Genomic DNA, 110,472 nt, shown 5'->3' with positions numbered 1-110,472 from the left:
GGGGTGGATGTTCATGGGGTTGATGCTGCTGGTGTGGCTGGCGAAGCCGCCGTTTGGTGCCAAGGCCGGGCCGGAAGCCTCAGGCCACTGATCAGTAAAGGTTGAAATACAATTCAATGTGGGAGGGGGCTTGCCCCCGATAGCAGTGGTTCAGCCAACAAATATGTTGAGTCTTCCGCCGCCATCGGGGGCAAGCCCCCTCCCACATTTTGTCAGGCGCCGGGCAACGCCAGTTGCGGGTTCACAAAATCAAACGCCGCCAACTGAAACCCTTGCTCATCCACCTGCAACGCCCAGCCCTGCTTGTCCCAATCCCCCAGCACAATGCGCTTGGCCGCCTGGTCGCCAATCTGCAACTTGTGAATGGCGGGGCGGTGGGTGTGGCCGTGGACCAGGGTGCGCACGCCGAACTGCTGCATCACCCGTGGCACTTCCTCGGGCGTTACATCGACGATGTCGTTGGCCTTCATGCGCGTCTGCGCGCGGCTTTCACTTCGCAGCTTGCGCGCCAGCTTGTGCCGCGTGCCCAAGGGCAGGTGGCGCAGGATAAACAGCACGATCGGGTTACGCAGGATGCGTCGCAGCTTCATATAGCCGACGTCGCGGGTACAGAGGCTGTCGCCGTGCATCAACAGCACGGGCTCGCCATGCAGCTGCACGACACTCGGGTCCTTGAGCAAGCTGGCGCCTGCGGCTTTGCAGAACGCCTTGCCGATCAGGAAATCGCGATTGCCGTGCATGATAAAAATCGAGGTGCCGCTGTCGCTCAGTTCGCGCAGGGCTGCGCAAATGGAGCGCTGGAACGGTGTCATCCCATCGTCGCCAATCCAGGCTTCGAAAAAGTCCCCCAGAATGTACAACGCCTGGGCGCCACGGGCGCGGCCGTGGAGCAGATCCAGAAACGCCCGGGTAATGTCCGGGCGCTCCTCTTCCAGATGCAAATCTGAAATCAGCAATATCACCCAACGATCTCGGCTTTCTCGACGATCACGTCTTCTACCGGAACATCCTGGTGACCGGCTTTACCGGTGGTCTGCACGCCTTTGATCTTGTCGACGACGTCCTGGCCTTCGGTGACTTTACCGAATACCGCGTAGCCCCAGCCCTGCACGTTCTTGCCGCTGTGGTTCAGGAAGGCGTTGTCGGCCACGTTGATGAAGAACTGCGCGGAGGCCGAATGCGGCTCCATGGTACGGGCCATGGCGACGGTGTACTTGTCGTTGGAAAGGCCGTTGTCCGCTTCGTTCTGGATGCTTGGGCGCTTGTCTTTCTTTTCTTTCATGCCAGGCTCGAAACCGCCGCCCTGGATCATGAAGTTGCCGATGACACGGTGGAAAACGGTGTTTTCGTAGTGGCCGGCGTTCACGTACTCGATGAAGTTGGCGACGGTGATCGGCGCTTTCTCGGCGTTCAGCTCGATGACGATGTCACCGTGGTTGGTGGTCAGTTTGACTTGAGTCATGTTCACTACTCTTTTCAGGGAATTCGTGGGTTTGGGTGCCTGGGCACCACGACCGGTATGGCGAAACTGCGGCCAAGGCGCGCAGTTTAGCGTGCCCTGCAGGAATTTCGAGGTGGTTTTTTACCACTGGTGCGTTAAATGCACCGCAACCCTGTCAGCGGCTTGACAGCATCAGCTATGATAAGCCCTTTGTTTTGTCGGCCTAGCCCGGCCACGTACTTGTCTGTTCAAGGATCCTATGAGCAAGCCCACTGTCGACCCTACCTCGAATTCCAAGGCCGGACCTGCCGTCCCGGTCAATTTCCTGCGCCCGATCATCCAGGCGGACCTGGATTCGGGCAAGCACACGCAGATCGTCACCCGCTTCCCGCCAGAGCCCAACGGCTACCTGCACATCGGTCACGCCAAGTCGATCTGTGTGAACTTCGGCCTGGCCCAGGAATTCGGTGGCGTCACGCACCTGCGTTTCGACGACACCAACCCGGCCAAGGAAGACCAGGAATACATCGACGCCATTGAAAGCGACGTGAAGTGGCTGGGTTTCGAATGGTCCGGTGAAGTGCGCTATGCCTCGCAGTACTTCGACCAACTGCACGACTGGGCCGTCGAGCTGATCAAGGCCGGCAAGGCCTACGTCGACGACCTGACCCCGGAGCAGGCCAAGGAATACCGTGGCAGCCTGACCGAGCCGGGCAAGAACAGCCCGTTCCGCGACCGTTCGGTCGAAGAGAACCTCGACTGGTTCGCCCGCATGCGCGCCGGTGAGTTCCCGGACGGCGCCCGCGTACTGCGCGCCAAGATCGACATGGCCTCGCCGAACATGAACCTGCGCGACCCGATCATGTACCGCATCCGCCACGCCCATCACCACCAGACGGGCGACAAGTGGTGCATCTACCCGAACTACGACTTTACCCACGGTCAGTCGGACGCCATCGAAGGCATCACCCACTCCATCTGCACCCTGGAGTTCGAAAGCCACCGTCCGCTGTACGAATGGTTCCTCGACAGCCTGCCGGTGCCGGCGCACCCGCGTCAGTACGAATTCAGCCGCCTGAACCTGAACTACACCATCACCAGCAAGCGCAAGCTCAAGCAACTGGTTGATGAAAAGCACGTACACGGCTGGGACGACCCACGCATGTCGACGCTGTCGGGCTTCCGCCGCCGCGGCTATACCCCGGCCTCGATCCGCAACTTCTGCGAGATGGTCGGCACCAACCGTTCCGACGGCGTGGTCGACTACGGCATGCTCGAGTTCAGCATCCGCCAGGACCTCGACGCCAACGCCCCACGCGCCATGTGCGTGCTGCGCCCGTTGAAGGTCGTGATCACCAACTACCCGGAAGACCAGGTCGACCACCTCGAGTTGCCGCGTCACCCGCAAAAAGAAGAACTTGGCGTGCGCAAGCTGCCGTTCGCCCGTGAAATCTACATCGACCGCGATGACTTCATGGAAGAGCCGCCAAAAGGCTACAAGCGCCTGGAACCGAACGGCGAAGTGCGCCTGCGTGGCAGCTACGTGATCCGTGCCGACGAAGCGATCAAGGACGCCGATGGCAACATCGTCGAACTGCGTTGCTCCTATGACCCGGACACCCTGGGCAAGAACCCCGAAGGCCGCAAGGTCAAGGGCGTGATCCACTGGGTGCCGGCGGCCGCCAGCATCGAGTGCGAAGTGCGCCTGTACGATCGCCTGTTCCGCTCGCCGAACCCTGAAAAGGCCGAAGACAGCGCGAGTTTCCTCGACAACATCAACCCTGACTCCCTGCAAGTACTTACGGGTTGTCGTGCTGAGCCATCGCTTGGCGACGCACAGCCGGAAGACCGTTTCCAGTTCGAGCGCGAAGGTTACTTCTGCGCGGATATCAAGGACTCGAAACCAGGTCGCCCGGTATTCAACCGTACCGTGACCTTGCGTGATTCGTGGGGTCAGTGATTCTGTCTTAAGGGAATTGTCGTGTTAACGATCTACAACACACTCAGCAAGACCAAAGAAGTCTTCAAGCCGCTGGATGGCAACAAGGTGCGCATGTACGTGTGCGGCATGACCGTGTACGACTACTGCCACATCGGCCACGGCCGCAGCATGGTTGCCTTCGACCTGGTGACCCGCTGGTTGCGTTTCAGCGGCTATGACTTGACCTATGTGCGCAATATCACCGACATCGACGACAAGATCATCAACCGCGCCAACGAAAACGGCGAGTCGTTCGACGCGCTGACCGAGCGCATGATCGCTGCGATGCACGAGGACGAGGCCCGCCTCAACATCCTCAAGCCGGACATGGAACCGCGTGCCACCGACCACATCCCAGGCATGCACGCGATGATCCAGACCCTGATCGACAAGGGTTACGCCTACGCCCCGGGCAATGGCGACGTGTACTACCGCGTCGCCAAGTTCATGGGTTACGGCAAGCTGTCGCGCAAAAAGATCGAAGACCTGCGCATCGGCGCCCGCATCGAAGTCGACGAAGCCAAGCAGGACCCGCTGGACTTCGTGCTGTGGAAAGCCACCAAGCCCGGCGAGCCGAGCTGGGAGTCGCCATGGGGCGCCGGGCGTCCGGGCTGGCACATCGAATGCTCGGTGATGTCCACTTGCTGCCTGGGTGAGACTTTCGACATTCATGGCGGCGGCAGCGATCTCGAGTTCCCGCACCACGAAAACGAAATCGCCCAGAGCGAAGCCGCCACTGGCAAGACCTACGCCAACGCCTGGATGCACTGCGGCATGATCCGCATCAATGGCGAGAAGATGTCCAAGTCCTTGAACAACTTCTTCACCATCCGCGACGTGCTGGAAAAGTATCACCCGGAAGTGGTGCGTTACCTGCTGGTGTCGAGCCACTACCGCAGCGCCATCAACTACTCGGAAGACAACCTCAAGGACGCCAAGGGCGCCCTGGAGCGGTTCTACCACGCGTTGAAAGGCTTGCCGACCGTAGCGCCGGCCGGCGGCGAAGCCTTCGTGGCCCGCTTCACCGAAGTCATGAACGACGACTTCGGGACCCCGGAAGCCTGCGCCGTGCTGTTCGAAATGGTGCGCGAAATCAACCGCCTGCGCGAGAGCGACCTCGACGCAGCGGCGGGCCTGGCGGCGCGCCTGAAAGAACTGGCCAGCGTGCTTGGGGTTCTGCAAATGAAGCCTGAGGACTTCTTGCAAGCCGGCGCCGAAGGGCGCGTGGATGCGGCTGAGGTGGATGCGCTGATCCAGGCACGTCTGGCGGCGCGAGCCAATAAAGACTGGGCGGAATCCGACCGTATTCGCGACCAACTCACCGCCATGGGCGTGGTGTTGGAAGACGGGAAGGGTGGGACGACGTGGCGGTTGGCGGATCAGGCTTGATCGGTAAACGCTGAACGAAAAACGCCCCGACTGGTTCGGGGCGTTTTTTTGCACATCGGTTTAACGGCTTACTCGATCGACTGTGGTCGCTGGCAGGGCAGGTGATGAGTGCCCTGTGGCGAGCGGGCTTGTCCCGCGTTAGGCTGTGAAGCAGCCCCAGAACCCGCGGCCGAAGAGTGCCTGATTCACCGCATTCCTCCTTCAAGGGTCGCTTCGCAACCCAACGCGGGACAAGCCCGCTCGCCACAGGTTATGCGCGATATTGTAAAGTTGTGCCGATTCCTATGTCGCCATGACATCGACCTTGCCCCCCCAGATGTGCCGCTGGCTAGACAGCGCAATCACCGGGCGCTTGGACGCTAATGTTGATTTAATGCTCGCGTGTAACAACCGGGCGTCTGGGAAACAGCCCTGATGCCCCTTTCTGCCGTGCGAGGATGTATGCGAAGTTGGTTGATCCGTTACCGTTACGCAATCATTTTCTGGTTGTGCTTCGGCGTTTTCCGTACCTCTCTGGCCGATTGGAATCCGATCCCCTCCGGCTCCATGCGCCCGACCTTGCTGGAGGGCGATGTGGTGTTGGTCAATCGTGTGGCCTACGACCTCAAGCTGCCGCTCACGGACATTTCCCTGGCCCAGCTCGATAACCCCCAGCGCGGTGATGTGGTGACGTTCTCGTCGCCCAAGGACGGCATGCGCCTGATCAAGCGCATCGTCGGCATTCCCGGTGACACCCTGGAAATGAAAGATGAGGTGTTGTGGGTCAACGGCGTGTCTGCCACCTACAGTGACGCGCAGGACATCAGCGAGCCCATCGTTCCCGGCCATGCGGTGCCGGGGATCAAGCTGAACGAGTTGGCGGCCAACCGGCAGCGCACGGTGCAGTTCATGCCGACGGTGCGAGCGATGCGCAGTTTCGGGCCGGTGGTGGTGCCGGCCGACAGCTATTTCATGCTCGGGGACAACCGCGACAACAGCGATGATTCCCGGTATATCGGGGTTGTGCCGCGTCGGCTGTTGATCGGGCGGGCGCATCATGTGCTGGCGTCGGCACAGATTCTGGATGATTGGATGCCGCGGTTTCGCAGGTTTGGCTCGCCAATCTTGTAATGGAGGTTGTGCTATTTGAAGGGCACCAAGATCCACTGATGGAGACTCAAATGACGTGTATTTTCTGCAGCATCGTTCAAAAGACTTCCCCGGCGCACATCCTGTGGGAAGACGAGCAGCACATGGCCTTCCTGTCGATCTTCCCCAACACCCCGGGTTTCAGCGTGGTGATCCCCAAGCAGCACTATGGCAGCTATGCGTTTGCGCAGTCGCATGAGGTGTTGGCCGGGCTCGCCGTCGCCGCAAAGAAAACCGCACAGCAGATCGACCGTGCGTTTCCCGATGTGGCGCGCACCGGGATGATCCTGGAAGGGTATGGGGTGGATCATCTGCATGCGAAGTTGTTTCCCATGCATGGAACCGGCGGCGACAGTACCTTCAAGCCGCTGAGTTCGAAGGTGGACAAGTTCTTTGAGGCGTATGAAGGCTATATCTCGTCCCATGACCATGTGCGGGCGGATGATGGCGAGTTGGCGGAATTGGCGGCACACATCAGGTCGTTTACCTAGCGCCAATCCAAATGTGTTTCTGAGGGATCAACGGCGGCTGCTGACTTCGGCGGGTACATCATCCCCAGCCATGCGCTTGCGGAACAGCGCAGTGCGCGCCAATAGCAACGTGGTCACCGGCACGGTGATCGACAACAAGATCGGGATCAACCACCCGTGCAACACCGGCCCGGACTTGAGCACCGAAAAATAGATAATCGACGCCAACGCGACACACCAGGCCCCCAGCGTCGAAGCCAGTGCCGGCGGGTGCATGCGCTGGAAGAAGTCTTTCATGCGCAGCAAGCCAATCGCGCCAATCAACGCAAACACACTGCTGAGCACCAGCAGCATCGCGACGACGATTTCCATCCATAACGGCATCATTCAATCACCTCCCCACGCAGCAGGAATTTCGCCAGGGCAAACGAGCCCACGAAGCCGAACAGCGCGATCAGCAGCGCCGCCTCAAAATAGGTGTCACTGGCATAACGAATGCCCAGCACCAGCATCATCAACATCGCCAGGATGTACAGGTAGTCCAGCGCCAGTACCCGGTCCTGGGCCGACGGGCCCTTGAACAGGCGCACCAGGGTCAGCACCATGGCCAGGGAGAACAGGAACAGGCTGAACAGGATCGCATTGGAGAGCAGGGCGCTCATTCGAAGATCTCCATCAGGGGCCGCTCGTAGGCGGACTTGAAGTGCTCGATGAAAGACGCTTCATCCTCCAGGTCAAACACATGCAGGAGCAGGATGCTGCGGTCCAGCGCCAGTTCCGACCAGATGGTGCCAGGCACCACCGTGGTGATCATCGACAGCGCGGCCAGGCCGTTGGCATCACGCAAGTCCAGGGGGATCTTGATGAAGCGCGAACGCGGCGGGCGGGAGCCACACATCAGCACGCCCCAGGCCACTTGCAGGTTGGAGACGATCACGTCGCGGCCCACCAGGAAAAACAGGCGGATGATCACGCCAGGGCGGCGGATACGGATGGGCAACGGCCGCAACGGCGCCATCAGCAGCGGCGCGAGAAAGCCCAACAGCGCGCCCAGCAGCAGGTTGCCGGGGCTGACGGACAGGTTCAGCACCAACCACAACACCCACAACGCCAGGGACAACCACGGGGCAGGGAACAGTCGCTTCATGGCTGTACCTCCAGCGCGGCAGCCTTGGCTTCAGGACTCGGCACCGGCCGCGTCGCCATCACCGCCATCACGTAGTGTTCCGGGTTGTTCAGGCTGACGGCGGTGGCCTGGGTGTAGCGCATCAGCGGCTCGGCCTTGAACGTCAGCAGGATGCTCAAGCCCAGCAGGAAGAAGATCGGCAGGCACTCGTAGCGACGCAGCAGCGGCGAAGGGCGTTCTTCCGGGGTCCAGAAACGCTGGATGCCCAGGCGCGCAAAGGCAATCAATGAGGCCAGGCCGGAGAGAATCAGCAGCGCCACCAAACCCCAGGCGGCCGGCCGGATCGGTTCGTCAACACTGACGCCCAGGCCCAGCGGATTGACCAGCGCACTCAACAGGCTGAGCTTGCCGATAAACCCGGAGAGCGGCGGCATGCCGATAATCAGCAGGGCGCAGGCGATAAAGCTCAAGCCGAGGAACGCCATGGTCCAGGGGATCACCTGGCCGACTACGGCTTGCTGCTCGTCATCGAGGTTGACGCCAGGGCGCGGATGCAGGGATTCCATGGCCTTGGGCAGCGCATCGATCTCTTCGTCCAGCGGCAGGTCATTGGCCGAGCGCGAACGTTCGATCAACTCGGCCAGCAGGAACAGGGCGCTCAAGGCCAAAGTAGAACTGACCAGATAGAACAGCGCGCCCGCCGTCAGGCTCGGCTGAGCGAAACCGACGGCAGACAACAGGATTCCCGCCGACACCAGAATGCTCAAGCTGGCCATGCGCTCCAGGCGCTGCGCCGCGACCATCGCCAGCGCCGCGCAGATGATGGTCGCCATGCCGCCATACACCAGCCAATCCCCACCAAACAGCGCTGACGCCCCGGCCTGGCCGGAGAACAGCAGGGTCCACAGGCGCAGCACGGTGTACACGCCGACCTTGGTCATGATCGCAAACATCGCTGCCACCGGCGCACTGGCCGAGGAGTAGGCGGGCGCCAGCCAGAAGTTCAGCGGCCACATGCCGGCCTTGGCCAGGAACGCCGTCGCGAGGATCGCCGCACCCGCATGCAACAGGCCACGATCAGCCTCCGGCACCAGCGGGATTTTCAGCGCCAGGTCAGCGAAGTTCAGCGTGCCGGTCACGCCGTAGATCAACGCCGCGCCAATCAGGAACAGCGACGATGCCAGCAAGTTGATCGCGATGTAATGCAGCCCCGACGACACTCGCGCACGCCCGGAGCCGTGCAGCATCAAGCCATAGGAGGCCGCCAGCAGCACTTCGAAGAACACGAACAGGTTGAACAGGTCGGCGGTCAGGAACGCGCCGTACAGGCCCATCATCTGGATCTGGAACAGCGCGTGGAAGCTGGTGCCTGCGCGATCCCAGCGGGCCATGGCGAACAGCAGCGCACTCACGCCGATGATCCCGGTGAGCACCAGCATCAGCGCCGACAGTTGGTCCACCACCAGCACAATGCCGAACGGCACTTGCCAGTTGCCCGGCAGGTACACCCCAATGGAGCCGGGGCCGCCTTTTTGTGTCCAGTACAGCAGCAGGATGGCGATGCCCAGGCCGATGACGCTGGAGAACAGGTTGATTTTCGCCTTGAGCGGGCGGCGCTTCTCGCCAAGCATCAGCATCAGCGCGGCCGTCATCAACGGCAGCAGGATTGGCGCTACGATCAGTTGATTCACCCAATTCATTCCTTGGGCTCCCGGCCGTCCACATGGTCGGTGCCGGTCAGGCCCCGGGAGGCGAGCAGCACCACCAGGAACAGCGCGGTCATGGCGAAGCTGATCACGATGGCCGTGAGCACCAGGGCCTGGGGCAGCGGATCGGTGTAGTTGAGCAGGTCCTGCGGCACGCCGTCCTTGATGATCGGCTCCTTGCCGATAAACAGGCTGCCCATGCTGAAAATGAACAGGTTGACCCCGTACGACAGCAGGCACAGGCCCATCACCACCTGGAAGGTCCGTGGTCGCAGGATCAACCAGACGCCGGAAGCCGCCAGGACTCCAATGGCAATTGCGATGACTTCTTCCATCAGGCGGCTCCTTCCGTTGCGGCAACCACTTTGGCCTGGTTGCTCGGTTTATGGGCCCGCACGGACTGGTGACCGAGGGCGGTGAGCATCAGCAGCGTGGAACCGACGACCATGGCGTACACGCCGACGTCGAAGAACAGCGCGCTGGCGATGTGAATGTCGCCAAGCAACGGCAGGCTGAAATGCCAGGTGTGAGTCGTGAGGAACGGGTAACCGGCAAACAGCGCGCCGAGCCCGGTCAGGGTTGCCGACAGCAGCCCGAAGCCCATCCAGCGCATCGGCCGCAGGCTCATCTGTGCTTCGACCCACTGCGTGCCGGCGACCATGTATTGCAGGATAAACGCCACCGACATCACCAGGCCTGCGACAAACCCGCCACCCGGTTGGTTGTGGCCGCGCATGAACAGGTAGAACGACACCACCAGCGCAATCGGCAGCAGCAGGCGCACCAGCACCGCCGGCACCATCATGAAGCCCAGCGCGGTGTCGCTGGCCTGGCGCGGGTTGACCAGGTCGGTGGCCACGTCCGGCGCCAACTGGCGCTGTTGCGGCGGCAACTCCATGCTCTCTTTTGAAGGGCGGAAGCGCCGCAGCAGGGCGTACACCGTCAGCGCCACGGCGCCGAGCACGGTGATTTCACCGAGGGTGTCGAAGCCACGGAAGTCCACCAGCATCACGTTCACCACATTGCTGCCGCCGCCCTCGGGCAGGGCGCGGCTCAAGTAGAACGAGGAGATATCGTTGGGCGTCTGGCGGGTCAGCATTGCGTAGGACAGCAACGCCATGCCGCCGCCCACCACGGTGGACAGCAGGAAGTCACGCAAGCGCCGGATGCGCGCCTTGCGCAGCGAGCTGGGCAGTGGCGACACCTCTTCGATCCGCCGTGGCAGCCAACGCAGGCCGAGCAGGATCAGCACGGTGGTCACCACTTCGACCACCAACTGGGTCAGCGCCAGGTCCGGTGCCGAGAACCACACGAAGGTCACGCAGGTCATCAGGCCGCACACGCTGACCATGGTCAGGGCCGCCAGCCGGTGGTACTTGGCTTGCCAGGCAGCGCCGAGCGCGCAGGCAATCGCCAGCAGCCACAGGGTCACGAACACGATGGAACCCGGGATCTTCGGTCGGTCGCCCCAACTGAGGCCACTGTTGAGCATCGGGATCATGCCGCCGACCACCGCCACCAGCACCAGCAGGAACAACTGGGTCTGCAGGCGCTTGGTGCTGATGCGTTTTTCGATCCTGCGCACGCCACGCATCATCACCACCAGGCTGCGCTCGAAGCCGCGCTTGCCGTTGAAGTAGCTGATCACCGGCGGGTATTTGAAGCGGCCACGCTTGAGTTGCTTGCGCAGCAGCAGGTACAGCACCACGCCGCCGGACATGGCCACCAGGCTCATGATCATCGGTGCGTTCCAGCCGTGCCAGATCGCCAGGCTGTACTCCGGCAGCACACCGCCAACCACCGGCAACGCGGCGGCGGCGAGGATCGAACCGACCACCTGGGCCGGGAAGATGCCCACCAGCAGGCAGGTGAACACCAGCAACTCGACAGGAGCGCGCATCCAGCGCGGTGGTTCGTGGGGTGTGTGCGGCAGGTCGGTCGCGGTCGGGCCGAAGAACACATCGACGGTGAAGCGCAGGGCGTAGGCCACGCTGAACGTACCGGCAATGGTCGCGATCAACGGCAGGGCGAACTCCACCCACGCCGTCGAGGTGATGAACACGGTTTCGGCGAAGAACATCTCTTTGGACAGGAAGCCATTGAGCAACGGCACGCCGGCCATGGATGCACTGGCCACCATCGCCAGGGTCGCGGTAAACGGGATCAAGCGCACCAGCCCGCTGAGCTTGCGGATGTCCCGCGTGCCACTTTCGTGGTCGATGATGCCCGCGGCCATGAACAGCGAGGCCTTGAACGTGGCGTGGTTGAGGATATGGAACACGGCTGCGACGGCAGCCAGTGGGCTGTTGAGCCCCAGCAGCAAGGTGATCAGCCCGAGGTGGCTGATGGTGGAGTAGGCCAGCAGGCCCTTGAGGTCATTCTGGAACATGGCGCAGTAAGCGCCGAGGAGGAGGGTGAGGGCGCCGGCACCGCCGACGATCCAGAACCATTCTTCGCTGCCGGACAGCGACGGCCACAGGCGGGCCAGCAGGAACACGCCGGCCTTCACCATCGTTGCCGAATGCAGGTACGCCGACACCGGCGTAGGGGCCGCCATCGCGTGGGGCAGCCAGAAGTGGAAGGGGAACTGTGCGCTTTTGCTCAAGGCGCCGATCAGCACCAGGGCCAGCATGACCGGGTACAGCGAATGCGCGCGAATCTGCTCGCCCGCCGCCAGCACAAGGTCCAGGTCATAGCTGCCGACGATATGCCCCAGCAGCATCACGCCCGCCAACAGGCACAAGCCGCCGGCGCCGGTGACCATCAGTGCCATGTACGCCCCACGGCGCGCATCGGCGCGGTGGTGCCAATAGCCGATCAACAGGAACGAGAACAGGCTGGTCAGTTCCCAGAAGAACACGATCTGGATCAGGTTGCCTGAGATCACCAGCCCGAGCATGGCGCCCATGAACGCCAGGAAAAACGCGAAGAAGCGTGGCACCGGGTCGTCTGGCGACATGTAATAGCGCGCATACAGCGACACCAGCGTGCCGATGCCCAGCACCAGCATCGAGAACAGCCACGCAAACCCATCCATGCGCAACGCGAAGTTCAGCCCGAGGCTGGGCAACCACATGAATTCTTCGCGGATCACGCCACCGTGGGCGATCTGGGGGTAGAGCAGGGCGACTTGAATGGTGCCGACCAGGGCCACCAGGCCGGCCAGCAGGGATTCGGTGTTACGTGCATTGTGCGGCAGCAAGGCCGCCAGACAGCTGCCAATGAACGGCAGAAGCAGTAGAACTATCAGGGACATAGGCTTCTAATCTGCGGGAGTTTGGGATGCATCATACGTGCCGCTTTCACGATCACCAAACGGCAAGATGTGGCAGGATCCTACAAGCTAAGCCGAAATCGCCCATTTGGCATTGTTTCAGGTAACCCGATTCGGGCAAGCGACACCGCCCCCCTGTGGGAGCCGGGCTTGCCCGCGATGGCGATCTGACAGCCACTGCAAGTACTCGGACCTTATCCCTGCTGTTCCTGTTCCCTCTCATCGCGCAATTCCAGCGCCTTCTGCCCCTTGGTCTTCATCTCGCTGACAATCACCGCCAACACAATCAACGCCGCCCCCACCATCGCAATCGGCGGAAAACGCTCCCCGGCAATCCGGCCCACCACGCCCGCCCACACCGGCTCACCGGCATAGATCAACGTGGCCCGTGTCGGCGAAACGCTTTGCTGCGCCCAGTTCATCGCCACCTGGATCACCGCACTGGTCAAGCCCAGACCCACTGCGCTGAACAGCAGCAACCACGAAAACCCCGGCAATGCCTCACCCATCGGCACCACCATCAGGAATGACAGCAACGACGCCGTGGCCAGTTGCACCACGGTCACCCGGCGCACATCCACCTGCCCGGCAAAGGCGCTGATCAAGATGATCTCCGCTGCAATCGCGACGGCGCCGATCAAGGTGGCGATCTCGCCAGGGCTGAAATTCAGTGAAGCCCCCGCCGGCCCGGTCAGCAGCATCAAGCCGGTAAACGCCAGCATAATACCGATGCTCGGCATCAACCCCGGGCGACGGCCCAGCACCAGCCATTGCAACAGCGGTACGAACGGCACATATAACGCTGTGATAAACGCCGATTGGCTGCTCAGGATCGTCTGCAAGCCAATGGTTTGCAGCCCGTAGCCAAACATGATCGCCACACCGATAAACACCCCGGCTTTCAATTCGAACAGCGTCAGGTCCCGCAACGTGCGCAAGGAAAAGAACCCCACCACAATCGCTGCCGCCGCAAAACGTAGCCCGACAAAAAACATCGGCCCACTGACCGTCATCGCATGTTGCACCAGCAAAAAGGTGCCGCCCCAGATCATGGTGATCACCACCAGGATGCATTCGGCTTTGCTGAAACGGTTGAAACGAGGGGAGGCGTTCGGGGTGGTCATGGCGGCTCGGTCTTGCAAGTGAAAGGCACGGACCGCACAATGCGCCGCACGCTGGGCAGTATACTGCGCACACCCACCCATTGAGCAATATAGTGCACAAAGAAAATCCGCATCGGGCTTCGGTCCTGCAGCACGTCAGCCAGAACGTCCGTCGCCTGCGCCATGCCGCCGACCTGAGCCAGACTGCGCTCTCGGAAAAATCCGGGGTCAGCCGGCGCATGCTGGTGGCCATCGAGGCGGGAGAGAAGAACGTCAGCCTGTCCACCCTCGACCGCGTGGCCGAAGCGTTGGACGTGGCTTTCAGCGACCTGATCCAGGCGCCCGATGCCCCTGACCACAGCCGCATCAATGAACTGGCCTGGGCCGGTGACATTCCCGGCAGCAAGGCGGTGTTGCTGGCCAAGGCCACGGCGCGGCGTGAGGTCGAGTTGTGGGAAATGCAACTGGAGCCGGGCGATCGCTACAGCCCGGACCCCGACCCGGACGGCTGGAGCGTGCAGCTATTTGTATTCCAAGGCTGCCTCACGCTGCTGGTGGGCGATGAAGAAAAGCACGTCGCCGCCGGTGAGTTTTATATGTTCGCCAGCCGGAACGTGCATGGTTATCGCAATGACGGCGACGTGGCGGTGCGCTTTGTGCGTAATGTGGTGATCTAACTGTTCCTGCGGCAACAGTGGATGGACACTTTGCTGGTTTGAAACGCGCTCGACTGCGTTGAAATGCCAGCAACTCGCTGATTTTATTGGCGACTGGATTCAGGCACGACTCCTGCAATCACCCAGGTCATCCCCTCGGAGCCTGGAGTCGGCCCATGTCAGCCCACCCTCAACACCCTGCCCATATCATCCGCTCTGACGCGCAAGCCATCGAGGTCGCCACGCGGCTGGCGGCGCGGTTTGCCGTCGAGGCCAGCGCCCGCGACCGTGAGCGGCGCCTGCCGGTGGCCGAGCTTGACGAGTTCTCCGCCAGCGGCCTGTGGGGCATCACCATTCCCAAAGCGTACGGCGGCGCTGGCGTGTCCTATGTGACCGTGGCCGAGGTGATCAAATTGATCTCTGCCGCCGACCCGTCCCTGGGGCAGATCCCGCAGAACCACCTGGGCGTGGTGGACATCCTGCTGCAAACCGCGACCGAGGCACAAAAACAGTACTACTTCGGCAAAGTCCTCCAGGGCTACCGTTTCGGCAACGCCTTTTCCGAAGCCAAGAGCAAGAATGCCGGCACCTTCGATACCCAGATTCGCTTTCACGGCGATACCGCGCAGATCAACGGCGAGAAGTTCTACTGCACCGGCGCGCTGTTTGCTCACCTGGTGCCTACCGTCGGTAACAATGAAGCCGGCCAGGCCTTCATCGCCTTTGTCGAACGCGACGCGCCCGGCCTGAACGTGATCGACAGCTGGGACGGCTTCGGCCAGCGCACTACTGCCAGCGGGGGTGTGACCCTGGATGGCGTCACCGTGCCTTTGAGCGCGGTAATCCCTGCGCACCAGGCCTTCGACCAGCCCACCGCCAATGGTCCGATTTCGCAGATCATCCAGGCGGCGGTCGATACCGGTATCGCCCTCGGGGCCCTTGAACAGGCGAAGATTTACGCGCGCCAGGCGCGACCCTGGATCGACAGTCAACAGGATCACGGCTGGCAAGACCCGTTCACCATCGCCGCCATCGGCGACCTGGAATGGCGCGTGCACGGCACCGAAGTCATCCTCGCCAAGGCCGGCCTGGCGGTGGATCGCGCGCTTGCCGAGCCCAATGAAGACACCGTCGCCCACGCTTCGCTGGTGGTCGCCCAGGCCAAAGTCCTCTCCGCCGAAACCGCCTTGCTCGCCAGTAGCAAACTCTTCGAGCTGGCCGGCACCCGCTCGGTCACCGGCAAGCACAACCTCGACCGCTTCTGGCGCAACGCGCGCACCCACACCCTGCACGACCCGGCCCGCTGGAAATACCACCTGATCGGCAACTACGTGCTCAACGGCGTGAAGCCTGCGCGCCACGCCTGGAACTGAGGAGCCTCACCCATGACTGCACTGAACCTTGCGCGCCAACTGCTGGACAGCACCCGCCGCCACGTTGAAAACAGCACCGACCCCTATGTGATCAGCCGTTTCGGCGACTTGCAGATTCGCGTCGATGTGGCTGCGGCTTTGTTTGAACGCGCCGAAACCCACCCCAGCCCCGTCGCGGCGACCGAAGCGCAAATCGCCGCCGCCGAAGCCCTGATCGCCGCGAGCAACGCCGAGTTCGAACTCACCGGTCAACGCACCGCACTGCCGTCGAGCCTGGATGACCCGCTGCGTACGAAGTACCAGATCGTCGGCAACTACCACCTCAACGGAGTGCTTTGATGTCCCGTGAAATCCGCTTGAATGCCTTCGACATGAACTGTGTCGGCCACCAATCCCCGGGCCTGTGGGCGCATCCACGTGACCGTTCGTGGCAGTACAAGGACCTGGAATACTGGACCGACCTCGCCAAAATCCTTGAGCGTGGCAAGTTCGACGGCCTGTTTATCGCCGACGTGCTGGGCATCTATGACGTCTACAACGGTAACGGCGACGCGGCCATTCGCCAGGCGGCGCAGGTGCCGGTCAATGACCCGCTGTCGCTGATCGCGCCGATGGCCTTGGTCACCGAACACTTGGGCTTCGGCCTGACGGCGTCGTTGTCGTTCGAACACCCGTACCCGTTCGCGCGCCGTCTCTCGACCCTGGACCACCTGACCAAGGGCCGCATCGGCTGGAACATCGTCACCTCTTACCTCGAAAGCGGCGCCAAGAACCTCGGCCAGAAAGCCCAGACCGAACACGATGCGCGCTACGACTACGCCGAGGAATACCTGGAGGTCTGCTACAAGCTCTGGGAAGGCAGTTGGGAGGAGGGCGCCGTGTTGCGTGATCGCGAACGGCGGATTTTCAGCGACCCGAGCAAAATCCACGAGATCCGCCACGTCGGCAAACACTTCCAGGTGCCTGGTATTCACCTCTGCGAACCTTCGCCGCAGCGCACGCCGGTGCTGTATCAGGCTGGGGCGTCGAGCCGTGGCAAGCAATTCGCCGCCGAACAGGCCGAGTGCGTCTTCGTCGCCGCGCCGTCCAAGGTGCTGCTGAAAAAGACCGTCGCTGACATCCGCCAGCGTGCCGCCGAAGCCGGGCGCGATCCGAAGAAAATCCTGATCTTCAACTTGCAGACGGTGATCGTCGGCGAAACCGATGCCAAGGCCAGAGCCAAGTTCGAGGAGTACAAATCCTATGTCAGCTATGAAGGCGCCATGGCGCTGATTTCCGGCTGGACCGGCATCGACTTCAGCCAATTCAAACCGGATGAGCCACTCAAGCACGTGCACACCAACGCCATTCAATCGGCGGTAGAGGCGTTCTCTACGGCCGATCCGAACAACGTCTGGACCCCGAATGAGCTGGCCGACTGGGTCGGTATCGGCGGCTTTGGCCCGCTGTTCGTCGGCGGCCCGGAAACCGTCGCGGACCTGTTGCAGGAGTGGGTCGAAGACACTGATGTGAACGGCTTCAACCTGGCCTACGCCCTGACCCATGAAACCTTCATCGACGCCGTGGACCTGTTGGTGCCGGAGTTGCAGAAGCGTGGGGTGTACAAGACCGAGTATGCCCAGGGCACGTTGCGCGAGAAGTTGTTTGGCGACGGCGCAAGGTTGGCCTCCAACCACCCTGGTGCCGGCTACCGCAATTTATCTGACGCGCACATAACCAATGTGGGAGGGGGCTTGCCCCCGATAGCGGCAGTCCAGTCAAAGCACTTGTGACTGACACACCGCCATCGGGGGCACGCCCCCTCCCACAGTAGATCGGTGTTGATCCAAATAATCCAGCCAGCGGACCACCGCACGCACACACCCCAATAGGAGCACTACCCCTATGAGCGTGCACGAACTCAAACGCCCACTGGCCGTGGAGTGGCCCGCCGAGTGGCTCGGCCACCTGCCCAAGGCTCTGGAACAACTGCGCCACTGGGCGCAGGTCACGCCGCTGCACACCGCCCTGCGCCACAAGCGCCAGGGGCAGTGGTGCGCATGGCGCTGGATCGACGCCTTGCGCGATGTGGAGCGTCTGGCCGATGGCTTGCGCCAGCAGGGGGTCAGCGAGCAATCGCGGCTGGCCCTCAGCGGGGCGTTCGAGCCGAACCTGCTGTTGCTGGCCCTGGCGGCGCAATCCATCGGCGCGCAGGTGCTGACCCTGGCCGATGACCTGGAGCCCGAGGCGCTGCAACACCACCTGTGGCGCATTCGCCCGACCCATTCGTATGTACAAGGCCGCCAGCCGGCACGGCATTGGCAGTCGGCGAACCTGTTGGATTTTGCCCAGTTGCTCGGCCCGTTGGCGCCGACGCAACACCTCGCACGCTGGTGGCAGCCCACGGGGGAGACCCTGTTGTGGAGCGAAGAGGGCACCCATTGGCAGGGCGGCCTGGCCGTGGTGCTGGAGCAATGGTTGAACAGCGGTCACGGCCTGGCCTTCCCGGAGAGCCTAGCCTCGGCGCGGCGCGACCGCAGTGAAGTCGCGCCCACCGGCCTGCTGTTGTCGCCCGCCCGCTTGCAGCACCTGGCCGACGAGATCGAAAGCCGCCTGGCACCCCACGGCACCTGGCGCCGACGCCTGTGCGACTGGGCCATCGCCCACCCGCAGAGCGGCCTACGGCGCCTGCTGAAAAACCGCGTGCGCCGGCTCCTGGGGTTCCAGCGCCTGGCGTACATCTGGCAACCCGTCAAAGCCACGCCTTCACCGGTGTGGCTGGCGGAATTCAAACGGGACATCGCATGAGCCAGGCCATTTTGCAGGTGCGGGATATCTCGCTGTCGTTCAAGGGGGTCAAGGCGATCAATGCCTTGTCCTTCGAGGTGTTGCGCGGCGAGATCTGCGCGTTGATCGGTCCCAATGGTGCCGGTAAAAGCTCGTTGCTCAACGTGCTCAACGGCGTGTACCGCTTCGATGCCGGCGAGATCGTGTTCGAAGACCAGCACTTCCACCGTATCGACCCGTTGGGCGCCGCGCGCCGCGGTATTGGCCGTACCTTCCAGAACAATGCGCTGTTCAAGAAGATGAGCGTGCTCGACAACATCCTCACCGGCCTGTCGCGGCATATGCGCAGCAGCTTTATCGAACAGGCCCTGGGCTTGCCTCGCGCACGCCGGGAAGCCGAAGCGTTCCGGTTGCGCGCCCAGGGCATTCTCGAATTCCTGGAGCTGCAAGCCCACCGCGATGTGTTGGTGGGCAACCTGTCCTACGGCCTGCAAAAACGCGTGGAACTGGGCCGGGCGTTGATCGCAGGGCCGAGCTTGTTGCTGCTGGACGAGCCCATGGCGGGCATGAACGCCGAAGAAAAACAGGAAATGGCGCGCTTCGTCGCCGATGTAAACCGCGACCTCGGCACCACCGTGGTGTTGATCGAGCACGACATGGGCGTGGTCATGGGCCTGTCCGACCATGTGGTGGTCCTCGACTACGGGCGCAAGGTCGGCGACGGCACGCCGGCCGAGGTGCAGGCCAACCCCGAGGTGATCGCGGCTTACCTGGGAGTGGTAAACGGATGACGTTTTTCTTTGAAACCCTGCTCGGCGGCCTGCTCGCCGGCACCATGTACTCGTTGGTCGCCATCGGCTTCGTGCTGATCTACAAGGCCAGCGGCGTGTTCAATTTTGCCCAGGGCGCGATGCTGCTGTTTGCTGCACTGACGTTCGTCAGCCTGCATGACCAGGGCGTGCCGTTTGCCCTGGCGTTGCTGCTCACGGTAATTGTGATGAGCGTCGGCGCCTTGCTGATCGAGCGCCTGGTGCTGCGGCCATTGGTGAACCGTTCGCAGATCACCTTGTTCATGGCCACGCTGGGCCTCTCGTTCATCATCGAAGGCCTGGCCCAGGGGTTGATGGGCTCCCAGGTGCGGGCGCTGGACCTGGGCATCGACGACGTACCGCTGTTCGTCGGCCCGCTGATGCTCAGCCAGTTCGACCTGATCGCCGCAGCCGCTGCGGTGGTGCTGGTGACAGTGCTGGCACTGCTGTTCAACAAGACCCGCATCGGTGTGTCGCTGCGCGCAGTGGCGGATGACACCACGGCGGCGCTGTCCATCGGCATCAACCTCAACCGCATCTGGCAGATCGTCTGGGCCGTGGCCGGCATCGTCGGGCTGGTCGCCGGGCTGCTGTGGGGCGCGCGCCAGGGCGTGCAGTTCTCGTTGTCGCTGGTGGTGCTCAAGGCCTTGCCGGTGTTGATCATCGGCGGGTTTACCTCGATTGGCGGGGCGATTGTCGGCGGACTGATTGTCGGCGCGGCGGAGAACCTCGCCGAGGTCTACATCGGCCCGTTGATTGGCGGCGGTATCACGCCGTGGTTCGCCTACGTCTTGGCCCTGGCCTTCCTGTATATCCGCCCCGCCGGCCTGTTCGGCGAGCGCGCCATCGAGCGAGTCTGAAAGCATGTCGATCCCTCTTGTACAACACGCCGCGCCGTTGCTGCTGATTCAGCGGCGCATTCCCTGGGCCTTGATCGGCCTGTTGGCACTGGCCTTTATCGGGGTGCCGCTGTGGGGCAATGATTATTGGCTCAATGCGATCCTGATCCCATTCCTGGTGCTGTCGCTGGCGGGTCTGGGTCTGAACCTGCTCACCGGCTACACCGGGCAGACCTCGGTGGGCGCGGCCGGCTTCATGGCCGTCGGCGCGTTCGCCACCTACGGCTTTTTGCTGCGTCTGCCGGAGCTGGGGTTGCCGGTGGCGCTGCTCGGCGGCGGGATCATCAGTGCGTTGGTCGGCCTGCTGTTCGGCCTGCCCAGCTCGCGGATCAAGGGCTTCTACCTGATGGTCACCACCCTGGCCGCACAGTTCTTCCTGGAATGGCTGTTCGTCAAGTTTCCCTGGTTCTACAACTACGGTTCTTCCGGGACCATTTCCGCGCCTCGGCTGGCGCTGTTCGACCATGACCTCAACACACCATTGGGCCGTTACCTGCTGACCCTGGTCACCGTGCTGCTGCTGACCTGGACCGCGATCAACCTGGTGCGCAGCCAGGTCGGCCGCAACTGGATGGCGATCCGCGACATGGACACCGCCGCCGCCGTGGTCGGCATCCCGGTGGTGCGCTACAAGCGCCTGGCGTTCGCGGTCAGCTCGTTCTACCTGGGGATAGCCGGCGCGCTGTGGGCCTTTGCCTACCTGGGCACGGCGAGCGCCAGCAGCTTCGATATCAACCGCTCCTTCCAGATCCTGTTCATCATCATTATCGGTGGCATGGGCAGTATCGCCGGCAACTTTGTCGGCGCGGCCTTCATCAGTTTGCTGCCGATCTTCCTCAGCCATGCCGGGCAGGCGCTGTTTGCTGGCTCGGTGGATGCGGGGCAGTTGCAGAACCTGCAGAAAATCATTTTTGGCGTGTTGATCATCGTGTTCCTGATCAAGGAGCCCGAGGGTTTGATTCGCCTGTTGCACAACCTGCGTGACCGTGTGCGGCAGTGGCCGCTGCGTTTCTGACATTCCTCTAAGAGAATCCCTATGCGTGCATCCTTGAAACGTTCCCTGGTCGGCGCTGCCTTTGCGCTGGCAACTTTGGCCGGTGCAGTCCCCCAGGCGATGGCTTCCCCGGACCAGCAATTCATTCCCCTGGCGACCTACCGTGTAGGTGCCTATGCGTCGAGCGGCGTGCAGGTGTGGGCCGGGATGATCGACTACCTGCGTTACATCAACGAGGTCGAAGGCGGCATCAACGGCGTCAAGCTGATGTGGCAGGAATGCGAGACCGAGTGGACGGCGGAGAAGGGCATCGAGTGCTACGAGCGCTTCAAGCATGGCCTGGATGGCGCGCCGGTCGCGGTGTACCAGCCTAACGGTGCGCCGGCGGCGTACGCGTTGAGCGAGCGCGCCGAGGTGGACAAGATCCCGCTGATCACCCTCGGTTATGGCCGCACCGAGGCCACCGACGGCACGGTGTTCCCCTACAACTTCCCGGTGATGCTGACCTTCTACAGCGAAGCGTCGACGCTGGTGAACTACATCGCCGAGCGTGAAGGCGGTTTCGACAAGCTCAAGGGCAAGAAGATCGCCACGGTCTACCACGACTCGGCCTACGGGCGCGAAACCCTCGGCCCGCTGAAGTTGCTGGCGGAAAAATACGGCTTCGAAAACATCCAGATCCCGGTGGCCGACCCCGGCAACGAGCAGTCCGCGCAATGGCGCCAGGTGCGCCAGGCCAACCCGGACTGGGTGTTCCTGCGCACCTGGGGCGTGTCCACCCCGGTGGCGGTGAAGACTGCGGCGCGCTTCGGCTTCCCGGTTGACCACATCATCGGCGATATCTGGGCCAGCTCCAGCGAAGACGTATTGCCCGCCGGTGCTGCCGCCAAGGGCTACCTGGCCCTTACGCCATACCCGGCCGGGGCGGATTTCGAGATCCACAAACGCCTCAAGCAATACATCCTCGACAATGGCCACAGTGACCTCAAGGACCTGAAGAACTTCGGCAGCGTCTACTACAACTCCGGCCTGGTGAACGCCGCCGTGGCGGTGGAGGCGATCCGCACCGGCCAGGCCAAATTCGGCAAGCGCCCGCTCAACGGCGAAGAAGGCCGCTGGGGCCTGGAACACCTGAATATCGACGATGCGCGCTTGAAGGACATGGGTTACCTGGGCCTGATGCAGAACCTCAAGCTGTCGTGCCGTGACCACGAGGGTGGCGGCTCGGCGCGTGTGCAGCAGTGGGACGGCGCCAACTGGACGCTGATCAGCGACTGGATCGCCGCCGACCGGGCGCTGTTGCGCCCGTTGATCGATGAAAAGTCCGCCGCCTTCGCCAAGGAAAAAGGCCTGACGCCACGCACCTGCACCGGGGATGAATAAACCATGAGCCAGCCCGCCACCGCTGCCGCGCAGCCGTCGCTGCTGACGGTCAATGACATCGAAGTGATCTATGACGGCGCGATCCTCGCGGTGGCCGGGGTGTCGCTGAGCGTGCCCAAGGGCGCCATCGTCGCCTTGCTCGGTGCCAATGGCGCGGGCAAGAGCACCACGCTCAAGGCCATCTCCGGGTTGGTGCGTGCCGAACGCGCCGAGGTCAGCCGCGGCGTGATCGAATACGCCGGTGCCGACCTGGCCGGCATCGACCCCAGCCAGCGCGTGCGCCAGGGCATGGTGCATGTGTTGGAAGGCCGCCATGTGTTCGGCAAACTGAGCGTGGAAGACAACCTGCGCAGCGGCGGCTTTGTGCGGCGCCTGAGTCGCCGCGACATGGAGCACGACCTGGAACGCCTCTACGCCTGGTTCCCACGGCTCAAGACCAAGCGCCACACCCGCGCCGGGCTCACCTCCGGCGGCGAGCAGCAGATGGTCGCCATTGGCCGGGCATTGATGACCCGTCCTACTTTGGTACTGCTCGACGAGCCGTCCATGGGTTTGGCGCCTATGATCGTGCAGGAGATTTTCGCGATCATCGCGCAGCTCAACCGTGAGCAGCAGGTGAGCTTCCTGATCGCCGAGCAGAACATCAACGTCGCGTTGAACTATGCGTCCCACGGCTACGTATTGGATACTGGTCGCGTGGCCTTGAGTGGCAGCGCCGCTGAACTGCTGGCGCGGGGCGATCTGCATGACATTTACCTGGGCAAACAGTAAGGGCGATCTGCATGACTGAATCCATCCGCAACGCTGATGTCCTGATCATCGGCGGCGGCCTGAGCGGCACGATGCTGGCCGTGCAACTGCTGCGCCTGCCGGGCGCGCGCCGGGTGCTGGTGGTCGAACCGCGTGCCGAGCTGGGCCGGGGCGAGGCCTACAGCGCCGTCGAACTGGGCCACACCCTGAACGGCAACGCGGCGCGCATGAGTGTCGACCCGGACAACCCAGACGACCTGACCCAATGGCTCACCGACTACATCGGCGCTGGCGGCTGGCCCGAGTCCGACCAGCAGCACGTGCCGATCAGCGAACTGTTCCCGCCACGCGGGATGTTCGGCTTGTATGCCCAGCAACGCCTGGCCGAGGCGAAGGCGCAGTCCGCGTCCAGCGTGGAGCACGTGCGTGGCGAAGTGGTCGACCTGCAAGTGGAGGCAGCCTCAACCCTGCTGACCCTCGATAACGGCCAGCAACTGCGTGGCGCGTTTGCGGTACTGGCCACCGGCATGTTCCCGGCGGCACGTACACCGCAGACCGAATCCAGCGGGCTGAACGCGGCGGCGGTGGACCCGTGGGACGTGAGCGCGATGCGCCGGATCGACCCGCAGGCGCCGGTGCTGATCATCGGTTCCGGGCTGACCATGGTCGACGCCGTGGTGTCCCTGGAACAGGCCGGGCATCGCGGGCCGATCGAGGTATTCTCGCGTCACGGCCTGCTGCCCCATGTGCGGCGGCAACCGCCGGCCTGGGGGGATTTCCTTGGGGAGGACCACCGCCTGCGTAGCCCTCGGCAGTTGCTGCGCGAGGTGCGCCGGCAATGCGCGCTTGCACGGGAGCAGGGCATCGACTGGCAGGCGCCGCTGGACACCGTGCGTGCGCATATCGCGCGTTTGTGGAGCCAGGCCAGCGAGCGTGAGAAGCGCCAGTTCGTTAGGCATGTGCGGCCCTGGTGGGAGAGCCATCACCACCGCTCCCCGCCGTTGAGCGCGCAGTTGGTGGCGCGGTTGCATGAAGCGGGGCGGTTGCGGATCCGGGCGGCGTCGTTCAAAGGGCTGGAACCTTCGGGTGAAGGGGTGACGATTCGTTTGCGTTATCGCGGCGAGCAAGGCATCACCCAGCTCTCGGGCGCAGCGCTGATCAACTCCAGCGGCATCGAATACGACTGGCGCCGCGTGGCCCGGCCATTGCCCCGGCAGTTGCTCAAGCGTGGGTTGATCCAGCCAGGGCCGCTCGCGTTGGGGATTGCGGCGGATGCGTCGGGGGCAGTGGTGGACGCCCAGGGGCAGGTCAGCCAGCGCTTGTTCGCCATGGGCCCGCCGTTGCGTGGGATGTGGTGGGAGAGCACGGCGGTGACTGATGTGGCGCTGCAAGCCAAGGCGCTGGCCGCACGACTCACTCTGTAGGCGCCGGCTTGCCGGCGAAAAACGTAAAAGCGCCGCATACCTTCTGGCTTTCCGCGTCATCGTTGACGACCATCGCCGGCAAGCCAGCTCCCACATTTGGATCGCGGGGCAACAGTTGGAGAGAGGTCGGCTGTCAGGCCGTCATCGCCAGCAAGTCGGCTCCTACAAGGGGTTTGTCTTCACGAAACCGGGTTTGAGGCCGAACACTTCCACGCCTTGGGCGGTCGCTTGCCCGGTGGTCACCTTCACCCGCTCCACCGGCTTATCCATCGCCTCGCGGTATTCGACGGTCTTGTCCGCCTGGATCGCCTGGCTCGGAATCACAATGGCCTGCGCATTGTTGTAGGTCACGATGGTCAGCCGCGCACTCATCCCCAGGCGCACCCGTTGCAACTGCTGCGGCGTGAGTTTGGGGATCGACAGGGTCACCGGAAACTGCGCGCTGCCCTGGCTGTCGTTGGCAATCGCCAGGCCGCTGACCACGCTTACCGAGCCGGTCAACCGCTCACCATCAAACCCGTCGCCCAGCACTTCCACCGCCTGGCCCTGATGCAACTGGTTGATGTCCAGCTCCGAAACCTTGGCGGTGATTTTCAGCCGTTCAATGTTCGCCAGTCCAAACAGCACCTGGCCCTGGCTGACCTTGCTGCCGGCCTGCACCGGGGCATTGTTATTGCCGCCGCCCTGGGATGAGGTGTTGCCCGGTGGCGGCACCACGATGCCGGAGAACGGCGCCTTGACCTCCTGGCCGTCGAGCAGCTTGTGCAGGGCGTTGTATTTCACCGTGGCGTTGGTCAGCTCCATATCGGCGATCTGGCGGTATTCGCCCTTGCCCTGGTCGATGGCTTGCTGCAGTTCGCTGCGGGCCGAGGCGAGGTCCAGCTGTTGCTGCTGGGTCTGTTGCTTGAGGTCGTCCAGTTCATTGCGCGGGATGATGCCGCGCTGGAACAGGTTTTCGCTTTCGGTGAGTTTGCGCTGGGTGTTGCCGGCGGTCATTTCGGCGGTGCGCAGGCTACGGCGGGCGCGGCTGACGGCGGGGCTGCTGTCCCAGTCCTGCATCTCTTGCACGGTGCGCCGGGCCTTGAGCTGGGCGGAAAGCGCTTCGCGCAATTGCACCTCCAGCGTGGCCGGGTCCATGCGCAACAGCACCTGGCCGGCCTCGACCCGCTGACCTTGCTCCACCAGGTTGGCTTGCACGTTGCCATCGAAGGGCGCAGTGAGGGTGATGGTGGTGTCAGGCTCGATCTTGCCCACCAGGCCGATCCGGTGCTCCAGCGCTTCGGGCTTGACGGCCAGCCACTGTTCGCTGGCACCACCCGGATCGGACGCCGGGCTGCGCAGGGCCAGGCCCGCGCCGCCCAGCAGGACGATCAACACAGCACCCAGCAGGCGTTTCTGATTAGTAGTCATTGAGGGCGATTTCCCAACTTTCCAGCGTCATGCCCAGGGTCAGGTCGAGCTGGGTCTGGGCGTTCAAATAAGCGATCAGCGCATTCAGTTGCGCGTTTTCGGCGTTGCGCAAATCGGTCTCGAAGCTCAGTACCTGGAAGTTGGTGGAGCGCCCCGCGCTGAGCTTTTCCCGCTCGATTTCGATCTTGCGCCGTGACAATTCCACGGCGCGCTGGGAGATTTCATACTGGCGCCAGCGCGTGCCAAGGTCACGCACCACATCGTTGACGCTGCGTTCCAGTTCCTGGCGCGCATCGGTGATGCGGATGGCCTGGTCCTCCACATTCACTCGCGCGCGTACTTCGGCCTGGCGCGTGCTGATATCGCCGATGGGAATCTGCACCTGCACCCCGGCATAGCTGTCCCAGGTACGGTTGTTGGAACGACCCGCGTCGTTGTCGGTGTTGGCGCGCACCTGGTTGGCGCCGGCCACCAGGTCCACTTGCCAGCGGCCCGAGTCCTTGGCGATCACCAGGTTGAGGTCTGCCTGTTGGCTGCCGAGCAGGGCGGCGAGGTATTCGGGTTGCTGGGTCTGCGCCAGGGTAAAGGCCTGGCGCTTGTCGATCTGCATGGGCCTGGCCTCCAGGGCTTCGGTGGCGCGAATCGGCGTGGACAGGTCCAGGGCCAGCAGGCGCAGCAGGGCGAGGCGGCTGGTGTCCAGTTGGTTTTGCGCTTCTTCGACGCCCAGTTGCTGGGTGGCGATATCGGCTTCGGTCTGTACGATTTCGAATTCGGCCATGCGCCCGGCGCTGATCAGCGCCTTGTTCACTTCCAGCAAGGTGCCGGAACGCTTGAGCGCATCCTGCACAATGCTCAGTTGTTCCTGGGCGCGCAGCAGTTCGCGGTAGGTGGCGATGATCTGGCTGATGGTCTGCGCCACAGTGGCCTTGAGGTTCAGGCGGTTGGCCTGTTCCGACAGGCGTGACAGGCGCAGCGGCGCGGTGGTGGCGTCCCAGCCGGCGCCACGTAGCAGCGGTTGGATGACTGCCAGGTCCAGGCCGTCGCTGCGGTAGCGACCGGCGCGGTCGGCGTTGCTCAGTTGCTGGGTCCAGGCCATGCTCAGGCGTGTACCGTATTCGCCGAGCAGGCTGGTGGCGGGCGCCACGTTGGCATTGCGCGTATTGTCGGCGGAGCCTCGGGTGCTGCGGTAGTAACTGTTGAGGGTGAGCTTGGGGTTGAACACATCTTCGGCCACGCGCAGGTCGAACTTCTGTGCCACCCGTTGCAGGTACGCGCTGCGGATCGCCGGGTTGTTGCGCAGGCCCAGGTACACCGCATCCCCGAGGGTCATGGCGGTGGTCTGGGCATTCAACGAAACGCTGCGCTCGTAGCCGCTACGGGTGGTGCTGGGTGCCGATGGTCTGATGACCACGTCGGCGGCCATGCCGGGCAGGCTGGCGAATGCGAGCAGCCATAGCCATTTACTCATCGCGCAGGGCCTCCACTGGCTGCAACCGCGAGGCCGAGACCGCCGGGTAGATGCCGAAGAACAACCCCACCAGCAACGTGCTGCCCACCCCCAGCGGCAGGGCGGCGACCGCCAGGGCAAATGCCCAGCCCGACAGCCAGGCGTACAACCAGGCTGCCGTCATCCCCAGCACGGCGCCACACAGGGCACCGACGGCGGTGAGGGTTACGGCTTCGAGCAGGAACAGGTTGCGGATGTCGCGTTGGCGCGCACCCAGGGCCATGCGAATGCCGATCTCGCGACGGCGCTCCGAGACGTTCATCAGCATCACGTTCATCACCCCGACGCCACCGCCCACCAGGGAGATCGCCCCCAGGGCCAGCAGCAGATACGCAAAGGTGCGGCTTTGCCGGGTCATGCCGTCGATCATTTGCTGGGGAACCTGGATGTCTGCATCGTGGTCGGCGAGCTGCGAGCTCAAGGCGGCAGCCACGTCCTTGGCAAGGCGCTCCATGTCCTGGCCGGGCGTGGCGCGGATGATCACGTTGCCGATCTGCGGTGTGGCATAGATGCGGCGCATGCCTTCGGCGGGGATGAACAGCGACTCATTGGCCTGCACCGGCATCAGCATCGCCCGGGGCTGGCTGCGCAGGATGCCGACGATCAGGAACAGGTAGTCGTTGATGCGCACGCGGTCGCCCAGTTGCAGCGGGTCACCTGGCGCACCGAGCGCCTGGGCCAACTGGTCGCCGATCACGCCGTAGGTTTCATTGGCATCGAAGCTCGAGAGGAAGCGCCCCTGCTGTATCACCAGGCGCATCGCGTCCTTGATGTCTGGTGTGCTGCCGACAAAGTTGGCGTTGGTGGTGCGGCCGTGGAACACGATCGGCCCGCTGAACAGCGTGAGAGCGCCAATATGGGCAATGCCCGGTACGGTTTGGCGCACGGCGTCGAGGTCGAGGCGGGCAGGCATCGGGATGCTGCTGCCGCCTTTGGCTGGGAACTGGGCGATCAGGGTGTCGGTGCCCATGTCCTTGAAGATCATCGCGGCGTCGGTGGCGGCGTTGTGGCCGATATTGATCAGCGCCACCACCGACGAACTGCCGATAACGATGCCCAGCAAGGCCAGGACCGAACGCTTGCCCAGGGTGCGCAGGCTGACGAACGCTTCATGCAGCAGCTGGCTGAGGCTTTGTTCGACCCGCAAGCTCATAGGCTTCGGGCCTCTTGCACCACGCCATTGCGCACCAGGATCTTGCGTTCCAGGCGCTCGGCGATATGCGGGTCGTGGGTGACGATGATCAGCGTGACTTGCTGTTCGCGGTTCAACGCCAGCAGCAGGTCCATGATCTCCTGTGCGGTGGTGCTGTCGAGGTTGCCGGTGGGTTCGTCGGCGAGGATCACCGATGGGTTGCCCACCAGTGCCCTCGCGATGGCGACCCGTTGGCGCTGGCCGCCGGAGAGGTCGGCGGGGCGGTGGTGGGCGCGGTCGGCCAGGCCGACTTGATCCAGCATGCGCAGGGCCTGTTCCACCGACTCATGCCGTGACACGCCGCGATAACTCAAGGGCAGGGCGACATTGTCCAGAGCGCTGAGGCGCGGCAGCAGGTTGAAACTCTGGAACACGAAGCCGATCTGCTGGTTGCGGATGGCGGCCAGTTGGTCCGGTGTGGCGTTGAAAATATCGTGGCCGGCGAAGTGGTACTGGCCGCAATTGGGCAGGTCCAGCAGGCCGAGGATATTCAGCAGGGTACTTTTGCCCGAACCGGAGGCGCCAAGGATGCCGCAGCTGTCGCCACTGGCGATGGACAGGCACACATCATTGAGAATGGCCAGGTGTTGCCCGGCCAGCTGATAGCTTTTGCCGATGCCTTGCAGGGAGATCAAGCCTGGGTGCGCGGGGGTATCTGTCATCATGACTACGCCTGCAGTCTCGACGATGCCGTGCGCTCCCCGGAAAAGCATTGTTACAAGTTCGGGAGCGGCCTGGCGTGCGTCACGGACTGGTTTTATTTCTTGTTTTTAAAATATTGTTTGAATACTAACCGTGTTCCTGTTGCTTCGCCAGCCATGGATATAGAGCGGTTTCATCCTTTGAAACGATTTCCTCCAGGGCGTCGCAGTCCGCTCAAAAACCGTTCGACCAGCCTGAACGAGCCCGTGGGCACAGGCTTTTGATCATATGGCGCAGTGTCACTACTTGCTTTCAGGCGGCGGCCCCGGTATAAAAAATCAAATTATTTTTTAAAACAATATTTCCCACGTGGAACTTCTATGGTCGCGAAGAAAGTCAGCGCTCCAAACATTACCAAGACTCGATTGCTGGATGCGACAGAGGCTCTCTTCATCAAGTACGGATATGACGCGGTTTTGTTACGGCAGATTACCGAGCGTGCCCAGGTCAACCTGGCGGCGGTGAACTACCACTTCGGGGACAAGGACTCCCTGATGCAAACCCTGCTCAAGCAGCGCCTGGAGCCGCTCAACGAGCAGCGCCTGGAACTGTTGGCACGTTGTGAGGCCGAGTCCGACGGCCCGCTTGACTGCGACACCTTGCTCGGCGTGCTGTTCGCCCCGGCCATGGGCCTGGAGCGCAGCGACCCGGCCAGTGCCAGTGGCGAAGGGCGTTCGTTCATCCGCTTCCTGGGCCGGGTCTACAGCGACACGTCGCCGTTTATCCAGGAATACCTCAAGGTGCATTACCAGCCGGTGTTCCAGCGTTTCTTCGAAGCCTTCGCCCTGGCCTTGCCGGACCTGCCGCGCAATGAACTGGGGGTGCGCCTGCAATTTGCCCTCAAGGCGATTTCCGGGGTGATGGCCGGCACCGAGCTGCGCCTGCTGATGAACTCCATGAGCCTGGGTCGCCCGGCGACGGATGCCGAGGTGATGGCCAAGCTGATCACCCTGGTGTCGGCGGCGATTCGGGTGCCTCAGCAGAGCCCGGAAGCGGAAACCGCGTTGGCCAAGGTGCTGGATACCCAGCGGGCCATTCGCGAACAAGCGGCAGCCCCCGCCGTCAAGGCGTCCCGCTAGGTCAAATCCGAGGCAAAAAAAAGCCCGCTGGGGCGGCGGGCTTGATATGCAACATTTGTAACGGATGAGGCTTCACCCTACGTCCCGGGATGTGAATAAAACGTGAAAAATATGTAAGAGAAAGTGTGAAAGTGTTGACGTTGGTATACACGGCAGCAGGCCACCTCTCTAGATCTTCCAGTGCCCGGCACTTTTGGCCAGGCGTTGGCGCATCGCATCCACGTTTGCCGCCAGTTGTACCGTCAACAACCGATAGCCATCCAGTGCGCTGTAGACCGGCGCATCCAGCGTTGGCTCGGTGCCGGTGACAGGGCTGGGCCGCTCCAACCGTTCCGTCACCCCCGACTTCAACGCCCGCGCCATCCCCACCAACTGCACCCGGATCTGCCGATGTTCGGCCCTCAACATCACCTGCATTCGCGCCATCGCCTGTTCATCCCGTGGATCGGGCCGGGTATTGCCAAGAATCTCCAGGGTGCTGATGCACATGCGCAAATGCCGCTGGATCGCGTCCAGCTCGGTCATGGAGATCCGCACTTCCTTGGACACCGACGGCATCAACGAACGCAGTTGCAGCATCGCCGCGTTCAAGCGATTGAGCAATTTGAGGTGCTCGTCATCGGTGACCGACTGGCCATTGATGATCCGGCTGTAGATCGCCGCACAATCGCGCAGCGCACTGGCCAGGTTGTAGCGCCACGAGTACACGGCGTATAGCGGCAGGGCGAATGAGAACGCCAAGGCCAACACGATGCCGATCAGGATATCCACGGTGCGCCATAACCCATCGGAGATCGGGTTGTCCCCGTGGCCGGCGACGATAAATACCGTGATCGCCGACAACAGGGCGATGTAACCGCCCTTGCCGATGGCGTGATAGGAAAAGAACCCGCACACCGCCGACATCAACAGGTAGGTCAGGAAGGGCTGGCCGAAGTAGGCCTGTTGCACCACCAGCACCAAGCCGACGCTGGCGCCGATCAAGGTGCCATAGGCACGCTCCACGGCTTTCTTGCCGATATTGCCGTGGTGCTGCAAGCCACCGATCACGATCAGCATGGTCACCGACGCCCACTCACCGTGGGGCAGGTTGATGCCGGTAGTCAGCAGGATCGTTGCCAGCAAGCCGATGGAGACGCGCACGGCGTGGATCAGCTTGGCATGGCGGTAGCGACGGTAGGGGTCGAGCAGCGGGCGCAGCAGGCGCCGGGCGAAGAAGGGCAGGTTCATCGGTAGTAAAGTGGCCTCGAAATTCAGGGTTACGCGGTCCAAATGTGGGAGGGGGCAAGCCCCCTCCCACATTTGGGTGTGTGTCGTTTTCAGAAGATGTAGTCGGTGGTCAGGAAACTTGAATCGCGGTTACGCAATATGTCACTGACCAGCGCCTTGTTGCTCTCCTGGAACTTGGTCGCCACCAGGGTGCGGATCGAGAACACGCGCAACGCGTCATGCACCGACAGCGTGCCCTCGGCCGAGTTCTTGCGGCCGTTGAACGGGAAGGTGTCCGGGCCGCGCTGGCACTGGGCGTTGATGTTGATACGGCCGACCTGGTTGGCGAAGGTGTCCACCAGGCGTCCGACCTCCACGGCGTTGGTGCCGAAGAGGCTCAGTTGCTGGCCGAAGTCGGAGTCCAGTACGTACTCGATCACCGTCTCCAGGTCGCGGTAAGGCACGATCGGCACCACCGGGCCGAACTGTTCCTCGTGGTACACGCGCATCTGCGGGTTCACCGGGTACAGCACCGCCGGGTAGAAGAACGAACCACGGCTTTCACCGCCATGCTCATTCACCACCTTGGCGCCGTGTTGCGCGGCATCGGCGACCAGGCCGTTGAGGTAATCCACCTTGCCCACTTCCGGCAATGGCGTCAGTGCCACGCCGTCTTCCCACGGCATGCCGGGTTTGAGCGTGGTCAGCTTCTGGTTGAATTTCTCGATAAAGCGGTCGACCACGTCTTCATGCACAAACAGGATTTTCAACGCGGTGCAGCGCTGGCCGTTGAACGACAGCGAACCGGTGAGCGCTTCGCTGACCGCATTGTCCAGGTCCACCTCGGGCAGCACGATGCCGGGGTTTTTCGCATCCAGGCCCAATGCCGCGCGCAAACGGTGCGGTTTCGGGTGCAGTTTTTTCAGGTCGCTGGCGGCCTTGTTGGTGCCGATGAACGCAAAGATATCGATCTTGCCGCTGGCCATCAGCGCACTGACGGTTTCGCGGCCGCTGCCGTAGATCACGTTGATCACCCCGGCCGGGAAGCTGTCACGGAACGCCTCCAGCAACGGACGGATCAGCAGCACGCCGAGTTTGGCCGGCTTGAACACCACGGTGTTGCCCATGATCAGGGCCGGGATCAGCGTGGTGAAGGTTTCATTCAGCGGGTAGTTGTAGGGGCCCATGCACAGCGCCACGCCCAGCGGCACGCGGCGGATCTGGCCGAGGGTGTCCTGTTCCAGTTCGAAGCGGCTGGAGCGACGGTCGAGTTCCTTGAGCGCGTTGATGGTGTCGGTGATGTAGTCGCAGGTGCGGTCGAATTCTTTCTGCGAGTCCTTGAGGTTCTTGCCGATCTCCCACATCAGCAGCTTGACCACCGCGTCGCGTTGTTCACGCATGCGCCGCAGGAACGCCTCGACATGCTGGATGCGCTCGGCCACGCGCATTGTCGGCCATTCGCCCTGGCCCCGGTCATAGGCACGCACGGCGGCATCCAGGGCGGTAAGGGCGGTCTCGGCGTCCAGCAGCGGCGTGCTGCCGATATGCACGCGCTCGTCGCCAAACTGCACCGGGCTTTGCACCTTGGCCAGGGGGCCGCTCCATACCTGCAACTGGCCGTCGACCAGGTAATCACGCTGTTCAATGGGCGCTCCGAGCTGGAACTGCTCGGGAACTGCGGCGGCGGAGGCGGGAAACAGCTGGGCGAGCAGGTTGCTGGTGGTCATGGTGCTACCCCTGGAATAGTTGCAAAACATGACTAGAGAGTCACCCAACAACAGGCTCTATGGCAAGGCTTGCGCGCTTTCTAGTACGCATGGCTGTGCCCGGCGGTTAAACTGCGCGGCTTTTCAGAAGGAGTTCACATGAGTCAGTACCAGCCGGGCATTCTTGCCGCACCGGTGCCGTTGCAGGCACGCCATCTGTTTTTTGCCGTGGAGGCCGTGGCCGCTGTGCCTGCTGCGCTGGACGCGCTGGTGCAACTGGCCGACTCGGCGGCAGTGGTCGGTCTGGGCGAGCCGCTGGTCACCGCACTGGGCGCACGTGTTGAAGGCTTGCGCCGTTTTCCGGCAGTCAGCGGGCCGGGCGCACACAATCCGTCCACTCAACAAGCACTGTGGGTGTGGCTGCATGGCGTGGATCGCGGTGAATTGCTGTTGCGCAGCCGCGCCTTCGAAAAGGCCCTGGCCCCGGCATTTCGCCTGGTGCAGATGACCGAAGGTTTCCGCTACAAGACTGGCTTCGACCTCACCGACTACGAAGACGGCACCGAAAACCCCCACGACGACGCCGCGGTTGAAGCCGCCCTGACCGACAGCGGCGCCAGCTTCGCCGCGCTCCAGCAATGGCAGCATGACCTCGATGGCTTCGCTGCGCTGCCGGCTCAGGAGCGCGACCACATCATCGGTCGCCGCCACGGCGACAACGAAGAACTCGACGACGCTCCCGAGTCCGCCCACACCAAGCGCACTGCCCAGGAAAGCTTCACGCCGGAAGCCTTCGTGGTACGTCGCTCCATGCCGTGGGCCGAGAATGGCCAGGCGGGGTTGATGTTCCTCGCGTTCGGGCATTCCTTCGATGCGTTCGAAGCGCAATTGCGCCGCATGAGCGGGTTGGAGGATGGGATTGTCGATGGGCTGTACCGCATCAGCACCCCCTTGACCGGTGGTTACTACTGGTGCCCGCCGATCAAGGATGGGCATCTGGACCTGAGCGCCCTGAGCTAAACCAAGCCGCCCGCCACACGTTCACCGCCGCCGCCCGACGGCCTCATCGCCCGCGGGTGCGCCGCACGCTCGAACCAGGTGGGCGCGACAAAACGATAGCCCATGCCCGCTGCCGTGGCGATGTACGGCACATCGTCATCGCCCAGTGTGCGGCGCAGCGTCTTGATCTGCGTGCGCAGGTTGCATTCCTCGACCACCCGTTTCGGCCAGGCAATGTCGAGCAGTTCGGTTTTCTGCAGCAATTCGCCGGGCCGCGAGGCAAGGGCGATCAGCAGGGTCAGGGCGCGGTTGCCAAGGTTTACCGGCTGGTCATGCCTGAGCAGTTGGTGGCGCTTGGGCAGCAGTCGATAAGGGCCGAAGTGAATCTCAACGCAACCGTCGTCTTTGAGGAGAGTGGTGGGTGAATAATTCATGTCGGTCATAGATCACCTGGAAGATTTATAGAGAGCCGGCCTGAAAGCGAGTCCTTTGGTTATTAGTGCAGTTGCACTAGCAGGCACGGAGGAAAGTTGCTTGCCAAGCAAGTGGGTTGCTTGGGACGAGTTATCAAACGCGATGATTAAGTCGCTTCTGTTACAAATCAAAATGTCTGGAAAGTTGGGCAAAAGGCTATTAGCGAAAAATGTGAAGTAATCGCGAAAATAAATGCCGGGTGTCGCTAGGTGGCGCGTTTCAAAAGAGGCTTATTGTTCAGCATTGTTCAGTGGGTATTAGCGGAGTGCCCGTAAACATTGGTCTTGAGCGTGTTTTTGTTTTTCTCTGAAAGTTCCATGTCACTCAGGCGATGAATTTTTTTCAACGCCAGGTTGAGCCAGACCTTTCACAACCTGTATCTGAAACGTTTCACAAGCTTTCACAGCGAAGGCGTTTTGATCGTGAGTAGTATGGGGCCCATGCAAACCAACAACGGTTCGAAGGCGCATTGTCTGACGTTTTGGGCCTTCACCGGTTTGCATACTTTCAGCGTGCTGTTGCGCAACTGAGTAACTTCCCTATCGATGCAAGGAGATGAACATGGCTGATGTCCCACCAGTAAAAGCCGGCGGCGCCGACGACGCTATCGCGAAGATGGAAGCGACCTTCAACATGGCTATCGAGAAGTCGGCCAAGATCACCGAAATCAGCACCGCGAAAAAAGCGGAGCTGGACGCCACCAAACAGCGTCCGCAGAACTGATTCGCCAAACGGGCAGCGCCGGCGCTGCCCGTTTACCCCTCAAGTCCCGTTTTTATCCTGATTCTTGACCCCGTTGCACAGGCTCAAAGGGGCAAACCCGACTATGACAGCCCTGATTTCCCTGGGTCCGGTCGCCGCAGCTGGCGCGCCGACCCTGACGGTGACCGGCGGTTTGCATCAGGGCAGTTCCCTGGTGCTCGACCAGCCTGTCTACACCCTCGGCGCCGATCTGGCGGCTGATCTGGTGCTCAGCGATCCCGGCATTGCCGGCCTGCACCTGCGCCTGCGTTTTGAAGGCGGCCAGGTGGCGGTCGAAGCCTTGGGCGGTGACGTATTGATCGCCGGCAATGTGCGCATTCCCCAAGGCAACGGGCATCGCGCGCGGCTGCCGGTGCAGTTGCGCATCGGCACGGCGGGGGTGAGCCTTGCAATGCCTGGCGGTGCTGAAAAAACAGTGCCCGCGCCACGCAGATTGACCCCCTGGATTGTCGCGACCGCGCTGCTGTTTATCTGTGCTGGAGCGCTGGCGTTTCGCAGTGAAGCACCGCTGCTGCCGACAACCGCCGTAGCCGACGTTGTACCGCTGAAAAAACCTTCCCGCCAGCAGGCCAAGGCCTGGCTGGAGCAGCAGCTGCAAGCCGCCCAGCTGGACACGGTGAAGATCAACAACAGCAACGGCCAGCTCAGCGCCACCGGCACCTTCGAACAGTCGCAAAAACCGCAATGGCTGGAGGTGCAGCAAGCCTTCGACCAGCGTTACGGCCAGCAGATCGTGCTCAACCCGCGTGTCACCGCGCGGGCCGATGCGGCGGCGCCACGCGTGCGCTTCCAGGCCGTGTGGTTCGGCCCTCATCCGTATGTGATCAACGACAGCGGCAAGCGCCTGTACCCCGGCGCGGCGCTGGCGGACAACTGGGTGCTGGAACGCATCGAAAACAACCAAGTGATCCTCGCCCGTGGCGAGGAGCGCTTCACCTTCACGTTGTGACCATGCTTTTAAGCTAAGGCCCTGGGATGAAAGTCGAACCCCGCCCGTTGATCCTCAGTGACGTACGCAGTGCGCCGGTCGAAGCCGTGCGCCCGGTCAATTCGCGCCAGGCCACCGCCTTCGAAGCGGTGCTCAAGACCCGCAAAACCCACACCCGTCGCTCCCTGCGCAGCGACCTCGAAGAACTCACCGGCGCCGCTGGCGTCGACTCGCTGTTGTTCGGCAGTGCTCGCTCCCTGGAACTGCTGGAGCATGTGATGGAACACATCCTGCCAAGCCTGGACGCCGAGCCACACATCAAGGCACTGGCCGTCGAGCTGATCGGTGAAGAAATCGAGATGCGCCGCACCCTCGCCCAGCAACGCTCGGAGGTACACGCCTGATGGCCCGCGATAACGACGACGCCGTGCAACTGCTCAAGGGCATCGGCGAGCTGTACCGGCGCAATGGCCAGTCCCAGCGCGCCCTGGTGATGCTGCTGATCGCGGTCAACGTCGCCCCCGACGACGGCGCGTTGCTGCGCTCGCTGGTGCTGGCCTTCACCGACAGCGGCGACGCGTCTCGTGCCCTCGGCGCCCTGGATCGCCTGGTGGCGCTGGAGGGCGAGTCCGCCAGCCTGATGCTGCTGCGCTCCCGCGCCTTGTGGTACGGCGAGCGCAAGGACGACGCGCGCCAGTGCTTCAAACGCTACCTGGCCGCACGCAGGGCCGGCGCATGAGTGCACTCAACCGCCTTAACAACCTGGCGCGCCTGGCTGCGCAGCGCACCGACGTGATCATCGTCGCGTTCATGCTGATGGCGATCGTGATGATGATCATCCCGCTGCCCACCTACCTGGTGGACGCGCTGATCGGTCTCAATATTGCCCTGAGCATCCTGATCCTGATCGTGGCGTTCTACATCGGCCACTCGGTGGAGTTCTCCGCGCTGCCGCCGCTGATCCTGCTCAGCACGCTGTTTCGCCTGTCGCTGTCGATCACCACCACTCGTTTGATCCTGCTACACGGCGATGCCGGGCATATCGTCAAGGCCTTCGGCGACTTTGTGATCGCCGGGCAAGTGGTGGTGGGCATGGTGGTGTTCCTGATCATCACCGTGGCGCAGTTCGTGGTGATCACCAAGGGCGCCGAACGTGTGGCGGAAGTGGCCGCGCGCTTCACCCTGGACGCGATGCCGGGCAAGCAGATGAGCATCGACAACGACCTGCGCAATGGCGATATCGACCAGGCCGAAGCCCGTCGCCGGCGTTCGCGCCTGGAGCGCGAAAGCCAGATGTTCGGCGCGATGGATGGCGCCATGAAATTCGTGAAGGGCGATGCCATCGCCGGCCTGGTGATCCTGGCGGTCAACCTGCTGGGCGGCATGCTGATCGGCATGATCGAGCGCGACATGCCGTTCGGCGTGGCGGTGCACACCTACTCGTTGCTCACCGTGGGTGACGGCCTGATCGCACAGATCCCGGCGCTGCTGATTTCGGTGGCGGCGGGCACCGTGGTTACCCGCGTCAACAGCGACGGCGAAGCGGGGGACCTGGGCAGCGAGATCATCAAGCAACTGGGCGCCAGCTACCGTGCGCTGGGGTTGACCGCGTTGATCATGATCGGCGTGAGCCTGCTGCCGGGGTTCCCGACCTGGGTCTTCCTCGGCTTGTCCCTGGTGTTCGGCGGCGCGGCGTTCATGATGTATCGCCGGCATCACCGCCAGCCGGAACTTGAAGTGCTGGTCGGTACGCCAGAGCCGGTGGTCGAAGCGCAGACCGAACTGGATGACAACCTGCTGCCCGACAGCCGCGTGCTGCTCACTATCGGCAGCGGCGTGTCGCAAAGCGCGCCGCGCCAACTGCTGCGCCAACGCGTCGAAGCGCTGTGCCACGAGCTGCGCACCGAACTCGGCGTGGACGTACCGGTGCCAGGCATCTACATGGAGGCCAAGGCCACGCCCGGCAGTTTCCGCGTGTCCCTGGAAGGCGTGCCGGTCAGCGAAGGCGAGTTGCCGATCAACTGCCTGCTGGTGCAGGACGACCCGGTGCACGTGCAGTTGCTCGACCTCGCCACGGTGCAGGCCGATTCGCCGCTCACGGGCCGCAACGCCCACTGGGCCGAGCGCCAGCACGAAGACACGTTGCGCAACGCCGGCATCGGTTTCCTGCTGCCCGACGAGGTGTTGCGCGGTGTGCTGGAACGCAGCCTGCGCCGCTACGCTGCCGACTTCCTCGGCATCCAGGAAACCCGTCTGCTGCTGGAACGCACCGAGGCCACCTACGGCGAACTGGTCAAGGAGGCCCTGCGCCTGGTGCCGTTGCAACGGGTCGCCGAAACCCTGCGCTTGTTGGTCGGCGAAGGTGTGTCGATCCGCAACCAGCGCGCCTTGCTCGAAGCCATGGTGGAGTGGGGCGCCCGTGAGACCGATGCCGGTCGCCTGGCCGAACACTTGCGCGCCGCGTTGGCGCGGCAGATCAGCCATGAGTACGCCGACCGCAACCGGGTGATCGGTGCGCTGGTGCTGGCGCCGGGCCTGGAAGACCAGTTGCGCGGCGCCCTGCGTCGCCAGGAACCGCAGCGCGAGTTGATCCCCGAGGACGTCAGCCGCGCCTTGCTCGCCCAACTGCGCCAGGCCTGCGAGCACACCCGCGAGGTCAACAGCGCGGTGTTACTGGTGCACCCCGAACTGCGCCGCAGCCTGCGCCGCCTGGTGGTGCGCGGCGAGCTGGAACTGGCGGTGCTGTCGTTCCGCGAGCTGGCCACCGAATACAACCTGCAAGCGCTGGCGACCATCAGCCTGACCGAGATTTCCAATCGCCGCGCGCCTGCCGCGGCTTCCGTCACTGCCCTGGCGTCTGCCTCATGATGCGTTTTTGTGTGTTGTTGCTGAGTGTTTTTTCGTGTGTGAGCCAGGCTCAGGAAATCGCCGTCGGCGCCGTTGGCTCTATCGCCCTGGCCTCCGGTGAAGGGCGCATCCTGCATTTTGTCGCCCCCGTGGACACGGTGCTGGTGGCCGAACCGAATGTGGCCGACTTGCAGGTGGTGTCACCGGGCACGATCTACATCTTCGGCAAGGCGCCGGGCAACACCAGCCTGATCGCCCTCGGCAGTGACGGTAAGCAACTGGCGAGCCTGAGCGTGGCCGTCAGCAGCGCCAGCCAGGCGGTGACGGCGCCGATGCAGGCCTTGCATCCCGGCAACGCTGCGCAGATCAGCGGTGCCGGCAACCGCCTGATCGCCAAAGGCACCGTAGGCTCGGTGGCGGAAGCCACGGACCTGAACGCGTTGCTCAATCCCCAGGGGCAGGGCTTCCAGAGCGCGATCAACACCACTGAATATGCAGGCTCCGCCCAGGTGAACCTGCGGGTGCGCTTTGCCGAGGTGTCGCGTTCGGAATTGCTGCACTACGGCGTGAACTGGAATGCGATGTTCAACAACGGCACGTTCTCGTTCGGCCTGATCACCGGTGGCCCGTTGGCAGCAGCGTCGGCGGGGGGCTTGGCCGCTGCAGGCGCAGGCTCGGGCAATGTGAATATCGACGGCATGCTCGACGCCTTGCAGGCCAACGGTGTGTTGCAGATTCTGGCTGAACCGAACATCACCGCCATGACCGGCCAGACCGCCAGCTTCCTCGCCGGTGGCGAAGTGGCGATCCCGGTGCCGGTCAACCGCGACCTGGTGGGCATCGAATACAAGTCGTTTGGCGTATCACTGTTGTTCAACCCGACGCTGCTGCCCAACGGCCGTATCGCCCTGCAAGTGCGTCCGGAAGTCAGCAGCGTGGTCAGCGGTGGCACCGTGGATTTCGGCAACTTCCATGTGCCGTCCTTCAGCGTGCGTCGCGCCGATACGCGGGTGGAAGTCGGCAGCGGGCAGACCTTTGCCATCGCCGGGCTGTTCCAGCGCGAAAGCAGCCAGGACATCGAGAAACTGCCGTTGCTGGGTGACCTGCCGATCCTCGGCAACCTGTTTCGCTCCAAGCGCTTCCAGCGCAATGAAACCGAACTGGTGATCCTGATTACGCCTTACCTGGTGGAGCCGGTGCGCGGTCGCACCCTCGCCACGCCCCTCGACGCACCACCGGCTACCGCAGCGACCACCGGACCGCGCAGCGGCGGGGCGTTCGGTTTCTACATGAATTGATCAGGGGGCCTGCCATGACTGTTATGCGCGTATTGATGTTGTTGCCCCTGGCGCTGACGGGCTGCCAGACCCACCTGGCGCCGACGTACTACTCGTCCGAATACCGCGCCGATGGTGTGCCGACCCAATGCCAGCAAGCCCCGGCGACGGACACCGTCGGGTTGGGTGAGGATTTCAAACCGATGTTGGCGCTTGGCTGTGCGAACAATTTGAACCTGATGCAAATGGTCGAGCGCAAGCAGGACCTGACCCAAGGTCGCGCCACCGGCCCGGCCATGGCCGCGCCCGTGGGCCGCGCTGCCCAGGTGTACATCGAAGGGTTTGACCGCGAGCAATTGCAGCGTCGCAAGGACCAGCAGGAAGCCAAGGCTGATGCGGCAGGGGGCAAGCAATGAGCTGTGTTGTTTGCTGTGGTGAGTGGGCTTCCTGTGGGGAGCAGGCCTGTACTGGTGAGCGGGCCTGTTGTGGCGAGCGGGCTTGCCCCGCGTTGGGGCGCGAAGCGGCCCCTGTCAAATTCACCGCACTCCAACAGACAGTACTCAGCGCCTGGTTTTGGGGCTGCTTCGCAGCCCAACGCGGGGCAAGCCCGCTCACCACAGAAAGCTCACCCACAGCAGATTCAGCGCGGATCCACCAACCCCAACTCCCGAGCCTGCGCCACCGGATCGCTGATCGCCTTGATCCGCTTGGCTTCATCCACCAACCGCGCCCGCTCGTCTGCGGGAATATCGTCCAACGCCAGTGCAGCGACGCGGTTTTCGTACCCCGCCAACACCATGACCAACAACTCATTACGCTGATGCCGCGCCAATGCGCGGGGCGACTGGGCGACGGGCGCGATGGTGTCCAACGCCTGCTGCGACTGCCCGCCCAGCGCATACGCCAGGGCCAGGTTGCAGCGGTTGTCGAGGTCGTCGGGCTTGAGGCTCAGGCTCTTGGCGAACGCGCTTTGCGCCGCAGCCGCCTGGCCATTGAGGATCTGCGCGACACCCAGGCGGGTGTAGGCCACCGGCAAACCGCTGATCTCGGCCGCCTGGCCCAGGGCGGTGGCGGCGCGCTGGGTCTTGCCCACTTGCAATTGCGCGGTGCCCAGGCCGAGCAGGGCCTCGGCATTGCGCGCATCGAACCCCAGGGCCTGCTGGAACGCCCGCTCGGCGCCCGCCGCATCCTTGGCGTCGAGCCTGGCCTGGCCGAGCTTGAGCCACAGCTCGATACCCGCGCCGGGTTGCTGCGCCGCCCGCTCGTACAGCGCTGCCGCACTGGCGTAGTCGCCGCGCTTGCTCAGGTCGTTGGCCAATTGCAGGGACTTGTCGGCATCGGTCGCAGGCTGGTGGGCGCAGGCGGCCAGCAGCAGGGTACTGGCGAGCAGAAATCTAGGGGTCATCGTCACAACTCGTCTGGCGAAGGCGGAGGCCATGTAAGCATATTTTTGATGGCTGTCCTATGCCTGTTCAGCGCCGGTTTCGCCCACGCTGCCGAAGAGCCTGCCTGGTTCTCCCAGCCGTACGCCTACGTGCTGGTGGACCAGGATGTACGCAGTGCCCTGGAAGAATTCGGGCATAACCTCGATGTGCCGCTGGTGCTCTCCGACAAGGTCCGCGGCAAGGCCCGCAGCACGATTCGCGCAGCCACCGCCGGGGAGTTCCTGCAAACCCTGTGCAGCACCAACGGCCTCACCTGGTACTTCGACGGCAACCTCTTGTACCTCAACGCCAGCGATGAAATCAGCACCAAGCTCTTCAAGGCCAGCGCCCTGGACCTCGACCAGTTGCAGGCCTACCTCAACAATCTCGATGTGTTCGGCCAGCAGTTGTCCATGCGCAACGGCCCCGAGGGCGATGAAGTGTTCGTGTCCGGACCACCGCCGTACCTGGCGCTGGTGCAGCAGCATGTCGATCACCTGCAACCCAAGGTCGTGGCCGCCCCGGTGGCGCGCGAGCGCGGGGTGCGGGTGTTCCGTGGCGCGCAAGTCAGTACCGAAACCCCAACCCAGTAAAGGAGCAGCACCATGTCCGTAACGGCCGTAGACAGCAATCCCACCCCAGGTGGCGCCAGCCCTGAAGCCAAGTTCAATGCGGCGGTGGAAAACGCCAAGACCGCCGATAAACCTAACGAGCCCACCGACGCCGAGCTCACCGATTCGTTCATCACCCAGGCGGTCACCTATGGCGGCCAGTTCATCATCATGCCGAAGATGCAGGAACTGCTGAACGACGCCATGTCCGATGACGACGAAGAGTAGGACGCCCCTATGACTATCAGTCTCGCCGCCGGCGCTTCGGCGTTGCCGCCGTCTGCCGGCGCGGGGCCCGCCGGGGCCTCGCAGAACCTGTTCGAGCACATGGCCAACACCGCCAAGGGCATGCCCGAAGGCGCCAGCCCGCACCAGATCGGCTCGGGCCTGATGGAGCGCATGAACAGTTTCATCGACCGTACGCGGGCTTTCTCCGAGCGGGCCGACCTGCTCACCAACACTCCTTCGGCACCGCCGCCGGCCCAGGCAGAAATCCGCACCGCCAGTGCTTCGCCCCAGGGTGAACCCGGGAAAAAAGTCGGCGAGCAACAGGTCGACCAGATCGTCCACTCCCTGGGCAAGATGTTCGATTACTCCATCGAAACCCAGATGGTGGTGCGCGGTGCGACGCAGATTTCCGGTTCCGCCAACACGCTGCTCAAGGGTCAATAACCGTATGCCAAGCCCAAACCGCGCCTTGCGCCTGTTGCTGATCGGCCTGCTCGCCAGCCTGTTACAGGCGTGCAACACGGACCTCTACACCAACCTCAGCGAGCGCGACGCCAACGCCATGGTCGCGGTACTGCTGCGCGGTGGCGTCCCGGCCGAACGCAAGGCCCAGGACAACGGCCAGCTCAAGGTGGTGGTCGATGAGTCACGCTTTGCCGAAGCCATGACCCTGCTCGACAACGCTGGTTTGCCGCAACAGAGCTTTTCCAACATGGGCGAAGTGTTCAAGGGCAATGGCCTGGTGTCGTCGCCGGTGCAGGAGCGGGCGCAGATGATCTATGCGCTGAGCGAAGAACTGTCCCACTCGGTGTCGCAGATCGACGGCATCGTTGCCGCCCGTGTGCATGTGGTGCTGCCGGACAATGACTTGCTCAAGCGTGTGATCTCGCCGTCGTCGGCCTCGGTGCTGGTGCGTTACGACCCGGGCACCGATATCAATACGCTGATCCCGCAGATCAAGACGCTGGTTGCCAACGGCATCTCCGGGTTGAGTTACGACGGCGTTTCTGTGACCGCGATCAAGGCTGCCGTCGCCATCCGCCAGAACCCGGCGCAGCCGCGACTGGCGCGGTTCATGGGCCTGTGGCTGCTGGAAGACAACCTGGCGCAGGCGCGGCTGATGTTCGGCGCCTTGTTGTTGATCGCACTCGGTGCCGTGGGGGGGCTGGCCCGTCAGCAGTGGGCGCGTCGTCAGTCCCAGGCGTTGTATGTGCTCAAGGAGGGTGAATGAGTTTGTTCGAACGCTGGCAGGGCCTGGTCGCCGAGCCGTTGCAGTTCGTGCGCGGGCAGAGCCTGGGCGCGTGTTTTGCCGATGAGTTGCCGCAAGCGGTGTTGCAGGCGATGCAGGGCCAGCCACGCTTTCGCCAGCGCCTGGAGCAGTTGCTGGTCAGCCATTATCAACTGGCGCCCATGGCGCAATTGACCACGCCAATGGCGGCAGACTTGGCGGTGCTGTTGTTGTCACCGGCACAGTTTGCGCGCTTGCCGAGGTTGTGCGGCGCCATCTGGCATGCCCCGACCCTGAGCCGCGAGATCCGCCGCGAGGTGGTCAATGAGTTGCGCGAAGGCCTGGGTGCTGAGGTCTTCGTGAGCGCCCTGGCCTTGCGCCAACTCGGTGGCGCGGCGGATCTGCTGCGCGAGCCGGCCGAGCTGGTCGACGCCATCGACCGCGACGGCCAAGGCTGTGTCGCGGCCTGGTTGCACGCCCAGCATGCCGATTGGCAGGGCTGGCTGCGCTTGCGCTTTGCCTTCCCTCAGGGCCACAGCGCCCGCGTACCGCGCGACCTGGAAATCGTCCAGGCCGCCGCTGCGTGCCTGCTGGCCGAGGAGATTGCGCCATGAGTGAACTACCGAGCCGTCCCACCGCCCGCATCCTGCGCGCCGATGAAGCCGCGCTATGGAGTGACGGCTTTGCCTTTTTGCAGGCGGCCAAGGCGCAGGCCGAGCAGCTCCGCGCCGACAGCGAACAATGGCTGAGCAGCGCCCGCGCAGAGGGTTTCGAAAGCGCCCGGCAAGCCGGTGCTGAACAGGTGGCGCAACTGCTGCTCGCTACCCAAGCCCAGGTGCAGCATTACTTGAGCAGTCTGGAAACGTCCCTGGTCGACCTGGCCCTGGGTATCGTGCGCGAAGTGCTGGGTGAGTTGGACACGGCCGACCGCGTAGTGCGCAGTACCCGCCAGGCGTTGAGCGCGTTTCGCCAGGACCAGGCCCTGACCCTGTGGGTGCCGCCGGCGGACGTGGATGCCTTGCGCCAACGCCTCAAGTTGGAGGGGCTGGCGATTGCAGTGGATGCGGATGAACAGCTGAGCGCCGGCCAGGCCCGCCTGAACAGCCCGGCCGGCTCTGTGGAACTGGGCCTTGAAGCCCAATTGCAGAACCTGCGTCGCAGCTTGTTGCCCTTCGCCGAAGAGGGCGTGGCATGAACCTGGAACACCTGCTGCCACGCCTCACCGAACGCCTGGCCCAGGCGCGCCCGCGACCCATGCACGGCACCGTGCTGAGTATTCGCGGTGTATTGCTGCGCGCCAGCGTGGCCGGGGCGAGCATCGGTGAACTGTGCCAGCTGCGCGACCCCGGCAGCGCGCGCAGCCTGAGCGCCGAGGTGATCGGTTTTGACGGCGACGAAGCCATCCTGTCGCCCATCGGCTCCATGGAAGGCCTGTCCACGCGCACCCAAATCACCGCCACCGGCGAAACCCTGGGCGTGGCCGTCGGGGATGCGCAGCTCGGCCGGGTCATCAGCCCCATGGGCGATTTCCTCGACGGCGACGGCATCCCGCCGACCGTGGCCTTGCAGCATTACCCGCTGCACGCTGAACCGCCGGCACCGTTTTCGCGGCAGCTGATCGTGCGCTCCATGGCATTGGGCATTCGCTCCATCGATGGCCTGCTGACCCTGGCCCAGGGCCAACGCATGGGCATCTTCGGTGAGCCCGGTGTGGGCAAGTCGTCGCTGCTCGCCAGCATCATCCGCAACAGTGAAGCCGATGTGATCGTGATCGGCCTGATCGGCGAGCGTGGCCGCGAAGTGCGCGAATTGCTCGATGTGCAGCTTGACGCCCAGGCGCGTGCGCGCACGGTGGCGGTGGTCGCCACGTCGGACCGCCCGGCCGCCGAACGGGTGCGTGCGGCGTTTGTCGCTACCACCCTGGCCGAGTACCACCGCAACCAGGGCCGCAACGTATTGCTGTTGATGGACAGCCTCACACGTTTCGCCCGTGCCCAGCGCGAGATCGGCCTGGCCGTGGGCGAGCCGCCGACCCGGCGCGGCTATCCGCCGTCGTTCTTCTCGGCCTTGCCGCGTTTGCTGGAACGCGCCGGCCCCGGTCCCAGCGGCAGCATTACCGCGCTGTACACCGTGCTGACCGAGGGCGATGCCGCCAGTGATCCGGTGGCCGAAGAGGCCCGTTCGATCCTCGACGGGCATATCGCCTTGAGTGCCGAGTTGGCCCAACGCAACTACTTTCCGGCGGTGGATGTGTTGCGCAGTCGCAGCCGTTTGATGGAGCAGGTCGCCGGTGAAGAACACAAGCGACTGGCCATGCGCATGCGTGAATTGATGGCGCGGTATGGCGAGATCGAAATGCTGATCCGCGTGGGGGAGTACTCCGCCGGCAGCGATCCTCTGGCCGATGAAGCGATCAACCGCCATGCCGCTATCGAGGGCTTCCTGCGTCAGAACGCGGATGAGCCGAGCAACCTGGAACAAACCCTGGCCCACATGCGCCGGGTACTGGCATGAACAAGGAGCATATCCAATGAAAACCCAACAACTGCGCACCCTGCAAACCCTGCGGGTATTGCGTGAGCAACGGGCCGCCAGCCAGCTGGCCGCGCAGCAGCAGCGCTGTGAGCAGACCCACGGCGTGCTGACCGACGCCAAGGAGCAATTGCGCCTGCACCGTGAGGCGATTGCCGAGGAAGCGCGGCAGGTTTATGCGTCCCTGACCGAAGGCCTGTCGGTGGCCAGTTGGCAGGCCGCCCAGGATCGCTTGCGCGGCCTGTCGGATGATCAGCAGCAACTGGAAAACGATGTGAGCCACGTCTCCATCACCTTGCAAAGCCAGGAGCGCGAACGCGATCTGTTTCGTCAGGAACGCTTGAGCCGCCAGCGTCAGTCCGACGCCTGGCAAAGTCTGCTGGAAGGCCGCGAAAGCGCCGAGCGCCGGGTGGGCGAGCTGCGTGATGAGGGCACCGGCACATGATCGCAGCCCTTGCCGACCCGCTGTCGCCGTGGCTGACCCACTACGACCCGGCATTGCTGGCCCTGCACAACCAACTGCACCGCCGTCGCCGCCCCTGGCAGGGCCGTTGCGCCGGGCAGGACCTGCGCGTGAGCTGGGCCGCCGCAGTGCACAGCCTTGATGCGCCGCGTGACGTGCTGCTGTCGCTGGGCCGTGCCCCGGTGCGCCTACGGTTGTCCGCTGCGGCCCTGGAGCAACTGATGCTGCCGCTGGCACTGCCGTTCGAGGTGCAGCCGTTGCCTGCGCTGCCGCGCGCGTTGTTGCTGGAGCTGGCGCTGCTCGATCTGATCCAAGCCTTGGAACCGTTGCTCGGTCACCCGGTGCAGTTGCTCGAGGCCGCTGATGAGCAGGGCGTGTTTGCCCTGCGGTTGGCGCTGGAATTGACCTTCGGCAACCAGCCCGCGATGAGCGCCCAGCTGGACCTGAGCGAAAGCGCCGCGGTGCTGGTTGCGCAGTTGCTGGCGCAATACGCCGAGGTCGAACCCGACCCCTTGCCAGGCCTGTGCCAGACCCTGGCGGTGGTGGCGGGGCGCCAGTGGCTGAGCCTCGGCGAACTGCGCAGCCTGCGCCCCGGCGATGTGCTGATGCTGGAACCAGGCCCGGGCCTTTTGCTCGACCTCGACGGCCGCCTGCAGGCGCGCTGCCAATACCAGGGCGAAGTCCTGCGCTTGCAGGAAGCCTTGAAAGCCCCCTTTGTGGAACCGGAGAACCCCATGACCGATGTTGATGCCGCCGTTGCGCTGGATGACCTGCCGTTGAAACTGGTGTGCCAGGTGGGCAGCCTGGAACTGACCCTGGCGCAATTGCGTGAACTGGGCGCCGGCAGCCTGTTGCAGCTCAACACGCCGGGCGTGGACAGCGTCGACCTGATGGTCAACGGCCGCCGCGTCGGCCAGGGCCAACTGGTGAAAATCGGTGACGGCCTGGGGGTGCGCCTGCTGAGTTTTGCCACCCCATGACCGGCTATCAGCCGAACCTGATCGAGATCATCCTGGTCGTTGCGACGATCGGGCTGATCCCGCTGGCGGTGGTGACACTCACCGGGTTCATGAAGATCTCGGTGGTGCTGTTCCTGATCCGCAACGCCCTTGGCGTGCAACAGACGCCGCCGAACCTGGTGCTCTACGGCATCGCGCTGATCCTGTCGGTGTACGTGACCACGCCGTTGATTGGCGACATGTACCGACAGGTGGAGGGGCGCGACCTCAACATCGAGCATGTGGAGCAACTCAAGGATTTGGGCGACGCATTGCGTCCGCCGTTGCAGGCGCACCTCAAGCGCTTCGCCAATGAGTCCGAACGCGGTTTTTTCGTGCAGGCCACCGAGACCATCTGGTCGCCTGAGGCACGCGCTGACCTGCGTGACGATGACTTGGTGGTGCTGATCCCGGCGTTCGTCAGCTCGGAACTGACCCGCGCCTTCGAGATCGGCTTTTTGCTCTATATCCCGTTCCTGGTGGTGGACTTGCTGGTGTCCAACGTGCTGATGGCCATGGGCATGTCGATGGTCTCGCCGAACCTGATTTCCATTCCGCTGAAGATCTTTTTATTCGTGTCGCTGAGCGGCTGGTCGCGCTTGATGCACGGTTTGATTCTGAGTTACGGCTGAGGCACGACCCATGGGCCAGGACGTATTCCTGTCATTGATGAAACAGGCACTGATGACGGTGCTGATGCTCTCCGCGCCGGCACTGGGGGTGGCGATTATCGTGGGGTTGAGCGTGGGCCTGTTCCAGGCGCTGACGCAGATCCAGGACCAGACGTTGCCCCAGGTGGTGAAGCTGGTGGCGGTGTTGCTGACCATCGTGTTCCTCGGTCCGGTTCTCGCCGGACAAGTCGCGGAACTCGGTGGTCAGGTGCTGGATAATTTCCCGATGTGGACGCGCTGACCGCCCATGGATGCCAGCCTGACCGCGCAGTTCCTCGAAGTCGCCTACCCGGTGATCAGCTCCGCGTCGCTGGCCGCCTGCCGTGCCATGGGTGTGGTGGTGATCACCCCGGCGTTCAACCGGTTGGGGCTCACCGGCATGATTCGCGGCTGTGTGGCCGTGGCGATTTCCATCCCGATGTTCTTCCCGGTGTTCGACGCGCTGACCTCGATGCCGGAGCACGGCAGCCTGTTTATCGCCGGGTTGCTGATCAAGGAATTCCTGATTGGCATTTTGATCGGCCTGCTGTTCGGCATTCCGTTCTGGGCCGCCGAGGTGGCGGGGGAGTTGATCGACCTGCAACGCGGCTCGACCATGGCGCAACTGGTGGACCCGTTGTCGTCCGGGGAGTCCAGCGTGATGGCGACCCTGCTCACGGTGATGCTGATCACGCTGTTCTTCATGTCCGGCGGTTTCATTCTGATGGTCGACGGCTATTACCACAGCTACCAGCTCTGGCCGGTCACCTCGTTCACGCCGGTGTTCGCCAGCTCGGCGCTGCTGGCGGTGTTGTCGATCCTTGACCAGATCATGCGCGTCGGGGTGCTGATGGTCTCGCCGCTGTTGATCGCACTGCTGGTGACCGACCTGATGCTCGCCTACCTGTCGCGCATGGCGCCGAACCTGCATATCTTCGACCTGTCGCTGCCGGTGAAAAACCTGTTTTTCACGATCCTGATGGTGATCTACATCGGCTTCCTGATCCCGCTGATGCTTGACCAACTGGCGGAGTTTCGCGGCACCGTCGAACTGCTCAAGACCCTGGCCGGCATGGAGTAGCCCATGGCCGATACCAGCGAAGAAAAATCCCAGCCGGCCACGGACAAGAAGCTCCAGGACGCACGTAAAAAGGGCCAGGTCGCCAAGAGCCAGGACCTGGTGTCGGGCATGGTCATCCTGTTCTGTACGCTGTGCATTTCCATTCTGGCGCCACGGGCCAAGGCCCAGGTCGCGGCGCTGATCGACCTCACCGCGCAGATCTACATCGAACCGTTCGCCACCGTGTGGCCCAGGGTGCTCGACCACGCCGAACAACTGGTGATCGGCATCACCTTGCCGGTGATGGCGGTGACCACTGGGGTGGTGATCCTGACCAATATCATCACCATGCGCGGCTTTGTGTTCTCGACCGACCCGATCAAACCCGAGTTCAAACGCATCAACCCGGCGGAGGGCATGAAGAAGATCTTTGCCCTGCGCAACCTGGTGGAATTCATCAAGGGCCTGATCAAGGTGCACGTGCTGGCAATCGCGTTCTACGTGGTCGGCAAGCATGCGTTGCAGGCGCTGATGGAGTCGTCGCGCTGCGGTGCCGAGTGCATGGATTCGACGTTTTTCCTGGTGCTCAAGCCGCTGGTGTTCACCGTGCTGTGCGCGTTCATCCTGGTGGGCGGCGTGGACGTGATGATGCAACGCTGGCTGTTCGGCCGCGACATGAAGATGACCCGCAGTGAGACCAAGCGCGAACGCAAGGACATCGACGGCGACCCGCTGATCAAAAGCGAACGCCGCCGCCAGCGCAATGAGATGCAGGCCCTGGCGACTAAGCTGGGCTTGGGCCGTGCGTCCTTGATGATCGGCACCACCGACGGCTGGGTGATTGGCGTGCGTTATGTACGCGGGGAAACCCCGGTGCCGGTGATCGTGTGCCGGGCTTCGCCGGAGGAGGCGTTGTTGATGCTGCAGGAGGCGTATGACCTGGGGATTCCCCATGCGCCGGACAAGGGCCTGGCGGCTGAGATCGCGCGCAGGACCGTGCCGGGGGATCCGGTGCCGGATGCTTCATTCCAGGCCGTGGCGGACTGGCTGGTGGCTGCTCGCCTTATCTGACCCTCAAACCCAGTCACCGCATATCTCCAGCCGGAAACGGGTCGCCTGGTTTTAGGGGCGCTTCGCGCCCCAGCGCGGGGCAAGCCCGCTCGCCACAGGAAGTCTGCTCGCCACTTTATCGGTGCTGGAAGCGCGGCAGGGAGGCGATGCGCAGCTTGGGTTCTTGCAGGCGCGCCAGGTCGGTCGCGATCTGCGCCCGCCAGAAGTGCGCGCCCGCCAACTGCGCGTCGACCCACGCCTGGCGCAGCAGCACGGTGGCCTTGTCCACCGAGCCATAGTGCGCCTGGCGCAAGGTCAGTTGTGCCTTGATCCGCAGCATTTGCGGCACGAACCAGCGTTCATGGCGGCCGAGGGCCAATTGCAGGGTGTCTTCCAGCACTTCCAGGGCGAGTTTTTCCAGGCCCAGGCGCGCCAGGCCCAGGGCGTATTCACAGCGCAGCAGGCTGTACAGCTGGCTGTCGCCCTGGCCTTGCAGGTGGTGCAAGGCTTCGCCCAGTTGCGGCACGCCGGTTTCCGGCGCGCCTTCGCGGATCAGCAGGATGCTTTCGAAACACAAGCGAAATTGCCGCCAGATGTGCAGGTCCTGGCCGGTGGTGCTGTCTTGCAACAGGCCCAGGTAATAGCGCACTTTCGGCAGGTTGGACGCCAGCAGGGCCAGGGGTATGGCGCCCAGGCACAGGGTGTACCAGAGGGTCGCGGGGTGTTCGAGGGAGATGGCTTCGTCGACGCAACTGCCGATCAGGCGCAGCGCCGGGTCGACGTCGCCTTCAAGCAGCTGCACCTTGGCCTTGAGGCAGCGGGCGGCGATGCGTTGGTCGAAGTGCAGGTCGATGATGTGCGAGCGCGGTGCCGACGGCGAGCCCAGGGCTTCATCGATGTTTTGCCGTGCACCCATCAGGTCGCCCATGTGGAACAGCGCCACGGCGCGCATGCGTTTGCCGAGCAGTTGTTGGCTGCCGCTGCTGTTCAGCGCGATGTAGCGCTCGGCCAGTTCCAGGGCTTCGGTGTACTGGTTGCAGCCGCAACGGTCGGTCCACAGGCCCCACAGGGCGCGCAGCTTGTGCTCGGCATCGCCGAGGTCGCGGGCGTCTTCGCACACCTGGCGCCAGGCTTCGCGCATCGGGCCGCCGGTGCCGTAGGTGAGCATCAGCACACTGGCCAGGGCGGTCTGCAATAACATGCGCTGGCGCAAGGGCAGCGGCACGAGGGCGTCGCTGGCCAGGCCTTTGTCGACCCAACTGCGGCACTCGCTGACCAGTGATACCCGCAGCCATAACGGCACGCCACCCAGGGTCAATTCGATGCCCAGGGGCAGGTCGCCGGTGGGTGAGTAGGCCCATTCGAGCGCTGCGCGAATGGTGTTGATCTCCGCAGCGTAGAGGGCCAGCCAGGTGCCCGGCGACAGGCCATCCAGGGTTCGCCCGGCTTCGCGCAACATACCGAGGGCATAGCGCGCGTGACGTTGGCAGGTGGCGCGGGTTTCGCCCTGTTCGTTGAGTTTTTCCAAGGCGTAGGCGCGGGTGGTTTCCAGCAGGCGGTAGCGCTTGGGCACGGTGGATTCGCTGGAGATCAGCAGCGACTTGTCCATCAGGCTTTCGAGCAAGGGCAGGGCGTTGCGCGGGTCCAGGCGGCTGCTGGTGGTCATCGCCTTGACGGCCTCCAGGGTGAAGGAACCGGTGAACACCGCGAGCTGGCGCAGCATGGCCTGTTCGTCGTCACTGAGCATGGCGTAGGTCCAGTCCAGGGTCGCGCTCAGGGAACGGTGCCGGGCGAGGGCGGTACGCCGGCCGGTCATTTGCAGGCGGAAGCTGCCGTCGAGCAGGCCCACCAGATCCTGGACACCAAAGGTGCGCACACGAGCGGCGGCGATTTCGATCGCCAGCGCGTTGCTGTCGAGTTTGCGGCAGATCGCACTGACGGCCGCGACGTCGGCGTCGTGGAACACAAAACTCGGGTCGAGGGCGCTTACGCGTTCCACAAACAGACGCACGCCGGACCAGGCCAGGGCTTGCTGGGCGCTGAGGTGGGCGTGTGCGTCGGGCACCTCCAGCGGCGCCAGGTCGTGCACCCGTTCGCCGTGTGCACGCAGCGGTTCGCGGCTGGTGGTCAGCACACAGCATTGCGGGGCGCCGCGCAGCAGGGTTTCCACCGCGTCGGCGGTGGCCGGCAGCACGTGTTCGCAATTGTCGAGCACCAGCAGCAAGCGGCGCTTGGCCAGGCTGGCGACCACACAGTGCAGTGGGTCTGCGCTGACGGTCTGGATACCCAATGCGCTGGCGAGCATGCCGGCCACCCATTGCCCGCTGGTGGCCGATGCCAGGTCAACAAAGCACGTACCCAGGTTGAGTTCACCGGCAAGGCGCTGCGCCACGGCCATGGCCACGGTGGTCTTGCCGATACCGCCGGGGCCGGTGAGGGTGACGAAGCGATGGCTCATGACCTGGTCGGCTAGGCTGGCGATCAAGGCGTCGCGGCCGATCACCTCCGCAGTCGGTGTCGGCGGGTTGGGTTCGTCCATTCGCACATAGGGCACGGGCAGGTGCTCTTCAGCGGCTGCCAGTACGGTGACGGGGGCGACAAAACGATAGCCGCGGCCCGGCACGGTGACGATATAACTGAAATTGCCATCGTCACCCAGGGCCCGGCGCAGTGCGACGATCTGTGCGCGCAGGTTGCATTCTTCCACCACCACCTTGGGCCAGGCGAAGGCGATCAGTTCGGCTTTCTCCAGCAATTCCCCCGCACGGGTCACCAGGGCAATCAACAGGTAGAGGGCGCGACTGCCCAGGGTGACTGGCTCGCCGTTGCGCAACAACACATGTTGCTTGGCCAGTAATAGAAAGGGGCCAAAGCCCAGGGTGCTGTCGGGGGTAGCCGGCGCGGGGTGGTCTGCATCCAGGAAGGACACTGCGTGGTTCTTGCTCGAGCTCATCAAATCGTCCTTTTTATAGTCGGGCTTGTTATCGGCGTTCAGGCCGTTCGCCCTTTTTGGGGTACAGATGTGCAGCAGCAGTCTTGGAAAGTTGATGTCGATCAAAAGGTCGGAGAGGCCGCCCTCCTTTGGGGCGTGGTCGTTTTTATGGTGTGTCTCAGGTAGTGCTTCAGGGGATGAGCCCTGTCTCAGGGCTGAAACATTTTATTACCAGAAATACGGATAAAGCAGAATGTATGCCAGTTGGCATGTAACAAACATGACAACAACCGCATGAAATTTATGGTGATTTTTGTGGTCGTCGAAGACACGAAAAAGCCTTCGTTCGGAAAGGCGAATATTTCTAATTGTGTCGTTCGGGATGCCGAATACAGCGCCGGAGTTTTGGCACTGTTTTATTGACTGTGTATCGAACTGTATCCCTGCACCATTCTGATACACCCGCATGACGTTCTATCGCGTTCGCGACACAGAGCGGATACACGCCTGGCTTTAACTCTGCTCACCAGCTGGCGCAGGCGGTCATCGACCCCCAAGGCGCCCTGGCCACACTCAGTCAAGCCAGGAGACTCACCCTATGAAGCGTCCTTACGCAGCCCTCGCGGCAACCCTTGCGCTGTCCCTCACTGCCTTCGCGACCGTGGCCCACGCCGACGAGCCCAAGCCCCAGGAAAAATGCTTTGGCGTGTCCCTCGCCGGTGCCAACGATTGCGCCGCCGGCAAAGGCACCTCGTGTGCCGGCACCGCCACCACCGACTACCAGGGCAATGCCTGGGTGCTGGTGGACAAAGGCACCTGCACCCAGATCAAGACCCCGAAAGGCTTTGGCAGCCTCACGGAGCAGCCGTGATCCAGCGCCTGCTGCCCGAAGCCCTGCTGTTGCTGGTGGCCCGGGTGGGGATCGCGGCGGTGTTCTTTCTGTCGGGGCGCACCAAGGTCACCGGGTTTCTTGAGCTTAAGCCGTCGACCTACACGCTGTTCCGCTCGGAGTACGCCTTGCCGCTGATTCCGCCGGAGTGGGCGGCGCACCTGGCGACCTACGCCGAGCACCTGTTCCCGCTGTTGCTGGTGCTGGGCCTGCTGACCCGTCCGGCCGCCGCCGCGCTGCTGGGCATGACTCTGGTGATCGAGGTGTTTGTGTACCCCGATGCCTGGCCGGTGCACCTGACCTGGGCGGGCCTGCTGTTGCCGCTGCTGGCGTATGGCGGTGGGGCCTGGTCGCTGGACCGCCTGATCCTGGGCAAACGTTCTTAACTTTGATGGAGATTTCCAATGCGTATGCTTTCTTCCCTGGCCATTGCCATGGCCCTGACCGTTCCGATGCTGGCCCAGGCCGCCGATGCCCCGCAGCCCGGCACCGGTAAAAGCGTGGTGATCGTGCCCGGTTCGTTTGTCGACGGCTCCGGCTGGCGTGTGGTGCACGACATCCTGATTCACAAGGGCTACAAGGTCACGGTGGTGCACCAGGGCCACGAGAACCTGGCCGCCGACGTGGCCGAGGCGCGCGAAGTGCTGGAGCAGCAAGTCGGCCCGGTGGTGCTGGTGGGACACAGTTCCGCTGGCGCGGTGATCTCGATTGCCGGCGACCGCGACAAGGTCAAGTCGCTGGTCTACGTGTCGGCGCTGCAACCGGAAGTGGGCGAGAACATGGCCCAGTTGATTGGCTCCATGCCGGCGCCCAGCGATGACATCAAGCAGAGCCGCGACGGTCATCTGTTCTTCGACCGCGCCAAGTTCAATGCCGACTTTGCCGCCGACCTGACCACCAACCGCACCGACTTCATGGCCGCCTCCCAGGTGCCCGCGACCACCGCCCTGTTCGGCGGCACCGTGTGGGCCGCGGCCTGGCACAAAAAGCCGACTTACGCGGTGGTCTCCACCGAAGACCGTGCCCTGAGCCCCGACCTGCAGCGCTGGATGTACAAGCGTGCCGGTTCCAAGGTCACTGAAATCAAGGCCAGCCACTCGGTGTACATCTCCCAGCCCGAGGCTTTGGCGAAGGTCATCGAAGACGCTGCGTCCGTTATCAAGTAACTCACCCCCAACCCTGGAGAAACACCCATGAACACTGCACTCAAATCCCGCCTGAGTCTGGCTGCCGCTGCTGCCCTGATCGCCATGGCGTCCGCCTCATTCGCCACCGCCGCCAGCGCCGCCGACCAGCCGGAAAAACCCGGCCGCTGCTACGGCGTCAACACCTGCAAAGGCACCAGCCTGTGCGCCACTGCCAAGAACGACTGCAAGGGCCTCAACAGCTGCAAGGGCGAAGGCGTGATCGTCAAGACCCCGTCCGAGTGCCTCAAGGCCGGCGGCACCTTGACCGAACCGAAGTAATTCACCCGGCGGGCCCCGTGCGGGCTCGCCACATTTTTTGCGGAGATCCGCCATGTCGACATCCAATCCTCACTTTTCAGGCTACGGCCTGGGGCTGCGCAAGGAGCATTACTGCGACTTTCTGGAGACCTCGGTGCCCGTGGACTTCGTCGAAGTGATCTCCGAAAACTTCATGGTCGCAGGCGGGCAACCCCGGCATATCCTGCGCCAGGTGCGCGAGCGCTACCCGGTGGCACTGCATGGTGTGTCCTTGTCCATCGGCAGCGCCGAAGGGCTGGACACCGATTACCTGCAGCGCCTCAAGTCGCTGGTGGATGAGATTGAACCGCTGTTTGTCTCCGACCACCTGAGCTGGTCGCGCAGTCGCGGTTTCAATGCTCATGACTTGTTGCCGGTGCCCTACACCAACGAGGCGCTGGACCGGGTCTGCGCCAATATCCATCAGGCCCAGGACGTGCTGGGCCGCACGATGCTGTTCGAGAACCCGTCGAGTTACCTGGCGTTCGAGGGTGCCTCCATGACCGAGTGGGAGTTCATCACGGCCATGGCCCGGCGCACCGGCTGTGAACTGCTGCTGGACGTCAACAATGTGTTTGTCAGTGCGAGCAATCACGGTTTCGATGCCCTGGCGTTTCTCGACGCTATCCCCGCCGAGCGGGTGCGCCAGGTGCACCTGGCCGGTCACAGCCAGGGCCGTGACCTCTTGATCGACAGCCATGACAGCCCGGTGTGCACCGGCGTCTGGGAGCTGTACGCCGAGGCCATGACCCGGCTGGGGCCGGTGGCGACCATGATCGAGCGCGATGATGAGATCCCGCCGCTGGCCGAGCTGCTTCAGGAACTGTCGATGGCCCGGACGTTGGGGGCGGCGCGATGAATCTGGCTCAACTTCAGCAGGCTTTTCGTCGCTGGCTGGTGACCCCGTCGGATGAATCCGCAGAGTTGCTGGGCAGTCATCACGCTGGTTTGGCGGTGTACCAGAACAACTACCGCGCCCAGTTGGTGGGCTGCCTCGAACAGGCGTTCCCCACCCTGCGGCGTTGGCTCGGGGAGGAAGCGTTCCTGGCCGCGAGCATTACCCATATCGACAACCACCCGCCCCATGCCTGGACCCTGGATGCGTACCCCGACGGGCTCCACACCACCTTGAAAGAGGTGTTTCCACAGAATCCGGATGTGCATGAGCTGGCCTGGATCGAGTCGGCCCTGAATGAAGCCTTTGTCGCCGCTGACGCGCAACCGCTGGCCCTGGAAGCGCTGGCCGAGCTGGACTGGGACACGGCGATATTGCAGCTCACACCGTCGTTGCGTTACCACGACCTGACCACCAATGCCGAGGCCATCTGGTCGGCGCTGCGGCAGGAGGCGCCCGCGCCGGAAGCGGTAATGCTGGAACAGGCGGGCGGTGTGTTGGTGTGGCGGCGGCAATTCACCTCGCGGCTGCGTCAGGTGGATGCGCTCGAACTTCAGGCGGTGCAGCACCTACAGGCTGACGGCAGTTTCGCCAGGCTATGTGAGTTCCTGGTGCAGCGTCTGGGGGAGGAAGCGGGCGTGATGCAGGCGGGTGAATACCTGGCCGCCTGGCTGGGCAGTGAATTGATCGTGGGGGTGAGCGATGTTTGATCGGCGTGGTTTTTTGCTGTTGGCGGCGGTGGTGTTCGCCGCCCCGGCGTTTGCGCTGCAACAGGTGAGCACGGATGAAGGGGAGGTGCGTTATGAGCAGTTCGGGCCGGAGGACGGTCGCGTGATCATCTTGCTGGCGGCGGATGTGCACGTGTTTGCGGCGGTCAGCGGGCCGCTGGCGGCGCAAGGTTTCCGGGTGATCGTGCCTTACCTGCGCGAGGCCGATGACGCCGCGCTCGGCCAGGATGTGCTGGAACTGATGAACGCGCTGCATATCCCCGAGGCTGTTTTGGCGGGTGTGGAGGCGGGCGCGCGAGTGGCCGTGCGTGCCGCTGCGTTGAAACCAAGCCGCTGTGTGGGCCTGGTGACTTTGAACGCCGCACCCCAGGCCGGTTTCGCCGAAGCGGTAGGGGTGATGGCTGAAACCGGGCACTGGCGAACATGAAAATACGGACAGGTAGCCAATCGACCACTGAATAAATTCGCCGCTGCCATTAATCTGAACGTCTTTGTCACCTGCGCGGATTATTCATGTCTTCTGTTGCCGATGGGTTGCCCCTCAATAAACGCCTGCCGGCCGTGATCGCGATCTCCCTGGGGATCGGCATGGCGACTCTGGACACGGCCATCGTCAACACGGCATTGCCCACCCTGGCCGAGGGGATCGGCACCGATTCCGCCTCGGTGATCTGGGTGGTCAATGCCTACCAGTTGGCGATCATCGCCACGGTGCTGCCTTTTGCGTCGCTCAGCGATGTGCTGGGGCATCGGCGGGTGTACCTTGGCGGGTTGCTGCTGTTTATTGTGTCGTCGCTGTTTTGCGGGTTGGCCGGGTCGCTGGTCACCCTGACCGCTGCGCGGGTGGCGCAGGGGCTGGGGGCGGCGGCGATCATGAGCGTGAACACGGCGTTGCTGCGGCATATCTACCCGTCAAAAATGCTCGGGCGCGGGTTGGGCTACAACTCGTTGGTGGTGGGGCTGGCGTTCACGCTGGGGCCGACGGCGGCATCGGCGATCCTGTCGGTGGCGACCTGGCACTGGTTGTATCTGATCAACGTGCCGCTGGGGCTGCTGGCCTTGGGGCTGGGTCTGCGCTCGTTGCCGACCCTGCCGATGACCGGGCATGCCTTCGACCGTCTTGCCGCCGTACTGTGCGCCGGGCTGTTCGCCCTGCTGGTGCTGGGCCTGGGCACGGCGGTGCACGGTGCCCAGGGCGCGCTGACGCTGGGTCTGATTGCCGTGGCGCTGGTCTGCGGCGTGCTGCTGTTGCGACGCCAGGCCGGGCACCCGGCACCGATGCTGGCGCTGGACCTGTTCAAGCGCCCGGTGTTTGCCCTGTCTTCCTTGACCGCTGTGTGTGCCTTCAGCGCCCAGGGCCTGGCCTTTGTGTCGCTGCCGTTTTTGTTGCAGGCGGTGCTTGGCCACACCCAGGTGGAAACCGGTTTCCTGATGACACCATGGCCGGCGGTGGTGGCGGTGATGGCGCTGGTCGCGGGGCGCCTGGCGGACCGTGTGTCCCTGGGCGTCCTGTGCGGCATTGGCCTGTTGATGCTCAGCGTGGGGATGGCTGCGTTGGCCACCCTGGGCAGCGGCGCCTCGGCATTTGATATCGGCTGGCGCATGGCGCTGTGCGGGGCCGGGTTCGGGTTTTTCCAGTCACCCAACCTCAAGGCGTTGATGACCAGCGCACCCTTGGTCCGCAGCGGTGGGGCGAGCGGCATCGTGGCGATTTCGCGCCTGTTGGGCCAGACGCTGGGCGCTTCGCTGGTGGCCCTGTGTTTTCACCTGTCCGTGGGCAGCGGCCCGCACTATGCGCTGTGGCTGGGCTGCGGGTTTGCACTGGTGGGCGCCGTGGCCAGTGGTTTGCGTTTGGTGCCCTATGGGAAAAAGGTCTGATTAACGCTACCGTGGCGACCTGAATATTTCGGGATGTTTCAGATTTATGTCCAGCCTGGCCCTCCGCACCGCTGATACTCATTCCCGCCGCGCCGCTTTGACTCTGGCTTTATGCCTGCCCAGTGACGTGTTGCTCTACCTGCTGTTGCCCATGGAATCCCAGGCGTTCGGCATCACCCTGGCCCAGGCTGGGGTGTTGCTGGCCGCCAACCGCCTGGTGCGGATTTTCGGCTACCGGCATGTGCTCAATTTCTACGCACGCAACGGCGACCGCCTGACCTGCATGATCGCCGCCGGCGCCGCGACCTTGTGTGCGGTGGGCAACTCGATGTTGTCCGGGTTTGCCGCATTGCTCTGCCTGCGCCTGGTGTGGGGCCTGTGTTTTGCCGCGTTGAACCTGTCGACACAAGTGCTGGCCACCTCGGAGCCCGCCGGTGCCGCCCGCCGCGCTGGGCGCTCGCGGGCGTTGATCGCCCTGGGGCCGATGCTGGCGCTGCCCCTGGGCGGCTGGCTGACGCTGTGGGCCGGGCCGCGTCCTATCTTTCTGATTCTGGCCGGGTGTTGCCTGGTGGGTGTGTGGATGGCGCGCGGCTTGCCTGCGGTCGGGCATGATTTGCACAGCACACCGGGACGACGCTTCAAATGGCCGGACAGTGTGGCGGTGTGGTCGTTTATCGAGGGCGTGGCGCTGGACGGGCTGTTTATCTTCGGCCTGTCGATCCAGGCGCAGAAGCTGCTGGGCGGGGATGCGGTGCTGATCGCCGGGGGCCTGATGGCGCTGCGTTATGTCTCGGAAATGCTCCTGAGCCCGCTGGGCGGCCGAGCGGCCCAGCGTTTTGGTGCCACCTCGATGCTGCTGCTATTTTCGTTCCTGAGTGCCCTGGCCCTGACGGCGTTCGGCAGTTACTGGGTGATTGTCGGCGCGGCGGCGGTGCTGGTGTTACGTGCGTTGCAACTGCCGCTGGTGACCACCCTGGTAGCGGAGCGCAACCCCGGGTCGATGCGGGTGTCGGCCTTGGCCTCGAATGCCGTGTGGCGCGATATCGGCGCCGGCCTCGGCCCCTTGCTTGCCGGCCTGCTGTTGCCGATCGCTTCGGCGTCGTGGGTGTTTGGCCTGGCAGGTGCAGCCATTGCCTTGAGCGCGGTGTTCTGCTGGCGCGCAAAAAAATCCAACGGATGAAGTGAGGTTGTACCTGTCCTCTCAAGAAACCTTCGCAGGCGTGCTGGATAAGGCTGCCAGCCAGGCGGGGTCGAGACGGGTTTGTTCGGTGTCGATCCCCAGCGCCTGCATCCTGGCCTTGTGCGCCTCGACCTCAGCCAGCAACTGCACCTGGGCGCTGGAGTTGGCGTCCAGCTCATGCATCTGCGTCAGGCCCAAGTGGTAGAAGCGCAGCACCTTGATCGCCGTCGGGTCATTGGCCTGTACCCGCTCGGTGACCTTGTGCATCACATTGGTCACGCTCATCAGGCTGCGCTTGAGCTGCCAGCCATACACCGCCGGCGCCAGCCACGCCTGGGTCCAGAACGGGCCACGCACCAGGGCCAGGGTGATCAGCACCCCGGCGAACACCCCGCCGACATTGAAGCGGAAATTGTCACCGCCGGGCTCGCCGAACAGCATCACCGCCAGGCTCGACAGCAGCATCGCCAGGGCGACGAACAACACGGCCACGATCAGCGTGCTGCGCCGGGTCTGTTGACGGAAGGTGACGGGGTCGCAGGGTTTGAGTTCGAACATCCGGGACATCTCTCCAGAGGGGGCCGGCATCATCGCACGCTTGGGCAAACAAGTTGAACGATGCCGCACGGCGGTTTCTCTAAATTGATGTAGACCCTTTGAGGTAAGCCATCATGCCCGAATACAAGCAACCACCGCCCGGCACCCCGAACCCTGACCGCACACCCGGAGAGGAGGAGCGCGACAACGATGCGTTACGCCCCAACGACCCGGCGGAGCGTCAGGACGACGACGTTGAGCGCGTCGAGGAAGACCTTGAAAGCCTCCATGACAAGGCTCGCCCACTTTAAATGAGGAGAACGCCGTGAGTGACACAGCGAAAGGCCCGGCTTCGGGTGAGCATTCCAGTGGTCAGGATGAACTGGGGTTTGATCCGGATTCACCGGATGTATCGGATCCGCAGGTAGACCCCATTGGCCCGGCTATCGCGCCGTTGGATAAGAAAAACACCGGCAAGGACGAGCGCAAACCGCCTTACGATCCGCTGGGAGATTTGAAGACTTGATCCGGCCACAGTGCTCGCGGCTCATTCTTGCCGACACCCATCGTGCGTGGCGAGGTCGCGATACTGCCCTTTGAAATACAGCAATGGCTGTGAAGCAGTCGCCTCATGCAGGTTCAAGGCTTTCACTTCGCCGATCACGATCAGATGGTCACCCGCGGCGTGTTCGGCGTGAATTTCGCAATCCAGCCAGAGCAGGCTGCCGGCAATGAGTGGATTGCCCAGTGGTGATCCCTGCCACTCCACGCCGTGCCACTTGTCTGTGCCTCGCCGAGCGAACTGGTTGGAAATCCCGACCTGCTCGCCGGACAGGATATTGACGGCGAACCGGCCGGCCTGGCGAATCCTGGGATAGCTGGCCGAATTGGACATGACGCTGAATGACACCAGCGGCGGGCTCATTGACACGCTGTAGAACGACTGGCAAGTGAAGCCGATCGGTTCGCCATCAACGTGGGAGGTAATCACCGTGATACCGGACGCGTAGTGCCCGAGGGCTTCTCGAAAGCGCAAGGGCTCGATGGGAGGTGACATAGGCGGTCCTGAATAGGGGGCGTGCGAATGCGCCAAGCAAGGCCTGACATCGTCAGGCCTTGCGCATTCTCAGTACGGGTTCGAGAGTTCGTTTCGGACAATGGCTGCGCCGGCACTCAACGCATTCAGCTTGCCCCTGGCGATGTGCCGAGGTAGCGGCGCCATGCCACAGTTCGTGCAAGGGTAGAGCTTGTCGGCATCGACAAACTGCAATGCTTTTCTCAGGGTGTTGGCGACTTCCTCGGGTGTTTCGATGGTGTGGCTGGCCACGTCGATGGCCCCGACCATCACTTTTTTGCCGCGGATAAGTTCAATCAGCTCCATGGGCACATGGGAGTTGTGACATTCCAGCGAGACGATATCGATACTGGATTGCTGCAGCTTTGGGAAGGCTTCTTCATATTGACGCCACTCTGACCCCAGCGTCTTTTTCCAGTCGGTATTGGCTTTGATGCCGTAGCCGTAGCAAATATGCACGGCGGTTTCACATTTGAGGCCTTCAATGGCCCTCTCCAGGGTGGCCACGCCCCAGTCGTTCACTTCATCAAAGAACACGTTGAAGGCGGGCTCATCGAATTGGATGATGTCCACCCCGGCGGCTTCTAATTCAAGGGCTTCCTGGTTGAGGATTTTGGCGAATTCCCAGGCGAGCTTTTCACGGCTCTTGTAATGGTTGTCGTACAGCGTATCGATCATCGTCATCGGGCCAGGCAGCGCCCACTTGATGGGTTGCTTGGTTTGCTGGCGCAAGAACTTGGCGTCTTCAACAAACACCGGCTTCTGGCGAGAAACAGCCCCTACGACTGTTGGCACGCTTGCGTCGTAGCGATCACGAATTCGCACGGTCTCGCGTTTCTCGAAATCAACACCGCTGAGGTGTTCAATAAACGTCGTCACAAAGTGTTGGCGCGTCTGTTCGCCATCACTGACGATATCAATGCCCGCGTGTTGTTGTTCCTGCAGGGACAAACGCAAGGCGTCGTGTTTGCCCTCGGTCAATGCCTCATCTTGCAGTTTCCAGGGCGACCACAGTGTTTCAGGTTGAGCCAGCCAGGAAGGTTTAGGCAAACTGCCGGCGGTCGAAGTAGGTAACAACTTTTTCATCAGGGATGACCTTGTAGTATTAAAGCGTCAAAGCGCGCAGTGGGCGGACCACTGTTGAAGAACAGCCTGGTAGGGTTTGATGAAGTGCTCTTCTACAAACTTTCCCTGTTCAATCGCCAGGCGGCTGCGTTCTTCTCGATCGTAAACAATCAGCGTCAGTGAGTAGTCTTGATGCTTCAAGCTGGGTTGGTAGGATTTGCCGGCAGCAGAGTTGGCATTGTAGATCTCGGGCCGGTAAATCTTCTGGAAAGTGTCCATGGTGCTGATAGTGCTGATGAGTTCAAGGTTGCTGTAATCCGCCAGCAAATCACCGGAAAAATAAAAGGCCAGCGGCGCAACACTGTTTGAAGGCATGAAGTAGCGAACCTTCAACCCCATTTTATTGAAGTAATCATCCGTCAGGGAGTAGGCGTCCTGTTGGTATTCAAAGCCCAGTACAGGATGCTGGTTTTCGGTCCGATGATAGGTCCTGGTGTTCGAAACGCTCAGGCAGATCACCGGCGGTTTTTTGAAGTTTTCTTTGTACGTGTTTGAGTTGACGAAGTGCTTGAACAGTTTTCCATGCAAGTCGCCAAAGTTCTCGGGTGTACTGAACTCGGTCTGATCCTTGTTGTGCGCTGACAAGGCAACGCTGAAGTCGTAGTCGCGCACGTAGGAGGAGAAGTTGTTGCCGACAATCCCCTCGATGCGTTCATGGGTGTGTTGATCGACAATGGTCGTTTTCAATATTTCAATCAGCGGGATAGCGTTGCCACGCGGTTCAGATTCAATGTCCATTTCAACAGAGACGATATCAAGTTCCACTCGATAGCGATCACCCTTGGGGTTATCCCACTGCGCCAACGCATTGAAACGATTGTTGATCATCCTCAATGTGTTGCGCAGATTCTCCTGGCGACTTTTGCCCCTGGCCAAGTTGGCAAAGTTGGTGGTGATGCGCGTGTTTTTCGAGGGCTGATAATGTTCGTCGAAACGCAGGGTTTTGAGGGTAAAGGCAAACTCGCTGTTCATTGTGGCCTGACATCCTGATTTCCGGAATACACCTGATGGGTTGGTCAGGTGCCAGATTGATTTCTAGAATCAATAATTAGGATGTAGTTTAGGCAGCGCATGGGTCGAGTGAAATTGAATTGATTTCACTGAAGCGTTAGCCCTGTTCATGATGGGCAAATGGTCAACTGCAGAGGATGTTAAAAGCCCCACCTTGTACGATGGGGCTGTTCACTTACTTGGGTGCAATCCACGTGACATCCGTAATCCCAAACTTCTCCGCCCAGGGCCGGGTGGTTTTCTTGACTTGCTCGTGCCCCACGCGTCCCACGCGACTCACATGGGCAATATCGGCATCCACCGCCGCCCAGTGCCAGGCCTCGGCGTTGTTCATTACTTCGGCACGCACCACAAAGGTTTTCGGTTGACCGTGCAGCTGATAATTGATCGTGTAGATTTTTGCGGTACTCATGTTGCCTCCCTGTGTTGTTATAGATGGATAGGGCAGCGTTCAAAAAGGTTCATTCAAAATGACAATCTGCATGCGGGCGCGGCATAGTGACGCCTTCTTCCTGTGCCCAAGGATTGCGCCATGCCTCTGCTGACCCATAGCCGCCTCTACCTGCAACGCCTGGGTTATGACACGCCGCCGGCGCCCACCCTGCAAACCTTGCAGGACCTGCAACTGCGCCATGTGTGCAGCTTTGCCTTCGAGAACCTGTCGAGCCTGATACGCCTGCCGGTGCCAATCGATCTGCCCAGTGTCGAACAGAAAGTGCTGTTGGACGGGCGAGGCGGCTATTGCTATGAGCTGAACCAGATGTTCCTGGCGTTGCTGCAGGAACTCGGCTTCGAGGCGCGTGGCATCACCGGTCGGGTGGTGATGGGCGGGCCGCCGGATGCGCGTACGGCGCGTACCCATCGCTTGAGCCTGGTGACCCTGGACGGTGTGCGCTACATCACCGATGTCGGCTTTGGCGGCATGGTGCCCAGCAGCCCATTGCAACTGGACACCGAAGCGGTGCAGGCCACGCCCCATGAACCGTATCGCCTGACGTTCGACGGGCAGGGCAGTTACACCTTGTGGGCCCAAGTGGCCGAGGAGTGGCGTGGCCTGTATGTGTTCGACCTGCAAGTACAGGCGGCTATCGATTACGAAATCGGCAACTGGTACGTCTCCACCCACCCGGATTCGGTATTCGTCGGCCAACTGAAGGTCGCTCGCCTGGCGCCGGGCAAGCGCCATACCCTGAACAACACCCACTATACGGTCCACTCCCTGGACCGGATGAGCGAAAAACGCATGCTTGGCAGTGCCGATGAGGTGGTGCAGGTGCTGACTGAAACCTTCGGGATTCGCGTGCCGTACTCGGTATCGCTTTGGCAATGCCTTGATGGCTTGGTCCAGGCCGCTACCCAGCAATAGCGAGATAGAGCCTTCGCTGAACCGTTTTACCTCCAAATAAACGCAAATTAATTCGAACCTTTGGCGCTCGCCGGGGTTCGAAGCGGTTCCTGAATAATTTGCTCACCAGACAAGGAGATGTAAAACGATGTCCAAGCTATTCGGAAAATTCCTCAAGGGTTCCTCACTGCTGGCGCTGGTCGCTGCGCCTGCCGTGGTGTTCGCCGCACCGTCCACCGACCCGATTTCCACCTTCGGGATCCTGGGCAGCTACAACGACTTCAAATTCGAAGGCGGCAGCGAGAGCGACAAGAGCCACATGCCTGAGGCCGGCCTGTTCTACAACTTCGGCAACAAGCTCACTGCCGAATCCGGCTTTATCTACCAGGCCGGTATCGAAGCCAAGTACGGCGAAAAGAGCGACAACAAACTCAAGGAAGGCCAGGCTGACCTGGACCTCGGCTGGCGTGCCGCGCTGGATGCGCGCAATTTTGTCGACGTGATCGTTGGCGGTGGCTACAGCTGGACGCGCTACGAGCCAGAGATCAACGACCTCGATGTGAAGCTCACCAACAAATCGCCGTTCGCCAAGGCGGCCCTGGGCTACAACCACCAGTTCGATGACATGACCCTGCGTGTCGAAGCCGGCGCCCGTCGTACCATTGATGGCCGCACCAAGCTCAAGGTGGATGACTTCGGCAGTGACACTGTCGACCTCAAGGACCGCACCAACCCCTACGCCGAAGTCAGCCTGCTGATGAACCAGAAGGGTGACCTGCCGGTGGTCGCGGGCCTGTACTACACCCGCACCGAGTACAAGCTCGACGGTGACTCCGAAGTGGCCGACAACACCAAGCTCAAGCGTAACGAGTACGGCTTCAAGGTCGGTATCGCTTTCTGACGCGATGCACCGAAAAACGCCCCGAATGTCCGGGGCGTTTTTTTTTGAGGCAATTGCAGATCAACCCAAAGCGGCAAGTTGCGCCACGGTCTCAGGAAAACGTGCCACCAGGCGAATCAGCGTGGCAGCCTGGGCATTTGGCTTGGCCCGACCTTGCTCCCAGTTTTCCAGGGTGCGGGTGTTGGTGCGCAGGTACATGGCGAACACCGACCGGGAGAGGTTGAGTTTCTGGCGCACGGCCACCACCTCCTCGGCGGTAAGCGGCTCCAGTTGATTGAGATGAACCTTATGGGTTCGCAGGGTGACTTTGCCTTGGCGTTCGTTTGCCAGGGCGTCGAAGCCTTCCACCAGTTCGGAAAAGATGTCACGTTTCATCATGTGTTCTCGCTTTGATTTCCCTGTCCAGCATGTGTTTTAGGGCTTTTTTGTGCTGTGGTGTCAGGTCATCCTGTTCGTGCTTGCCGTACAGGGTGAACAGCCAGAATTGCGTACCGCCCGACCACCAGTAGTAAATGACCCGCAGGCCACCGCGCTTGCCTTTGTTGCGTCGCTCATCGATGAAGCGAACTTTGCGCAGTCCGCCTGTTCCCTCGATCACATCTCCTGCTTCCGGGTTCTTCATCAACTCTTGTTGAAACCCCTGGAAAAGCTCGTCACTCAGATAGTCCTTGCGATGCCGCTCGAAGGCCGGCAGTTCGATAAATAGAGCATCCATGTTCTGTACGTAGACTACGTAGAGTCTGGTGGCCCACCTGCTTATGGTCAAGTGACCTGGCTGTGGGAACTTTCCTAAAACTCAAACACCATACGGCGGGCTTCGGCGTGCATATGCCAGATGAGTAGGCGAGTGGAAGAGGAAATTTCCGTGAGTTGAAGAGGGTGTTTGAACCCCATTGCCCAGAATGCAAAACGGCGCCCGAAGGCGCCGTTTTGTTGACTGCATCCCGCTAAGCGATCAAACGCCCAACACCGCGTGCTGCACCAGGGTGAGCAGCGGTTGTGGGTACACGCCCAGGAAGAACGCGAGCAGGGCAATGGCCAGCAGCATCACACCGCCTGCCTTCTGTTCCCAGTGCAGTTCGGCATCCACACGGCGCAGGTTTGGCTCGATCAGGTACAGGGTGACCATCACGCGCAGGTAGTAGAACACGCCGATGGCGCTGCCCAGTACCAGGGAGGCAACCAACCACCACTCGTGCGCTTCGACGCCGGTGGCGACGATGTAGAACTTGCCGATGAAGCCCGCCGTGAGCGGAATACCGGCCAGGGACAGCATCATCACGGTCAGTACGGCGGTCAGGTACGGACGGCGCCAGAACAGGCCGCGGTACTCGTACAGGGCGTCGGCGTCACGGCCTTTGAACGGCGAGGACATCAGGGTGATCACGCCGAACGCGCCGAGGCTGGTGATCACGTAGGTGACCAGGTACACACCCATGGCTTCCACGGCCAGGCCTTTGCTCGCCACCAGGGCGATCAGCAGGTAGCCGAAGTGAGCGATGGAGGAGTAACCCAGCAGACGCTTGAGGTTGTTCTGGGTCAGCGCCAGCAGGTTACCGAACAGGATCGACGCGATGGCGATCACGGTCAGCACGTTGCTCAGCACACCGGTGTTGGCCGCAGGCGAGATCTGGAACAAACGCACCATCACCGCAAACACGGCAACCTTCGACGCGGTGGCCAGGAACGCAGCGACCGGCGCCGGAGCACCTTCGTACACGTCCGGGGTCCACAGGTGGAACGGCACCAGCGACAGCTTGAACGCCAGGCCGATCAGCATCATGGCCAGGCCCAGTTGGGCGATTGGCGCAGGCAGGCTGGTGGTGGCCAGCGCGTGGCCGATGCCGGTGAAGCTCAGGCTGCCGGCTTCGGCGTAGAGCAGGGCCATACCGAACAACAGGAACGCGGAACCGGCGGCCGACAACACCATGTACTTGATGCCGGCTTCCAGGGAGCGCTTGTTGAAGAAGGCATACGCCACCAGGCCATAGGTCGGGATCGACAGCAGTTCCAGGCCGATGAACAAGCCGGCCAGGTGCTGTGCGCTGACCAGCACGATGCCACCGGCCGCCGCCAGCAGGATCAGCAGGTACAGCTCTTCCTTGTTGCCTGGGTAACCGGTGCCGCCTTCGCCCATGTAGGCGTGGGCGAGGGTGACGCAGGCCAGGGTCGCGACCAGGATCAGCGCGATGTACAGCAGCGCGAAGTCATCGACCATCATCAATGGCGTGACCGCCAGTGGCGCGACCTTGAGGGCCGGGATGATCGACAGCAGGGCCAGGTTCAGGCCGGCACAGGACAGCAGGAACGTTTGCGAGTGATTGCGGCGCCAGGCGATCGCCAGCATCACCACCACGATGGTGAGGCTGGTGATCAGCAGCGGCGCAAGCGCGATAAAGTGTTGGATCGTAAATTCCATAGCGCTCTTACCGGGCCGAAGCGAGTTGAGAGAAGGCGGTGCCGAACCACTGCTGCACGCCATGCATCGTTGCGGCAGAAGTGTCCAGGAACGGTTGCGGGTACACGCCGATGTAGATCAGCAATACCGCCAGGCCGAGCACCATGATCAGTTCGCGAGCATCCATCCCTTGCAGGACGGTGTCGGACTTGGCCGGGCCGAAGTAGGCGCGGTGGATCATGATCAGCGAGTAGACCGAACCGAATACCAGGCCGGAGGTAGCAATCGCACTGATCCACGGCGTTTGCACGAAGGCACCCATCAGGATCAGGAACTCGCCGATGAAGTTGCCGGTGCCCGGCAAGCCCAGGGACGCGGCGGCGAAGAACAGGCTGATCGCCGGCAGGTAGGCAATGCGCGACCACACGCCACCCATTTCACGCATGTCACGGGTGTGCAGGCGCTCGTACAACTGGCCACTCAGGATAAAGAGGGCAGCGGCCGAGACACCGTGGGCCAACATGTGGATCACCGCGCCTTGCAGTGCCAGTTGGCTGCCGGAGTAGATGCCGATCAGTACGAAGCCCATGTGGGAAACGGACGAGAAGGCAATCAGACGCTTGATGTCGGTTTGCGCGAAGGCCAGGAACGCACCGTAGAAAATCCCGATCAGACCCAGGGTCATGGCGATCGGCGCGAACTCGGCCGAGGCATTCGGGAACAGCGGCAGGGCGAAACGCAGCAGACCGTAGGCCGCCGTCTTCAGCAGGATACCGGCCAGGTCCACGGAACCGGCCGTCGGCGCCTGGGCGTGGGCATCAGGCAGCCAGGAGTGGAAGGGCACTACCGGCAGCTTCACCGCGAACGCGATGAAGAAGCCCAGCATCAGGATGTACTCGGTGGTCAGGGACATCTTGGTCTTCAACAGGTCGGCGTAGTTGAAGGTAATCACGCCGGTGTTGTTGAAGTTGACCAGTACCAGGCCCAGGATCGCCACCAACATGATCAGGCCGGAAGCCTGGGTGAAGATGAAGAACTTGGTCGCCGCGTAGATCCGGGTTTTCTTGCCGTCCGAAGAACTGTGACCCCAGAGCGCGATGAGGAAGTACATCGGCACCAGCATCATTTCCCAGAAGAAGAAGAACATGAACAGGTCGAGGGCGAGGAACACACCGACGACACCGCCCAGGATCCACATCAGGTTCAGGTGGAAGAAGCCCACGTGACGCTGGATCTCTTTCCAGGAGCAGAGTACCGAGAGGATACCCAGCAGGCCGGTCAGCAGGATCATCAACAGCGACAGGCCGTCGAGGGCCAGGTGCACGTTGATGCCGAAGCGCTGGATCCACACGTGCTTGAATTCAAGCGCGAAGGTGGGGTCGACACCCGGTGCCGGAGCAAATGAATAGTCGCCATGGGCCCACAGCCAGAGGCCGAGCGCGAGTTCCAGGGACATGGTCAGCAACGCAATCCAGCGGGGGAGGGTGGCGCCGAAGCGTTCACCCATCCAGCAGAGCAGGCCGCCGATGAAGGGGATCAGGATTAGCCAGGGCAGAATCATGACAGGCTCGTTTCCTTTCGCAAGTTCGCAAAGTTGGCAATGTTCATAATCAGACCGCTACCACGACGATGGCGCCAATAACCAGTACCGCACCGGCAGCCATGGAAGCAGCGTACCAACGCAACTGGCCAGTCTCGCTGCGGCTCAGGGCGGTGTGACCGGCCTTGGCGGCACGCGGGATCAGACCGATGGTCTGGTCGAGCGGGTCTTTGCGCAGAATGTGGCTGATGGCGAGGTAAGGCTTGACGAACAGTTTGTCGTAGATCCAGTCGAAGCCCCAGGCGGCGAACCACCAGGCCGACAGGAAGCGGCCAATGCCACTGTTGGCCACGGCCGTCACGAAGCGACGCTTGCCGAGGAACAGCAGGGCCGCCAGCAGGATGCCAGCGATGGCGATGGCGCCCGAGGCGATTTCCAGGCTGTGCTGGGCGGCGCCGCCGGCATGACCGACGCTTTGTGGCAGAACACCGTGCAGCGGCGGGGTGATCATGGCGCCGACGAAGGTCGACAGGATGATCAGTACCGACAATGGCAACCAGTGCGAGATACCGTGGCCTGCGTGGGCTTCGGTCTTGGCTTCACCGTGGAAGGTGATGAAGATCAGGCGGAAGGTGTACAGCGAGGTCATGAACGCACCCACCAGGCCTGCGTACAGCAGGTTCTGGTTGCCGCTGGCGAAGGCTTCCCAGAGGATTTCGTCCTTCGAGTAGAAACCGGCGGTCACCAGCGGCAGGGCGGCCAGGGCGGCACCACCAACGATGAAGCTGGCGTAGGCCAGTGGCAGTTTCTTCCACAGGCCGCCCATCTTGAAGATGTTCTGCTCGTGGTGGCAGGCCACGATCACCGCACCGGAGGCGAGGAAAAGCAGGGCCTTGAAGAACGCGTGGGTCATCAGGTGGAAGATCGCCGCGTCCCAGGCACCTACGCCCAGGGCCAGGAACATGTAGCCGATCTGGCTCATGGTCGAGTAGGCGAGGATGCGCTTGATGTCGGTCTGTACCAGGGCAGCAAAGCCAGCCAGGACCAGGGTCACACCACCCACGATGCCGACCAGATGCAGGATGTCCGGCGCCAGGGTGAACAGGCCGTGGGTACGTGCGATCAGGTAGACACCGGCGGTCACCATGGTTGCGGCGTGGATCAGTGCCGACACCGGGGTAGGACCGGCCATTGCGTCCGCCAGCCAGGTTTGCAGTGGCAATTGCGCGGATTTACCCACGGCACCGCCCAGCAGCATCAGGGTGGCCAGGGTGATCCAGAAGTCGCCGACCTGGAACTTCTGCGGTGCCAGCACCAGCAGTTCCTGGATGTTCAGCGTGCCCACCTGTTGGAACAGGATGAACAGGCCGATGGCCATGAACACGTCGCCGATGCGAGTGACGATAAAGGCCTTGAGGGCTGCGTTACCGTTGTTGCGGTTGCTGTAGTAGAAACCGATCAACAGGTACGAGCACAGGCCCACGCCTTCCCAGCCGAAGTACAGGAACAACAGGTTATCGCCCAGCACCAGGAACAGCATGCTGGCGATAAACAGGTTGGTGTACGAGAAGAAGCGCGAGTAGCCGGCTTCACCGCGCATGTACCAGGACGCGAACAGGTGGATCAGGAAGCCCACGCCCACCACCACGCCGAGCATGGTGATCGACAGGCCGTCGACGTAGAGGGCGAAGTTGGGCTTGAAGCCCTCCACCGACATCCACTGCCATAGCACCAGGGTGTAGTGACCGCCTTCCGGCGGCGCCACGTTGAATTGCCAGATGACGTAGGCGGCGACGATCGCCGACAGGCCAATGGAACCCACGCCCACCAGGGCCGAGAGGTTTTCCGACCAGCGTCCACGGGAGAACGACAGCAGCAGGAAACCGATCAGGGGGAATACGAAAGTCAGAAAGATCATGTTCATCCGCGCATCTCACTGGCAGCGTCGATATCAAGCGTGTGGAAGCGACGATACAGTTGCAGCAGGATCGCCAGGCCAATACTGGCCTCGGCGGCTGCCAGGCTGATCACCAGGATGAACATCACTTGTCCATCCGGCTGGCCCCAACGTGCACCCGCGACGATGAACGCCAGTGCCGCGGCGTTCATCATGATTTCCAGGCTCATCAACACGAACAGAATGTTACGGCGGACCATCAGGCCGACCAGGCCAAGGCAGAACAGGATGCCGGCGACCGCCAGACCATGCTCCAAAGGGATAGCAGGCATCGTCATTGCTCCTTGGCTTCGTTGCGGCCCAAGTGGAAGGCGGTGACGGCTGCAGCGAGCAGCAGCATCGACGCCAGTTCGACCACCAGCAGGTACGGGCCGAACAGGCTGATGCCCACGGCTTTTGCATCCACGGTGGTGTGGCCGATGGCCTGGCCGCTCTGGTGAGCGAACAGCACATACAGCAGTTCACCCAGCAGCAGGGCTGCCAGGACAACCGGGCCGAGCCAGATGCCGGGCTTGAGCCAGACGCGTTCCTGGGCGACCGAAGCCGGCCCCAGGTTGAGCATCATCACCACAAACACGAACAGCACCATGATGGCGCCGGCGTAGGCGATCACTTCCAGTACACCGGCGAACGGCGCGCCGAGGCTGAAGAAGGTCATGGCCACGGCGATCAGCGAAATGATCAGGTAGAGCAGGGCGTGCACAGGGTTGGTGTTGGTGATCACGCGAAGCGTGGACACAACCGCGATACCCGATGCGAAATAGAAAGCGAATTCCATCTTTCTTCCTTAAGGCAGCAAGCTCTTCACGTTGATCGGCTCGGCTTCGTTTTGTGCGGCGCCTTTCGGCTTACCGGCAACGGCCATACCTGCAACACGATAGAAGTTGTAATCAGGGTTTTTACCGGGACCAGAGATCAACAGGTCTTCTTTCTCGTATACCAGGTCCTGACGTTTGAACTCGGCCATCTCGAAATCCGGCGTGAGCTGGATCGCGGTGGTCGGGCAAGCTTCCTCGCAGAGGCCGCAGAAAATGCAGCGCGAGAAGTTGATGCGGAAGAAGTCCGGGTACCAGCGACCGTCTTCGGTTTCAGCTTTCTGCAGGGAGATGCAACCCACCGGGCACGCCACGGCGCACAGGTTGCAGGCTACGCAACGCTCTTCGCCATCGGGGTCGCGGGTGAGTACGATACGGCCGCGATAGCGCGGCGGCAGATATACCGCTTCTTCCGGGTATTGCAGGGTGTCGCGTTTGCGAAAGCCGTGACCGAACACCATCACCAGGCTTCGCAACTGGGTACCGGTACCCTTAACGATGTCGCCAATATATTTGAACATGGGTCAAATCCTCACTGAACCGCAGCCGCTGGCGCGTGCATCAGCACCACGGCAGCAGTCACCAGCAAATTGATCAGGGTCAGCGGCAGGCAGAAGCGCCAGCTGAAATCCATCACCTGGTCATATCGTGGACGCGGAATGGAAGCGCGCAGCAGGATAAACAACATGATGAAGAACGCGGTCTTCAGGAAGAACCAGAAGAACGCCAACTGCGGCAGGATGCCGAACGGTCCGTGCCAGCCGCCGAAGAACAGCGTGACCAGCAGGGCCGAGATCAAGATGATGCCGATGTATTCACCGACGAAGAACATGCCCCATTTCATGCCGGCGTATTCGATGTGGTAACCGTCGGCCAGTTCCTGCTCAGCTTCCGGCTGGTCGAACGGGTGACGGTGAGTCACGGCCACGCCAGCGATGAAGAAGGTACAGAAGCCGAAGAACTGCGGAATGATGAACCACAGGTTCTGCGCCTGGTACTCGACGATGTCGCGCATGTTGAACGAGCCGACCTGCACCACGATGCCCATCAGCGCGAGGCCCATGAACACTTCGTAGGACACGGTCTGGGCCGAGGCCCGCAAGCTGCCCAGCAGGGCGAACTTGTTGTTGCTCGACCAGCCGGCGAACAGCACCGCGTAGACCGACAAACCGGCCATGGCGAAGAAGAACAGCAAGCCGATGTTCAGGTCCGCCACGCCCCAGGTCGGGGTGATCGGGATGATCGCGAAGGCGATCAGCAAGGCGCTCATGGCCACGACCGGTGCCAGGGTGAAGATCACCTTGTCGGCAAACGGCGGGGTCCAGTCTTCCTTGAAGAACATTTTCAGCATGTCGGCGGCGATCTGGAACATGCCGAACGGGCCAACGCGGTTCGGACCGTAGCGGTCCTGCCACCAGCCCAGCAGGCGACGTTCGACGAAGCTGAGCAGGGCGCCCGCGACGACCACGGCCAACAGGATCACGATGGCCTTGACGACCGAGATGATCACGTCGATCACTTCAGGGGTGAACCAGGTCATTGCGCTGCCTCCTGCAGACCGTCAACGGTTTTGCCAAAGATCGCAGGCGGGATACCGGCGAGGCCTTTAGGCAGTGCAACCAGCCCGGCACCCAACTCGTCGTTGATGCGCAGCGGCAGACGCAGGGTCTGGCCGGCCAAGTTCAGGCTGAGCAGGGCACCGTCGTTGACGCCCAGGCGGTCGGCTTCGGACTTGGCCACGGACACGTAGGCTTGCGGGATGCGCTCTTGAACCGGCGCGGCCTTGGAAGAGTTCTCTTCACTGCCGAACAGGTGGAAGAACGGCACGACCTGCCAGGTGCCCTGGGCCGGGTTGAACGGACGCGGTACGGCGGCGAACCAGTTCAGCGCATCACCGGTGCTTTCGATCAGGCGGGTGCCCGGGTCGCCAGCGCGGATGTGACCGCCGACTTCGTCCTGGAACTTGTTCCAGGCCTGCGGCGAGTTCCAGCCCGGCGACCAGGCAAATGGCACCTGCTGACGCGGCTCGACCGAACCCGAGTAACCTTCCATGGAGAAGGCGAACGCGGTGTCGTTGTCTTGCGGGGTACGCGGTTCATGCACGCTGATGTCGGCGCGCATGGCGGTACGACCGGAGTAACGCAGCGGTTCACGGGCCAGTTTCATGCCCTTGATGCGGAACGAGGCGGACGGTGCAGCGTCGACGATCCGCGCCAGTTGCGGGGCGCTGGCGGCGGTGGCTGCGGTGACGTGGTCGAGCTGGGTCCAGTCGATCGGCTGGTTCAGCAGGGTCGCGCGCAGGGCATGCAGCCAGCGCCAGCCTTCGTGAACCAGGATGCTGGCATCCATGTACTTCGGATCGAACACCTGGAAGAAGCGCTGGGCGCGGCCTTCCTGGCTGACCAGGGTGCCGTCGCCTTCGGCGAAGGTGGCGGCTGGCAGCACCAGGTGGGCGCGGTCGCTGGTGGCGGTCTTCTGGTGATCGGCGACGATCAGCACTTTGGCCGCGTTCAGTGCAGCGTCAACCTTGGCGGCATCGGTGCGGGTGTACAGGTCGTTTTCCAGCACCACGATGGCGTCGGCTTTGCCGTCGGTCACCGCTTGCAGGGCAGCGTCCAGGGACTCGCCACCGAGCATGGCCAGGCCGAGGCTGTTGGCCTCTGGCACCACCAGGCTGATGGAACCGTTCTTGTCGCGCAGCTTCAAGGCCTTGGCGATGTTGGCGGCGGCTTCGATCAGCGCCTTGGAACCCAGCGAGGTGCCGGCAATGATCAATGGGCGTTTGGCCGCCAGCAGGGCGTCGGCAATGCGCTGGGCCAGTTCGACGGCTTCGGTGTCCAGGCCGTCGACGGCAGGCGCGCTGGCGTCCAGGGCGTGGGCCACGGCGAAACCGAGGCGCGCCAGGTCGTCCGGCGCTGCGTGCACACATTCTTCGGCGATGTCGTCGAGCTTGGTTTCAGCCAGGCTTGCAATGAACAGCGGGTTCAGCGCGTGCTGGCCGATGTTTTTCACCGCGGCGTCGAGCCAGGGCTGGACGCGCATGGCGTCGGCCATGTCTTCGGCCTTGCCCTTGACCGACTGGCGCAGCGACAGGGCGATGCGGGCGGCGGTCTGGGTCAGGTCTTCACCGAGCACGAAGATCGCGTCGTGGTCTTCGATGTCGCGCATGTTCGGAACCGGCAGCGGGCTGTCGTTCAACACTTGCAGGACCAGGCGGATGCGCTCCAGCTCGCCGGCTTCGATACCGCTGTAGAAGTGCTCGGCACCGACCAGTTCGCGCAACGCGAAGTTGCTTTCGAGGCTGGCGCGCGGCGAACCGATACCGACGATGTTGCGCCCGCGCAGCAGGTCGGCGGCTTTATCCAGCGCGTCGTCCAGGCTCAGTTTGGCGCCGTCGGCCAACAGTGGCTGGCGTGGGCGGTCTTCGCGGTTGACGTAGCCATAGCCGAAACGGCCACGGTCGCACAGGAAGTACTGGTTGACCGAGCCGTTGAAGCGGTTTTCGATGCGGCGCAATTCGCCGTAGCGCTCGCCCGGGGAGATGTTGCAACCGCTGGAGCAGCCATGGCAGATGCTCGGGGCGAACTGCATGTCCCACTTGCGGTTGTAGCGCTCGGAGTGCGTCTTGTCGGTGAACACACCGGTCGGGCAGACCTCGGTGAGGTTGCCGGAGAACTCGCTTTCGAGCACGCCGTCTTCAACACGACCGAAGTACACGTTGTCGTGGGCGCCGAATACGCCGAGGTCGGTGCCGCCGGCGTAATCCTTATAGAAGCGCACGCAGCGATAGCAGGCGATGCAGCGGTTCATTTCGTGGGAAATGAACGGGCCGAGGTCCTGGTTCTGGTGGGTACGCTTGGTGAAGCGATAACGGCGCTCGTTGTGGCCGGTCATCACGGTCATGTCTTGCAGGTGGCAGTGACCGCCTTCCTCACAGACCGGGCAGTCGTGGGGGTGGTTGGTCATCAGCCATTCGACGACGCTGGCGCGGAACGCCTTGGATTCTTCATCGTCGATGGAGATCCAGGTGTTGTCGGTGGCTGGGGTCATGCAGGACATGACGATACGACCACGGGTGTCGTTCTCGTCGGTGTACTGCTTGACCGCACACTGGCGGCAAGCCCCGACGCTACCAAGCGCGGGGTGCCAGCAGAAATACGGGATATCGAGACCGAGCGACAGACAGGCCTGTAACAGGTTGTCTGCCCCATCGACTTCGAGCGCTTTGCCGTCTACGTGGATAGTGGCCATGGTTCAAAGTTCTTCGTTGGCCCGTTGTCAGCGGGCGTGGCTAATGGAATCTTGTTATTCATGGGCCTCAACACAGCCTTTACGGCGTCAGCCCATGAGAAAGCGAAGGGCACGGACCCTTCGCCTTTTAAAGCGTTACGCGCCGACTACGATCGGCCTTGCCAGAGGCGGGACGGCGGCGCTGACAGGCGCGATGCCGGCTTCGAACTCCGAGCGGAAGTATTTGATGGCGCTGCCCAATGGCTCCACGGCGCCCGGTGCGTGAGCACAGAAGGTCTTGCCTGGGCCGAGGAAACCGACCAGACCCAGCAGGGTTTCGATGTCACCCTCGCGGCCTTCGCCGTTTTCCAGGGCCATCAGCAGCTTCACGCTCCATGGCAGGCCGTCGCGGCATGGGGTGCAGAAGCCGCAGGACTCGCGGGCAAAGAACTGCTCCATGTTGCGCAGCAAGGACACCATGTTCACGGTGTTGTCGACCGCCATCGCCAGGCCGGTACCCATACGGGTGCCCACCTTGCCGATGCCGCCGGCATACATTTGTGCGTCGAGGTGCTCGGGCAACAGGAAACCGGTACCGGCGCCGCCTGGCTGCCAGGCTTTCAAGGTGTAGCCGTCGCGCATGCCGCCGGCGTAGTCCTCGAACAGCTCGCGTGCGGTCACGCCGAACGGCAGCTCCCACAGGCCCGGGTTCTTGACCTTGCCGGAGAAGCCCATGAGCTTGGTGCCCATGTCTTCGCTGCCTTCGCGGGCCAGCGATTTGTACCAGTCCACGCCGTCGGCGATGATCGCCGGCACGTTGCACAGCGTCTCGACGTTGTTCACGCAGGTCGGCTTGCCCCACACGCCCACGGCGGCAGGGAAGGGCGGCTTGGAGCGCGGGTTGGCGCGGCGGCCTTCGAGGGAGTTGATCAGTGCGGTTTCTTCCCCGCAGATGTAGCGCCCGGCGCCGGTGTGCACGAACAGTTCGAAGTCAAAACCCGAACCGAGGATGTTCTTGCCCAACAGGCCGGCGGCCTTGGCTTCTTCCACGGCACGGTTGAGGTGCTTGGCGGCGGTGGTGTATTCGCCACGCAGGAAGATGTAGCCCCGGTAGGTTTTCAGCGCGCGGGCGCTGATCAGCATGCCTTCGATCAGCAGATGGGGCAGTTGCTCCATCAGCATGCGGTCTTTCCAGGTGTTCGGCTCCATTTCATCCGCGTTGCACAGCAGGTAGCGGATGTTGATGGATTCGTCCTTGGGCATCAGGCCCCACTTCACGCCCGTGGGGAAGCCTGCACCACCGCGGCCCTTGAGGCCGGCGTCTTTCACGGTCTGGACGATATCGTCCTGGGCCATGTCGGCGAAGGCTTTGCGCGCGGCGGCGTAACCGTTCTTGGCCTGGTATTCGTCGAGCCATACCGGCTCGGCATCGTCACGCAGGCGCCAGGTCAGCGGGTGGGTCTCAGGCGAACGCTTGATCAGGTTGGCCGGGCCGAAAGATGTAAGGGTCATGGGTAGCCCTCGAGCAATTGGGTCACGCCAGCAGGCTGCACGTCACCGAATGTGTCGTCGTCGATCATCAACGCCGGCGCCTTGTCGCAGTTGCCCAGGCAGCACACCGGCAGCAGCGTGAAGCGGCCGTCCGGGGTGGTTTGGCCCAGGCCGATGCCCAGCTTGTTCTGGATCTCGCTGACCACGGATTCGTGGCCGCCGATGTAGCAGACCATGCTGTCGCACACGCGAATGATGTGGCGGCCCACAGGCTGACGGAAGATCTGGCTGTAGAACGTGGCCACGCCTTCAACGTCGCTGGCAGGGATGCCGAGGATCTCGCCAATGGCATAGAGGGCGCCGTCCGGCACCCAGCCACGTTCCTTCTGGACGATCTTCAAGGCTTCGATCGACGCCGCGCGCGGGTCTTCGTAGTGATGCAGCTCGTGCTCGATGGCCGAGCGCTCGGTTTCACTGAGGGTGAAACGGTCTGTCTGGATAAGCGTGCTGTTCATGCTTAGCGGTCCACGTCGGCCATAACGAAATCGATACTACCCAGGTACGCAATCAAGTCCGCGACCATCTCGCCTTTGATCACCGAAGGGATCTGCTGCAAGTGGGCAAAGCTTGGGGTACGGATCCGGGTGCGGTAGCTCATGGTGCCGCCATCGCTCGTCAGGTAATAACTGTTGATACCCTTGGTCGCTTCGATCATCTGGAAGGACTCGTTGGCCGGCATCACCGGGCCCCACGAAACCTGCAGGAAGTGCGTGATCAGGGTTTCGATGTGCTGCAGCGTGCGCTCTTTCGGCGGCGGCGTGGTCAGCGGGTGATCCGCCTTGTACGGGCCGGCCGGCATGTTGCGCATGCACTGCTCGATAATCTTCAGGCTCTGGCGCATTTCTTCGACGCGCACGATGCAGCGGTCGTAGGCATCGCCATTGGCCGCCAGCGGGACTTCGAATTCGAAGTTCTCGTAGCCCGAGTACGGGCGCGCTTTACGCAGGTCGAAGTCGCAGCCGGTGGAACGCAGGCCGGCACCGGTGACGCCCCATTCCAGGGCTTCCTTGGTGTTGTACTGCGCGACGCCGATGGTACGACCCTTGAGGATGCTGTTATCCAAAGCGGCCTTTTGGTACTCGTCCAGACGCTTGGGCATCCAGTCGATGAATTCCTTGACCAGGCGTTCCCAGCCATTGGGCAGGTCGTGGGCCACACCGCCGATGCGGTACCAGGCCGGGTGCAGGCGGAAGCCGGTGATGGCTTCAATGACCTTATAGGCGCGCTGACGGTCGGTGAAGGTGAAGAACACCGGGGTCATGGCGCCGACGTCCTGGATATAAGTACCCAGGAACAGCAGGTGGCTGGTGATCCGGAAGAACTCGGCCATCATGATGCGGATGGTGTCGACGCGGTCCGGCACCTTGATACCGGCCAGCTTCTCGACCGAGAGCACGTACGGCAGGTTGTTCATCACGCCGCCGAGGTAGTCGATACGGTCGGTGTACGGGATGAAGCTGTGCCACGACTGGCGCTCGGCCATCTTCTCGGCACCCCGGTGGTGGTAGCCGATGTCCGGCACGCAGTCGACGATTTCTTCGCCGTCCAGTTGCAGGATGATACGGAAGGCACCGTGGGCCGAAGGGTGGTTCGGGCCCAGGTTGAGGAACATGTAGTCCTCGTTGGTGCCGGAGCGCTTCATGCCCCAGTCTTCCGGACGGAAGCGCGCAGCTTCTTCTTCAAGCTGTTGCTTGGCGAGGTTGAGGCTGAACGGGTCGAATTCGGTGGCGCGCGCCGGGAAGTCTTTGCGCAGCGGGTGACCTTCCCAGGTCGGCGGCATCATGATGCGCGTCAGGTGCGGGTGGCCCGGGAAGTCGATGCCGAACATGTCCCAGACTTCGCGCTCGTACCAGCTGGCGTTCGGCCAGATACCGGTCACGGTCGGGATGCTCAGATCGCTTTCCGACAGGGCGACCTTGATCATCACGTCGCTGTTACGTTCCAGCGACATCAAGTGGTAGAACACGGTGAAATCGGCGCCGCTCGGCAGCCCCTGGCGCTTGGTGCGCAGACGCTCGTCCACGCCATGCAGGTCATAGAGCATGACGTACGGCTTGGGCAGGTTGCGCAGGAAGGTCAGGACTTCGACGAGCTTGGCACGCGCCACCCACAGCACCGGCATACCGGTGCGCGTGGCCTGGGCGGTGAAGGCGTCAGGGCCAAAACGGTTATTGAGTTCGACGACCACATCCTGGTCGTCTGCCTTATAAGGCGGGATGTACAGAGCACTGCCTGTAGTCATGGTTTTTTATCGCTTTCGGTCAACGTAAAGAATGAAGCCAGGTGTTCGTTCTATAAAAGAAGCGGTGCTGGATCAGACTTCGTCGGGGCTGCGCAGGTTGGTGACTGCGATACGCTGTTCGCGGCGCTGTTCCTTTTGCGACGGCATCTCGGCGCGGTACACGCCTTGATCGCCGACGACCCAGGAAAGCGGACGACGCTCCTTGCCGATCGATTCCTGCAACAGCATCAAGCCTTGCAGGAACGCTTCAGGGCGAGGCGGGCAGCCAGGCACGTAGACGTCCACGGGCAGGAACTTGTCCACCCCTTGAACGACGGAATAGATGTCGTACATGCCACCGGAGTTGGCGCACGAACCCATGGAGATAACCCACTTCGGCTCGAGCATTTGCTCGTAGAGACGCTGGATGATCGGCGCCATCTTGATGAAGCAGGTACCGGCGATAACCATGAAATCCGCCTGGCGCGGCGAGGCCCGGATAACTTCGGCGCCAAAGCGCGCGATGTCGTGGGGCGCCGTGAAGGCGGTGGTCATTTCCACGTAGCAGCACGAAAGACCGAAGTTGTACGGCCACAGGGAGTTTTTACGCCCCCAGTTGACCGCGCCACTCAGCACGTCTTCCAGCTTGCCCATGTAGATGTTCTTGTGGACTTGGTCTTCTAACGGGTCGGAAACGGTTTCCCGTTCGCCGATGGGGTACTGCTCGTTAGGAGCATCCGGGTCGATCCTGGTGAGATTGTATTGCATCGCCAAAGCCTCATTGTTTCAGCTTCGCTTGCCGCTTACGACGAGCTTCCGGAGCCCAGTCAAGGGCGCCCACTCGGAATAGGTAGACAAGGCCTGCCAACAGAATTGCTATGAAAACGAGGGCTTCGACGAATCCGGTCCAGCCGCTTTCGCGGACGGACACAGACCAGGCAAAGAGAAAGAGGGCTTCGATATCGAAGATCACGAACAGCATCGCGACCAGATAGAATTTGGCTGAGAGCCGCAAGCGGGCGCCACCTGTAGGCAGCATGCCGGACTCGAACGGTTCATTTTTGCTGCGGCCCCAGGCTTTTGACCCGAGGAGGCTGGAAACACCGAGCATGAAGGCGCAGAGGCCGACAACACCGAGGAGGAAAATGGCAAAGCCCCAGTTGTGGGCCATGAGTCCTGTCGCTTCGGTCATGCTGGAAATCCTTAACAGAGAGCAAAGGTCTCTGAGCTCGAAAAAGTAACGATGCAGTGACGATATGTCGCACTGCAATCAATCGCGGTGATTTTATGGCTAAACACCGGGCAAGTAAAATTCCTATGGCGAAATTATTCGGTGGAATAAGCACATAGTGCACCTTTCTGGGGCTGCAGCCCTTGCGGTGTGGGCATTAGCGGGCTTTTTATCAATTATGTTTTGTTTAACCTGTAACGAAGTTTTTATGCGCTAAATGATAATGACTATTGTTTGCGCGGGGTGTAAGCGAATGGTTCTCGTGTGGCGGGGGAAGTTGCCGTTACTTGCGTGATCACCACTTAGTTAGCGACGGGGATCTTTTAACCGATTTGATCCACGCATACACCGCTCTGGATCAATGTTTCGCACAAAAATTCCTAGGTCACCACCGTTCTTAATGTGGGAGGGGGCTTGCCCCCGATGGCGGCGGGTCAGTCACAGATGTATCAACTGACACGCCCTCATCGGGGGCAAGCCCCCTCCCACATTTTGACCTCCATTTTGTCAGGGAGGTTTTCACGAGGCAAAAAAACGCCCCGAACAGGTCGGGGCGTGATCGTTGTGCGGCACTGCGGTTAGGTCTTCCTTGGGGCCGCAGTGGCCGTGTACTCAGTCAATCAGTGGAACTGCTCTTCTTCGGTCGAGCCGGTCAGCGCGGTCACGGACGAGGTGCCGCCCTGGATCACGGTGGTCATGTCGTCGAAGTAGCCGGTGCCCACTTCCTGCTGGTGAGCCACGAAGGTGTAGCCCTTGGCGGCGTCAGCGAACTCCTGCTCCTGCAGCTTCACGTAGGCGGTCATGTCGTTGCGGGCGTAGTCGTGCGCCAGGTTGAACATGCTGTGCCACATGTTGTGGATGCCGGCCAGGGTGATGAACTGGTGCTTGTAGCCCATGGCGGACAGCTCGCGCTGGAACTTGGCGATGGTCGCGTCGTCCAGGTTCTTCTTCCAGTTGAAGGAAGGCGAGCAGTTGTAGGACAGCAGTTGGTCCGGGTATTCCTTCTTGATCGCCTCGGCGAAACGACGGGCTTCGTCCAGGTCCGGCTTGGCGGTTTCACACCAGATCAGGTCGGCGTACGGGGCGTAGGCCAGGCCACGGGCAATCGCCTGGTCCAGGCCGGCGCGCACCTTGTAGAAACCTTCCTGGGTGCGTTCGCCGGTCACGAACGGTTGGTCGTACGGGTCGCAGTCCGAAGTCAGCAAGTCAGCCGCGTTGGCATCGGTGCGGGCCAGGATGATGGTTGGCGTGCCGGCAACGTCAGCGGCCAGGCGGGCAGCGGTCAGCTTCTGTACCGCTTCCTGGGTTGGAACCAGTACCTTGCCGCCCATGTGGCCGCATTTCTTCACGGAAGCCAGCTGGTCTTCGAAGTGCACGCCGGCAGCGCCTGCCTCGATCATGCTCTTCATCAGTTCGTAGGCGTTGAGTACGCCGCCGAAACCGGCTTCGGCGTCGGCCACGATCGGTGCGAAGTAGTCGATGTAGCCTTCATCGCCCGGGTTCTTGCCGGCTTTCCACTGGATCTGGTCGGCACGACGGAACGAGTTGTTGATGCGCTTGACCACGGTCGGCACGGAGTCCACCGGGTACAGCGATTGGTCGGGGTACATGGATTCAGCGGAGTTGTTGTCCGCCGCCACTTGCCAGCCGGACAGGTAGATCGCCTGGATACCGGCTTTCACCTGCTGGACTGCCTGGCCGCCAGTGAGGGCGCCCATGCAGTTGACGAAATCTTTGTCGGGACGGAAGGAAGGCTTGGCACCTTGTGTCACCAGGTTCCACAGCTTCTCGGCGCCGAGTTTTGCAAAGGTGTGCTCAGGTTGAACCGAGCCACGCAGGCGGACGACGTCAGCAGCGGAATAAGCGCGGGTCACGCCTTTCCAGCGTGGGTTTTCAGCCCAGTCTTTCTCGAGGGCTGCAATTTGCTGTTCGCGTGTCAGTGCCATGGAAGTAAACCTCGTCGCGTCTTCGTGTGGTGGAAAAATCCATTTGCCAGCCCTGCATTCAAGTGCGTGGGCAGGGCTGCTCGCTGACCAGAAGCTTAGGCGGTCATGTCGGGTCTGGCGGGGAATGCGACGGGATGAACGAGTGGCGAGAGGGTCGGGCAGATACAGGCGGACCGAGAACAGTCTTCGGGCGTCGTGGGCCCTCGGGTGTTCAACAGCGTGTAGCCGGGTTACCTGGTTAGCTTCCGTCCCTCGGGACAACTTCGTTCCAGTCGCAACCTCGTCAAACACGCCTTGTGGGCGGTACAGACACGAATCGGCTCAGGTGGGTAGTTTAGAGCGACGATCCGAAGGCCCTTGCCAGGGCCCCTGATTAGCGGGAGCGAGGCCATCATGCCCATGCTTTTTTGGATCGTCAAATGTTTTGTAGTGCTTTTTTTCAAGCACTACATCTTTAGTCTAATACGACTCGTCAGTCAGTTTTTGGTGCTTCAGTTCAGGGTATCGACCTTGACCCGCACCGTCAGGTCATCGCGGCCCTGAGTAGAGTAGCTGCGGGTTGTAGAGGATTTGTCGGCCTGGGTCTCGCGATTGATGCCGGCCAGGGTGATCCATTCACCCAGGCGCCCGCTGACGGTTGTGTCGGTGCTCTGTACGTTCACTACATCGGGACGCTCCTGGCTCATGCGGTCACGATTGGTACTGATTGCCAGGTGCACGGTCTCGCCGGTGACGCTCGCGGTCACATAGAAGCCCTGGGTCACGTTGCGATACTGGGTCTGGTTCTGCAGGCGGCCATAGCTGTCCTGCTGGGTGGTGGTCAGCGGAACGCTCTGGCCGACCTGGATCAGCGCGGGTACGCCTTCGCTGGCCTGGATCTGCTGGATACCGCCGTCGCGGCTGGTGGTGCCGTAGCTGATGATGCGCGTCTGGCTGTCACCGGTGTTCTGCTGTTTGTTTTCGTTGGTGTCGACGGTGATCAGCAGGCGTTTGGCCGGTGTGTCCAGTTGAGAGAGCAGGGCGCGCAGGTCCTGGATCTTGCCGGGGTCGGCCTTCACGATCAGCTGGTTGCCATAAGCGCTGACGGTGCCGTCCTTGCCGATGAAGTTCTGTGCCACGGGCAGCAGGTCGGCGCTGGTACGGTTGCTCAGGTTGACGACTTCGGTGTCGGCCATGGCCGCGGCGCTGGCAGTCAGGAGGAGGGCGGTGAGCAGGGTGCGTAGGGACATGTCCGTTATCTCTGCGAGTCATTTAGGCTGGATAGTGCCAGTTTGTCGGCCTGGACGGGTGCAAGTTGAATCGTAGACGGCAAAATGCCCTGGCATGGCAGGGCATTGTTGGTGTTGCTGAAATGGCTATCGGGGGCAAGCCCCCTCCCACACTTGACCGCATTCCAAAGGACTTACTCGGTCAAAATGTGGGAGGGGCGGTGCGACGATTCGACTTGCCCCCGATGGCAGCGACGCGGTCTCGAATCAGCCCTCGCGCACCATATCCACATGCGGAATCCCGACTTCAAGGAATTCGTCACTGACGATCTTGAAGCCCAGTCGCTCATAGAACGGCGCCGCATACACTTGTGCACTGAGGAACTGCTTGGCCTGGCCACGTTTTTCGGCCACGCCAATCACCGCTTCCATCAGCTTGTCGCCGACCTTCAGCCCGCGCCAGTCCTTGAGGACCGACACGCGTCCGATCTCGCCGCTGGGCAGCAGGCGCGCGGTGCCGATCGGAAAATCACCTTCGAATGCAAGGAAATGCACTGCGCCGGCGTCGTCCGCGTCCCACTCCAGCTCCGGTGGAACCGATTGTTCAGCGATAAACACCGCTTCACGAATGCGCCGAATCTCGGCGATATCCTTTTGCCAGTCCGCGACACTTACGTGAATCCTATTCATCGGCAAATCCCAGGCTTCCTTGCTTGACCAATTCGCACAGCAGGTCGCGGCCGTCTTCGTCTGCCAGCCATTCGCCCAGGTTCTCGCTGTGCAGTGCATCGGCCGAGCACACCAGCTTCAGCAGCTCACGCAGTTTGCCTGGCAGGTAACGGCTCTGGCCACTGGCGAACAGCAGTACATCGTCGTCCACTTCGGACCAGGCCAGGCGCGCGCTAGGGTTGCGCACCAGGATGGCGCCATCTTGCAGGCTGCTGAGGAAGTCTTCTTCGCCCAATTCTTCGCCCGCCACCAATTCAGGATAGCGCGGTTCGGTCATGAACTGGCCGAACCAGGTCAGCAGCATGCGCTCGTCGCTCATGTGCTCGGCCAGCAGGCTCTTCAGGCGGTCGAGGGCGTCGCTCTGGATCTGGTGCGGGTCGCTGACCGGCTGTGCATCGGCGTCGGTGTAACGTTCTTCGTCGGTCAGGTACTGGCTGAGGAAGTCGGTGAAGTGCGTCAGCACCTCGGCCGCGCTCGGTGCGCGGAAGCCCACGGAATAGGTCATGCAGTCGTCTTCAGCGATGCCGAAGTGCGCCAGGCGCGGCGGCAGGTAGAGCATGTCGCCCGGTTCCAGGACCCACTCGGCGCTTTCTTCGAATTCGGCGAGGATGCGTAGGTCGGCGTGCTGCAGCAGCGGGCTTTCGGAGCTGCACATCTGGCCGATCTTCCAGTTGCGCTTGCCCTGGGCTTGCAGCAGGAACACGTCGTAGTTGTCGAAGTGCGGGCCAACGCTGCCGCCCGGTGCGGCGAAGCTGATCATCACATCATCGATGCGCCAGCTCGGCAGGAAGCGGAATTGCTCCAGCAACTCGGCCACTTCCGGAACGAACTGGTCGACCGCCTGAACCAGCAGGGTCCACTCGCGCTCGGGCAGGGTGCTGAAGGCGTCTTCGGCGAACGGGCCGCGACGCAGCTCCCACGGACGCTCGCCATGCTCGATCACCAGGCGCGACTCGACTTCTTCTTCCAGCGCCAGGCCGGCCAGTTCGTCGGCGTCGATCGGGCTTTCGAAATCAGGAATGGCCTGGCGGATCAGCAGCGGTTTTCTCTGCCAGTAGTCGCGCAGGAATTCCCGTGCCGTGATGCCGCCCAGAAGTTGAAGAGGGATATCAGGATTCATGTGTAACCTATTGAAAAAAAGCACTTTTGAGACTGGAATAAAAACGCCCGGCGCGGCCGGGCGTCTCAAAGGGTCTTGCGATGATCAGATGCGCTTGGCTTGCTCTACAGCGTTGCCGATGTAGTTGGCCGGGGTGAGCAGTTTCAGTTCGGCCTTGGCGGCGGCTGGCATGTCCAGGCCGTCGATGAAAGTTTGCAGTGCTTCAGGACTGATGCCCTTGCCGCGCGTCAACTCTTTGAGCTTCTCGTATGGGTTTTCGATGTTGTAGCGGCGCATCACCGTCTGGATCGGCTCGGCCAGGACTTCCCAGCATGCGTCCAGGTCAGCGGCGATCTTCTGCTCGTTAAGCTCCAGCTTGCTGATGCCTTTGAGGCTGGCTTCGTAGGCGATCACGCTGTGAGCGAAGCCCACGCCGAGGTTGCGCAGTACGGTGGAGTCGGTCAGGTCGCGCTGCCAGCGGGAGATCGGCAACTTGCTGGCCAAGTGCTGGAACAGGGCGTTGGCGATGCCGAGGTTGCCTTCGGAGTTTTCGAAGTCGATCGGGTTGACCTTGTGCGGCATGGTCGACGAACCGATTTCACCGGCAATGGTGCGCTGCTTGAAGTAGCCCAGGGAGATGTAGCCCCAGATATCGCGATCGAAGTCGATCAGGATGGTGTTGAAGCGCGCAATGGCGTCGAACAGCTCGGCAATGTAGTCGTGCGGTTCGATCTGCGTGGTGTACGGGTTGAAGCCCAGGCCCAGCTCATCTTCGATGAAGGCGCGGGCGTTGGCTTCCCAGTCGATCTCAGGGTAGGCCGACAGGTGGGCGTTGTAGTTGCCCACGGCGCCGTTGATCTTGCCCAGCAGCGGTACGGCGGCGACTTGAGCGATCTGGCGCTCCAGGCGATACACCACGTTGGCCAGTTCTTTGCCCAGGGTGGTTGGCGACGCCGGCTGGCCATGGGTGCGCGACAGCATCGGCACGTCGGCGAAGCGGATCGCCAGTTCGCGGATGGCGTTGGCGGTCTGGCGCATCAGCGGCAGCATCACGTCATCACGGCCTTCGCGCAGCATCAGGGCGTGGGACAGGTTGTTGATGTCCTCGCTGGTGCAGGCAAAGTGGATGAATTCGCTGACCTGAGCCAGTTCCGGCAGCTTGGCCGCTTGCTCTTTGAGCAGGTATTCGATGGCCTTGACGTCGTGGTTGGTGGTGCGCTCGATCTCTTTCACACGCTCGGCGTGCTCCAGGGAGAAGTTTTCCGCCAGGGTGTTGAGCACAGCGTTAGCTTCGGCGGAAAACGCCGGCACTTCGCTGATGGCGGGGTGAGCGGCCAGGCGCTGGAGCCAACGCACTTCAACCAGTACGCGAGCACGGATCAGGCCGTACTCGCTGAAAATAGGGCGCAGGGCCTGGGTTTTGCCGGCGTAGCGGCCGTCTACAGGGGAAACCGCAGTGAGCGAAGAGAGCTGCATGGGGTGTTCTCGGACAGTCGGGCAACGAAATGGGGCGCGTATCATACATGAAAAAATCCGCCGGTCCGTTGCCAACTGACCGGCGTATTACGCGTAACGGCTTGAAAATGGCCTGCTGCTGCGACTTATTCGTTGCGCATCAACGGGTAAAGCTCTTTGAGCAATTTGCGACGGCTGATCACCAGTTGCCAACGATGACCGCCCAGTTGGCGCCACAACCGCGCCGAACGAATACCGGCCAGCAGCAGGGCGCGGATTTTCGAGGCGTTGTTTGGTTGTTGCAGGTTGCGCATGTCGCCGTGCACCTGGATGCGCTGGCGCAAGGTGCTCAAGGTGTCTTGGTACAGCGCGCCACAAGCTGCGATCACGTTTTCGTGGGCCGGGCCGAAGTGTTCCACCTGGGACTGTATCTGCGGCAGGCGCTTGCCGATGACCTCCAGCATGTCCTCGCGCTTGGCCAGTTGACGCTCGAGGCCGAGCATCGACAGGGCATAGCGCAGCGGCTCGCGCTGCAGGGTGCTGGGGTCGCGCTCCAGGGCGCCGATCAGCGCGCGGTAACCTTCACGCAGCGCCAGGTCGTCGCCACCGTAGACTTCCAGGGTGTCCTTGGGGTCGCGGATCAACAGGCTGCCGAGCATGCAGGTCAGGCCGGCTTCGGTGACCTGGCCGGTCTTGGCGATCTTGTCCACCAATACCGCGGCGAGGAACACCCCGCCCAGTGCCGTCAATTGCTCCTGCGTCGGGCTCATGCCTTCTGGCTCCAGGCTTCGGCGATTTCAATCACGCCGCCGCCCAGGCAGATTTCGCCATCGTAGAACACCACGGACTGGCCAGGGGTGACCGCGCGTTGCGGGTCATCAAAGGTGGCGCGGTAGCCGGTGGCGGTTTTTTCCAGGGTGCATGGCTGGTCGCTCTGGCGATAGCGCACTTTGGCGGTCAGGCGGCGTGGGGTGCTCAGGTCGATCGGGTTGACCCAGTAGATTTCCGAAGCGAGCAAGGCGCCGGAGAACAGCAGTGGGTGTTCGTTGCCCTGGCCGACGATCAGTACATTGTTTTCCAGGTCCTTGACCAGCACGTACCACGGCTCTTCACCGGCGTCTTTCAAGCCGCCGATGCCGAGGCCCTGGCGCTGGCCGATAGTGTGGTACATCAGACCATGGTGACGGCCGATGACCTCGCCTTCGGTGGTGTGGATCTCGCCCGGTTTTGCCGGCAGGTATTGCTTGAGGAAGTCGCTGAAGCGGCGCTCACCGATAAAGCAGATCCCGGTGGAATCCTTTTTCTTGGCGGTGGCCAGGCCGTGTTTCTCGGCGATTCTGCGCACTTCGGGTTTTTCCAACTCGCCTACCGGGAACAGGGTCTTGGCGATCTGTTCGCCGCCGACGGCGTGCAGGAAGTAGCTCTGGTCCTTGTTCGGGTCCAGGCCCTTGAGCAGTTCGGTGCGGCCATCAATGTCGCGGCGGCGCACGTAGTGGCCAGTGGCGATCAGGTCGGCGCCGAGCATCATGGCGTAGTCGAGGAACGCCTTGAACTTGATCTCGCGGTTGCACAGGATGTCCGGGTTCGGCGTGCGGCCGGCCTTGTATTCGGCCAGGAAGTGCTCGAACACGTTGTCCCAGTACTCGGCGGCGAAGTTGGCGGTGTGCAGCTTGATGCCGATCTTGTCGCACACGGCCTGGGCGTCCGCCAGGTCGTCCATGGCGGTGCAATATTCCGTTCCATCGTCTTCTTCCCAGTTCTTCATGAACAGGCCTTCCACCTCATAACCCTGCTCCATGAGCAGAACGGCGGAAACGGAAGAGTCCACGCCGCCGGACATGCCGACGATGACGCGCTTCTTTTGTGTGTCAGAAGGGGCTGGATCACGCATAGGGTTTCAACGGGTGTCTTGAAAAAGGACGCGATTCTATCAGGCTCGGGCCTTCAAGGCTAAAGAGAAGGGCGGATCAATTCGAGACTGTGGCAGTGGCCGGCCAGATAATCATCGATACAGCGGATGATCAGCTCGCTGCGCCAGTCGTCGCGCACCGCCATCAGCTCGTCACGGCTCAGCCAGCGGGCGCGGAGGATGCCTTCGTCGAGTTGATAGTCCGGGTGGTGTTTCAGGGCCTTGGCGATGAAGCAGACCCGTTGGTAGGTCACGCCGTTGCTGGGAGCGGTGTATAGGTAGATGCCGACGATGCCGGTGGCTTCGACGTCCCAGCCGGTTTCTTCGAGGGTTTCGCGCACAGCGGCTTCGGTGAGGGTTTCGTGCGGATCGAGGTGGCCGGCGGGCTGGTTGAGCACGGCACGGCCGTTTTTGAGTTCTTCGACTATCAGGAACTTGCCCTCGTCTTCGACGATGGTGGCGACGGTGATGTGGGGTTGCCAGGTCATGGTTGTCTCGATGTGGTCTGTTGGCAGGATGCAGTCAATGTGGGAGGGGGCTTGCCCCCGATAGCGGTGGGCCAGCTGCAAATAACTAGGATGGTAGGCTGCCATCGGGGGCAAGCCCCCCTCCCACATTTTGATTGGGTTTTTCAGTTGGAAAGTGCATAAACAGAAACCCCGGCACGGGGCCGGGGCTTCTTTGCATCCTTACAACCTTACTTCAACTTGGCAATCGCCGCGTTGAGCGTGTTGCTTGGGCGCATGGCCTTGCTGGTCAGCTCTGGGTTCGGCGCGTAGTAGCCGCCGATGTCCACTGGCTTGCCCTGGACGGCGTTGAGCTCGGCAACGATGGTTGCTTCGTTCGCGGTCAGGGTCTTGGCCAGTTCGCCGAACTGCGCTTGCAGTGCAGTGTCTTCGGTCTGGGCGGCCAGGGCTTGGGCCCAGTACAGCGCCAGGTAGAAGTGGCTGCCGCGGTTGTCGATGTTGCCGACTTTGCGCGATGGCGACTTGTTGTTGTCGAGGAACTGGCCGGTGGCCTGGTCCAGGGTCTTGGACAGGACCAAGGCTTTCGGGTTGTTGTACGTCACACCCAAATGCTCAAGGGACGCAGCCAGGGCCAGGAACTCGCCCAGGGAATCCCAGCGCAGGAAGTTCTCTTCAACCAGTTGCTGCACGTGTTTCGGAGCCGAACCGCCAGCGCCGGTTTCGAACAGGCCACCGCCGTTCATCAGCGGCACGATGGACAGCATCTTGGCGCTGGTGCCCAGTTCCATGATCGGGAACAGGTCGGTCAGGTAGTCGCGCAGTACGTTGCCGGTCACCGAGATGGTGTCCAGGCCCTTGCGGGTGCGCTCCAGGGTGAACTTCATCGCGTCGACCGGCGACATGATGCGGATGTCCAGGCCTTCGGTGTTGTGGTCTTTCAGGTAAGCCTGAACCTTCTCGACCACGACGCCGTCGTGTGCACGCTGTGGGTCCAGCCAGAAGATGGCTGGGGTGTTGCTGGCGCGGGCACGGTTGACGGCCAGTTTGACCCAGTCCTGGATCGGCGCGTCTTTGGTCTGGCACATGCGGAAGATGTCGCCGGCTTCGACTTTCTGTTCCATCAGCAGGTTGCCCTTGCTGTCGGTGACGCGAACAACGCCGTCAGCCTTGATCTGGAAGGTCTTGTCGTGGGAGCCGTATTCTTCGGCTTTTTTCGCCATCAGGCCGACGTTTGGCACGCTGCCCATGGTGGTTGGGTCGAAGGCACCGTTGGCCTTGCAGTCTTCGATGACCGCCTGGTAGATGGTGGCGTAGCAGCGATCCGGGATCACCGCCTTGGTGTCGTGCAGCTGGCCATCGGTGCCCCACATCTTGCCGGAGTCACGGATCATGGCTGGCATCGAGGCGTCGACGATCACGTCGCTCGGCACGTGCAGGTTGGTGATGCCTTTGTCGGAGTTGACCATCGCCAGGGCAGGGCGAGCGGCGTAGACGGCCGCGATGTCGGCTTCGATCTGCGCTTGCTGCTCGGCCGGCAGGGCCTTGATGCGCGCGTACAGGTCGCCGATGCCGTTGTTCAGGTTGAAGCCGATCTGTTCCAGCACGGTAGCGTGCTTGGCCAGGGCGTCTTTATAGAACTCGGCAACGATCTGGCCGAACATGATCGGGTCGGAGACCTTCATCATGGTGGCTTTCAGATGAACCGACAGCAGCACGCCTTGTTTCTTGGCGTCTTCGATTTCAGCGGCGATGAACGCGCGCAGGGCTTTCTTGCTCAGTACGGCGGTGTCGATGATTTCGCCGGCCTGTACCGAGGTCTTTTCCTTCAGGACGGTGGCGGTGCCGTCCTGGGCGATCAGCTCGATTTTGACAGCATCAGCGTCTTCGATCTGTACGGCTTTTTCGCTGCCGTAGAAGTCGCCGTTGCTCATGTGGGCGATGTGCGACTTGGAGTCGGCAGCCCAGGCGCCCATCTTGTGCGGGTGCTTGCGTGCGTAGTTCTTGACCGACAGCGGTGCGCGGCGGTCGGAGTTGCCTTCGCGCAGTACCGGGTTCACGGCGCTGCCCTTGACCTTGTCGTAACGTGCACGGGTTTCTTTTTCCGCGTCGGTGGTTACGGTTTCCGGGTAGTCCGGCAGGGCATAGCCCTGGGCCTGCAGTTCCTTGATCGCGGCTTGCAGCTGCGGAGTCGAGGCGCTGATGTTAGGCAGCTTGATGATGTTGGCTTCAGGCGTAACGGCCAGGTCGCCCAGTTCGGCGAGGTGGTCCGGGATGGCCTTGGCGCCCAGTTGCTCGGGGAAGCTTGCGAGGATGCGCGCGGCGAGGGAGATGTCGCGGGTTTCCACGGCAATATCAGCGGAAGCGGTGAAGGCCTCTACGATAGGCAGCAGTGAATAGGTGGCGAGGGCCGGGGCTTCGTCGGTGAAGGTGTAGATGATCTTCGAGCGGGTGGGCATATTCGGATTAACTCTCTTCTTTGCTGAAAGCGTGCGCAGAAACTCGAGATGCGCCGGGTGGAGCGCGTTCGTTCAAAGTCATCCATGAGCGAAATGTCGAGGTTTCTTCGCGGTGATGTTGGGTTGCATCAGTCGAGCGTCAAGCGGGTGGACTATTGTAATAGTCCTGCTTTGTAGCGGAAGGCTGTGTTCTAGAGCGGTCCGCCGTCGTGACTCTTTGGTCAGCGGCGGCATTATACATAGGTCGCTATGCTTACGCCGAGCCTTCATACAAAAGGTGTGTCGTCCATTGGTCTAAAGGTCGCAGGTATCCGATTGCGACCAAAGTCGCACGATGTGCTCAAGATTGGCGATTTTGCCTTTGCTTTCAGGCTTGTAGGCGACAAATTATGCTGTTTTCGAAGCAAATGAGCATGGCGCGAGGTTTCAGTCGCCATTTATCTGGAGTAGGCTCGAACGCAGCCAGATGTTCAATCCATAGATGGAGTTCAGCATGGGATACAAGAAGATTCAGGTTCCGGCAGTCGGCGACAAAATCACCGTCAATGCAGACCATTCTCTCAATGTTCCTGACCAACCGATCATCCCCTACATCGAGGGTGACGGTATCGGCGTCGACATCAGCCCGGTGATGATCAAGGTAGTCGACGCCGCTGTTGAAAAGGCCTACGGCGGCAAGCGCAAGATCTCCTGGATGGAGGTGTATGCCGGCGAAAAAGCGACTCAAGTCTACGACCAGGACACCTGGCTGCCCCAGGAAACCCTGGATGCGGTCAAGGATTACGTGGTGTCCATCAAGGGTCCGCTGACCACTCCGGTGGGTGGCGGCATCCGTTCGCTGAACGTGGCCCTGCGCCAACAACTCGACCTGTATGTTTGCCTGCGCCCGGTGCGCTGGTTCGAAGGTGTGCCCAGCCCGGTCAAGAAGCCTGGCGACGTGGACATGACCATCTTCCGCGAAAACTCCGAAGACATTTACGCCGGGATCGAGTGGAAGGCCGGTTCGCCCGAAGCCATCAAGGTGATCAAGTTCCTCAAGGAAGAAATGGGCGTGACCAAGATCCGTTTCGACCAGGATTGCGGGATTGGCGTGAAGCCGGTCTCGAAGGAGGGCACCAAGCGCCTGGCGCGTAAAGCCATGCAATATGTAGTGGATAACGACCGCGACTCGCTGACCATCGTGCACAAAGGCAACATCATGAAGTTCACCGAAGGTGCCTTCAAGGAGTGGGCCTACGAAGTGGCTGCCGAAGAATTTGGCGCTACGTTACTCGACGGCGGCCCGTGGATGCAGTTCAAGAATCCGAAGACCGGCAAGAATGTCGTGGTTAAAGATGCGATTGCTGACGCCATGCTCCAGCAGATCTTGCTGCGTCCGGCTGAATATGACGTGATCGCCACCCTCAACTTGAACGGCGACTACCTGTCTGATGCCCTGGCGGCGGAAGTGGGGGGTATCGGTATTGCGCCGGGCGCGAACCTGTCGGATACCGTGGCAATGTTCGAGGCGACCCACGGTACTGCGCCGAAGTATGCGGGCAAGGATCAGGTCAACCCAGGTTCGTTGATTCTGTCGGCGGAGATGATGTTGCGCCACATGGGCTGGGTCGAGGCGGCTGATCTGATCATCAAGGGCACCAATGGTGCGATTTCGGCCAAGACCGTGACTTATGACTTCGAGCGTCTGATGGACGGTGCGAAGCTGGTGTCGTCTTCGGGCTTTGGGGATGCGTTAATTTCGCATATGTAAGCAAGCAGGTATAAAAACGGCCACTCCAAGTTGATTGGGTGGCCGTTTTTTTTAAGGGCTGCACGATCGGTGGCGGATCAGGCCGTTTGTTTCTTTTCTGCTTCGCTCGCGCGTGCCGCAGGGCTGGCAACGCCTTCTGCCTTCACTGTGTCGATATTCACGGCATGCAGTCCCTTGGGGCCTTGAATGATCTCGAAGGTGACCGCTTGTCCCGCTTTCAGCGTTTTGTAACCGTCCATGATGATCGCTGAATAGTGCGCAAAAAGGTCCTCGGTTTTCCCTTCTTCATTAACAAAGCCATATCCCTTGGCATTGTTGAACCACTTGACCTTGCCATTGATCTTGACGCCAGACATACCCATATCCCTCTGCACCAGACTCCATCACTGGAGTATCATCCAGTTTATCCGTCCTAACCCGAATAAATAAGGTTGACTGCGCGGACCTTTTTTACCCACTGTGGGTTCTATTGGTTGTAACACCGTTTCGCCGATAGTCAAGGCGACCAGTCGGTCAGTAGTTGAAAATCTGACAGGTCGCCCCCACCACTGTATTTGAACCACTGACGAACCTTTCTTTCCATGCATGCAAACAGCCAGATTCGACTAACATTCAATCAGGATCGACCGGATCAGGAACATGATGACGACGGTTCTGCAGGCATTGCTGTTCAGGAGGCCAAGCCTGCTCTACAGGCGCCGCCGATGTACAAGGTGGTTTTGTTCAATGATGACTACACACCGATGGATTTCGTGGTCGAAGTGCTCGAGGTGTTTTTTAACCTGAACCGCGAGTTGGCGACCAAGGTAATGCTGGCCGTTCACACAGAAGGACGGGCAGTATGTGGAGTGTTTACCCGCGACATCGCCGAGACAAAGGCCATGCAGGTCAACCAGTACGCCAGGGAAAGCCAGCATCCGCTACTCTGTGAAATCGAGAAGGACGGTTAACGCCGACCACTTGGGTATGAGGTGAAGCTATGTTAAACCGCGAGCTCGAAGTCACCCTCAATCTTGCCTTCAAGGAGGCTCGTTCGAAGCGTCATGAGTTCATGACCGTCGAACACCTGCTGTTGGCACTTTTGGATAACGAAGCTGCCGCCACCGTTCTACGTGCGTGCGGCGCCAACCTCGACAAACTCAAGCATGACCTGCAGGAGTTTATCGACTCCACAACGCCACTTATTCCAGTCCACGATGAAGACCGTGAGACCCAGCCAACCCTGGGCTTCCAGCGGGTGCTTCAGCGTGCCGTGTTCCATGTTCAGAGCTCCGGTAAGCGTGAAGTCACGGGCGCCAATGTGCTGGTGGCAATTTTCAGCGAACAGGAAAGCCAGGCAGTGTTCCTGCTTAAACAGCAGAGCGTTGCCCGTATCGATGTCGTCAACTACATCGCCCACGGTATCTCTAAGGTGCCCGGGCACGGCGATCACTCCGAGGGTGAGCAGGATATGCAGGACGACGAGGGCGGTGAGTCTTCTTCTTCGGGCAATCCACTGGATGCCTATGCCAGCAACCTCAATGAACTGGCGCGCCAGGGGCGGATCGATCCGCTGGTGGGGCGTGAGCTTGAAGTTGAGCGTGTAGCGCAGATCCTCGCGCGTCGTCGCAAGAACAACCCGTTGCTGGTGGGCGAGGCGGGCGTGGGTAAAACCGCGATTGCCGAAGGCCTGGCCAAGCGCATCGTGGATAACCAGGTGCCGGACCTGCTGGCCAACAGCGTCGTCTACTCCCTTGACCTGGGCGCCTTGCTCGCCGGGACCAAGTACCGTGGCGACTTCGAGAAGCGCTTCAAGGCGCTGCTCGGTGAGCTGAAAAAGCGTCCGCAGGCGATCCTGTTCATCGACGAGATCCATACCATCATTGGTGCCGGTGCGGCCTCCGGTGGGGTGATGGACGCCTCCAATCTGCTCAAGCCGCTGCTGTCGTCGGGTGATATCCGCTGCATCGGCTCCACCACGTTCCAGGAATTCCGTGGCATCTTCGAGAAAGACCGTGCCTTGGCGCGTCGCTTCCAGAAGGTCGACGTGTCCGAGCCTTCGGTAGAGGACACTATCGGTATCCTGCGCGGGCTCAAGGGGCGCTTCGAAGCGCACCACGGCATCGAGTACACCGATGAAGCCCTGCGTTCGGCCGCTGAGCTGGCGTCGCGCTACATCAATGATCGGCACATGCCGGACAAGGCCATCGACGTGATCGACGAGGCGGGCGCCTACCAGCGCCTGCAGCCGGTCGAGAAGCGTGTGAAGCGCATCGACGTGCCGCAGGTCGAGGACATCGTGGCGAAGATCGCGCGGATTCCGCCAAAACACGTCACCAGTTCCGACAAGGAACTGCTGCGTAACCTGGAGCGCGACCTCAAGCTGACCGTGTTCGGTCAGGATGCGGCCATCGACTCGCTGTCCACCGCGATCAAGCTGTCGCGTGCAGGCCTCAAGTCGCCGGACAAGCCGGTGGGTTCGTTCCTGTTTGCCGGCCCGACCGGTGTCGGCAAGACCGAAGCGGCGCGGCAGTTGGCCAAGGCCATGGGTATCGAGCTGGTGCGGTTCGACATGTCCGAATACATGGAGCGTCACACTGTGTCGCGCCTGATCGGTGCACCTCCGGGTTATGTCGGCTTTGACCAGGGCGGCCTGTTGACCGAGGCGATCACCAAGCAGCCGCATTGCGTGCTGCTGCTCGATGAAATCGAGAAGGCCCACCCCGAAGTCTTCAACCTGCTGCTGCAGGTGATGGACCACGGGACCCTGACCGACAACAACGGGCGCAAGGCGGACTTCCGCAACGTGATCGTGATCATGACCACCAATGCCGGTGCCGAAACGGCCGCGCGGGCTTCGATCGGCTTCACGCATCAGGACCATTCGTCCGATGCCATGGAAGTGATCAAGAAGAGCTTCACGCCGGAGTTCCGCAACCGCCTGGATACCATTATCCAGTTTGGTCGCCTCAGCCATGAGGTTATCAAAAGCGTGGTGGACAAGTTCCTCACCGAGCTCCAGGCGCAGCTGGAAGACAAGCGCGTGCAGCTGGAGGTCACGGACGCGGCGCGCAGTTGGCTGGCCGAAGGCGGTTACGATGCGGCAATGGGTGCACGCCCAATGGCGCGTCTGATCCAGGACAAGATCAAGCGGCCGCTGGCCGAAGAGATCCTGTTTGGCGAGCTTTCCGACCATGGTGGCGTGGTGCACATCGACCTGAAGGACGGTGAATTGACCTTTGAGTTCGAAACCACGGCTGAAATGGCCTGATCGATAGCGGCGGGCGTCAATGTGGGAGGGGGGCTTGCCCCCGATAGCAGTGTTTCAGTCGCTACATGAGTGACTGATCTACCGCTATCGGGAGCAAGCCCCCTCGCACATTTCGCTTTGGCGCTTGGTAAATAGCGCACACACAAAAACGCCCGGCATAACCGGGCGTTTTGTATTGACTTGCTTAGCGAGCGCGGTAAGTGATGCGCCCTTTGCTCAAGTCATAGGGCGTCAGCTCGACGCGCACTTTGTCACCGGTAAGAATACGAATGTAGTTCTTGCGCATCTTGCCGGAGATATGCGCGGTTACGACGTGCCCATTTTCCAACTCCACACGAAACATGGTGTTGGGCAGGGTGTCGACGACAGTGCCTTCCATTTCGAAGCTGTCTTCTTTCGACATGCAGTAAAGCCCTCGGTATCCAGTGAATGGCCCGGTGCAACTGCGCCAGGCAAAAGCGGCGTGCATTGTGCCCGAAAAAGGGTGTTTAAGCCAAGGGGTTCTAGTTAAGCACGACCCATCTTTGATTAATCAGCAGTTCGATGGGCCGATATTGGGTCTTGTAGTTCATCTTTTTGCAGTTCTTGATCCAGTAACCGAGGTACACCGCCTCCAGTTCCTGGCGCAAGGCTTCGCCAATTTGCCAGAGGATCGCAAAGCGTCCCAGGCTGCGGCGTTCTTCGGCGGGTTCATAGAAGGTGTAGACCGCCGACAGACCGTTGGGCAGCAGGTCGGTTACCGCGACGGCCACCAGGCGGCCATTCGCACGAAACTCGTAAAAGCGCGAGAAGGGCAGGTCGCGTACCAGGAAGGTGGAAAACTGATCGCGACTGGGCGGGAACATATCGCCGTCGGCGTGGCGTTGCTCGATGTAGCGCTGGTAAAGGTCGAAATATTCTTCGGTGAAGCGCGGCTTGGCAGATGTCACCGTCAGGTCGGCGTTGCGCTTGAGGATGCGTTTCTGGTTGCGGTCTGGCAGAAACTGCGCCACAGGGATGCGTGCCGGGACGCAAGCATTACAGTTTTGGCAATGCGGCCGGTACAGATGGTCGCCACTGCGCCGAAAGCCCATCTCCGACAGGTCGGCATACACATGCACGTCCATAGGCTGGCTGGGGTCGAGGAACAGTGTGGTGGCCTGCTCGTCGGGCAGATAGCTGCAAGAGTGGGGTTGAGTGGCATAAAACTTCAAACGCGCCAACTCGGTCATGATCAACCCTCGGATAAGCTTTGAAATAAGTGTAAGCCAGGAGCGCGGATGTCGCCTAGGAAACCCACGGTCCAGCGTTGGGCTGGTCCAGATGGTCGCGCAGGAACCCTGCGAAGTCGTTGCGGGATATGGCGCGGGCGCCCAGGCTGTGCAGGTGATCGTTGGGCATCTGGCAGTCGATCAGCACAAAACCCCAGGCCTGCAATTGGCGGGTCAGCGTGGCAAAGCCGAATTTCGAGGCGTTGTCGGCGCGGCTGAACATGGATTCGCCAAAAAACAGCTGGCCCATTGCGAGGCCGTACAGGCCGCCTACCAGTTCACCCTTGTCCCAGACCTCCACCGAATGCGCGTGGCCGCGCTGATGCAGTGCCAGGTAGGCGCTCTGGATGCCTTCGGTGATCCAGGTGCCATCGGCATAGGTGCGTGGCGCCGCGCAGGCCTGGATGACGGCAGCGAAGTCCTGGTCGAAGGTCACGCTGTAGCGCTGCTGGCGCAACAGTTTGCCCAGGCTGCGCGATACATGCAGTTCGTCGGGGAAAATCACTGTGCGCGGGTCGGGCGACCACCACAGGATCGGCTGGCCCTCTGAAAACCACGGGAAGCAGCCATGACGGTAGGCTTGGATCAGTCGCTCGGCGCTGAGGTCGCCGCCGGCGGCGAGCAGGCCATTGGGTTCGCGCATGGCTTTGGCCAAGGGCGGGAAGGTCAGTGAATTGCGTTGTAACCAGGTCAGCATGGCATCCAGGCTTTGCGGAAGGGGAGGGGAGTGGCAGGAATGACACCTGCGGCGGCAGTGCTGATTATTGTCGACCTGGCGCCATCGGACCAGCCCGAATCAGGCATTAAGGGGGATTAGCGTGAGCAGGTGTTTCTGCAACTCTATGCCGGGGGCGTGGTCGTAATCGGGTCTATTCCATGCAGGCCATTTGCCAAGCTTGCCTGGATTGGTAAAAACAGCTCATAAGCCTTTGTCAGCAAAGACAATGCATGCTCAAATTGAACATCTTGTGACACACAATTGGCTATGCTGCTGGAAGAGCGCCAAGCGGCGTGGCATCAGGGACACAAACCCGTACAATGCGGCCATTGTGGCGTTATCGTCATTTCATCCAGCAATCGCTCAGTGTTAAACAGTAGATTCAACGACGCTCGTTCATTTTTCAGCTGCTCGGATTGGGCAGTATTTGCAGTCATTCAACAGATGGACGCGCTCAAGGCGCAGGAAAAGACCCGTTTTGAAGAAATCCGCCGCAACACCTAAAGCAGCAGTCGTGCCGGCCTGGCGTCAGCACCTGCATTATCGCCTCAAGGAAGGTGCGCTGATCGCCATCGGCGCACTGTGCCTGTTCCTGATGATGGCCTTGCTGACCTATGGCAAGGACGATCCGGGCTGGAGTCACAACAGCAAGATCGAAGACGTGCAGAACTTCGGTGGGCCTGCCGGCTCCTACAGCGCCGATATCCTGTTCATGGTGCTGGGTTACTTCGCGTACATCTTCCCGTTGCTGCTGGCGATCAAGACCTGGCAGATCTTTCGCCAGCGCCACGAGCCGTGGCAGTGGAGCGGCTGGCTGTTTTCCTGGCGCCTGATCGGCCTGGTGTTCCTGGTGTTGTCCGGCGCAGCCCTGGCGCATATCCATTTCCATGCACCCACCGGCCTGCCGGCGGGCGCCGGTGGTGCGCTGGGCGAAAGCCTCGGCGACCTGGCGCGCCGGACCCTGAATATCCAGGGCAGTACCCTGATGTTCATCGCACTGTTCCTGTTCGGCCTCACCGTGTTCACCGACCTGTCATGGTTCAAGGTGATGGACGTGACCGGCAAGATCACCCTCGACTTGCTGGAGCTGTTCCAGGGCGCCGCCAACCGCTGGTGGGCGGCCCGTGTCGAACGCAAGCGCATGGTCGCCCAGCTGCGTGAGGTGGACACCCGTGTCAACGAAGTGGTGGCGCCGAGCACACCGGACCGGCGTGAGCAGGCCAAGGTCAAGGAACGCCTGATCGAGCGCGAGCAGGCCCTGAGCAAGCACATGTCGGACCGCGAGAAACAGGTACCGCCAGTGATTGCTCCCGCGCCGCCCAAGCCGGCCGAACCGAGCCATCGCGTACAGAAAGAGAAACAGGCGCCGCTGTTCGTCGACAGCGCCGTCGAAGGCACCTTGCCGCCGATCTCGATCCTCGACCCGGCCGAAAAGAAACAACTCAACTATTCCCCGGAATCCCTGGCGGCTGTCGGTCACCTGCTGGAAATCAAGCTCAAGGAGTTCGGCGTCGAAGTCTCGGTGGACTCCATCCACCCCGGCCCGGTGATCACCCGTTACGAAATCCAGCCAGCCGCCGGTGTGAAGGTCAGTCGCATCTCCAACCTGGCGAAAGACCTGGCCCGTTCCCTGGCCGTGACCAGCGTGCGTGTGGTGGAAGTGATTCCCGGCAAGACCACCGTGGGTATCGAGATTCCCAACGAAGACCGTCAGATCGTGCGCTTCTCCGAAGTACTGTCGACGCCCGAGTACGACAACTTCAAGTCGCCGGTCACCCTGGCCCTGGGCCACGACATCGGCGGCAAGCCGGTCATCACCGACCTGGCGAAGATGCCTCACCTGCTGGTGGCCGGTACTACCGGTTCCGGTAAGTCGGTGGGGGTGAACGCGATGATCCTGTCGATCCTGTTCAAGTCCGGCCCGGAAGACGCCAAGCTGATCATGATCGACCCGAAGATGTTGGAACTGTCGATCTACGAAGGCATTCCGCACCTGCTGTGCCCGGTGGTCACCGACATGAAGGACGCCGCCAACGCCCTGCGCTGGAGCGTTGCCGAGATGGAGCGCCGTTACAAGCTGATGGCGAAGATGGGCGTGCGTAACCTGTCGGGCTTCAACGCCAAGATCAAGGAAGCCCAGGAACGCGGCGAGACCATCGACGATCCGTTGTACCGACGCGAAAGCATTCACGACGAAGCGCCAAAACTGACCAAGCTGCCGACCATCGTGGTGGTGGTCGACGAATTCGCCGACATGATGATGATCGTCGGCAAGAAGGTTGAAGAACTGATCGCGCGTATCGCCCAGAAGGCCCGTGCCGCCGGTATCCACTTGATCCTCGCCACCCAGCGGCCGTCGGTGGACGTGATCACTGGCCTGATCAAGGCCAACATCCCGACGCGCATGGCGTTCCAGGTGTCGAGCAAGATCGACTCGCGGACCATCATCGACCAGGGCGGCGCCGAACAACTGCTCGGCCACGGTGACATGCTCTATATGCCGCCGGGCACCAGCCTGCCGATCCGGGTGCACGGCGCCTTTGTTTCCGACGATGAAGTGCATCGCGTGGTGGAAGCCTGGAAACTGCGCGGGGCACCGGAATACAACGATGACATCCTCGCCGGTGTGGAAGAAGCCGGCAGCGGCTTCGATGGCGGCAGCGGCGGTGGCGACGATGATGCCGAGACCGACGCGCTGTACGACGAGGCAGTGGCCTTCGTGCTCGAAAGCCGTCGCGCCTCGATTTCCGCGGTACAACGCAAGCTGAAAATTGGCTACAACCGTGCCGCGCGTATGATCGAAGCCATGGAAAACGCTGGCGTCGTGACCGCAATGAACACCAACGGCTCGCGCGAAGTCATTGCCCCCGGGCAGATGCGCGACTGATCCCGTGCCGCGTGGCAGCACGCGGCGCGTCCTGAACACTCAATGAGGACTCCCATGCGCCTTATCCGCATGCTGTTGTTGCCGGCACTGGCCCTGACCGCTGTTTCGGCCCACGCTGACCCGGCCTCCGTCGCCAGCCTGAAGAACCTGTTGGACAAATCCCAGACCCTGACCGCGCGCTTCTCCCAGCTGACCCTGGATGCCGGCGGCACCCAGTTGCAGGAAACCGCCGGCGAAATGGCCGTGCAGCGTCCTGGCCTGTTCTACTGGCACACCGAAGGCAAGGCCGAGCAGACCATCGTGTCCGACGGCCAGAAGGTCACCCTGTGGGACCCGGACCTGGAACAGGCAACCATCAAGAAGCTCGACCCACGCCTGAACCAGACCCCGGCGCTGTTGCTCTCAGGTGACGTGTCGAAGATCAACGACAGCTTCGACATCACCTCCAAGCAGACCAGCAACGTGATCGAATTCACCCTCAAGCCGAAATCCAAGGACACGCTGTTTGACACCCTGTCCTTGTCGTTCGGTAACGGCGTGATCAACAACATGCGCCTGATCGACAGCGTCGGCCAGCGCACCGATATCCTGTTCTCCGGGGTCAAGGCCAACCAGCCGGTGCCGGCGTCCAAGTTCAAGTTCGACATCCCCAAGGGTGCCGACGTGATCCAGGAATAAATTCCCCAGAGGTTTCAAACGCTGCCCATGGACCTGTTTCGAAGTGACCCGATTGCCCAGCCACTGGCCGCACGCCTGCGTTCGACCAACCTGGACGAGTACGTCGGTCAGGAACACCTGCTCGCTCGCGGCAAGCCCCTGCGTGAAGCCCTGGAGCAGGGTGCGCTGCACTCGATGATTTTCTGGGGGCCGCCGGGGGTGGGCAAGACCACCCTGGCGCGGCTCTTGGCGAAGGTCTCGGATGCACATTTCGAAACGGTCTCGGCGGTACTCGCCGGGGTCAAGGAGATCCGCCAGGCGGTGGAAGTCGCCAAGCAGCAGGCCGGGCAGTACGGCAAGCGCACCATCCTGTTCGTCGACGAAGTTCATCGCTTCAACAAGTCACAACAGGATGCGTTCCTGCCCTATGTGGAGGACGGCACGCTGATCTTTATCGGTGCCACCACTGAGAACCCTTCGTTTGAACTGAACAACGCCTTGCTGTCGCGGGCGCGGGTCTATGTGCTGAAAAGCCTGGACGAGGCGGCGATGCAGAAGCTGCTGCAGCGCGCCTTGAACGAAGACAAGGGCCTGGGCAAGCGCCAACTGAGCGTGAGCGAAGAGGGCTTCAAGATCCTGCTGACGGCCGCCGATGGCGATGGTCGTCGTTTCCTCAACCTGTTGGAAAACGCCTCCGACCTGGCCGAAGACGGCGCTGAGATTGGCGTCGACCTCCTGCAAAGCCTGCTCGGCGACACGCGCCGCCGCTTCGACAAGGGCGGTGAAGCCTTCTACGACCAGATCTCGGCGCTGCACAAGTCCGTGCGCGGATCCAACCCGGATGGTGCGCTGTACTGGTTCGCACGCATGATCGACGGCGGTTGCGACCCGCTGTACCTCGCTCGCCGCGTGGTGCGCATGGCCAGCGAAGACATCGGCAACGCCGACCCGCGTGCACTGAGCCTGTGCCTGGCCGCGTGGGACGTGCAGGAGCGCCTCGGCAGCCCGGAAGGCGAATTGGCGGTGGCCCAGGCCATCACCTACCTGGCCTGTGCGCCGAAGAGCAACGCGGTGTACATGGGCTTCAAGTCCGCCCTGCGCGCCGCCGCCGAACATGGCTCGCTCGAAGTACCGATGCACCTGCGCAACGCGCCGACCAAGCTGATGAAACAGCTGGGGTATGGCGATGAATACCGTTACGCCCACGATGAGCCGGATGCCTACGCGGCCGGTGAAGACTATTTTCCCGATGAGCTTGAACCGTTGCCGCTGTATCAGCCGGTGCCCCGTGGCCTGGAGCTGAAGATTGGTGAAAAGCTCAATCACCTCGCGCAACTCGATCGACTCAGCCCCAGACAGCGGAGAAAGTAGTGCTCAAGACGATTCTTGCCGTGTCCGCAGCCGGCATCGCTGGTACATTATTGCGTTTCGCCGCTGGCACTTGGGTCAGCGCCAACTGGCCGAAGCATTTTTATGCGGCGACCCTGGCGGTCAACCTGGTGGGCTGCCTGATCATCGGGCTGTTGTACGGCTGGTTCCTGTTGCGCCCGGAAGTACCGATTGAAATTCGCGCCGGCTTGATTGTCGGCTTTGTAGGCGGTCTGACGACCTTTTCATCCTTTTCACTGGATACGCTGCGCCTGCTGGAAAGCGGGCAGGCCCTGACAGCCTTCGGGTACCTGGGCATCAGCGTATTCGGCGGGCTGCTCGCCACCTGGGCCGGCCTGTCCTTGACCAAACTTTGATAAACGAGAGACCGACATGCTCGATTCCAAACTGTTACGTAGCAACCTTCAGGACGTAGCGGACCGCCTGGCATCCCGTGGCTTTGCCTTGGATGTTGCGCGCATCGAAGCGCTGGAAGAACAGCGCAAGACCGTCCAGACCCGCACCGAAGCACTGCAGGCTGAGCGTAATGCGCGTTCCAAATCCATCGGTCAGGCCAAGCAGCGCGGTGAAGACATCGCGCCGTTGATGGCGGATGTCGAGCGCATGGGCACCGAGCTGTCCGAGGGTAAAGTCGAGCTGGAAAAAATCCAGTCCGAGCTGGATTCGATCCTGCTGGGCATCCCCAACATCCCGCACGAATCCGTGCCGATTGGCGCAGACGAAGACGGTAACGTCGAAGTGCGTCGCTGGGGCACGCCCAAAGCCTTTGATTTCGAGATCAAGGACCACGTCGCCCTGGGCGAACTGAGCGGTGGCCTGGATTTTGAAACCGCCGCCAAGATGTCCGGCGCGCGCTTCTCGCTGCTGCGTGGCCCGGTTGCACGTCTGCACCGTGCCCTGGCGCAGTTCATGATCAACCTGCACACCGGCGAGCACGGCTACGAAGAGGCCTACACCCCGTACCTGGTGCAGGCGCCGGCGCTTATGGGCACCAGCCAACTGCCGAAATTCGAAGAAGACCTGTTCAAGATCAGCCGCGACGGCGAAGCCGACCTGTACCTGATTCCGACCGCCGAAGTGTCGCTGACTAATATCGTCTCCGGCGAGATCCTCGACGCCAAGCAACTGCCGATCAAGTTCGTCGCCCACAGCCCGTGCTTCCGCAGTGAGGCCGGCGCCTCGGGCCGCGACACCCGCGGCATGATCCGCCAGCACCAGTTCGACAAGGTCGAGATGGTGCAGATCGTCGAGCCGTCGACCTCCATGGACGCCCTGGAAGGCCTGACCGCCAACGCCGAGCGCGTCCTGCAACTGCTGGAGTTGCCGTACCGCGTACTGGCGCTGTGCACTGGCGACATGGGCTTCAGCGCCGTGAAGACCTACGACCTCGAAGTGTGGGTGCCGAGCCAGGACAAGTACCGCGAGATTTCGTCGTGCTCCAACTGCGGCGACTTCCAGGCCCGTCGCATGCAGGCGCGTTTCCGCAACCCGGAAACCGGCAAGCCGGAGCTGGTGCACACCCTCAACGGTTCCGGGCTGGCCGTAGGCCGTACCCTGGTGGCGGTGCTGGAAAACTACCAGCAGGCTGACGGTTCGATCCTTGTGCCGGAAGTGCTCAAGCCGTACATGGCGGGCGTCGAGGTCATTCGCTAAATGGAATTTCTGCCGCTGTTTCATAACCTGCGCGGCAGTCGTGTGTTGGTCGTCGGCGGCGGGGAGATTGCCTTGCGCAAATCCCGGCTGCTGGCCGATGCCGGTGCGTTGCTGCGGGTGGTTGCTCCCCAGATCGAAGACCAGTTGCGTGAACTGGTGCTGGGCAGTGGCGGGGAACTGATTCTGCGCGGTTATCAGGAGGCCGACCTCGACGGTTGCACCCTGATCATCGCGGCAACCGACGACGAGCCGCTGAACGCGCAAGTGTCCAGCGATGCCAAGCGCCGGTGCGTGCCGGTCAACGTGGTCGATGCGCCAGCCTTGTGCAGCGTGATCTTCCCGGCGATTGTCGACCGTTCACCCTTGGTGATCGCGGTGTCCAGCGGCGGCGATGCGCCGGTGCTGGCGCGCTTGATCCGCGCCAAACTCGAAACCTGGATTCCGTCCACTTACGGTCAGTTGGCCGGGTTGGCGGCGCGTTTTCGTGCCCAGGTCAAAGGCTTGTACCCGGATGTGCAGCAGCGCCGTGCGTTCTGGGAAGAAGTGTTCCAGGGCCCGATTGCCGACCGCCAGTTGGCCGGGCAGGGCGATGAGGCTGAGCGCCTGCTGATCGAGAAGGTCAACGGCGCGCCACCTTATGCGCCGGGCGAGGTTTATCTGGTGGGCGCGGGGCCGGGAGATCCCGACCTGCTGACCTTCCGTGCCCTGCGCCTGATGCAGCAAGCCGACGTGGTGCTGTATGACCGCCTGGTTGCACCCGCGATTCTCGAACTGTGCCGCCGGGATGCCGAGCGCATCTATGTCGGCAAACGTCGCGCCGACCACGCCGTGCCGCAAGACCAGATCAACCAGCAGTTAGTAGACCTGGCCAAGCAGGGCAAGCGGGTGCTGCGCCTCAAGGGTGGCGATCCGTTCATCTTTGGTCGTGGCGGCGAAGAGATCGAGGAACTGGCCGCCCATGGCATCCCGTTCCAGGTGGTGCCGGGGATCACGGCCGCCAGCGGTTGCGCGGCATATGCCGGGATTCCGCTGACCCACCGCGACTATGCGCAATCGGTACGCTTTATCACCGGGCATTTGAAGAACGGCACCTCGGACCTGCCCTGGCATGACCTGGTGGGACCTTCGCAGACCCTGGTGTTCTACATGGGCTTGATCGGCTTGCCGATCATCTGCGAACAGCTGATCAAGCACGGGCGTGCACCCGACACCCCCGCAGCGTTGATCCAGCAGGGCACCACGTCCAATCAGCGCGTGTTCACCGGCACCCTGGCCGATTTGCCACGCATGGTGGCGGAGCATGAAGTGCATGCGCCGACACTGGTGATCGTCGGTGAAGTGGTGGTGTTGCGCGAGAAGCTGAAGTGGTTTGAGGGCGCGCAGTCCCAGGTCTGAACCTTGAAAGCATCGGGGGCAAGCCCCCTCCCACATTGGAGTGCATTCGAGTGTGGGAGGGGGCTTGCCTCCGATGAGGCCCTAAAAGCCAGCCAATACGTGGATCAGTTCCACACGCCTTTGCCAATCAATTGTTGCCGATCGTGCTGTTCATCAAAGCCCTGCAACGGCCCCTTCGGCACAATGCCCGTCGGGTTGATCGTACGATGACTGGCATAGTAATGCCCCTTGATGTGCGCAAAATCCACGGTCTCGGCCACTCCAGGCCACTGATACAGCTCCCTCAACCAATTCGACAATTTCGGATAGTCCGCAATCCTGCGCAAATTGCATTTGAAGTGGCCGTAATACACCGCATCAAAGCGAATCAGCGTGGTGAACAGCCGCACATCCGCCTCGGTCAGGTATTCACCGGCCAGGTAACGATGATCGCTCAAGTGTTGTTCCAGATGATCCAATTCGGCGAACACATCATCAAACGCACTTTCATACGCTTGCTGTGAGGTGGCGAAGCCTGCACGGTATACGCCGTTGTTCACCGCCGGATAGATCCGCTCGTTCAACGCGTCGATGGTCGTGCGCAGCGGCTCGGGGTAGAAGTCCAGGGTGTTGCCGGTCAGGTCGTTGAAGGCGCTGTTGAACATGCGGATGATCTCCGCCGACTCATTGCTCACGATGCGCTTGAGCTTTTTGTCCCACAGCACCGGCACTGTGACGCGCCCGGTGTAATCGGCGGTGTCGGCGGTATAGCGCTGGTGCATGAAGTCGAAATCATCCAGCTTGTCGCCGGTGGAGCCGTAGGCCTTGTCGAAGGTCCAGCCGTTTTCCAGCATCAGCCAACTGACCACCGACACGTCGATCAGGCTTTCCAGGCCCTTGAGCTTGCGCAGGATCAACGTGCGATGGGCCCACGGGCAGGCCAGGGACACGTAGAGGTGGTAGCGACCGGCCTCGGCCTTGAAGCCGCCTTCGCCACTCGGGCCGGGCGCGCCATCGGCGGTGACCCAGTGGCGGCGTTGCGCCTGTTCGCGCTGAAACGCGCCGTCCGCGCTACTTTCGTACCACTGGTCTTTCCAGTGTCCTTCGATCAGCAAACCCATGACTGGCTCCTTGGCTAATAAGCGTTGGAGCCCAGTCTAAAGGGATGAGTTCGAACTAAAAGCGCAAAGTCCGGGGGGTAATGATCGATTAAATCGATTTGTCCCGTGCCGCCCAGTACTGCTGGGCCAATTCAAAGGCCTGTTCCCGTGGGTGACCCAAGCCGCGCAGGGCCAGGGCCATGGTGGCGATCAGTGCCAATTGCGGGTAGCTGTCCTCGACGTC

At 62.0% G+C, this 110,472-nt stretch carries 114 protein-coding genes (2 of these 114 running past the window's edge); 61 read left to right on the top strand and 53 right to left on the bottom strand.

Features of this window, described 5'->3' with window-relative positions; translation table 11 throughout:
* Positions 1–91 carry the end of a DHA2 family efflux MFS transporter permease subunit gene (locus ACZ445_RS18920; protein WP_058423856.1) on the top strand. Its footprint begins 1,439 nt before the window's first position, so the window shows 91 of its 1,530 coding nt (coding positions 1,440–1,530); its start codon lies beyond the left edge, outside the window; its stop codon occupies positions 89–91.
* 121 nt (positions 92–212) lie between these two features.
* Here the strand turns inward: ACZ445_RS18920 and lpxH are convergent, their stop codons facing one another.
* Together lpxH and ACZ445_RS18910 are read right to left on the bottom strand one after the other, a co-directional pair.
* On the bottom strand, positions 213–962 hold the full coding sequence (gene lpxH, locus ACZ445_RS18915; protein WP_058423855.1) for a UDP-2,3-diacylglucosamine diphosphatase: 750 nt from the start codon (positions 960–962) through the stop codon (positions 213–215).
* Positions 959–1,462, bottom strand: a complete 504-nt coding sequence (locus tag ACZ445_RS18910) for a peptidylprolyl isomerase (protein ID WP_010209496.1) — start codon at positions 1,460–1,462, stop codon at positions 959–961. Before ACZ445_RS18910 ends, lpxH begins: the two co-directional genes overlap by 4 nt.
* A 238-nt stretch (positions 1,463–1,700) precedes the next feature.
* Here ACZ445_RS18910 and ACZ445_RS18905 point away from each other — a divergent pair, with 238 nt between their 5' ends.
* The 4 genes from ACZ445_RS18905 (at position 1,701) to ACZ445_RS18890 (ending at position 6,430) form a co-directional block, all read left to right on the top strand.
* Positions 1,701–3,401, top strand: a complete 1,701-nt coding sequence (locus ACZ445_RS18905; RefSeq protein ID WP_058423854.1) for a glutamine--tRNA ligase/YqeY domain fusion protein — start codon at positions 1,701–1,703, stop codon at positions 3,399–3,401.
* A gap of 21 nt (positions 3,402–3,422) precedes the next feature.
* Positions 3,423–4,811 (top strand): cysteine--tRNA ligase, encoded by a 1,389-nt coding sequence (cysS, locus tag ACZ445_RS18900; RefSeq protein WP_058423853.1) that lies wholly within the window; start codon positions 3,423–3,425, stop codon positions 4,809–4,811.
* A 441-nt stretch (positions 4,812–5,252) separates the two neighbouring features.
* Positions 5,253–5,921 carry a signal peptidase I gene (lepB, locus tag ACZ445_RS18895; RefSeq protein ID WP_464707437.1) on the top strand — a complete coding sequence of 223 codons (669 nt, stop codon included), beginning with the start codon at positions 5,253–5,255 and terminating at the stop codon, positions 5,919–5,921.
* 50 nt (positions 5,922–5,971) lie between these two features.
* Complete coding sequence (locus ACZ445_RS18890) at positions 5,972–6,430, top strand: HIT family protein (RefSeq protein ID WP_464707436.1); 459 nt, start codon at positions 5,972–5,974, stop codon at positions 6,428–6,430.
* 27 nt (positions 6,431–6,457) lie between these two features.
* Here ACZ445_RS18890 and ACZ445_RS18885 read toward each other — a convergent pair whose 3' ends face one another.
* The 7 genes from ACZ445_RS18885 to ACZ445_RS18855 all read right to left on the bottom strand — a co-directional run bounded on the left by ACZ445_RS18885 (position 6,458) and on the right by ACZ445_RS18855 (position 13,639).
* On the bottom strand, positions 6,458–6,796 hold the full coding sequence (locus tag ACZ445_RS18885; protein WP_058423850.1) for a Na+/H+ antiporter subunit G: 339 nt from the start codon (positions 6,794–6,796) through the stop codon (positions 6,458–6,460).
* Positions 6,793–7,071, bottom strand: coding sequence for a K+/H+ antiporter subunit F (locus ACZ445_RS18880; RefSeq protein ID WP_003211751.1), 279 nt, complete (start codon positions 7,069–7,071; stop codon positions 6,793–6,795). Before ACZ445_RS18880 ends, ACZ445_RS18885 begins: the two co-directional genes overlap by 4 nt.
* Positions 7,068–7,556 (bottom strand): Na+/H+ antiporter subunit E, encoded by a 489-nt coding sequence (locus ACZ445_RS18875; RefSeq protein WP_464703964.1) that lies wholly within the window; start codon positions 7,554–7,556, stop codon positions 7,068–7,070. The genes ACZ445_RS18880 and ACZ445_RS18875 overlap by 4 nt, the downstream gene beginning before the upstream one ends.
* Positions 7,553–9,235 (bottom strand): monovalent cation/H+ antiporter subunit D, encoded by a 1,683-nt coding sequence (locus ACZ445_RS18870; protein ID WP_464707435.1) that lies wholly within the window; start codon positions 9,233–9,235, stop codon positions 7,553–7,555. The genes ACZ445_RS18875 and ACZ445_RS18870 overlap by 4 nt, the downstream gene beginning before the upstream one ends.
* Positions 9,232–9,576 carry a Na+/H+ antiporter subunit C gene (locus ACZ445_RS18865; protein ID WP_003192163.1) on the bottom strand — a complete coding sequence of 115 codons (345 nt, stop codon included), beginning with the start codon at positions 9,574–9,576 and terminating at the stop codon, positions 9,232–9,234. The genes ACZ445_RS18870 and ACZ445_RS18865 overlap by 4 nt, the downstream gene beginning before the upstream one ends.
* Entirely contained in the window at positions 9,576–12,497 is a 2,922-nt protein-coding gene (locus ACZ445_RS18860) for a monovalent cation/H+ antiporter subunit A (RefSeq protein ID WP_058423847.1), read from the bottom strand. Before ACZ445_RS18860 ends, ACZ445_RS18865 begins: the two co-directional genes overlap by 1 nt.
* Positions 12,498–12,709: 212 nt before the next feature.
* Positions 12,710–13,639, bottom strand: coding sequence for a DMT family transporter (locus tag ACZ445_RS18855; protein WP_058423846.1), 930 nt, complete (start codon positions 13,637–13,639; stop codon positions 12,710–12,712).
* A 92-nt stretch (positions 13,640–13,731) separates the two neighbouring features.
* Here ACZ445_RS18855 and ACZ445_RS18850 point away from each other — a divergent pair, with 92 nt between their 5' ends.
* From ACZ445_RS18850 to ACZ445_RS18800, 11 genes are all read left to right on the top strand, one after another.
* The gene (locus ACZ445_RS18850; protein ID WP_058423845.1) at positions 13,732–14,295 is read left to right on the top strand and encodes a helix-turn-helix domain-containing protein; all 564 of its coding nucleotides are present in this window, start codon (positions 13,732–13,734) and stop codon (positions 14,293–14,295) included.
* A gap of 155 nt (positions 14,296–14,450) precedes the next feature.
* Positions 14,451–15,647 (top strand): SfnB family sulfur acquisition oxidoreductase, encoded by a 1,197-nt coding sequence (locus tag ACZ445_RS18845; protein WP_464707434.1) that lies wholly within the window; start codon positions 14,451–14,453, stop codon positions 15,645–15,647.
* 12 nt (positions 15,648–15,659) lie between these two features.
* Positions 15,660–15,986, top strand: coding sequence for a hypothetical protein (locus ACZ445_RS18840; RefSeq protein WP_058423843.1), 327 nt, complete (start codon positions 15,660–15,662; stop codon positions 15,984–15,986).
* Positions 15,986–17,419 carry an LLM class flavin-dependent oxidoreductase gene (locus tag ACZ445_RS18835; RefSeq protein ID WP_464707433.1) on the top strand — a complete coding sequence of 478 codons (1,434 nt, stop codon included), beginning with the start codon at positions 15,986–15,988 and terminating at the stop codon, positions 17,417–17,419. The genes ACZ445_RS18840 and ACZ445_RS18835 overlap by 1 nt, the downstream gene beginning before the upstream one ends.
* 112 nt (positions 17,420–17,531) lie before the next feature.
* Positions 17,532–18,434: an AMP-binding protein gene (locus tag ACZ445_RS18830; protein WP_464707432.1), complete on the top strand. Its 903-nt coding sequence runs from the start codon at positions 17,532–17,534 to the stop codon at positions 18,432–18,434.
* Positions 18,431–19,204, top strand: a complete 774-nt coding sequence (locus ACZ445_RS18825; RefSeq protein WP_058423840.1) for an ABC transporter ATP-binding protein — start codon at positions 18,431–18,433, stop codon at positions 19,202–19,204. Before ACZ445_RS18830 ends, ACZ445_RS18825 begins: the two co-directional genes overlap by 4 nt.
* The gene (locus ACZ445_RS18820) at positions 19,201–20,082 is read left to right on the top strand and encodes a branched-chain amino acid ABC transporter permease (RefSeq protein WP_058423839.1); all 882 of its coding nucleotides are present in this window, start codon (positions 19,201–19,203) and stop codon (positions 20,080–20,082) included. Before ACZ445_RS18825 ends, ACZ445_RS18820 begins: the two co-directional genes overlap by 4 nt.
* A gap of 4 nt (positions 20,083–20,086) precedes the next feature.
* A complete protein-coding gene (locus tag ACZ445_RS18815) occupies positions 20,087–21,136 on the top strand; it encodes a branched-chain amino acid ABC transporter permease (protein WP_310863722.1) in 1,050 nt (349 codons plus the stop codon).
* Positions 21,137–21,157: 21 nt separating this feature from the next.
* The gene (locus tag ACZ445_RS18810; RefSeq protein WP_310863723.1) at positions 21,158–22,498 is read left to right on the top strand and encodes an ABC transporter substrate-binding protein; all 1,341 of its coding nucleotides are present in this window, start codon (positions 21,158–21,160) and stop codon (positions 22,496–22,498) included.
* 3 nt (positions 22,499–22,501) lie between these two features.
* On the top strand, positions 22,502–23,269 hold the full coding sequence (locus ACZ445_RS18805) for an ABC transporter ATP-binding protein (protein ID WP_310863724.1): 768 nt from the start codon (positions 22,502–22,504) through the stop codon (positions 23,267–23,269).
* An 11-nt stretch (positions 23,270–23,280) separates the two neighbouring features.
* Positions 23,281–24,672: an FAD/NAD(P)-binding protein gene (locus tag ACZ445_RS18800; RefSeq protein WP_310863725.1), complete on the top strand. Its 1,392-nt coding sequence runs from the start codon at positions 23,281–23,283 to the stop codon at positions 24,670–24,672.
* A 162-nt stretch (positions 24,673–24,834) separates the two neighbouring features.
* Here ACZ445_RS18800 and ACZ445_RS18795 read toward each other — a convergent pair whose 3' ends face one another.
* From ACZ445_RS18795 to ACZ445_RS18780, 4 genes are read right to left on the bottom strand one after another with little or no spacing between them, the layout of a single operon-like run.
* On the bottom strand, positions 24,835–26,082 hold the full coding sequence (locus ACZ445_RS18795) for an efflux RND transporter periplasmic adaptor subunit (protein ID WP_310863726.1): 1,248 nt from the start codon (positions 26,080–26,082) through the stop codon (positions 24,835–24,837).
* Positions 26,072–27,550 (bottom strand): TolC family protein, encoded by a 1,479-nt coding sequence (locus tag ACZ445_RS18790; protein ID WP_464693803.1) that lies wholly within the window; start codon positions 27,548–27,550, stop codon positions 26,072–26,074. The genes ACZ445_RS18795 and ACZ445_RS18790 overlap by 11 nt, the downstream gene beginning before the upstream one ends.
* Positions 27,543–28,742 carry an ABC transporter permease gene (locus ACZ445_RS18785; RefSeq protein ID WP_058423832.1) on the bottom strand — a complete coding sequence of 400 codons (1,200 nt, stop codon included), beginning with the start codon at positions 28,740–28,742 and terminating at the stop codon, positions 27,543–27,545. The genes ACZ445_RS18790 and ACZ445_RS18785 overlap by 8 nt, the downstream gene beginning before the upstream one ends.
* Positions 28,739–29,446 (bottom strand): ABC transporter ATP-binding protein, encoded by a 708-nt coding sequence (locus ACZ445_RS18780; protein WP_464707431.1) that lies wholly within the window; start codon positions 29,444–29,446, stop codon positions 28,739–28,741. The genes ACZ445_RS18785 and ACZ445_RS18780 overlap by 4 nt, the downstream gene beginning before the upstream one ends.
* Positions 29,447–29,803: 357 nt before the next feature.
* Here ACZ445_RS18780 and ACZ445_RS18775 point away from each other — a divergent pair, with 357 nt between their 5' ends.
* The gene (locus ACZ445_RS18775) at positions 29,804–30,562 is read left to right on the top strand and encodes a TetR/AcrR family transcriptional regulator (protein WP_058423830.1); all 759 of its coding nucleotides are present in this window, start codon (positions 29,804–29,806) and stop codon (positions 30,560–30,562) included.
* A 168-nt stretch (positions 30,563–30,730) separates the two neighbouring features.
* Here the strand turns inward: ACZ445_RS18775 and ACZ445_RS18770 are convergent, their stop codons facing one another.
* Complete coding sequence (locus ACZ445_RS18770; RefSeq protein WP_058423829.1) at positions 30,731–31,792, bottom strand: FUSC family protein; 1,062 nt, start codon at positions 31,790–31,792, stop codon at positions 30,731–30,733.
* Between the two features lie 89 nt (positions 31,793–31,881).
* Entirely contained in the window at positions 31,882–33,498 is a 1,617-nt protein-coding gene (locus ACZ445_RS18765) for an NADP-dependent glyceraldehyde-3-phosphate dehydrogenase (RefSeq protein ID WP_310863727.1), read from the bottom strand.
* Between the two features lie 138 nt (positions 33,499–33,636).
* On the opposite strand from ACZ445_RS18765, the gene ACZ445_RS18760 reads away from it, so the two are divergent.
* Positions 33,637–34,497, top strand: coding sequence for a Dyp-type peroxidase (locus tag ACZ445_RS18760; RefSeq protein WP_179040777.1), 861 nt, complete (start codon positions 33,637–33,639; stop codon positions 34,495–34,497).
* Here ACZ445_RS18760 and ACZ445_RS18755 read toward each other — a convergent pair.
* A complete protein-coding gene (locus ACZ445_RS18755) occupies positions 34,494–34,919 on the bottom strand; it encodes a winged helix-turn-helix domain-containing protein (protein WP_122304859.1) in 426 nt (141 codons plus the stop codon). The two genes, ACZ445_RS18760 and ACZ445_RS18755, sit on opposite strands and share 4 nt — an antisense overlap.
* Positions 34,920–35,511: 592 nt before the next feature.
* On the opposite strand from ACZ445_RS18755, the gene ACZ445_RS18750 reads away from it, so the two are divergent.
* The 7 genes from ACZ445_RS18750 to ACZ445_RS18720 all read left to right on the top strand — a co-directional run bounded on the left by ACZ445_RS18750 (position 35,512) and on the right by ACZ445_RS18720 (position 41,180).
* Complete coding sequence (locus ACZ445_RS18750; RefSeq protein ID WP_016969018.1) at positions 35,512–35,673, top strand: hypothetical protein; 162 nt, start codon at positions 35,512–35,514, stop codon at positions 35,671–35,673.
* 103 nt (positions 35,674–35,776) lie between these two features.
* Entirely contained in the window at positions 35,777–36,661 is an 885-nt protein-coding gene (locus tag ACZ445_RS18745) for a SctD/MshK family protein (protein ID WP_310863729.1), read from the top strand.
* Between the two features lie 26 nt (positions 36,662–36,687).
* Positions 36,688–37,044, top strand: a complete 357-nt coding sequence (locus ACZ445_RS18740; protein ID WP_310863730.1) for a hypothetical protein — start codon at positions 36,688–36,690, stop codon at positions 37,042–37,044.
* Positions 37,044–37,379, top strand: coding sequence for a tetratricopeptide repeat protein (locus tag ACZ445_RS18735; RefSeq protein ID WP_375166134.1), 336 nt, complete (start codon positions 37,044–37,046; stop codon positions 37,377–37,379). The genes ACZ445_RS18740 and ACZ445_RS18735 overlap by 1 nt, the downstream gene beginning before the upstream one ends.
* Positions 37,376–39,508: a type III secretion system export apparatus subunit SctV gene (gene sctV / locus ACZ445_RS18730; RefSeq protein WP_058423823.1), complete on the top strand. Its 2,133-nt coding sequence runs from the start codon at positions 37,376–37,378 to the stop codon at positions 39,506–39,508. Before ACZ445_RS18735 ends, sctV begins: the two co-directional genes overlap by 4 nt.
* Positions 39,505–40,785 (top strand): type II and III secretion system protein family protein, encoded by a 1,281-nt coding sequence (locus ACZ445_RS18725; protein WP_310863731.1) that lies wholly within the window; start codon positions 39,505–39,507, stop codon positions 40,783–40,785. Before sctV ends, ACZ445_RS18725 begins: the two co-directional genes overlap by 4 nt.
* Before the next feature lie 14 nt (positions 40,786–40,799).
* A complete protein-coding gene (locus tag ACZ445_RS18720) occupies positions 40,800–41,180 on the top strand; it encodes a hypothetical protein (RefSeq protein ID WP_310863732.1) in 381 nt (126 codons plus the stop codon).
* Positions 41,181–41,404: 224 nt separating this feature from the next.
* Here the strand turns inward: ACZ445_RS18720 and ACZ445_RS18715 are convergent, their stop codons facing one another.
* Entirely contained in the window at positions 41,405–42,169 is a 765-nt protein-coding gene (locus ACZ445_RS18715) for a tetratricopeptide repeat protein (protein ID WP_058425053.1), read from the bottom strand.
* A 48-nt stretch (positions 42,170–42,217) separates the two neighbouring features.
* Here ACZ445_RS18715 and ACZ445_RS18710 point away from each other — a divergent pair, with 48 nt between their 5' ends.
* The 13 genes from ACZ445_RS18710 to ACZ445_RS18650 are packed head-to-tail and all read left to right on the top strand — an operon-like array spanning position 42,218 to position 51,029.
* On the top strand, positions 42,218–42,781 hold the full coding sequence (locus tag ACZ445_RS18710; RefSeq protein ID WP_179028581.1) for a type III secretion protein: 564 nt from the start codon (positions 42,218–42,220) through the stop codon (positions 42,779–42,781).
* A gap of 12 nt (positions 42,782–42,793) precedes the next feature.
* On the top strand, positions 42,794–43,027 hold the full coding sequence (locus tag ACZ445_RS18705) for a hypothetical protein (RefSeq protein WP_058425051.1): 234 nt from the start codon (positions 42,794–42,796) through the stop codon (positions 43,025–43,027).
* Positions 43,028–43,036: 9 nt separating this feature from the next.
* Complete coding sequence (locus tag ACZ445_RS18700; RefSeq protein ID WP_310863733.1) at positions 43,037–43,471, top strand: hypothetical protein; 435 nt, start codon at positions 43,037–43,039, stop codon at positions 43,469–43,471.
* Positions 43,472–43,475: 4 nt separating this feature from the next.
* Positions 43,476–44,258, top strand: a complete 783-nt coding sequence (gene sctJ / locus ACZ445_RS18695) for a type III secretion system inner membrane ring lipoprotein SctJ (RefSeq protein WP_058425049.1) — start codon at positions 43,476–43,478, stop codon at positions 44,256–44,258.
* A complete protein-coding gene (locus ACZ445_RS18690) occupies positions 44,255–44,869 on the top strand; it encodes a type III secretion protein (protein WP_071493415.1) in 615 nt (204 codons plus the stop codon). Before sctJ ends, ACZ445_RS18690 begins: the two co-directional genes overlap by 4 nt.
* Positions 44,866–45,450, top strand: a complete 585-nt coding sequence (locus tag ACZ445_RS18685) for a FliH/SctL family protein (RefSeq protein WP_058425048.1) — start codon at positions 44,866–44,868, stop codon at positions 45,448–45,450. Before ACZ445_RS18690 ends, ACZ445_RS18685 begins: the two co-directional genes overlap by 4 nt.
* The gene (locus tag ACZ445_RS18680; protein ID WP_310863734.1) at positions 45,447–46,769 is read left to right on the top strand and encodes a FliI/YscN family ATPase; all 1,323 of its coding nucleotides are present in this window, start codon (positions 45,447–45,449) and stop codon (positions 46,767–46,769) included. The genes ACZ445_RS18685 and ACZ445_RS18680 overlap by 4 nt, the downstream gene beginning before the upstream one ends.
* A 16-nt stretch (positions 46,770–46,785) precedes the next feature.
* Positions 46,786–47,232: a hypothetical protein gene (locus tag ACZ445_RS18675; RefSeq protein WP_310863735.1), complete on the top strand. Its 447-nt coding sequence runs from the start codon at positions 46,786–46,788 to the stop codon at positions 47,230–47,232.
* Positions 47,229–48,230: a FliM/FliN family flagellar motor switch protein gene (locus tag ACZ445_RS18670; protein ID WP_310863736.1), complete on the top strand. Its 1,002-nt coding sequence runs from the start codon at positions 47,229–47,231 to the stop codon at positions 48,228–48,230. Before ACZ445_RS18675 ends, ACZ445_RS18670 begins: the two co-directional genes overlap by 4 nt.
* On the top strand, positions 48,227–48,880 hold the full coding sequence (sctR, locus tag ACZ445_RS18665) for a type III secretion system export apparatus subunit SctR (RefSeq protein ID WP_017137580.1): 654 nt from the start codon (positions 48,227–48,229) through the stop codon (positions 48,878–48,880). Before ACZ445_RS18670 ends, sctR begins: the two co-directional genes overlap by 4 nt.
* 10 nt (positions 48,881–48,890) lie before the next feature.
* Positions 48,891–49,160, top strand: a complete 270-nt coding sequence (locus ACZ445_RS18660) for an EscS/YscS/HrcS family type III secretion system export apparatus protein (RefSeq protein ID WP_016969171.1) — start codon at positions 48,891–48,893, stop codon at positions 49,158–49,160.
* Between the two features lie 6 nt (positions 49,161–49,166).
* A complete protein-coding gene (gene sctT / locus ACZ445_RS18655) occupies positions 49,167–49,979 on the top strand; it encodes a type III secretion system export apparatus subunit SctT (protein WP_310863737.1) in 813 nt (270 codons plus the stop codon).
* Between the two features lie 3 nt (positions 49,980–49,982).
* The gene (locus tag ACZ445_RS18650) at positions 49,983–51,029 is read left to right on the top strand and encodes an EscU/YscU/HrcU family type III secretion system export apparatus switch protein (RefSeq protein ID WP_058425042.1); all 1,047 of its coding nucleotides are present in this window, start codon (positions 49,983–49,985) and stop codon (positions 51,027–51,029) included.
* 115 nt (positions 51,030–51,144) lie between these two features.
* Here ACZ445_RS18650 and ACZ445_RS18645 read toward each other — a convergent pair whose 3' ends face one another.
* Positions 51,145–53,961, bottom strand: coding sequence for an ATP-binding protein (locus ACZ445_RS18645; protein WP_310863738.1), 2,817 nt, complete (start codon positions 53,959–53,961; stop codon positions 51,145–51,147).
* 577 nt (positions 53,962–54,538) lie between these two features.
* Between ACZ445_RS18645 and ACZ445_RS18640 the strand changes: the two genes are divergently transcribed.
* The 9 genes from ACZ445_RS18640 to ACZ445_RS18600 all read left to right on the top strand — a co-directional run bounded on the left by ACZ445_RS18640 (position 54,539) and on the right by ACZ445_RS18600 (position 60,994).
* Positions 54,539–54,811, top strand: coding sequence for a BufA1 family periplasmic bufferin-type metallophore (locus ACZ445_RS18640; protein ID WP_058425041.1), 273 nt, complete (start codon positions 54,539–54,541; stop codon positions 54,809–54,811).
* Positions 54,808–55,215: a DoxX family protein gene (locus ACZ445_RS18635; protein WP_083365789.1), complete on the top strand. Its 408-nt coding sequence runs from the start codon at positions 54,808–54,810 to the stop codon at positions 55,213–55,215. Before ACZ445_RS18640 ends, ACZ445_RS18635 begins: the two co-directional genes overlap by 4 nt.
* 18 nt (positions 55,216–55,233) lie before the next feature.
* Entirely contained in the window at positions 55,234–55,995 is a 762-nt protein-coding gene (locus ACZ445_RS18630; protein WP_464707430.1) for an alpha/beta fold hydrolase, read from the top strand.
* A gap of 27 nt (positions 55,996–56,022) precedes the next feature.
* Positions 56,023–56,295 (top strand): BufA2 family periplasmic bufferin-type metallophore, encoded by a 273-nt coding sequence (gene bufA2, locus ACZ445_RS18625; protein WP_038850270.1) that lies wholly within the window; start codon positions 56,023–56,025, stop codon positions 56,293–56,295.
* A gap of 52 nt (positions 56,296–56,347) precedes the next feature.
* Positions 56,348–57,172 carry an MNIO family bufferin maturase gene (gene bufB / locus ACZ445_RS18620; RefSeq protein ID WP_179029763.1) on the top strand — a complete coding sequence of 275 codons (825 nt, stop codon included), beginning with the start codon at positions 56,348–56,350 and terminating at the stop codon, positions 57,170–57,172.
* Positions 57,169–57,918: an HvfC/BufC N-terminal domain-containing protein gene (locus ACZ445_RS18615; RefSeq protein ID WP_058425036.1), complete on the top strand. Its 750-nt coding sequence runs from the start codon at positions 57,169–57,171 to the stop codon at positions 57,916–57,918. Before bufB ends, ACZ445_RS18615 begins: the two co-directional genes overlap by 4 nt.
* Positions 57,911–58,363, top strand: coding sequence for an alpha/beta fold hydrolase (locus tag ACZ445_RS18610; protein ID WP_058425035.1), 453 nt, complete (start codon positions 57,911–57,913; stop codon positions 58,361–58,363). The genes ACZ445_RS18615 and ACZ445_RS18610 overlap by 8 nt, the downstream gene beginning before the upstream one ends.
* A gap of 86 nt (positions 58,364–58,449) precedes the next feature.
* Entirely contained in the window at positions 58,450–59,814 is a 1,365-nt protein-coding gene (locus tag ACZ445_RS18605; RefSeq protein WP_058425034.1) for an MFS transporter, read from the top strand.
* A gap of 46 nt (positions 59,815–59,860) precedes the next feature.
* The gene (locus ACZ445_RS18600) at positions 59,861–60,994 is read left to right on the top strand and encodes an MFS transporter (protein WP_464707429.1); all 1,134 of its coding nucleotides are present in this window, start codon (positions 59,861–59,863) and stop codon (positions 60,992–60,994) included.
* A gap of 21 nt (positions 60,995–61,015) precedes the next feature.
* Here the strand turns inward: ACZ445_RS18600 and ACZ445_RS18595 are convergent, their stop codons facing one another.
* Positions 61,016–61,552, bottom strand: coding sequence for a DUF3087 family protein (locus tag ACZ445_RS18595; RefSeq protein WP_058425032.1), 537 nt, complete (start codon positions 61,550–61,552; stop codon positions 61,016–61,018).
* Positions 61,553–61,665: 113 nt separating this feature from the next.
* Here ACZ445_RS18595 and ACZ445_RS18590 point away from each other — a divergent pair, with 113 nt between their 5' ends.
* Both ACZ445_RS18590 and ACZ445_RS18585 read left to right on the top strand, forming a co-directional pair.
* Entirely contained in the window at positions 61,666–61,842 is a 177-nt protein-coding gene (locus tag ACZ445_RS18590; RefSeq protein WP_165447912.1) for a hypothetical protein, read from the top strand.
* Positions 61,843–61,856: 14 nt separating this feature from the next.
* A complete protein-coding gene (locus ACZ445_RS18585; protein WP_058425031.1) occupies positions 61,857–62,057 on the top strand; it encodes a DUF6021 family protein in 201 nt (66 codons plus the stop codon).
* A gap of 21 nt (positions 62,058–62,078) precedes the next feature.
* On the opposite strand, the gene ACZ445_RS18580 is transcribed toward ACZ445_RS18585, so the two are convergent.
* From ACZ445_RS18580 to ACZ445_RS18565, 4 genes are all read right to left on the bottom strand, one after another.
* Entirely contained in the window at positions 62,079–62,588 is a 510-nt protein-coding gene (locus tag ACZ445_RS18580) for a flavin reductase family protein (protein ID WP_058425030.1), read from the bottom strand.
* 69 nt (positions 62,589–62,657) lie between these two features.
* The gene (locus ACZ445_RS18575; protein WP_058425029.1) at positions 62,658–63,692 is read right to left on the bottom strand and encodes a methionine synthase; all 1,035 of its coding nucleotides are present in this window, start codon (positions 63,690–63,692) and stop codon (positions 62,658–62,660) included.
* Between the two features lie 27 nt (positions 63,693–63,719).
* Positions 63,720–64,703, bottom strand: coding sequence for a DUF1852 domain-containing protein (locus tag ACZ445_RS18570; RefSeq protein WP_179029760.1), 984 nt, complete (start codon positions 64,701–64,703; stop codon positions 63,720–63,722).
* Between the two features lie 214 nt (positions 64,704–64,917).
* On the bottom strand, positions 64,918–65,154 hold the full coding sequence (locus ACZ445_RS18565) for a DUF6555 family protein (protein ID WP_058425027.1): 237 nt from the start codon (positions 65,152–65,154) through the stop codon (positions 64,918–64,920).
* A gap of 120 nt (positions 65,155–65,274) precedes the next feature.
* Here ACZ445_RS18565 and ACZ445_RS18560 point away from each other — a divergent pair, with 120 nt between their 5' ends.
* A complete protein-coding gene (locus ACZ445_RS18560; RefSeq protein ID WP_058425026.1) occupies positions 65,275–66,108 on the top strand; it encodes an arylamine N-acetyltransferase family protein in 834 nt (277 codons plus the stop codon).
* A gap of 127 nt (positions 66,109–66,235) precedes the next feature.
* Positions 66,236–66,988: an outer membrane beta-barrel protein gene (locus ACZ445_RS18555; protein WP_058425025.1), complete on the top strand. Its 753-nt coding sequence runs from the start codon at positions 66,236–66,238 to the stop codon at positions 66,986–66,988.
* A gap of 60 nt (positions 66,989–67,048) precedes the next feature.
* Here ACZ445_RS18555 and ACZ445_RS18550 read toward each other — a convergent pair whose 3' ends face one another.
* The 24 genes from ACZ445_RS18550 to ACZ445_RS18435 all read right to left on the bottom strand — a co-directional run bounded on the left by ACZ445_RS18550 (position 67,049) and on the right by ACZ445_RS18435 (position 94,200).
* Positions 67,049–67,363, bottom strand: coding sequence for a helix-turn-helix domain-containing protein (locus tag ACZ445_RS18550; RefSeq protein ID WP_058425056.1), 315 nt, complete (start codon positions 67,361–67,363; stop codon positions 67,049–67,051).
* Positions 67,353–67,703, bottom strand: coding sequence for a type II toxin-antitoxin system RelE/ParE family toxin (locus ACZ445_RS18545; protein ID WP_179029759.1), 351 nt, complete (start codon positions 67,701–67,703; stop codon positions 67,353–67,355). Before ACZ445_RS18545 ends, ACZ445_RS18550 begins: the two co-directional genes overlap by 11 nt.
* A gap of 240 nt (positions 67,704–67,943) precedes the next feature.
* Positions 67,944–69,407 carry an NADH-quinone oxidoreductase subunit NuoN gene (gene nuoN, locus ACZ445_RS18540; protein ID WP_058425023.1) on the bottom strand — a complete coding sequence of 488 codons (1,464 nt, stop codon included), beginning with the start codon at positions 69,405–69,407 and terminating at the stop codon, positions 67,944–67,946.
* A gap of 7 nt (positions 69,408–69,414) precedes the next feature.
* The gene (gene nuoM / locus ACZ445_RS18535; protein ID WP_464707428.1) at positions 69,415–70,947 is read right to left on the bottom strand and encodes an NADH-quinone oxidoreductase subunit M; all 1,533 of its coding nucleotides are present in this window, start codon (positions 70,945–70,947) and stop codon (positions 69,415–69,417) included.
* A gap of 49 nt (positions 70,948–70,996) precedes the next feature.
* Positions 70,997–72,850 carry an NADH-quinone oxidoreductase subunit L gene (nuoL, locus tag ACZ445_RS18530; protein WP_058425022.1) on the bottom strand — a complete coding sequence of 618 codons (1,854 nt, stop codon included), beginning with the start codon at positions 72,848–72,850 and terminating at the stop codon, positions 70,997–70,999.
* Positions 72,847–73,155 carry an NADH-quinone oxidoreductase subunit NuoK gene (gene nuoK / locus ACZ445_RS18525; protein WP_003174727.1) on the bottom strand — a complete coding sequence of 103 codons (309 nt, stop codon included), beginning with the start codon at positions 73,153–73,155 and terminating at the stop codon, positions 72,847–72,849. The genes nuoL and nuoK overlap by 4 nt, the downstream gene beginning before the upstream one ends.
* A gap of 2 nt (positions 73,156–73,157) precedes the next feature.
* Positions 73,158–73,661: an NADH-quinone oxidoreductase subunit J gene (gene nuoJ, locus ACZ445_RS18520; protein WP_016974048.1), complete on the bottom strand. Its 504-nt coding sequence runs from the start codon at positions 73,659–73,661 to the stop codon at positions 73,158–73,160.
* Between the two features lie 9 nt (positions 73,662–73,670).
* Positions 73,671–74,219 (bottom strand): NADH-quinone oxidoreductase subunit NuoI, encoded by a 549-nt coding sequence (nuoI, locus tag ACZ445_RS18515; RefSeq protein ID WP_003174725.1) that lies wholly within the window; start codon positions 74,217–74,219, stop codon positions 73,671–73,673.
* An 11-nt stretch (positions 74,220–74,230) separates the two neighbouring features.
* Positions 74,231–75,238: an NADH-quinone oxidoreductase subunit NuoH gene (nuoH, locus tag ACZ445_RS18510; RefSeq protein ID WP_058425021.1), complete on the bottom strand. Its 1,008-nt coding sequence runs from the start codon at positions 75,236–75,238 to the stop codon at positions 74,231–74,233.
* Positions 75,235–77,949: an NADH-quinone oxidoreductase subunit NuoG gene (gene nuoG / locus ACZ445_RS18505; RefSeq protein WP_464707427.1), complete on the bottom strand. Its 2,715-nt coding sequence runs from the start codon at positions 77,947–77,949 to the stop codon at positions 75,235–75,237. The genes nuoH and nuoG overlap by 4 nt, the downstream gene beginning before the upstream one ends.
* 135 nt (positions 77,950–78,084) lie before the next feature.
* Positions 78,085–79,440, bottom strand: a complete 1,356-nt coding sequence (gene nuoF, locus ACZ445_RS18500; RefSeq protein WP_310863742.1) for an NADH-quinone oxidoreductase subunit NuoF — start codon at positions 79,438–79,440, stop codon at positions 78,085–78,087.
* Positions 79,437–79,934 carry an NADH-quinone oxidoreductase subunit NuoE gene (gene nuoE / locus ACZ445_RS18495; RefSeq protein ID WP_003174721.1) on the bottom strand — a complete coding sequence of 166 codons (498 nt, stop codon included), beginning with the start codon at positions 79,932–79,934 and terminating at the stop codon, positions 79,437–79,439. The genes nuoF and nuoE overlap by 4 nt, the downstream gene beginning before the upstream one ends.
* 2 nt (positions 79,935–79,936) lie before the next feature.
* A complete protein-coding gene (gene nuoC, locus ACZ445_RS18490; RefSeq protein WP_033896875.1) occupies positions 79,937–81,721 on the bottom strand; it encodes an NADH-quinone oxidoreductase subunit C/D in 1,785 nt (594 codons plus the stop codon).
* A gap of 72 nt (positions 81,722–81,793) precedes the next feature.
* Positions 81,794–82,468, bottom strand: coding sequence for a NuoB/complex I 20 kDa subunit family protein (locus tag ACZ445_RS18485; protein ID WP_003174719.1), 675 nt, complete (start codon positions 82,466–82,468; stop codon positions 81,794–81,796).
* A gap of 10 nt (positions 82,469–82,478) precedes the next feature.
* A complete protein-coding gene (locus ACZ445_RS18480; RefSeq protein WP_003219575.1) occupies positions 82,479–82,892 on the bottom strand; it encodes an NADH-quinone oxidoreductase subunit A in 414 nt (137 codons plus the stop codon).
* A gap of 659 nt (positions 82,893–83,551) precedes the next feature.
* A complete protein-coding gene (gene aceA, locus ACZ445_RS18475) occupies positions 83,552–84,877 on the bottom strand; it encodes an isocitrate lyase (protein WP_003174717.1) in 1,326 nt (441 codons plus the stop codon).
* Positions 84,878–85,368: 491 nt separating this feature from the next.
* Positions 85,369–86,106, bottom strand: a complete 738-nt coding sequence (locus ACZ445_RS18470) for a secretin N-terminal domain-containing protein (RefSeq protein WP_464707426.1) — start codon at positions 86,104–86,106, stop codon at positions 85,369–85,371.
* A 246-nt stretch (positions 86,107–86,352) separates the two neighbouring features.
* Positions 86,353–86,775 carry a GNAT family N-acetyltransferase gene (locus ACZ445_RS18465; RefSeq protein ID WP_058425017.1) on the bottom strand — a complete coding sequence of 141 codons (423 nt, stop codon included), beginning with the start codon at positions 86,773–86,775 and terminating at the stop codon, positions 86,353–86,355.
* Positions 86,768–87,934 (bottom strand): ribosomal protein uL16 3-hydroxylase, encoded by a 1,167-nt coding sequence (locus ACZ445_RS18460; protein WP_464707425.1) that lies wholly within the window; start codon positions 87,932–87,934, stop codon positions 86,768–86,770. Before ACZ445_RS18460 ends, ACZ445_RS18465 begins: the two co-directional genes overlap by 8 nt.
* 84 nt (positions 87,935–88,018) lie before the next feature.
* A complete protein-coding gene (gene purB / locus ACZ445_RS18455; protein WP_010209589.1) occupies positions 88,019–89,389 on the bottom strand; it encodes an adenylosuccinate lyase in 1,371 nt (456 codons plus the stop codon).
* A 125-nt stretch (positions 89,390–89,514) separates the two neighbouring features.
* Entirely contained in the window at positions 89,515–90,138 is a 624-nt protein-coding gene (gene hflD / locus ACZ445_RS18450; RefSeq protein WP_058425015.1) for a high frequency lysogenization protein HflD, read from the bottom strand.
* On the bottom strand, positions 90,135–91,259 hold the full coding sequence (gene mnmA / locus ACZ445_RS18445; protein WP_058425014.1) for a tRNA 2-thiouridine(34) synthase MnmA: 1,125 nt from the start codon (positions 91,257–91,259) through the stop codon (positions 90,135–90,137). The genes hflD and mnmA overlap by 4 nt, the downstream gene beginning before the upstream one ends.
* Before the next feature lie 59 nt (positions 91,260–91,318).
* Positions 91,319–91,765: an NUDIX hydrolase gene (locus ACZ445_RS18440; RefSeq protein ID WP_058425013.1), complete on the bottom strand. Its 447-nt coding sequence runs from the start codon at positions 91,763–91,765 to the stop codon at positions 91,319–91,321.
* A 209-nt stretch (positions 91,766–91,974) separates the two neighbouring features.
* Positions 91,975–94,200, bottom strand: coding sequence for an NADP-dependent isocitrate dehydrogenase (locus ACZ445_RS18435; RefSeq protein WP_464707424.1), 2,226 nt, complete (start codon positions 94,198–94,200; stop codon positions 91,975–91,977).
* Between the two features lie 493 nt (positions 94,201–94,693).
* Here ACZ445_RS18435 and icd point away from each other — a divergent pair, with 493 nt between their 5' ends.
* Complete coding sequence (gene icd, locus ACZ445_RS18430) at positions 94,694–95,950, top strand: NADP-dependent isocitrate dehydrogenase (protein WP_464707423.1); 1,257 nt, start codon at positions 94,694–94,696, stop codon at positions 95,948–95,950.
* Positions 95,951–96,027: 77 nt separating this feature from the next.
* On the opposite strand, the gene cspD is transcribed toward icd, so the two are convergent.
* The gene (gene cspD, locus ACZ445_RS18425) at positions 96,028–96,306 is read right to left on the bottom strand and encodes a cold shock domain-containing protein CspD (RefSeq protein ID WP_058425054.1); all 279 of its coding nucleotides are present in this window, start codon (positions 96,304–96,306) and stop codon (positions 96,028–96,030) included.
* A gap of 225 nt (positions 96,307–96,531) precedes the next feature.
* Between cspD and clpS the strand changes: the two genes are divergently transcribed.
* Complete coding sequence (gene clpS / locus ACZ445_RS18420; protein ID WP_005789091.1) at positions 96,532–96,900, top strand: ATP-dependent Clp protease adapter ClpS; 369 nt, start codon at positions 96,532–96,534, stop codon at positions 96,898–96,900.
* Positions 96,901–96,929: 29 nt separating this feature from the next.
* Positions 96,930–99,200: an ATP-dependent Clp protease ATP-binding subunit ClpA gene (gene clpA, locus ACZ445_RS18415; RefSeq protein ID WP_071493384.1), complete on the top strand. Its 2,271-nt coding sequence runs from the start codon at positions 96,930–96,932 to the stop codon at positions 99,198–99,200.
* Between the two features lie 184 nt (positions 99,201–99,384).
* Here the strand turns inward: clpA and infA are convergent, their stop codons facing one another.
* The 3 genes from infA to aat form a co-directional block, all read right to left on the bottom strand.
* Positions 99,385–99,603 (bottom strand): translation initiation factor IF-1, encoded by a 219-nt coding sequence (gene infA, locus ACZ445_RS18410; RefSeq protein WP_002553999.1) that lies wholly within the window; start codon positions 99,601–99,603, stop codon positions 99,385–99,387.
* Positions 99,604–99,703: 100 nt separating this feature from the next.
* On the bottom strand, positions 99,704–100,411 hold the full coding sequence (locus tag ACZ445_RS18405) for an arginyltransferase (RefSeq protein ID WP_058425010.1): 708 nt from the start codon (positions 100,409–100,411) through the stop codon (positions 99,704–99,706).
* Between the two features lie 55 nt (positions 100,412–100,466).
* Positions 100,467–101,147, bottom strand: coding sequence for a leucyl/phenylalanyl-tRNA--protein transferase (gene aat, locus ACZ445_RS18400; RefSeq protein WP_464707422.1), 681 nt, complete (start codon positions 101,145–101,147; stop codon positions 100,467–100,469).
* A 282-nt stretch (positions 101,148–101,429) separates the two neighbouring features.
* On the opposite strand from aat, the gene ACZ445_RS18395 reads away from it, so the two are divergent.
* From ACZ445_RS18395 to cysG, 7 genes are read left to right on the top strand one after another with little or no spacing between them, the layout of a single operon-like run.
* Entirely contained in the window at positions 101,430–101,672 is a 243-nt protein-coding gene (locus ACZ445_RS18395) for a hypothetical protein (protein WP_153005222.1), read from the top strand.
* The gene (locus ACZ445_RS18390) at positions 101,647–104,055 is read left to right on the top strand and encodes a DNA translocase FtsK (protein WP_058425008.1); all 2,409 of its coding nucleotides are present in this window, start codon (positions 101,647–101,649) and stop codon (positions 104,053–104,055) included. The genes ACZ445_RS18395 and ACZ445_RS18390 overlap by 26 nt, the downstream gene beginning before the upstream one ends.
* A gap of 54 nt (positions 104,056–104,109) precedes the next feature.
* Positions 104,110–104,733: an outer membrane lipoprotein periplasmic chaperone LolA gene (gene lolA, locus ACZ445_RS18385; protein WP_003219615.1), complete on the top strand. Its 624-nt coding sequence runs from the start codon at positions 104,110–104,112 to the stop codon at positions 104,731–104,733.
* A 27-nt stretch (positions 104,734–104,760) separates the two neighbouring features.
* Positions 104,761–106,083 (top strand): replication-associated recombination protein A, encoded by a 1,323-nt coding sequence (locus tag ACZ445_RS18380; RefSeq protein WP_179028558.1) that lies wholly within the window; start codon positions 104,761–104,763, stop codon positions 106,081–106,083.
* Positions 106,083–106,457, top strand: coding sequence for a fluoride efflux transporter CrcB (crcB, locus tag ACZ445_RS18375; protein ID WP_058425005.1), 375 nt, complete (start codon positions 106,083–106,085; stop codon positions 106,455–106,457). Before ACZ445_RS18380 ends, crcB begins: the two co-directional genes overlap by 1 nt.
* Before the next feature lie 16 nt (positions 106,458–106,473).
* Positions 106,474–107,754, top strand: coding sequence for a serine--tRNA ligase (gene serS, locus ACZ445_RS18370; RefSeq protein ID WP_464707421.1), 1,281 nt, complete (start codon positions 106,474–106,476; stop codon positions 107,752–107,754).
* The gene (gene cysG / locus ACZ445_RS18365) at positions 107,755–109,149 is read left to right on the top strand and encodes a siroheme synthase CysG (RefSeq protein ID WP_179028559.1); all 1,395 of its coding nucleotides are present in this window, start codon (positions 107,755–107,757) and stop codon (positions 109,147–109,149) included.
* Positions 109,150–109,253: 104 nt separating this feature from the next.
* Here cysG and ACZ445_RS18360 read toward each other — a convergent pair whose 3' ends face one another.
* Together ACZ445_RS18360 and ACZ445_RS18355 are read right to left on the bottom strand one after the other, a co-directional pair.
* Positions 109,254–110,249, bottom strand: a complete 996-nt coding sequence (locus tag ACZ445_RS18360) for a glutathione S-transferase family protein (protein WP_464707420.1) — start codon at positions 110,247–110,249, stop codon at positions 109,254–109,256.
* An 88-nt stretch (positions 110,250–110,337) separates the two neighbouring features.
* Positions 110,338–110,472, bottom strand: the 3' end of a protein-coding gene (locus tag ACZ445_RS18355) for a glycosyl transferase family protein (RefSeq protein ID WP_464708630.1). 849 nt of this gene lie beyond the right edge of the window; only the last 135 of its 984 coding nucleotides appear in the window; its start codon lies off the right edge, out of view — the gene reads right to left on this strand; it ends in the stop codon at positions 110,338–110,340.

Source organism: Pseudomonas allii (assembly GCF_055380095.1).
Note: the sequence above shows the minus strand (reverse complement) of the source record. Positions and strands in the feature narration are given on the sequence as shown.

What these genes read in the sequence shown, in the direction of transcription:
- ACZ445_RS18910 (WP_010209496.1), bottom strand. Translation starts at nt 1,462, where the DNA reads ATGACTCAAGTCAAACTGACCACCAACCACGGTGACATCGTCATCGAG.
- ACZ445_RS18905 (WP_058423854.1), top strand. Translation starts at nt 1,701, where the DNA reads ATGAGCAAGCCCACTGTCGACCCTACCTCGAATTCCAAGGCCGGACCT.
- lepB (WP_464707437.1), top strand. Translation starts at nt 5,253, where the DNA reads ATGCGAAGTTGGTTGATCCGTTACCGTTACGCAATCATTTTCTGGTTG.
- ACZ445_RS18890 (WP_464707436.1), top strand. Translation starts at nt 5,972, where the DNA reads ATGACGTGTATTTTCTGCAGCATCGTTCAAAAGACTTCCCCGGCGCAC.
- ACZ445_RS18885 (WP_058423850.1), bottom strand. Translation starts at nt 6,796, where the DNA reads ATGATGCCGTTATGGATGGAAATCGTCGTCGCGATGCTGCTGGTGCTC.
- ACZ445_RS18880 (WP_003211751.1), bottom strand. Translation starts at nt 7,071, where the DNA reads ATGAGCGCCCTGCTCTCCAATGCGATCCTGTTCAGCCTGTTCCTGTTC.
- ACZ445_RS18875 (WP_464703964.1), bottom strand. Translation starts at nt 7,556, where the DNA reads ATGAAGCGACTGTTCCCTGCCCCGTGGTTGTCCCTGGCGTTGTGGGTG.
- ACZ445_RS18870 (WP_464707435.1), bottom strand. Translation starts at nt 9,235, where the DNA reads ATGAATTGGGTGAATCAACTGATCGTAGCGCCAATCCTGCTGCCGTTG.
- ACZ445_RS18865 (WP_003192163.1), bottom strand. Translation starts at nt 9,576, where the DNA reads ATGGAAGAAGTCATCGCAATTGCCATTGGAGTCCTGGCGGCTTCCGGC.
- ACZ445_RS18860 (WP_058423847.1), bottom strand. Translation starts at nt 12,497, where the DNA reads ATGTCCCTGATAGTTCTACTGCTTCTGCCGTTCATTGGCAGCTGTCTG.
- ACZ445_RS18855 (WP_058423846.1), bottom strand. Translation starts at nt 13,639, where the DNA reads ATGACCACCCCGAACGCCTCCCCTCGTTTCAACCGTTTCAGCAAAGCC.
- ACZ445_RS18845 (WP_464707434.1), top strand. Translation starts at nt 14,451, where the DNA reads ATGTCAGCCCACCCTCAACACCCTGCCCATATCATCCGCTCTGACGCG.
- ACZ445_RS18840 (WP_058423843.1), top strand. Translation starts at nt 15,660, where the DNA reads ATGACTGCACTGAACCTTGCGCGCCAACTGCTGGACAGCACCCGCCGC.
- ACZ445_RS18835 (WP_464707433.1), top strand. Translation starts at nt 15,986, where the DNA reads ATGTCCCGTGAAATCCGCTTGAATGCCTTCGACATGAACTGTGTCGGC.
- ACZ445_RS18830 (WP_464707432.1), top strand. Translation starts at nt 17,532, where the DNA reads ATGAGCGTGCACGAACTCAAACGCCCACTGGCCGTGGAGTGGCCCGCC.
- ACZ445_RS18825 (WP_058423840.1), top strand. Translation starts at nt 18,431, where the DNA reads ATGAGCCAGGCCATTTTGCAGGTGCGGGATATCTCGCTGTCGTTCAAG.
- ACZ445_RS18820 (WP_058423839.1), top strand. Translation starts at nt 19,201, where the DNA reads ATGACGTTTTTCTTTGAAACCCTGCTCGGCGGCCTGCTCGCCGGCACC.
- ACZ445_RS18815 (WP_310863722.1), top strand. Translation starts at nt 20,087, where the DNA reads ATGTCGATCCCTCTTGTACAACACGCCGCGCCGTTGCTGCTGATTCAG.
- ACZ445_RS18810 (WP_310863723.1), top strand. Translation starts at nt 21,158, where the DNA reads ATGCGTGCATCCTTGAAACGTTCCCTGGTCGGCGCTGCCTTTGCGCTG.
- ACZ445_RS18805 (WP_310863724.1), top strand. Translation starts at nt 22,502, where the DNA reads ATGAGCCAGCCCGCCACCGCTGCCGCGCAGCCGTCGCTGCTGACGGTC.
- ACZ445_RS18800 (WP_310863725.1), top strand. Translation starts at nt 23,281, where the DNA reads ATGACTGAATCCATCCGCAACGCTGATGTCCTGATCATCGGCGGCGGC.
- ACZ445_RS18795 (WP_310863726.1), bottom strand. Translation starts at nt 26,082, where the DNA reads ATGACTACTAATCAGAAACGCCTGCTGGGTGCTGTGTTGATCGTCCTG.
- ACZ445_RS18790 (WP_464693803.1), bottom strand. Translation starts at nt 27,550, where the DNA reads ATGAGTAAATGGCTATGGCTGCTCGCATTCGCCAGCCTGCCCGGCATG.
- ACZ445_RS18785 (WP_058423832.1), bottom strand. Translation starts at nt 28,742, where the DNA reads ATGAGCTTGCGGGTCGAACAAAGCCTCAGCCAGCTGCTGCATGAAGCG.
- ACZ445_RS18780 (WP_464707431.1), bottom strand. Translation starts at nt 29,446, where the DNA reads ATGATGACAGATACCCCCGCGCACCCAGGCTTGATCTCCCTGCAAGGC.
- ACZ445_RS18775 (WP_058423830.1), top strand. Translation starts at nt 29,804, where the DNA reads ATGGTCGCGAAGAAAGTCAGCGCTCCAAACATTACCAAGACTCGATTG.
- ACZ445_RS18770 (WP_058423829.1), bottom strand. Translation starts at nt 31,792, where the DNA reads ATGAACCTGCCCTTCTTCGCCCGGCGCCTGCTGCGCCCGCTGCTCGAC.
- ACZ445_RS18765 (WP_310863727.1), bottom strand. Translation starts at nt 33,498, where the DNA reads ATGACCACCAGCAACCTGCTCGCCCAGCTGTTTCCCGCCTCCGCCGCC.
- ACZ445_RS18760 (WP_179040777.1), top strand. Translation starts at nt 33,637, where the DNA reads ATGAGTCAGTACCAGCCGGGCATTCTTGCCGCACCGGTGCCGTTGCAG.
- ACZ445_RS18755 (WP_122304859.1), bottom strand. Translation starts at nt 34,919, where the DNA reads ATGACCGACATGAATTATTCACCCACCACTCTCCTCAAAGACGACGGT.
- ACZ445_RS18750 (WP_016969018.1), top strand. Translation starts at nt 35,512, where the DNA reads ATGGCTGATGTCCCACCAGTAAAAGCCGGCGGCGCCGACGACGCTATC.
- ACZ445_RS18745 (WP_310863729.1), top strand. Translation starts at nt 35,777, where the DNA reads ATGACAGCCCTGATTTCCCTGGGTCCGGTCGCCGCAGCTGGCGCGCCG.
- ACZ445_RS18740 (WP_310863730.1), top strand. Translation starts at nt 36,688, where the DNA reads ATGAAAGTCGAACCCCGCCCGTTGATCCTCAGTGACGTACGCAGTGCG.
- ACZ445_RS18735 (WP_375166134.1), top strand. Translation starts at nt 37,044, where the DNA reads ATGGCCCGCGATAACGACGACGCCGTGCAACTGCTCAAGGGCATCGGC.
- sctV (WP_058423823.1), top strand. Translation starts at nt 37,376, where the DNA reads ATGAGTGCACTCAACCGCCTTAACAACCTGGCGCGCCTGGCTGCGCAG.
- ACZ445_RS18725 (WP_310863731.1), top strand. Translation starts at nt 39,505, where the DNA reads ATGATGCGTTTTTGTGTGTTGTTGCTGAGTGTTTTTTCGTGTGTGAGC.
- ACZ445_RS18720 (WP_310863732.1), top strand. Translation starts at nt 40,800, where the DNA reads ATGACTGTTATGCGCGTATTGATGTTGTTGCCCCTGGCGCTGACGGGC.
- ACZ445_RS18715 (WP_058425053.1), bottom strand. Translation starts at nt 42,169, where the DNA reads ATGACCCCTAGATTTCTGCTCGCCAGTACCCTGCTGCTGGCCGCCTGC.
- ACZ445_RS18710 (WP_179028581.1), top strand. Translation starts at nt 42,218, where the DNA reads ATGGCTGTCCTATGCCTGTTCAGCGCCGGTTTCGCCCACGCTGCCGAA.
- ACZ445_RS18705 (WP_058425051.1), top strand. Translation starts at nt 42,794, where the DNA reads ATGTCCGTAACGGCCGTAGACAGCAATCCCACCCCAGGTGGCGCCAGC.
- ACZ445_RS18700 (WP_310863733.1), top strand. Translation starts at nt 43,037, where the DNA reads ATGACTATCAGTCTCGCCGCCGGCGCTTCGGCGTTGCCGCCGTCTGCC.
- sctJ (WP_058425049.1), top strand. Translation starts at nt 43,476, where the DNA reads ATGCCAAGCCCAAACCGCGCCTTGCGCCTGTTGCTGATCGGCCTGCTC.
- ACZ445_RS18690 (WP_071493415.1), top strand. Translation starts at nt 44,255, where the DNA reads ATGAGTTTGTTCGAACGCTGGCAGGGCCTGGTCGCCGAGCCGTTGCAG.
- ACZ445_RS18685 (WP_058425048.1), top strand. Translation starts at nt 44,866, where the DNA reads ATGAGTGAACTACCGAGCCGTCCCACCGCCCGCATCCTGCGCGCCGAT.
- ACZ445_RS18680 (WP_310863734.1), top strand. Translation starts at nt 45,447, where the DNA reads ATGAACCTGGAACACCTGCTGCCACGCCTCACCGAACGCCTGGCCCAG.
- ACZ445_RS18675 (WP_310863735.1), top strand. Translation starts at nt 46,786, where the DNA reads ATGAAAACCCAACAACTGCGCACCCTGCAAACCCTGCGGGTATTGCGT.
- ACZ445_RS18670 (WP_310863736.1), top strand. Translation starts at nt 47,229, where the DNA reads ATGATCGCAGCCCTTGCCGACCCGCTGTCGCCGTGGCTGACCCACTAC.
- sctR (WP_017137580.1), top strand. Translation starts at nt 48,227, where the DNA reads ATGACCGGCTATCAGCCGAACCTGATCGAGATCATCCTGGTCGTTGCG.
- ACZ445_RS18660 (WP_016969171.1), top strand. Translation starts at nt 48,891, where the DNA reads ATGGGCCAGGACGTATTCCTGTCATTGATGAAACAGGCACTGATGACG.
- sctT (WP_310863737.1), top strand. Translation starts at nt 49,167, where the DNA reads ATGGATGCCAGCCTGACCGCGCAGTTCCTCGAAGTCGCCTACCCGGTG.
- ACZ445_RS18650 (WP_058425042.1), top strand. Translation starts at nt 49,983, where the DNA reads ATGGCCGATACCAGCGAAGAAAAATCCCAGCCGGCCACGGACAAGAAG.
- ACZ445_RS18645 (WP_310863738.1), bottom strand. Translation starts at nt 53,961, where the DNA reads ATGAGCTCGAGCAAGAACCACGCAGTGTCCTTCCTGGATGCAGACCAC.
- ACZ445_RS18640 (WP_058425041.1), top strand. Translation starts at nt 54,539, where the DNA reads ATGAAGCGTCCTTACGCAGCCCTCGCGGCAACCCTTGCGCTGTCCCTC.
- ACZ445_RS18630 (WP_464707430.1), top strand. Translation starts at nt 55,234, where the DNA reads ATGCGTATGCTTTCTTCCCTGGCCATTGCCATGGCCCTGACCGTTCCG.
- bufA2 (WP_038850270.1), top strand. Translation starts at nt 56,023, where the DNA reads ATGAACACTGCACTCAAATCCCGCCTGAGTCTGGCTGCCGCTGCTGCC.
- bufB (WP_179029763.1), top strand. Translation starts at nt 56,348, where the DNA reads ATGTCGACATCCAATCCTCACTTTTCAGGCTACGGCCTGGGGCTGCGC.
- ACZ445_RS18615 (WP_058425036.1), top strand. Translation starts at nt 57,169, where the DNA reads ATGAATCTGGCTCAACTTCAGCAGGCTTTTCGTCGCTGGCTGGTGACC.
- ACZ445_RS18610 (WP_058425035.1), top strand. Translation starts at nt 57,911, where the DNA reads ATGTTTGATCGGCGTGGTTTTTTGCTGTTGGCGGCGGTGGTGTTCGCC.
- ACZ445_RS18605 (WP_058425034.1), top strand. Translation starts at nt 58,450, where the DNA reads ATGTCTTCTGTTGCCGATGGGTTGCCCCTCAATAAACGCCTGCCGGCC.
- ACZ445_RS18600 (WP_464707429.1), top strand. Translation starts at nt 59,861, where the DNA reads ATGTCCAGCCTGGCCCTCCGCACCGCTGATACTCATTCCCGCCGCGCC.
- ACZ445_RS18595 (WP_058425032.1), bottom strand. Translation starts at nt 61,552, where the DNA reads ATGTTCGAACTCAAACCCTGCGACCCCGTCACCTTCCGTCAACAGACC.
- ACZ445_RS18590 (WP_165447912.1), top strand. Translation starts at nt 61,666, where the DNA reads ATGCCCGAATACAAGCAACCACCGCCCGGCACCCCGAACCCTGACCGC.
- ACZ445_RS18580 (WP_058425030.1), bottom strand. Translation starts at nt 62,588, where the DNA reads ATGTCACCTCCCATCGAGCCCTTGCGCTTTCGAGAAGCCCTCGGGCAC.
- ACZ445_RS18575 (WP_058425029.1), bottom strand. Translation starts at nt 63,692, where the DNA reads ATGAAAAAGTTGTTACCTACTTCGACCGCCGGCAGTTTGCCTAAACCT.
- ACZ445_RS18570 (WP_179029760.1), bottom strand. Translation starts at nt 64,703, where the DNA reads ATGAACAGCGAGTTTGCCTTTACCCTCAAAACCCTGCGTTTCGACGAA.
- ACZ445_RS18565 (WP_058425027.1), bottom strand. Translation starts at nt 65,154, where the DNA reads ATGAGTACCGCAAAAATCTACACGATCAATTATCAGCTGCACGGTCAA.
- ACZ445_RS18560 (WP_058425026.1), top strand. Translation starts at nt 65,275, where the DNA reads ATGCCTCTGCTGACCCATAGCCGCCTCTACCTGCAACGCCTGGGTTAT.
- ACZ445_RS18555 (WP_058425025.1), top strand. Translation starts at nt 66,236, where the DNA reads ATGTCCAAGCTATTCGGAAAATTCCTCAAGGGTTCCTCACTGCTGGCG.
- ACZ445_RS18550 (WP_058425056.1), bottom strand. Translation starts at nt 67,363, where the DNA reads ATGAAACGTGACATCTTTTCCGAACTGGTGGAAGGCTTCGACGCCCTG.
- ACZ445_RS18545 (WP_179029759.1), bottom strand. Translation starts at nt 67,703, where the DNA reads ATGGATGCTCTATTTATCGAACTGCCGGCCTTCGAGCGGCATCGCAAG.
- nuoN (WP_058425023.1), bottom strand. Translation starts at nt 69,407, where the DNA reads ATGGAATTTACGATCCAACACTTTATCGCGCTTGCGCCGCTGCTGATC.
- nuoM (WP_464707428.1), bottom strand. Translation starts at nt 70,947, where the DNA reads ATGATTCTGCCCTGGCTAATCCTGATCCCCTTCATCGGCGGCCTGCTC.
- nuoL (WP_058425022.1), bottom strand. Translation starts at nt 72,850, where the DNA reads ATGAACATGATCTTTCTGACTTTCGTATTCCCCCTGATCGGTTTCCTG.
- nuoK (WP_003174727.1), bottom strand. Translation starts at nt 73,155, where the DNA reads ATGCCTGCTATCCCTTTGGAGCATGGTCTGGCGGTCGCCGGCATCCTG.
- nuoJ (WP_016974048.1), bottom strand. Translation starts at nt 73,661, where the DNA reads ATGGAATTCGCTTTCTATTTCGCATCGGGTATCGCGGTTGTGTCCACG.
- nuoI (WP_003174725.1), bottom strand. Translation starts at nt 74,219, where the DNA reads ATGTTCAAATATATTGGCGACATCGTTAAGGGTACCGGTACCCAGTTG.
- nuoH (WP_058425021.1), bottom strand. Translation starts at nt 75,238, where the DNA reads ATGACCTGGTTCACCCCTGAAGTGATCGACGTGATCATCTCGGTCGTC.
- nuoG (WP_464707427.1), bottom strand. Translation starts at nt 77,949, where the DNA reads ATGGCCACTATCCACGTAGACGGCAAAGCGCTCGAAGTCGATGGGGCA.
- nuoF (WP_310863742.1), bottom strand. Translation starts at nt 79,440, where the DNA reads ATGACCCTTACATCTTTCGGCCCGGCCAACCTGATCAAGCGTTCGCCT.
- nuoE (WP_003174721.1), bottom strand. Translation starts at nt 79,934, where the DNA reads ATGAACAGCACGCTTATCCAGACAGACCGTTTCACCCTCAGTGAAACC.
- nuoC (WP_033896875.1), bottom strand. Translation starts at nt 81,721, where the DNA reads ATGACTACAGGCAGTGCTCTGTACATCCCGCCTTATAAGGCAGACGAC.
- ACZ445_RS18485 (WP_003174719.1), bottom strand. Translation starts at nt 82,468, where the DNA reads ATGCAATACAATCTCACCAGGATCGACCCGGATGCTCCTAACGAGCAG.
- ACZ445_RS18480 (WP_003219575.1), bottom strand. Translation starts at nt 82,892, where the DNA reads ATGACCGAAGCGACAGGACTCATGGCCCACAACTGGGGCTTTGCCATT.
- aceA (WP_003174717.1), bottom strand. Translation starts at nt 84,877, where the DNA reads ATGGCACTGACACGCGAACAGCAAATTGCAGCCCTCGAGAAAGACTGG.
- ACZ445_RS18470 (WP_464707426.1), bottom strand. Translation starts at nt 86,106, where the DNA reads ATGTCCCTACGCACCCTGCTCACCGCCCTCCTCCTGACTGCCAGCGCC.
- ACZ445_RS18465 (WP_058425017.1), bottom strand. Translation starts at nt 86,775, where the DNA reads ATGAATAGGATTCACGTAAGTGTCGCGGACTGGCAAAAGGATATCGCC.
- ACZ445_RS18460 (WP_464707425.1), bottom strand. Translation starts at nt 87,934, where the DNA reads ATGAATCCTGATATCCCTCTTCAACTTCTGGGCGGCATCACGGCACGG.
- purB (WP_010209589.1), bottom strand. Translation starts at nt 89,389, where the DNA reads ATGCAGCTCTCTTCGCTCACTGCGGTTTCCCCTGTAGACGGCCGCTAC.
- hflD (WP_058425015.1), bottom strand. Translation starts at nt 90,138, where the DNA reads ATGAGCCCGACGCAGGAGCAATTGACGGCACTGGGCGGGGTGTTCCTC.
- mnmA (WP_058425014.1), bottom strand. Translation starts at nt 91,259, where the DNA reads ATGCGTGATCCAGCCCCTTCTGACACACAAAAGAAGCGCGTCATCGTC.
- ACZ445_RS18440 (WP_058425013.1), bottom strand. Translation starts at nt 91,765, where the DNA reads ATGACCTGGCAACCCCACATCACCGTCGCCACCATCGTCGAAGACGAG.
- ACZ445_RS18435 (WP_464707424.1), bottom strand. Translation starts at nt 94,200, where the DNA reads ATGCCCACCCGCTCGAAGATCATCTACACCTTCACCGACGAAGCCCCG.
- icd (WP_464707423.1), top strand. Translation starts at nt 94,694, where the DNA reads ATGGGATACAAGAAGATTCAGGTTCCGGCAGTCGGCGACAAAATCACC.
- cspD (WP_058425054.1), bottom strand. Translation starts at nt 96,306, where the DNA reads ATGTCTGGCGTCAAGATCAATGGCAAGGTCAAGTGGTTCAACAATGCC.
- clpS (WP_005789091.1), top strand. Translation starts at nt 96,532, where the DNA reads ATGCATGCAAACAGCCAGATTCGACTAACATTCAATCAGGATCGACCG.
- clpA (WP_071493384.1), top strand. Translation starts at nt 96,930, where the DNA reads ATGTTAAACCGCGAGCTCGAAGTCACCCTCAATCTTGCCTTCAAGGAG.
- infA (WP_002553999.1), bottom strand. Translation starts at nt 99,603, where the DNA reads ATGTCGAAAGAAGACAGCTTCGAAATGGAAGGCACTGTCGTCGACACC.
- ACZ445_RS18405 (WP_058425010.1), bottom strand. Translation starts at nt 100,411, where the DNA reads ATGACCGAGTTGGCGCGTTTGAAGTTTTATGCCACTCAACCCCACTCT.
- aat (WP_464707422.1), bottom strand. Translation starts at nt 101,147, where the DNA reads ATGCTGACCTGGTTACAACGCAATTCACTGACCTTCCCGCCCTTGGCC.
- lolA (WP_003219615.1), top strand. Translation starts at nt 104,110, where the DNA reads ATGCGCCTTATCCGCATGCTGTTGTTGCCGGCACTGGCCCTGACCGCT.
- ACZ445_RS18380 (WP_179028558.1), top strand. Translation starts at nt 104,761, where the DNA reads ATGGACCTGTTTCGAAGTGACCCGATTGCCCAGCCACTGGCCGCACGC.
- serS (WP_464707421.1), top strand. Translation starts at nt 106,474, where the DNA reads ATGCTCGATTCCAAACTGTTACGTAGCAACCTTCAGGACGTAGCGGAC.
- cysG (WP_179028559.1), top strand. Translation starts at nt 107,755, where the DNA reads ATGGAATTTCTGCCGCTGTTTCATAACCTGCGCGGCAGTCGTGTGTTG.
- ACZ445_RS18360 (WP_464707420.1), bottom strand. Translation starts at nt 110,249, where the DNA reads ATGGGTTTGCTGATCGAAGGACACTGGAAAGACCAGTGGTACGAAAGT.